Below are 111,566 nucleotides of genomic sequence, written 5' to 3'. Positions count from 1 at the left end.
CCCCACTGCACCGTACGGACCCAGTCGGTGACGTACGTGTCGTCCAGCCAGGGGAACTTCAGCCGCACCGAGCCGCGTTCGCCGTTGCCCCGGCCCTCGCGGATGTCGGTGACCACGCCGATCGCCAGGCCCGGCATACGGGGGCCCGGCGGGGTTGCGCCGCCGCCGGTGAGCCCGGAGAGGGAGCGGTCGGGGGCGGTGCTGACCAGGACGGTCGTGCGGTAGCCGCCGTGCGGGTCGAGGACGTGGTGGGCGGCCGTCGCGGTGTAGCGGCCGGCGAAGGCGGGGCCGACGTTGCCGAGGGCGACCGGTTCGCCGGCCCGGAGGCGGGGGTTGCCCTCGGCGACCGCCTCGATCTCCCCGAAGCCGGAGGAGACCCGTGCGGCCACCGCACCGGCGACCGCGCCGGCCTCGGCCTGGGTGCGGTACGGGGTGTCGGCGACCGTCATCCGGGCGTTCGGCCCGAACGCCCCGGCGGCAGCGGACGGGCTCGCGCCCGGGACGACCGTGGTGGAGCGGACGGACTGCTCGCGCGCCACCAGCCGGGTCTTGGTCTCCACGTCCCAGCCGCGCACCTCCACGCTGTCCGCCCCGTCCGCGCCGGTCAGCACGGCCCGCAGCGCCAGCAGGTTGCGCCCGTACTCCAGCACCATCGGGTGCCGGGTGGCGGAGGTCGACGGCGAGGGCGCCGAGGCGGCGGGCTTCGGCTTCACGAACTGCAGCACGCCGTTCTCGTCCACCCGTACGTGCGCGCCGCACTCGCCCGCGAGGTACTGGAGGAAGTCCCAGTCCGAGACGTTCGGCTGGGTGAGCTGCTTGTACATGACGGGGGCCGCCTCGACCTTCCCGCAGGCGAGCCCGGCATCGGTGGCGACCTTGCGGACGATGTCGGCGGCCTTCATGTTGCGGAAGGCCACCACCTTGCGCCCGCGCCGCAGCCGGTGGGCCTTGGAGAAGGCCCGGACGACGGTGAAGGAGCCGGTGGTGTCGCTGTCGAGTTCGAGGGCGGTGACCTCACCGGTGAACAGCCGCTCGCGCGCCTGCTCCTGGACGGTGACCACGGAGATCTTCAGGGGGGTGCCGATGGTGATCCCGGTGGCGGTGAGCAGCGTGTGGTACGGGTCGCGGTAGGTCAGGACGGCGGTGTCGGGGAGGCCGACGTTCTCGTCGACCTCGCAACGCACCAGCTGGGCCGCCCAGGCCTGGGGCAGCTCCCCGGGCGCCTCCACGATCGGGTCGGCGGCGAAGGAACGGGCGGGCCCGGTCACCGGACGCCCTCCGGAGCACGATCTTCCGCCGCGCGGTCCTCCAGTGCGGGCACGAGGAGTTCCGTGCCCGGGGCCAGCTGCATGGGGTCGTCGATGTCGTTGGCCTCGGCGATCGTGCGCCAGGCGGTGGCGTCCCCGTATTCGCGCCAGGCGAGCAGCGGCAGGCTGTCCCCGGCGACGACGACGTGCGTACGGCGTGCCTCCCGCGAGCCGGACGTCGGGTTCTGGCCCGCCGGGTCGACGCTCGCCTCCTCGATGGACAGGGAGCAGGTGGCGCGCAGCGGCTTCCCGTCCACGTCGAACAGCGTGTACGCCACGGAGAGGCTGGACAGCACCCCGTCGAACGACGTCGTCCTGGACGTCCCCCAGTCGAAGCGCACCCAGGGGCTCGACGGCTTCTTGCGGCCCAGGCTGCTCGGCGTGGGCACGCAGGCCGTCATCAGCTGTTCCACGGCCTTCTCCACGGAGTTGTCGTGGGTGGCGGTGGCGTCCAGGAAGACGTCCAGGGACAGCGACCGGGGCCCGCTGCCCACGAATTCCGGCAGCGCGGACTCGCCGGCCGTCCGGGACGGGGTGCGCCGCCACTCGGTGGTCTTGGTCAGGGAGAGCGTCGCCGGGTTGAACTGCAGCGTGAGCTGGGCGAGGGTGCCGGCCGGTTTGGCGCCGACGTCCGCCGGCGGCTCCATGATGGTCAGCTGGGCGCGTGCACGGCTCGTGCGGGCAGCGGCTGGCATGGGGTTCCTCCTTCCTGCTCGTGTCGGTGGTGGTGCGGCCGGCTCATCAGGACGGCACCAGGCCCTCGTGCGCGATCTCCAGGGTCTCGACCGCCGGCTGGGAGCTGGACGGGTCGAATGAGGGACCCTGCCAGCGCACCGGCACGATGCCCTGGATCTGCCAGCTGACGATCCGGGTGAGGTTAGGGCGGAGCGCGACGATCTCGCCGTCCTTGCGCTCGACCCGCTGGGTCGTCTCGGTCAGCCAGCGCGCGATCTTCAACGTGTCGGCGGTGACCGGGCGGGTCAGCGTGATGTTGGTCCAGGTGATCCGCCCCGGCAGCTGCCAGGTGAACCCGTTGTTGCCGCCCTCGGCGTACTGCTCCAGCTCCACCTCGGCGCCCAGCCCCGAGCACGTGTGGAACTGCCCGAGGTCGCTTCCCCCGATGGCGAGCGTGAAGAACACGCTCGTCGCGAAGATGTTGTCCGTCATCTGCTGCTTTCCCTTTTCAGCGGCGGCCGTCGTACGGGCGTCCGGAACGTTCTCTGCCTCGGCGCAGGTCCGCCCGGAGCAGCCTGCTGACCGGGTCGATCAGGCGCCGGGCCAGCTCCTCGACGTCCACCCCGGCGGCCTCGTCCGGGCGGGGGGCGGGTGTGGGGGCGGTTGGGGCGGTTGGGGTGGGGCCGGTGCTGGGCTTCTTCTGGACGATGCGCACCGGGACCCCGGTCAACCCCGCTTCGGCCACGGCCCGTTGCACCGCCTGCGCGCGGCCGTCGGGCGCGGGAGCCCGGCCCTCGACGGGCCCGGCCGCCGGTGCGGGGCGGGGAACGCGTACGGCGAGGGCCTGCGGTACGCCGGGCAGGGCGTCGCCCTCCGGCACGGGCCCGGCGACGGGGGCGCCGGTCTCGGCCACCACGGGCATCGCGAGGCGCTGCACGGGCACGGCGGCGCCGCCGGGGCGGGGGGAGCCGGGCGGGTGGGGGCGCACGACCGGAACGGGTGCGGACGCGGACGCGGATGCGGATGCGGATGCGGATGCGGACTGCGTTCCGCGGGACGGTGGTTGGGGGGCGCCGGAGGGGGTGGTGCCTGCGCCCGGCGCGTGGCCCCGCGGGGCGGTACGGGTCGGGAGGGGCGCGTGTGGTCGGGGCGGGGCGATGGGGTCGACCGCGGCCCGTTGGACGGCGGGGGCGGCTTGGGCGCGTGCGGCGGGGGCGGCTTGCGGCGCGCGTGCGGCCGGGGCGGCGTGGGCGGGTGCGGCTTGTGCGGGTGCGGCTTGTGCGGCCGGGGCGGCGTGGGCGGGTGCGGCGGCGGGGGTGGTTTCGGCGCCCTGTGCGTCGTGGCGCTCTTGCGGACGCGGGGTGTCGCGCCGCCAGGTCGCCGGTACGACGGGCCGGGTCGCGGCGGCCGACTCGGGAGCGGTGAAGCCCTCGGCCGCACCGGTGCGCACGGAGAGGGTCCGCCCGGCGAGCAGAGCGCGCGACCGCTGGACGGCCACGGGCGCGGGGCCGCTACGGGGGGCGCCTCGGGTGGCGATCCGCCGGATGCGTACGGGAGCGGTGCCGGCGTCCTCGGCGGCGCGTTGTACGGCGGGCGGTTGTGCGGAGGCCGGTTGCGCGGCGGGCGATGCGGGCGCGGGGCCGTGGGCCGGGGCGCGCAGGGGCATCGCCGGGGGCGTCGCCGGGGGTGCCGGTGAGGCGGCGGCCGACTGCGGGGCGGCGGTCCCTGGCCGCGCGGCGGTCCCTGGCCGCGCGGCGGTCCCTGGCCGCGCGGCGGTCCCGGGTCGTGCGGTCCCGGATCGTGCGGCGGTCCCGGATCGTGCGGCGGTCCCGGGTCGTGCGGGACGCGGGTCGCCCAGCAGCGGGGCATCGTTCGCGGTGCCGGCGGTCGGCGGGAGCGCGGACAGGGGCGTACCGAGCCCGCCCCGGGTGCGCGCCTGCGAGCCGGGGCCGGTGGCCGGGGCCCTGAGCGGGGAGGCGGGCGCGGGCTGGACGGGTGTCGGGCCCGGCGTACCGCCCCGGGGGGCGTCGGGGGCGGGGCGGGGGCGTTCGGCCGGCTGCCGGTCCCGGTCCTGGTGTCCTGCCGGTGCCTGTCCCGGTTGCGGCCGGTGAGCCCGCTGCGGTGCGGGGGCCGCAGTCGGAGCAGCGGCCGTTTCCGGCGTCTGCCGCTGGACCACGGGCAGGGCGGGGTCGGTGGCGCCGTCCCGGGTGGGCAGGGTGAAGGGCGCTGCTTGGGCGGGCAGTTCACGCAGGGGCTTGCCCAGGGCGGGGCGTACCGGGGGTGCGGTGGGCGGGCGCTCCCCGTGCTCGGCCCGGTCCGTGGACCTCGGGCCGGGTGCGGCGTGGGCCTCTGTCGGCGCAACGGGCGCGGACGCATCCGCCTGCCGCTGCACCACAGGCAGAGCCGGCCCCGAAAGGGCAGCCCCGCCCCGAGCGGAGGGGGTCGACGGGCCCGCCTCGGGGGACCGTTCACGCAGGGGCTCACCCGGAGCGGGCCGTACCGCAGGCGCGGGGGGCGGTCCGGCGAAACGCTCCGGCGCGACGACCGGCGGGCGCTCCGTGGGCCTCGGGCCCGGTGCGGCGGGGGCCTCTGTCGGCGCAACGGGCGCGGACGCATCCGCCTGCCGCTGCACCACAGGCAGAGCCGGCCCCGAAAGGGCAGCCCCGTCCTGGACGGAAGGGGTCGACGGGCCCGCCTCGGGGGACCGTTCACGCAGGGGCTCACCCAGGGCAGGCCGTACCGGCGGGCGCTCCGTGGGCCTCCGGCCCGGTGCGGCGGTCTCGGCCGCCCCGGTCGGCGCACCGGACGCGGGGGACGCGGCCGGCGTGCCGGGTGCCGGGGTTCCGGCCGGCGTGACCGGCGCGGGCACCCCGGTGGATGCGACGGCGGAGAGGTTCCGCAGGGCCGTCATCGGTCGCCGGGCGACGATCAGGGGCGGCGCGGTGCGCCGGGCGCGTACCGGTGCGGGCCGCGCCTGCACCGGCGCGGAAGCGGCGGGTCCGCTGTCCCCGGACGTGCGGGTCGCCGGCCCGGCGGACGACGCGGACCCGGGCACGGCCGCGATCACCCGGCCCGAACCGGCCGACGCACCCCCGCCCGCCATGTCACGGCCTGAACCGGCCGACGCGCCCGCGCCCGCACCCGCACCCGCACCCGCACCCGCACCCGCACCCGACGGACCCGAGCCACTCCGGGCCCCCGCGCCCGCCGCGTCCCGGCCCGTCCGGGCATCCCGGCCCGTCCGGGCGGGCGTACGCGTGCTCCCGCTCCCCGCATCCGTACCCGCCCGGTCGCTCGGCCCGTTGGCACCGGGCTGCCGGTCCGCCGGTCCGCGTCCGGTGCGGGGCCGGGTGGTGTGGGGACGCCGCTCGGCGACCGGGGCACCCGGCGCCGACGGCGCCACCGGCTCCTCCGGGGCGCCGGTGGCGCGCAGGAGGAGGGGCGCCGCCCCGGGGGACGCGGAGCGCGGCGTGCCGGGCCGTGCCACGCCGTGGATGAGGCCCACCGGCGCGGAGGGCAGGACGGCATGGCCGAGCTCGCCCCCGTACGCGACGTTCTGCCACGACGCGAGCCGGGACCTGAAGCGCAGGCCGTCGCTCACGCCGATCGAGGACCGGGCGACGGTCACCGCGGGCGGGGCGACCCGCCGCCAGCCGCCGTCCCAGTCCGCGGCGGGCCCGGCCACGGGTTCCGGGCCCGGGTCCGGGTCGGGGCGGACGCCGTCCTCGGCCGTCGCCGCCCCCGGGGCGGCGACGGTGGGCCGCCGCCGGAACCAGTCCCTGAACTCCACGCCCTCACCCGCTCTCGTTGACGCGGGTGTTGATCCGCGCTATCTCCCTCACCCACTCCTGCCGCTCACCATGGGTGAGGTCGAGGATGTCCTCACGCTGCCAGTGGAAGTGGTAGGCGATGTACGCGAGCTCCTCCCGCAGCCGGGAAGGCGCGTACGTCACGATTCCCCCAGGCGTTCACCCGAGAGGTCCACCTCGAACGAGCCCTGGCACAGCGGGCACGTGACCGCCGCGTGGGTGTGGCCCTCGCTGTTGATGCGGCGGTAGAAGTCCTGGAGGAACGCCACGTCGGTGGCGTACATTCGCTCGACCACCCCGGCGTGCACGTCGGTCACCGTGCCGAGCCGGGTGATCACCTGGCTGAGGAGCACCACGCTCAGGTAGGCGGGGTTCTCCTTGACCCGCAGGTCGATCTGCGGGCGCAGTTCGTCGCGGGCCGTGGCGAGCCGCATCGACCCGCTCCGGTGGACCTGGCCCTCGTCGTCGACGTAACCGCGCGGGAGCTCGAAGTCGAACTCCGTACGGAGGCCGGAACGGTCCGGCTCCCGGGCGGGAGGCGGCGTCGGGGCGGCCTCGCGCTGCGTGGGCGCGGCGGCGGCGAGGCTGTCGAGGACCTCTTCGAGGCCGCCGCCGGAAACGGTCCTGCGCCTCATTCGACCACGATCTCCTCGAAGGTGATGGTGACCGTCTCCGTCGCCGCGCTGGACTCGCCGGCCTTCAGCGAGGGGCCCTCCCACCTGCTGGCCCAGCCCTGCATCAGCTGGATGCGGCGGACGGTGTCACCCTTGGAGTCCTTGATCTCGATCGTCAGGTTCTGCCGCGCGGTGTCGACGGCGCCGTTGTTCAGCGTCTCCTTGATCCACTTGGTGAACTCGCTGCTCTTGTCGAGCCCGCGGGTGATCGTCACCTCGCCGGCCTGGCGCGCGCCGGGCTGCTTGCGGATGATCTGCTTGCCCGTGGCGGTCACCTGCCGGACCTCGACCACTTCTTCCTCGACGGTCAGGCCGCTGATCTCCTGGATCGACTCCACGAGATAGCCGCCGAGCTGCACGCCGAAGACGTGGGTGGAAAGAGCGTCGCCCTCTGCCATGACTCTGTGTCACCTGTTCCGTTCGTTGCCTGCTGGGTCAGTCCGTGACGGGGACGGGTCACTCGTCCACGAGGCTGGTGCTGTCGGAGAACTGCGAGAGGCGGAAGACGACGAACTCCGCGGGCTTCACCGGGGAGACGCCGATCTCGCACACGACCTGGCCGAGGTCGATGGACTCCTGCGGGTTGTTGTCCCGGTCGCACTTGACGTAGAAGGCCTCCTCGGCGGTCCGGCCGAAGAGCGCGCCCCGGCGCCACTCCTCGGAGAGGAAGGCGGTGACGTTGCGCCGGATGCTCGACCAGAGGCGGTCGTCGTTCGGCTCGAAGACCACCCACTGGGTGCCCAGGAGGATGGACTCCTCCAGGTAGTTGAAGAGCCGGCGGACGTTGAGGTAGCGCCAGGCCGGGTCGGACGAGAGCGTCCGCGCGCCCCAGATCCGGATGCCGCGCCCCGGGAAGGCGCGCACGCAGTTGACGCCGATCGGGTTGAGCAGGTCCTGCTCTCCCCGGCTCAGGCGGAGTTCGAGGTCGAGCGCACCCCGGATGACCTCGTTGGCGGGGGCCTTGTGCACGCCGCGCTCGCCGTCGCTGCGCGCCCAGACACCGGCGACGTGGCCGCTCGGCGGCATCAGGGTCTGCTGGCCGGTCGCCGGGTCGAGGACCTTGAGCCACGGGTAGTAGACGGTCGCGTAGCGGGAGTCGTATCCGGCGTCGTCGTTGCGCCAGGTGCGTACGCGCTGGGCGTTCATGCCGGGCGGGGTGTCCAGGACGGCGACCCGGTCGCCCATCTGCTCGCAGTGCGCGATGAGGGCCAGCTGTACGGCCCTGACGCCCTCGGCGTCGATGTCGCCGCGCTGGTGGGCGCTCATCAGGTCGGGGACGGCGACCATGGTGATCTCGTCGATCGCCTCCAGGGCCGCGATGCCCGTACGGGCCGACGCGTCGCCCACGTACTCGGCCGGTCCTGCCCCCGCCGGGCTGCCGGTTTCCGGGGCGGCCGGCGCGAGGGTGAGGCTCTGCTTCTCGGGGCGGGTCTGGGCGGCGCCGGGCTGCTCGGTGACCTCGATGAGCTTGGACTGACGGGCCTGGGTGACCAGGTAGCCCTTGACGTTCTTGCGTACGGAGGTGTCGAAGGTCTCCGCCACCTTGCCGCCCTGGCGCACCAGCAGCCGGAACCGGTCCTCCGGCGGGTTCTCGCCCTCGGCGTCGGTCACTTCGATGGAGAGGCCGTCACCGGCGCCCGGCCGGGCGGAGACCAGGAAGCCGCCGATGGCGACGGACGGGGCCGCCGCCGCGGGCGCCGAGTCCTGGGGCGCGTCCTCGGCGGGGCCGCCGATGCGCACGATGTACGCCGCGCCGCCGCCGTTGCTGAAGAACCCGTGGACGGCGAGCGTCAGGTAGGTGTCCGGGGTGAACGTGCCGAAGGCCGAGACGTACTGGTCCCAGCTGGTGACCAGCGTCGGCCGGTGGAAGGGGCCGGTCTCCGCGAAGCCGACGAAGGCTGCGACCGCGGTGCCGACTCCCTCGATGGGCCGTGCTCCGGACTGCACCTCCTCCACGTATACACCTGGGGTGAGGTACGACGGCATGCTCGCTCCTTCGGCTGGTCAGTCGTTCGCCCGTTCAGTCTTGCCGGGGGTGTCCGCGGGCAGTAGGCCCCGGAGTCCTGGCCAGGGGGCAGGGCCGCTGCCTTTCCGGGCCCCTGCGGTCGCTCGCGCCGCGCGAGGGACTGGTTTCGGCCAGAAACTACCGAGTCGTCCGGGCGGAATCGGCCGGAATCCCACGGCCCCGGCCGGGGGCCGGAGAATGCGTTCCGCTCCGACGAGCGGAGGCCCCCGCGATCCGAGCGATTCACTACACCCGGGAATGCCCTGGAATCACCCGCGAAAGACCGGGATTCACCGGCCGCCCCGCACTCCGCGCATTTGCGGGTCCAGCCGTTCCGGGTGTGTCCGGATGTGTGAAGGGCCACACCCCGGTGAACGCACGGCGGCACGTATCCGCAGGTGGAGAACGTTCCTGTTCACATCACCGGCACAGGAGGACAGGAATCCAGCGCTATCGTTCCTCTCGCGATACGTCGCTCAGCACGCCGCTGACATTGAGCACTTGGTGACACCCGGAGGCCTGCGTCCCGGTTGCCGGAGTCCCAGGCTTGGAACAGGTCACGGAAACAGTGACCGCCGCCTTCTCCGGTATCTGAATGGGGGTGACCCAGTGATAGTCCTGGTTCCTGAACGTCTCCAGGGCAATGGTGGTGATCTTCCGCTGGCCGAAGGAGATGGTCAGCACCCCTTCGTCGCCCTGGAAATTGGCCACGACGATGTCCGTGACACCGAATGTCTTTCCCTCCGGGACCTGGTACGTCCCGGTCCTCTCGGCCCCGGCACGCGTCTGCACGTCGATGGTCTCGGAGGTCTGCAGGCCGTTCGCGCCGCCCGCGCCCCCGGTCGAACCGGAGCCGCCGCCCGTGCCGGCGCCGCCGGACCCGTCCGCCCCCGCCGTGGCGCCCTGGCCCTGCTTCTCGCTCTGCCCCTGCCCGCCGTCGGTGGTGGTGCCGGTCGTGGCGCCGCCCTGTCGGGGCTCCCGGTTCTGCTCCTGCGCGGCCTTGGCGCCCGCCTCCTTCGCGGTGCTGCGGACGGCGGGCCGTACGAGCGCGAACCACGCCACCAGCAGGGCGAGGACCGCCGCCAGGACGATCAGCAACCACTTCGGCAGCAGGGGGAGTTGCGCGAACTCGCCCGGCAGGGGTTCCGGCCGGCCCGGCTGCCCGTCCTCGACACCCGCCCCCTCGGTCTCCGCCTCGGCGACGACGACCTCGAACGGCCAGGCGGCGGGGGCACCGAACCAGATCAGCTTCCGGGCCCGCACCCTCAGGCCCGCCTCCGCGGACTCGCCCGGCTCCAGCCTCCGGCGTTCCGGCGTGAAGGCGAGGCGCAGCTCCTCCCCGGCCTGCCTGGCGCCGAGCACGACCTCCGTGGGAGCGTTCCCACGGTTCTGCGCCGATGTCCTGAACCGGGCGCCCAGCCAGCCCCTGCGCCGGCCCGGCTCCAGCTTCGCCCGCAGCTCGCGGAAGGGCTCGACCACCACCGTCATCTCGGGGACGGCCACCGACTCGGGGTGCTCCGCGGGCAGGACCCTCACCCCCAGGGGCACTTCGCCTGCCCGTACCTCGTGGGACCGGGGCGGCGCGAGGCGCACCGTGACGGTCTGGGAGGTGCCCGGGTAGAGGGAGACCCGCGCCGGTTCCACCGTGGTCCATGCCGCACAGTCGCCGACCACTTCGAGGGTGTACGCCTCAACGATGTCGCCGTCGTTGCGCACGGTCAGCGTGGTCGTCGCTTCGGCGCCGGGCGACACCGTCACCGTGGGCATGTCGAGTTCGGCAGATGTGGTCACGATGCGACGTTAGGCCGCGCCCCGGTCCCGGCAGCAGGGGCGGGAGGGCAACGTGCGGGCAGGACGGGTGCCCCGGCGGCACACCCGCGCCGGGCTCCCGTGCCCCACCCCCGTGCCAGGTCGCCCTGTGCGGCACGGGACGAGCCAGGACGACATCTGACCCATCGGTTATCGGCGAAAGCGGCCCAGAAGGACGAGCGCATGACCACGACCACGACAGACATGACGAAGACGGCGGCGGGCGGCCCCGGCCGTACCCCCGCCCCGCCCGAGCGCCCCGCGCCCCGCACGCCGGCCCCGGCGTCGGGCCGGGTCTCGGTTGCGGTGTACGCGGAGGACCTGATCCTCCAGACCGGAGTGGTGCAGCAACTGCGTCCACGGCCGGAGATCGAGCTGATACCGCAGGAGGAGGCGGACAGCGCGCAGGTCTCCTTAGTGGTGGTGGACGTGGTGAACGAAGCCGCCGTCCAGCTGCTGCACCGCCTCCAGCGCAACACCTCCACCCGCACCGGTCTCGTCGTCGGCTACTTCGAGGCGGGCGCCCTGCAGACCCTGATCGAATACGGGGTCGCCGCCGTGCTGCGGCGCGGGGAGGCCGATCAGGACCGCCTCGTCCACCTCGTCACGGCCATCGCGAAGGGTGAGGGGGTACTGCCGGGCGACCTCCTCGGCAAGCTCCTCGACCACGTCAGCAGCCTGCACCGCACGGTGCTGGACCCGAGGGGGCTGTCGCTGTCGACCCTCACGACGCGCGAGGCGGAAATGATCAGGCTGGTGTCGGAGGGGTACGGCACCGCGGAGATAGCGCAGAAGACCTCGTACTCCGAACGCACCGTCAAGAACGTGCTGCACGAGGTCGCCACCCGGCTGGACCTGCGCAACCGGGCCCATGCGGTGGGGTACGCCATGCGGCACGGGCTCATCTGACGGGCGGCGGGCCGCCGTGGGGGCAACGGGTGTTGCCCCCACGGTGTCCCGGGGCGTCCGCCCGGCCGGGGCCCGTGTGCCGGTCCCTGCCCCGGCGAACCTTGCCGGGCGGCGCGCCGGGCGGGTCTGGTGGCGGTGACCGCCCGTCGAAAGGCATCCCGTTGTCGCAGCATGAGCACCGCACCGGCCGGACCGCCGAGACCCGGTCCACCCCGTCGCGCGGCCCGGCCCCCGTGGACCGGACCGAACTCCTCGACCTCCAGCGCACCCTGGGCAACGCGGCCGTCCTGCACGTGCTGCGGCGCGCCGGCAACCCGTACGCCGAGGAGCAGCCCGGGGCCGGGCCGGGGCGGGCCCCGGAGCAGCGGCCCGCCGTGCAGCGCTCGGCCGTCCACGACGTGCTGAGCGGGAGCGGGCGGCCGCTGGAGGCGCCGCTGCGCGAGGAGATGGAGGCCCGTCTCGGCGCGGACTTCGGTGACGTACGCGTCCACGACGACGCCGACGCCCGTGCGTCGGCCGCCGAGGTCGGTGCCCGCGCCTACACCAGCGGCCACCACGTCGTCATCGGCGACGGCGGCAAGGACAAGCACACGCTCGCCCATGAACTCACCCACGTCATCCAGCAGCGCCGGGGCGCGGTCGCCGGAACCGACCACGGGGACGGGCTGCGGATCTCCGACCCGTCCGACGCGTTCGAGCGCGAGGCCGAGGCGAACGCGCGCCGGGTGATGGGCCGTTCGGTGGCGGGGGCGGCCCCGGCCGGGCACGACGCCCATGGCTCCGCCGGTACGGCTCACGTCGGCGGGACGGCGGTCCAGCGGTTCATGTCGCCGGTCGCGGACGGGGACGCCGCGGAGTGGCGGCAGCGGGCCCTGGAGTACACCAGCGCCCACAAGGCACGCATCCTGAACGAGTACGCGCGCGTGGTGCTGGAGAGGGACCCCGACGAAAAGGACATGAAGCAAATCCTCAAGGAGCTGGAGGTCCTGCCCGCCTGGCTAGCAGTCGGGAAGGCCGCGCGAGGCGGGCTGGACACCGTCGGACCCGCCGTCGACGCTTCACTGACCACACTGGTGCAGAAGCTGAACCTCATGGAGCAGGAGTGCGCGACGGCGGCCAAGGCGGGGGAGACGCGGGGTGAAGCCGTCCCCCTGCCGGGAAGCGTCGTCGGCACCGAGTTCACGTTCACGGACAGCACCCTCAACGGAACGGTGAAGAAGGGCGCGCCTCCCCTGATCGTGGACCTCGGCGGTCTGACCGGTAAGGCCGAGGCCAACGCCAGGTCCGTGATCACGTACGCGAAGGGCAGGATGAACGCCTGGACCGCACTGGTACAGAAGGCCGCTCCGCCGGCCGGGTTCACGCTCAGCGTGAGCGACACCACCGTCAAGGACCAGGACGCGAAGCGGTTCACGTACACCAACGGGTCCACCTCATGGTGGTGGGAGATCACCATGGACGACGCCTGCCTGGAGACACGGACCGACCCGACCCCCATCAGCGGCCTGCACGCCTCCCACGTGCGCGCCATCATCCAGGGCCACATCTTCGCCCTTGCCGAGAAGTGCGGGCTGCACGTGGACCAGACCTCGGCCGGAGGCGGCGGTCACCTTTCCCTGGACAGCGCGTCGACCTTCGGCGGAAGCGTCGAACTCTTCGTCCAGTCCATGCGGCAGTGGGAGACCGACTGGGAGTCCTGGGTCGACTCGTTCGGTGCCGCACCGCGCGAGAAGGACGTGGAGAACGCGCCATGGACCGGCGATCTCCCCCAGACCAGAGGCGACCACCTGGCCGACGTCGAGACTCTTCTCGACGACATCCTGGCCAACGCGCGCCAGGGAAACGTGGACCTGCCGGAAGCGGTCCGGCAGCTCCAGAACCACATGGCGCAGCTCCCCCTGCACGCACAGGCGTCGCAGCGTCTCAGGGACAAGGTGGCGAGTCATCCTGAGGACCGGTCGCACTACCAGGCGGTCAACCTGGAACACATGGACTCCGCGACGGAAGGGAACCGTCGCGTCGAGTTCCGTGACATCCAGGCGCAGTCCGGCTACGACCAGCTTCTGAGGGACCTCGGATACATCGGCCGCATGCTGCAGGACGTGCGCGGCGAGGTCGCCATCGACCAGCGGAACCGCCTGGACGCGCGCCACAGGAGGTAGACCCGGCCGCAAAGGGCACCCCCTCTTCCCCGCCCCGGGTACTCCCGGCCCTGTCCCCGCGCCCCCGTACGCGGGATGCTCGACGTGGAGAACCATCGACCCAGACTGTGAGGTGGACCCGTGGGCGGTCCTGCTGGCCCGGCGAGGGGTGCCCGGTGGCGCCGGCTGAGCGGTGCCGTGGTGCTGCTGACCCCGCTGCTGGTGGCGGGTTCGGTGTCCGCCCCGCAGGCGCAGCCGGCCGCCGCCGCCTCGGACGCGGTGGCGGCGGACACCGGGCGCATCGCGTTCGCCGGTACGGGGCACCGCAGCCTCGGCCGGGTCACCTCGCAGACGGCCACCGAGGACCTGTTCGGCGCCGGTCCGGCCCATTACGACCAGGACGCGTTCGGGCGCGGTGAGGCGCTGGTCTTCACCGGCCTCCGCGACGAGGCACGGCCGCAGGTGTACGTGCGCGGCGCGGACGGCACCGTGCGCAGGCTGACCATCGGCATGGACGCGGCGCACCCCGAACTCTCCGTTGACGGGCGGACGGTGGTCTTCGACTCGGCCGGGGAAGGGGGCCAGCGGGACCTGTGGTCGGTGGGCGTCGACGGCTCCGGGCTGCGGCAGCTGACCGACACGCCCGCCGACGAGACCTCGCCGACGCTGTCCCCCGACGGCACCCGGATCGCGTACGCGAGCGACGGCGGCCCCGAGCCGGGCACGCAGATCTACGAACGGGACCTGTCCGGCGGGTCGGTGACGTGCGTCAGCGACAGCGCGGAGGGCGACGCGAGCGAGCCGGAGTGGAACCCGGTGGACGACGACGCACACCGGTCGCGCATCGCGTACACGCTGAAGGTCGAGCCGGTGAAGGACACGGACACCGGGTACCGGCTGCGGGTCACGGACGGGTCGGGGACCGGCCGGCCCGTGCTGACCGGCCTCGGCGACGACTGGGGCACCCGGTCGTCGGCCTGGCTCCCGGACGGCGAGGGGCTGCTCTTCCTCAGCCCCAACACGGACTGCGGGTGCTCCGTCTACGACCACGTGTACCGGATCGGCTCCCTCGGCGAGCCGGTCCCGCAGATGGTGCTCACCGAGGACCGCGAGGTGGAGACACCGGCCGTGCTCGGCACAGCGGACTCCTGGACGACGGTCGTCACCCGCAGGACCACCGCGGACGCGGACCTCGTCACGCTCCAGGACATGCGGCAGGACGGTTCGGACCCCCGGGACCTCCGGCTCGACGTGCTGCGCGAGGACCCGAGGGCCCGGTCCAACACCAGCGACGACCCCGCCGACGACCCGCTGTTCCACCCGGCGGACGGCTACGACCCCTGGACCGAGCGGCAGACGTACACGCCCGACGGGCGGCAGATCGCCGTGACCCGCTTCGAGACCATCGGCGGCGAACGGGTCCAGCGGATCTGGCTGGCCGACACCGACGGGACGCACGCGGAGGCGATCGGGCTGGAGGGGCGGGGCCCGAAGGACCGGGACACCGACCCCACGTTCTCACCGGACGGCACCCGGCTGGCCTTCACCCGGTCCACCCCGGGGGCGGACGCGAACGCGGCGTGGACGAGCCGGGTGCTCGTCGCCGATGCCGCCACCGGGAAGATCACCGGCGAGGTGGTCCCGCCCGAGGGACAGGTGGTGGGCGGTGACGCCCAGCCCGCGTGGTCGTCGGACGGCACCACGCTCGCCTTCACCCGCAACCAGGTGATCCGGGGCCTCGGCGGCATCAAGCACGTCTGGACGGCCCCGGCGGACGCGCTCGACCAGCAGCGGGACCTCAGCGTCACCGGCTGCCCCGGTGAGTGCAAGGTGATCGACGACAGCCCCGCCTTCTCCCCCGACGGCACGGCGATCGCCTTCAACCGCAAGGACCGCGCCGACCAGATCAACCAGCGGGCGAGCGTCGTCGTCACCTCGCCGGACGGCCGGGACTGCCGGGTCGTGCTGCCGTCCGACCGGCGCGACGACCCCGCCGCGTGCGGTGCGCAGATCCCGGACGTCGCGGCGACCGGCCCCTACCAGCCGCGTGACGTGGCGTGGTCGCCGGACGCCGGCCGGCTGGTGCTCAGCTCCCGGCGGGACAGGGCGCCGAGCTCCCCCGAGCAGCTGTCCGAACTCGACCTCGCCACCGGCGCCCTGACCCCGCTGACCGCGAAGCTGCCGGGCCGCCAGAAGGAGCCCGCCTTCCAGCAGCAGGTCGACCTGGCACTCACCGCACCGCCCACCACCGCCACGGTGGACACCGGCTCCTCGGTGTCCGTCACGGTCACCGTCACCAACCGGGGCCCGGCACCCTCGCCCGGCACCACGTTCGTCGCCGACGTCCCGCAGGGCGTGCGCCTGGAGGAGCTGACCAGCACCGCCGGTACGTGCGCCGCCGGTTCGCCCAGCTGCGACCTGGGCGTGCTCCGGCCGGGCGCCGAGGTGGAGGTCACCGCGCGGCTGACGGGCGTGACGGCGGGGCCCTGGCAGCTGGGCTGGTCGGTCACCGGGGCCGTCATCGACCCGAACCCCACGGACAACGCGACCGGGACGGACATCCGGGTCCGCGAGATCCCCCAGCTGCCGGACCCGTCTCCTTCGCCCGTCCCCTCCCCGCCCCACACCCTCCCGCCGCCGGCCGCGCAGCCGCCCGCCCAGCCACCCGCCCCGCTGCCGCCCGCCCCGCTGCCGCCCGCACCAGAGGCGGGCCCCGGGGTCGTCGTACGGGCGCAGCCCAGCCCCGGATACGTGGGCGGGCGGGTCGTGGTGACGTACACCGTGCGCAACGGGAGGAACGCGCTCGCCACCGGGCTGCGGCTGCGGCTCGGGCTGCCCGCCCGCATCCCCGTGGCCACCCTCCCGGCGGGCTGCTCCGGCGGGGTGTGCGCGCTTCCCGACCTGGCACCGGGCGCCTCCTCGGTCCTGCGGGTGGTGCTCGCCCCGGACCGCGCCCTGCGGACCACCATCACGGGCACGCTGACCACGAGCGGCACCGACGCCGACCGCGGCGACAACGTCTCCCGCATCCCGCTGCGCATCCTCCAGCCGCGCATCGTCTCGGTGCCCGAGGTCGGCAAGCCGGGGTTCGTCACCTCGGTGCGCGGGAAGGACTTCCCGCCCGGCGTACCGGTGAAGCTCACCTGGAAGCCCGGGATCACGGCTGCGGCGGCGCCCACCCGGCCGGCCGGCGACGGCACGTTCATCGCCCAGCTGCTGATCCTGGTGAAGGACCGGACGGGTCCGCGCACCATCACCGCGTCCGGGCCCGGGTTCTCCCCGGTCACCACGGACTTCCTGGTGGTCAGCGGCAACCTCGTCCCGCCGGACGAGGTGGGCCGCCGGTGATCCACGAAGTCGACGAGGGGCTGCGGCTGTTGCTGGCCGACGCCGGCCTCCGGGACAGCGGGGTCGAGCTGGTCTTCGACGCCCCGACGAAGGACTGGTCCGCGCGCCGCAACGCCCCCACGGTCAGCGTCTTCCTGTACGGCATCCGCGAGGACGCGGCCCGCCGCCGTACCGGCACGGCCGAGGAGTACGACGACGAGGGCGTACTCACCGGGCGGCGGACGCCTCCGCGCTGGTTCGAGCTGACCTATCTGGTGACCGCGTGGACCAACCGGCCGCAGGACGAACACCGGCTGCTCTCCGAGGTGTTGCGCTGCCTGATCCGCACGAGCGTGCTGCCCGGACGGATGCTCACGGGCAGCCTCGCCGACCTCGGCCTCACGGTGGAGATGGAGGCGGCCTCGGCCGGTACGGGCGACCGGCCGTCCACCGTGGACGTGTGGTCCGCGCTCGGCGGCGAGCTGAAGGCCGCGATCGACCTGCGGGTGTGGGCCCCGCTGGCCGGCGAGGTGGAGGCCGCCGGGCCGCCGGTCACCGAAGGGCTGCTGGTGCGGACGGTGCCCGCACGGGACGGCGAGGCGACGGAACCGGGGCGGCGGCTGCGCTACGAGGAGGCCTCGGACCCGGCCGGGCAGGGCTTCGCCGCCGAGCGCGAGCGGCAGCTCCCGCCGGGCCGGCGCAGGCGCGGAGGTACGGCCAGGTGACCACGGCCCACCAGGCCCCGCGCCCCGGCCTCCGGGAGCCGGACGACACCCCGCCGACGGCCGTGGCGGACCTCTGGGAACGGCTGGGGCACATCGAGCGGCGGGTACGGCTCGCGGTCGCGGTGCGCCGGGAGGCCGACCCGGAACCGGACGACCCGTTCCGGGGGCAGTACCTCACGGCCGCCGCCGCCGAACGGGTCCTGGACTCCCGCGACGCGTTCCGCCCCGTACCCGACCCCTCCCACGGCCCCGACGCCCCGCAGGAATCCCCCGAGCGGGGCCGGATCGCGGCGCTCGCGGAGCGCTTCGGCCTGGTCCCGCCGGACGTCGATCTCCTGCTGGTCGCGATGGCCCCGGACATCGACGCCCGGTTCGAGCGGCTGTACGGCTATCTCAACGACGACCTGACCCGGCGTCGGGCCACGATCGGCCTGGCCCTCGAACTGTGCGGCCTGCCCGCCGCGGGCCCCGGCCGCTTCCGCTTCTCGCCGGCCGCCCCGCTCGTCGCGGCCGGTCTGGTGGAGGTGCTGGAGGCCGAGCGTCCGCTGCTCTCCCGGGTGCTGCGCGTACCGGACCGGATCACCGCCCATCTGCTCGGCGACGACGGGGTGGACGGAAGGCTGCACGGCCTCGTCCGGGTGGCCGGGCCGCAGGAGGAGCAGCCGGGCCCGTGCCCGACGACCCTGCGGATCGCGGCGGCCGCGGGCACGGGCAGCGGTCTGGTGCATCTGCTGGACCGGGGCGGCGACCCCGGCCGGCTCGCCGCCGACGCGCTCCTCGCGGCCGGGCTGCGCCCGCTGGTGGTGGACCCGGCGGCGCTGGCCGCGGCCCCGGAACCGGACCGGGCCGCCCGGATGCTGGCGACCGAGGCGCGGCTGAGCGGTGGCGGTCTCGTCGTCGGCCCGGTGGAGACGCTCGCCCCCGAGCAGCCCAAGGGCGCCGCCCTGGTCGGCGCGCTCTGCGCGGCGGTCGGTGACGGCTCGCCCCTGATCCTGTACGGGAAGAAGAACTGGGACCCGCTGTGGGCCGGCGAGAGCCCGGTGACGGTCCCCGTCCCGCCCCCGGACCCGGCGGACGCGGCACGGCGGTGGCGCCACGCGCTCACCGGGGCCGGTGCCTCGACCGGGCTCGCCGCCGCTACCGCGACCGCCGACGCGCGTCTCGCCGACGCCACCCGCGCCTACCGGCTCGACTCCGGCCAGATCCGCAGGGCCGCCGCCGTCGCCTCCCGGCTGGCCGCCCTGGAGGGCCGCACGGTGGAGGCCCGGGACCTGCGGACCGCCGTCCGGGCCCAGAACGGGGCGGGCCTGGCCCGGCTCGCCCGCCGCATCGAGCCCACCGTCGGCTGGGACGACCTCGTGCTGCCCCCGGCGACCCACCGCCAGCTCTCCGACCTGGCCCTGCGCGCACGCCACCGGGAGCAGGTACTCGGGCAGTGGCGGATGCGGCCGGGCGGGGGCCGGGGGCGGGGCATCGTCGCCCTGTTCGCCGGGGAGTCCGGGACGGGCAAGACCATGTCGGCGGAGGTGGTCGCGGCCGACCTGGGCATGGAGCTGTACGTCGTGGACCTGTCCTCCGTGGTGGACAAGTACGTCGGCGAGACCGAGAAGAACCTGGAGCGGATCTTCGCCGAGGCGTCCGACGTCAACGCGGTGCTCCTGTTCGACGAGGCGGACGCCGTCTTCGGGAAGCGTTCGCAGGTCAAGGACGCGCAGGACAGGCACGCCAACGTGGAGTCGGCCTACCTCCTCCAGCGCGTCGAGTCCTTCGACGGCATCGCCGTACTCACCACCAACCTGCGGGCCAACCTGGACGAGGCGTTCACCCGCCGGCTCGACGTGGTCGCCGACTTCCCCGTACCGGACGCCCAGCAGCGGCTGGCCCTGTGGGAACGCTGCCTCGGTACGGAGGTCCCGCGCGCCCCCGGCCTCGACCTGCCGACGTGTGCGGAGCGCTTCGAGCTGACCGGCGGCTCCATCCGCGCCTGCGCGGTCACCGCCGCCTACCAGGCCGCGGAGTCGGGCCGCCCGCTGGACACCGAGCAGCTGGTCGCGGCCGTCCTGGCGGAGTACCGCAAGCTCGGACGGCTGGTCCTGGACAGCGAGTTCGGTCCGTGGCTGGAGCGCGCCCGGCGCCGGGACTGACCAGCCGCGGCTGGGAGGACGTGTGGCCGCCCCGGCTCCGTATCATCAGGTGCATGACTGCTGAGCCCGCGCGATCCGCCGCCCGCATGCGGGCCTCCGACGCCGACCGCGAAGCGGTGGTGGAGCAGCTGCGGGAGGCGGCGGCCGAGGGGCGGATCGACCTCGACGAGCTGGACGCCCGGCTCAACCTGGCCCTCACCGCGAAGACGTACGGCGATCTCGCCCCGCTCACCGACGACCTGGTCCCGGTCGTGCAGGACACGGGCGAGCCGCTGACCTTGCGGGGCGGCATGCACGGCGTGCGGCGGGAGGGCGGCTGGAAGGTGCCGCCGCACCTCCTCGTGTACGGGGGCATGGGCGGCGCGCGGCTCGACTTCAGCCGGGCCGAGTGCCGGCTGCGCGAGGTCGAGCTGGAGGTGAACGCGCAGATGGGCGGGGTGCGGATCGTGGTGCCGGAGGGCTGGGCGGTGGATACGGACGCCCTGGACCCCTCGCTCGGCGGCCTGAAGGACCGGACCTCGGGCGAGCGGCTGCCGGGCGCGCCGCTGCTGAGGATCACCGGCACCTGCGGCATGGGCGGCGTCCGCCTGCGCAACCCCGGCTTCCGCGCCCGCCGCAGGCAGCGCAAGGAGTTGTCGCGCTGAGGCTGTCCCGGGTGTATTGACCCGCAGGGTCGTTGACGCGGGCCGACACACCTAGAGCGGGCGGACGGTGAGGATCTGCTCCGCCCGGCCGACGGGACCGTTGACGTCGTGCAGGACGGTGCTGGTGAGGCCCTGACCGGTGGGGCCGAAGACGACCGTGGTGTCGAGGCCGGTCCAGCAGCCCTCGGGCTGCCGGTGCAGGTGGATGGTCAGGTCGACGTTGGGGAACATCCACTCGGTGGGCTGCTCGCGCACGGCGATGCCGTTGGCGGTGTCGACCAGCGCGACGTACGACGCCAGCGGGCCGGCGGTCTCGCCCGCGACGAGGTCCAGCGGTGTGGAGATCCAGGCGGTCGTGCGGCCCGGCAGCGGCGGCGCGAGCGGGCGGACGTCGAGGGACGCGATGTAGCCGCCGGGCCAGAGGTCGGCCATCGGCCAGGGCGCGAGTGCCTCCGGCGGGGTGAGCCGCCCGGCCTCGCCGTCGGCGACGGCGGTGGTGTCCACGGGGGCGAGGGACCAGGCCCTGGCCCGTACGACCGGACGGCCCGCGATGAGGGCGACCGCCTCCACCAGCTCGATGGTGCGGCCGGGCCTGACCGTCTCGACGCGGATCTCGCACTCGTCCAGGGCGAGCCGGCCGAGGATGTCGAAGCCGACCCGCGACAGCAGCAGGCGCTCACCCGGCCGGTCCGCGAGGTGGCGCTCGATGGCGTGGACGAGGAGGCCGCCGAGCGGACTGAAGTGCACCTCGTCCGTGCTCCACGCTCCGCTCGCGTGGGCGGTGGGCTTGTAGTGGTGTGCGTCGATGCGCTCGTAGTAGCTGCCGGTGTTCAACGGATGCTTCCCTCACGGACGTGCGGATCGGGGGACAACAGCCTGACACCGCCCGTGTGTCCGCCGGTAGCCGGGCCCGGCGTGACGCATGTAACGCATGGGCCGCGGGGCGCCAAGAGGAGATGAGGCCAGAGCAGTCGATCCGAGGAGCTTCTGTGAGACATCCACCGGCCGCCTACGAGGTGGCGAAGATCGGCGAGGACCCGGAGGCGTTCGAGCTGTTCTACCGGGCGCATGTGCAGGCCGTACTGCGCTACGCCACCCGGCGCAGCCGGGACGCGTACGCCGCGTCCGACCTGACCGCCGACGTGTTCCTGGCGGCGATCGCCGCCGCTCCCGGTTACCGCGAGGAGCTGGGCAGCCCCTCCGCCTGGCTCCACGGTATCGCCCGCAACGTCGTGGCGGCCGAGCGGCGGCGGGCCGCCCGGACGTGGAACGCCGAGAGCAGGATCGCCGGGCGCCGGCTGCTGGACGAGGACGACATCGCGCGGCTCGAAGAACGTATCGACGCCGAACGCGACGGCTCCGCGCTGCTGGCCGGCATGGCGGCGCTGCCGGCCGGTCAGCGGGCCGTGCTCGAACTCGTCACGGTCGACGGCCTGACCGTCCCCGAGGCCGCCGCCGCACTCGGCATCAAGCAGGTGACCGCGCGCGTCCGCCTGCACCGCGCCCGCCGCGCGCTGCGGGACACGTTGACGCCCGCTCCCCCGGAATCCCTTCCGCACCCCTCGTCTTTCGCCGTGGAGGCCCGATGAAGACCGAACGCTTCGAAGACCGTCTGCTGCACGCGCTGAAGGAGCACGTGGCGCAGAACGCCCACCGGGCGGGCACCGCCGAGGCGGTCCGTACGCGATCCGCCAGCGGGCGCTGGGCCCGCCGGGTTCCGCTCACCCTCGCCGCCGGCGTCGCGGCCGCCGCGCTGGTCGGCACGCTCGGCCTCGGGCAGTCCGCTTCTCCGGGCCCGGGCGCCGCCACCCGCGTCACCAACGCCGCCTACACGCTGGAGAAGGACGGGGCCACCGGCCGGGTCAGGCTGGTCATCGTGGACCCGTCCGGGAAGATCGATGTCGAGACCATGCAGCGGAACCTGGCCGCCATGGGGGTACGGGCCAAGGTGCTGCTGGGCAAGCCCGACTGCGCCAACCCGTCCCGCTGGAAGCCCGGGGCGAAACTGCCGTTCGATCTGGGCAGCCCCCTGAACGGCGAACCGACCCTCCTCGTGGACCCCTCCCTCATCCCCGCCGACCACACCCTGGTCATCGGCTTCACCGCGCGCCACCACCCCCTGGACACGATCGCGGCCGGCATGGCCCGGGGCGACGGCTCGGACTGCGTACCGGCGCCCGCCGGCACGGGGTCGTAGGGCCGCCGTCAGGGCCGGAACACCGCCACCGCCTCGCGCCCCTCCTCCCGGCGGAACGTCACCCGCAGTTCCATCCCGACGGCGAGCGCGCCCTCCTCGCACTCCACCACCTCCGTCATCATGCGCGGCCCCTCCGCCAGGTCGACCACGGCGGCGGCGTACGGAACCCGGGCGCCGAACGGAGGCAGGTCGTTGCGGTGGACGACGGACCAGGTGTAGAGCGTGGCCCGGCCGCTCGCGCGGACCCACTCGCCGTCCTCGCTCCAGCAGTACGGGCAGAACTCGCGCGGGTAGTGGTGCGCCCGCTCACAGGCCCGGCAGCGGCGCAGCAGCAGGTGCCCCTCGGCCGCGGCGTCCCAGTAGGGGCGGGTGAAGGCGTCGGGCTCGGGGAGGTCGTGGCGGGGAGCGGCGGGCGGCGGGGTGGTCGTCACAGGAAGAGTCCGATCGCGTGGTCGAGGGACCAGGTCTGCCAGGACATCGCGAGCAGGGCGACGAGCGAGATGAGCGCCATCATCGCGTTCTGCCCCTGCTCGGCCCAGTCGTGGATCATCAGCACCAGGTAGAGGAGGTTGAGCAGGAGCCCCCCGACGAGGGCGACCGGGGTCAGGAAGCCGGTGATCAGGCCGAGTCCGAGGGCGAGTTCCGCGTACACGACGACGTACGCCATGGCCTTGGGGTGCGGGGCGACGGTCTTCTCGAAGCCGCTGCGGACCACCGGCCAGCGGTGCTTCCGGGCCACGTCCGCCGCCCACGCGATGCCGGTGCCGCGCTCGAACCACGCCTTCCGGTCCTTGTGGCGCCAGCTCTCCAGCCACCACAGGCCGAGGCCGATTCGGAGTACGGCGAGCCACTGGGCCCCGTCGAGCCAGATCGTCCGCATGGCGCCTCCCGTTGCACTGAACCTGACGGTACGTCAGTTCACCTGATGAAGGGCGCGCGGCGCAAGAGGTACGGCCGCACCCGTACCCGCGTTCGAGAGCGTGACCAATTCGCAATCGATTCCGGTCTTGACCGAGACCCATCAAGGAGTCGCGCGATTACGCTCCGAAGCATGTCCGACAGCGCACCCAGCGCCGGTAGCACCTCCCCGGCCCCCACCGACCTCACCGAGGACCGTCCCGTCTACGTCATCGGGGGCGGCCCGGGCGGGCTCGCCGCCGCGGCCGCCCTGCGCGCACGGGGCGTACGGGCCGTCGTCCTGGAGAAGTCCGGGAGCGTCGGCGCTTCCTGGCGCGGGCACTACGACCGGCTGCACCTGCACACCACCCGGCGCTGGTCCGCGCTCCCCGGACTGCCCATGCCCCGCAGGTTCGGGCGCTGGGTCTCCCGCGACAACGTGGTCCGCTACCTGGAGAAGTACGCCGAACACCACGAGCTGGAAGTGGTGACGGGCGTCGAGGTCTCCCGGATCGACCGGGCGGCGGACGGCAGCGGGTGGCGGCTGAGCGCGAGCGGCGGCCGTGAACTGACCGGGCGGGCCGTCGTCGTGGCCACCGGCTTCAACCACACCCCGAGCCTCCCCGACTGGCCCGGCCGCGAGACGTTCACCGGCGAGCTGCTGCACGCCTGCGACTACCGCGCCCCGGCCCCGTACGCCGGCCGGGACGTCCTGGTCGTCGGCGTCGGCAACACGGGCGCGGAGATAGCCGTCGACCTGGTGGAGGGCGGGGCGTCGGGCGTACGGCTCGCGGTGCGCACCGTCCCGCACATCGTGCGCCGCTCCACGGCCGGGTGGCCCGCGCAGGCGACCGGCATCCTGGTGCGCCGGCTCCCCGTCGCGCTGGTGGACCGGGCGGGGCGCCTGATGTCCCGCGTCGCCGTCCCGGACCTCGCCGGACACGGGCTGCCCCGGCCGGACACGGGCCTGTACTCGCGCGTCAAGGAGGGCGCCATCCCGGTCCAGGACGTCGGACTGATCGACGCGGTGAAGCGCGGCCGGGTGGTGCCGGTGGCGGCCGTCGAGTCGTTCGACGAGGACGCGGTGGTCCTGGCGGACGGCACCCGCCTCACCCCGGACGCGGTGATCGCCGCGACGGGCTACCGGCGGGCCCTCGAACCGCTGGTCGGCCACCTCGGCGTGCTGGACGCCCGGGGCCGCCCGGTGGTGCACGGCGGACGCACCCCGAAGCAGGCCCCCGGCCTGTACTTCACCGGCTTCACCAACCCCATCAGCGGCATGATCCGCGAGCTGGCCCGGGACGCCGAGAAGATCGCCAAGAAGGCGAGCCGCGCGAGGCGCTGAGCGAACGCCCCGCCGGGGCTGCTCCCCACCGGGACCGTAACCCGCCGGGACCGTAACCCGCCGGGAGCGATCCCCCGCCGAAACCGCTCCCCGCCGGGACTGCTCCCCAGGGACCGTTTCCTGCCGGGAGCGTTCCCCGCGAGCGGTCCGCGCCGGACTTTCACGTCGTGCGAGCGGCCCGCGCCGGACTCTCACGTCGTGCGAGCGGTCCGCGCCGGACTCTCACGTCGTGCGAGCGGCCCGCGCCGGACTTTCACACGGTGAGGTGCTGCTCGGTGCCGGAGACGCCCGCGGCCGGCTCGGGGGCGATGCCGTGCTGCTCCTCCTCCGGGCGGCCCTTCGCGGGCAGCAGGAAGGTGATGGCGAGGAAGGCCACCAGCAGACACGCCTGGACGATCAGCGCGCGGTGGAAGCCGCCGGTGAAGTCACCGGCCCCGGCCCGGTCGAAGAACACCGAGCCGAAGACCGCGACGCCGATGGAGCCGCCGAGCGCCTGGACCGCCGACAGGACGCCGGATGCGGACCCGATCTCGTCGTCGTCGACCGCGGCGAGGATGAAGCTGAACAGGGCGGCGATCACCATGCCGGCGCCGATGCCCGCCACCGTCACGCCGGGGACGATGTCCCAGATCGAGAACGAGGACGCGTCGAGGCCGTCGAGCTCGAACCACAGCACGGCCGCGCCGGCCAGCTGGACCAGCGGACCGATCTGGAGCACCTTGCGGCCGATCCGGTCCGCGAGGAACGCACCGCTGACGGCGCCGCCGATCGCGGTTCCCACCGCCAGCGGCAGGTTGCCGAGCCCCGCCTCGCCCGCGGTGAAGTGCCGGCCGATCTGGAGGTAGAGGGTCAGCACGAGCTGCGTGCCGATCAGCCCGCCGAAGAACAGGGCGATGCCGCCGAGACCGACGGTGAAGGCGGGCTTGCGCAGCAGGCCCGGGGTCACCAGCGCCTCACGGCCCGCGGCGGCCGTACGGCGCTGCTGCACGGCGAACAGGGCGAAGCCGATCGCCGAGGCGGCCATGCACAGCCACGTCCACAGCGGCCAGCCGTTCTCCTGCCCCTGGTTCAGCGGCAGTACCAGCAGTGCGCAGGCCGCCACCACCAGGGCCGCGCCGGCCATGTCGACCCGCACCGTGTGGTCGCCCGGCTTCTTCGGCACGAACTTCGCGGCGACGATCAGCGCCGCGAGGCCGATGGGCAGGTTGACCAGGAACACCGACCGCCAGCCCAGGCCGAAGAAGTCGCCCTCGATGAGGAAGCCGCCGAGCACGGGACCGATGATGCCGCCCAGGCCGAGCACGGGTCCGAAGATCGCGAAGACCTTGGTGAGCTCCGGGCCGGAGAAGTTCTCCCGCAGCAGGCCGAGGCCCTGCGGGAGCAGCATCGCGCCTGCGGTGCCCTGGAGCAGACGGAAGGCGATCAGCGACCCGATGCCGGGCGCGACCGCGCACAGCAGCGAAGTCGCGGTGAAGGCCGCCAGGCCGATCAGGAACATCCGGCGCCGCCCGTAGCGGTCACCGAGCCGGCCGCCCAGCACGAGGCCCGCGCCCAGGGTCAGTGCGTAGCCGCCGATCACCCACTGCAGGCCGACGGAACCGGCGCCGAGGGACCTCTCCAGGTCCGGGCCCGCGACGTTGACGATCGACGCGTCCAGAAGGTCCATGATCTCGGCGACGATCATCACCGCCAGGATCAGCCACCGATACGGCTGGGGCGAGACGCCAGGGGTGGGGGACGGGTCAGCCACGCTCGATACCTCCATCGTGAAATAGTTCCACGGTGAAGGTAAAGTGATGGCGGTAGGTTGTCAAAGCGGGCCGCCGACGCAAGCCGCGCGGCGGAGGGAGAGGTGAAGGGGCACCCATGGAGGAAGCGATGCGCGACGGCGTCGCGGAGCAGCGCGAGCGGCTGATGGACGCGCTGAGGGTCCACGGCGGCCACTACGCCGAGCTGAGCCGGCGCTTCGCCGCCTGGCTGGGCCTGCACTCCACCGACGCGACCGCGGTGCTGGAGATCGCCGCCGCCGAGGAGCGGGGCACCCCCCTGTCACCGGCGCGGCTGAGCGAGCGCATCCCGCTGTCCACGGGGGCCACCACCGCACTGCTGAACCGCCTCGAAGCGGCGGGGCACATCACCCGCGTCCGCGAGCACTCCGACCGGCGCATCATCACCCTGCGCAGCGGCGGGCACATCCAGGAGCGGGCGGACGAGTTCTTCGGTCCGCTCGCCCGCCGCCTCGACGTCACGATGTCGCACTACCCGCCCCGGCTCCTTGAGCAGTTCGAGGCGTTCATGGCCGACCTGAACACCACCATGGACACCCACCTCACGGAAGAGGGCACGGCGGCACGCCGCTCCCCCCGCACCCCTTGACGGGCCCGGCCCGCGACCGGCGCCCGCCCGAGCGCTCCCATCATTTACCCGCACACCCATTCCTGACGGGCCGTCAGTTCAGTAACCTGACAGAGTGTCAGCTTCGGACACCGGCCGGGCGGCTCCACGCGCCCGGCGGACCTTCGAGCAGGAGTGGGCGGAACGATGCTTGGATCGACTCACGGCACCCTCACCACCGACTTCCGCGCCAGGGTGGTGGCCTGCGGCGAGGAGCCGCGCGCCGCCGTCCACAGCAGGGCGTCCATCGCCCCGGAGGGCGATCTCGACGTCAGCGGCCGGCCGCTGCACGCCCCCGTCCCGGACCTGGACCGGTTCTTCCGGCCCGAGTCCGTCGCCGTCATCGGGGCGTCCGACACCGAGGGGCGGCCCAACACCGGCATCACCCGCCAGCTCGTCGCCTGGGCCGAGCGCGTCGGGGCGCGGCTGTATCCCGTGCACCCCACGCGCGCGTCGGTCTTCGGGCGGGCGTGCTCCCCTTCCGTCGCCGCCCTGCCGGAACAGGTGGACCTCGCGGTGCTGCTCGTCAGCGACCCGCTCCCCGTGATCGAGGAACTGGCGCAGTCCAAGGTGAGGTTCGCCGTCGCCTTCGCCTCCGGGTTCGCCGAGACCGGTGAGGAGGGCGCCGCCGCCCAGGCACGGCTGGCCGCCGCGGTGGAGCGGTCGGGGCTGCGGCTGCTCGGCCCGAACACCAACCTCAACGCCTTCGAGAAGTTCCGCGACGACCTCGACGGTCCGGCGATCGCCCTGATCACCCAGTCCGGCCACCAGGGCCGCCCCGTCTACACCCTCCAGGAGCTGGGCGTACGGCTCTCCCACTGGGCGCCCACGGGCAACGAGGCGGATCTGGAGACCGCCGACTTCATCGCGTACTTCTCACAGCGCCCCGAGGTCGGCGCCATCGCCTGCTACGTGGAGGGGCTCAAGGACGGGCGCTCCTTCCTGCTCGCCGCGGACCGGGCCGCGCGGGCCGGGGTCCCCGTGGTCGCGGTCAAGGTGGGGCGGACGGAGAGGGGGGCCAGGACGGCCGCGTCACACACCGGCAAGCTGACCGGTGCCGACCAGGTGGTCGACGCGGCGATGCGGCAGTTCGGCGTGATCCGCGTGGACGGCCTGGACGAACTCCAGGACACCGCCGCCCTCCTGGCCCGCGCCCGCAAGCCGCAGGCCGAGGGCGTCGTCGTCTATTCGATCTCGGGCGGCACGGGCGCGCACTTCTCGGACCTGGCCACGGGCGCCGGCCTCCACCTCCCCGAACTCTCGGAGGAGAAGCAGGCCGAGCTGCACACCTGGATACCGGGCTACCTGAACGTGGCGAACCCGGTCGACAACGGCGGGCACCCGGTCGGCGACTGGCGCGGCCGGAAGATCATCGACGCGATCCTCGCCGACCCGGCGGTGGGCGTGCTGATCTGTCCCATCACCGGTCCCTTCCCGCCGATGAGCGACCGGCTCGCCCAGGACCTGGTCGACGCGGCGGAGGCCACGGACAAGCTGGTGTGCGTGGTGTGGGGGTCGCCGGTCGGCACGGAGGACGCCTACCGCACCACGCTGCTCGGCTCGTCCCGCGTCGCCACCTTCCGCACCTTCGGCAACTGCATCACCGCCGTGAAGGCCTACCTGGACCACCACCGCTTCGCCGCGAACTACCGCTCCCCCTTCGACGAGGCCCCGCGCACGCCTTCGCCCTCCTTCCGCAAGGCGCAGGCGCTGATGCGTCCGGGCCACCAGCTCAGCGAGCACGCGGCGAAGCAGCTGCTGCGGGCGTACGGAATCCGGGTGCCGCGCGAGCAGTTGGTGACGAGCGCCGCCGCGGCGGTCCGGGCGGCGGGGCTCGTCGGCTACCCCGTCGTCATGAAGGCGTCCGGCGCCCACCTCGCCCACAAGACGGAACTGGGCCTCGTCAAGGTCGGCCTGACCTCGGCCAGCCAGGTCCGCGACGCCTATCGCGAACTCACCGACATCGCCCGCTACGAGGACGTCGAACTCGACGGCATCCTGGTCTGCCAGATGGTGGAGCGCGGCGTCGAGATGATGGTCGGCGTCACACGCGACCCGCTGTTCGGGCCGACGGTGACGGTCGGGCTGGGCGGCGTGCTCGTCGAGGTGCTGCACGACGCGGCGGTGCGGGTGCCGCCGTTCGGCGAGGAGCAGGCGCGGGCGATGCTCGGCGAGCTGCGCGGCCGGGCCCTGCTCGAAGGCGTGCGCGGCGGGCCGCCGGTGGACGTGGACGCGCTCGTGGAAGTCGTCCTGCGGGTCGAGCGGATGGCGCTGGAGCTGGGCGACGACCTGTCCGAGCTGGACATCAACCCGCTGATGGTGCTGGGCCGGGGGCAGGGCGCGGTGGCCCTGGACGCGCTGGCGGTCTGCCGCTGACCGGGCGTGCTCGCCCGCACCCGGTCCGGGGCGCGGGGCCCTCGGCCTGTCGCCCCGGTCCGGGGCGCGGGCTTCCGTCCTCGAACGCCGGACGGGCTGGATGAGCCCGTCCCACCTGCTCAGGAGCTGTCTCATGTCGTCCTCCCCCGAAGACACCACCGGCCGCGCCGGCCCGTCCGGGCCGCCTGACTCATTGATACTCCACGCCACTGACAACGGGGTCTCGTGGATCACGCTCAACCGCCCCGAGGCGATGAACGCCCTCACCTGGGACCAGCGCGAACGCGTCATCGCGCTGCTCGCGGACGCCTCCGCCGACCCCGCCGTCCGGGCCGTCGTCCTCACCGCCACCGGCCGCGGCTTCTGCGCGGGCGCCGACCTGCGCGGGGCCCCGGCCACCGGCGACCGGGTGCCGGGCGATGTGGCCCGTACGATCCGGCTCGGCGCGCAACGGCTCGTCGCGGCGGTCCTGGACTGCGAGAAACCGGTCCTGGCGGCGGTCAACGGCACGGCGGCCGGCATCGGCGCCCATCTCGCGTTCGCCTGCGATCTGGTCCTGGCCGCCGAATCCGCGAAGTTCATCGAGGTGTTCGTACGCAGGGGCCTCGTACCCGACGGCGGCGGGGCCTATCTGCTGCCCCGGCTGGTCGGGCCGCAGCGTGCCAAGGAGCTGATGTTCTTCGGCGACGCGCTCCCGGCGGCCGACGCGGAGCGCCTGGGCCTGGTCAACCGGACCGTCCCGGACGAGGAGCTGGCCGCGACCGCCCGTGCCTGGGCCGAACGGCTCGCCGCCGGCCCCACCCGCTCGATCGCCCTCACCAAGCAGCTCGTCAACGCCTCCCTGGACACCGACCGCACCACGGCGTTCGCCGCCGAGGCCATGGCCCAGGAGATCAACATGACCACCAGCGACGCCCAGGAGGGCGTGGCGAGCTTCGTGGAGCGGCGGACGCCGACGTACCGGGGGGCCTGAAGGCCCCCTCACCGGGTCAGCGTGTACCAGCCCGGTACGTCCAGGTCGCCGTACTCGCGGTTCAGCTCGGGGTGCTCGGGCGTACCGGTGATCCGCCAGCCCTCGGGGTCGCCGAGGCCGTAGGGCTCATGGAACGAGCATGCCTCGATGCTGAGCCGTACGCGCTGGTCCCAGGTGGTGGAGTCGCCGGGTGCGTACGACCAGGTGCCCGTGCCCGTGCAGCGGTACTTGGCGAGGTCGGCGTCCGCGTCGTCCTCGTACGCGGCCTCGTGGTCCGTCAGCCCTTCGGCGCGGGCCGTGCCGTCGGCGGCCGGCCGCAGGGTGCCGCCCCGCCCGTCGGTCCAGTCGCCGGCCAGCCGGGAGGCGTCGACCTTCGGCGGGCGGTACTCGGTGAACAGCCCGGCCCCGAACGCGGCCGCCCCGATGCCGAACACGGCCACCATCGCCAGCGCGCCGTAGCCGAGGGCGCGCAGGAGCCGCCCCCCGTGCAGCGCGGCGTCCCGGGCGAGCAGGGCGGCCCCCGCGAGCAGCACCGCGCCCGTCAGCAGGATCAGCGTCAGCGGGCCGGGCCCCACATGCCGGACGGTGCCGATGACGGCCACGACCACGCTCACCAGCACCCCGGCGACGACCGGCACCCACCACCAGGCGTCCCGCCCGGTCAGCCGGCCACTCGCCCAGCGGGCCACCCACACCACGGGCAGCACCACCGTCAGGCTCCCCCACAGCGCGGCCGGACCGCCGAAGCACACCAGTAGCGGCAGGAGGAGCAGGCTTCCCCCGGGGCCGTCCGCCGGTGCGGGGGCCTCGGCGGTGAGTTCCGCGAAGCCGCCGACCTCGGCGCCGACCAGCGCGCCCATGAACAGCGCGGCCGCACCGGCCAGGATCGACCGGCCGGACCACACGGGCGGCGGGCCGGACGGCGCATCGGCACGTTCACGCGCCCCCCACGGTTTCCGCGTGTCCCACGCGGCGTTCCCGGCCATGTGAGCCCCCCTCCACCGGGCATTCTCACCCGGGCCGCCTCACGCCCGGCGCGGGGGCACCGAAACGGTTCCGCTCCACCCCTTCCGATCTGACGACTCGTCAGCTCCAATGGGAGGCGTGATGGGACACGCAGGCATGGCCGCAACCGCCGTCCGCTACCTCAGGTCCACCGGCGCCGCGACGGCCGCCGCCGCACCGGTGCCGGTCGATCCGCTGCCGCGCCCCGATCTGCGGGCCGTCGCCGCCGACGAGCGGCCGCCGGTCGATACGGGCGAATTCCGCCGGGTCCTCGGCCACTTCGCCAGCGGGGTCACCATCGTCACGGCCCACGATCCAGGCGCCCCCGGCGGGCCGGCCGGCTTCGCCTGCCAGTCGTTCGCCTCGCTCTCGCTCGACCCGCCGCTGGTGGCGTTCATGGTCGCCCGTACGTCGACGACCTGGCCGCGCATCGCCCGCGCCGGGGCGTTCTGCGTCAACATCCTGGGCGCGGACCAGGGCGCGCTGTGCCGGGGGTTCGCGGTCAGCGGGGCCGACAAGTTCGCCGGGGTCGGGTACACCTCCGCCCCGGCGACCGGTTCGCCGCTGCTGGACTCCGTGCCCGCCTGGGTCGACTGCCGCGTCCAGGCCGTTCACACCGGCGGCGACCACCTCATCGTGGTCGGCCGGGTGGAGGCCCTGGGCGCGGCGGCCGAGGGCGAGGGGGCCGGGCCCCTGCTCTTCCACCGGGGGACGTTCGGGCGCTTCGACGGCTGAACCGCTCACGCCACGAGCGCGGCCTTCACCGGCTCCCCGGCCCGGCGGATCACCAGCACCATCAGCGCCGCCGCCGCGCACAGCGCCCCGGCCGCGTACCAGACCACGTCGTACGTACCGAAGTAGTCGCGCGCCACACCGCCGAGGAACGCGACCAGTGCCGCGCCCACCTGGTGCGCGGCCAGGACCCAGCCGAAGACGATCGCGCTGTCCTCCCCGTACTGCTCCCGGCACAGGGCGAGGGTCGGCGGGACCGTGGCGACCCAGTCCAGGCCGTAGAAGACGATGAAGAAGACCATCGGCGGCTCGACGGTCGCCTGCATCAGGAGCGGCAGGAAGAGGAGCGAGACGCCGCGCAGCGCGTAGTAGACCGCCAGCAGCCGGCGGGCGTCGAAGCGGTCGGTGAGCCAGCCCGAGAAGACCGTGCCGATGATGTCGAAGATCCCGATGACCGCGAGCAGCGAGGCGGCGGCGGTGATGGGCATGTGGTGGTCGTGCGCCGAGGGCACGAAGTGCGTGCGGATCAGGCCGTTGGTGGAGGCGCCGCAGATCGCGAAGGACCCGGCCAGCAGCCAGAACGGTCCCGTGCGGGCCGCATCGAACAGGACCCGTACGGTCCGGGCCGCCGCCCCGCGCGCGGGCGCGGGCTTCTCCACGTACTCCCCGCCGTACGGGGCGAGCCCCACGTCGGCCGGGTGGTCGCGCATCAGGAGCCAGACGAACGGGACCACGACGAGGGCGGCCAGGGCGACGGTCACCGAGGCCGGGCGCCAGCCGTGCCGGTCCACGATCCAGGCGCACAGCGGCAGGAAGACCAGCTGGCCCGAGGCGCCGGCGGCGGTGAGGACGCCGGTGACCAGGCCGCGGCGGGCGACGAACCAGCGGTTGGTGACCGTCGCGGAGAAGGCCATCGCCATCGAACCGGTGCCGAGCCCGACGAGGACGCCCCAGTAGAGCATCAGCTGCCAGGCGGCCGTCATCCACACGCTCGCCAGCGCCCCGGCCGCGACCGCGCTCAGCGCCACGGCCACCACCCGGCGGATGCCGAACCGGTCCATCAGCGCGGCGGCGAACGGCGCGGTGAGGCCGTACAGCGCCATGTCGATGGAGACGGCGAGCCCGATCTGACCGCGCGACCAGCCGAAGTCGTCCTGGAGGGGGTCGAAGAGCAGCCCGGGCAGGGAGTTGAAGGCGGCGCCGCCGATGATCGTCACGAAGGTGACGGCGGCGACGATCCACGCCCGGTGGACACGCCGCCGGCGGGGCGCGTCGGGGGTGTTCGGCAGCGGGGCGACGGGGACGGCGCTCTCGGTTGTCGGATTCACGCGCCCAGCATCCGGTCGCGGTCCCTCTCCTCACGAGTGGCCCGGGGGACACGGTTCGCAAGGATCGGGCCACGCCCGTCCCGCCGGGGCCCGGTCAGCCGATCCGTTCCAGGCGGCGCACCGGGCGGGCCGCCAGCAGGACGCCCACCGCCAGCATGTTGATCACCGCCCCGGCGAGCAGCACCTCCGCCGTGCCCAGCCGGTCCGCTACCGGCCCCGCGAGCGCCCGGCCCGCCGCCAGCATCAACAGGGAGCCCGCCACGTCGTAGGCGTGCAGCCGGTTCAGCGCCTGGGGCGGTACGTGCGTCTGGACCGTGGTCGACCACATCACCAGCCAGAACGCGGACGCCGCGCCCGCCACGAACTGCCCCGCCCCCAGGGCCGGTACGGGCAGCCCGAGGCCCAGCACGATCAGGTTCCCGCAGACGCCGGTCAGCGCGACGGCGCCCGCCGCCAGGGGCCTGCGCGGGCGCAGGCGCAGCGCGAGCAGGCCGCCCACGACACTGCCCGCGCCGTTCACCGCCATCATCGCGCCGTACGTCCCCGAGCCGTGCGCCTCGGTGACCTCGACGGCGGTGAGCGGAAGCATCGGGCCGAGCACGGCGAAGCCGTACACCGTCCAGACCGCTATCACGCCCCAGAGCCAGCTGCGCGCGGTGAACTCCCGCCAGCCGTCGACCAGTTCCGCGACGAACGAGCCGTGTGGCGCCTCGTCCGAGGGGGCCGGGGCCAGGCGCAGCAGGAAGAGGCAGGCCCCGGAGACCAGGAACGTGGAGGCGTTGGCCGCGTAGACCGCCCCGGCGCTCGCCAGGCCGACGAGCACGCCCGCGAAGGCCGGTCCCGCCATGGTCATCAGCGCCTCGGAGACCCGCAGTACGGCGTTGGCGCGCTGGACGTCCGACGCCACCCTCGGCACGGTGGACGCCACGCCCGGCTGGAAGAGCGCCGCCCCGACCCCGGCCACCGCGCTCAGCGCGTACACCGCCCACAGCGGCGGGTTGCCGGTGGCGAACGAGACGGCGAGCACGGAGGCGCCGACCAGCCGCAGCGAGTCCGCGATGATCATCATCCGGCGCGGGGTGAACCGGTCCGCGAGGACACCGCCGAAGAGCACGAACAGCGCGAGCGGGCCCATCCAGGCCGCCAGGGCGTACCCGACCGCCGAATGCGGCCGTCCGGCCCCGAGCAGACCCGCGGTGAGGGCCACGGGGATCATCCCGTCACCGAAGAGCGCCGCGGTCCGGGCGACGAAGAACAGCCGGAAGTTACGGTTCCAGAGCCGCCGGCCCTCCGGGAACAGGGGTGGGAGAGGGGACGCGAGGGGGGACGGACCGCCCGGGGCGTGCTCGTGGTCCGTGGCGGGAATGCACACGGAGTCTGCTGACTTTTCCTTCACACCGATGACATGTATCAGCTTATGGTCTACACCAGCTAGGCCGGCAGGGAGTCACATTGTGCCGCACCGGGTCGTCGTTCTCGCCCTCGACGGGCTGCTCCCCTTCGAACTGGGCATTCCCCAACGGATATTCGGGCTCGCACGCGGTGCCGAGCCGCTGGACCGGAGCCGGAAGCTGTACGACGTCGTGACCTGCTCGGTCCGCCCGCCCGGCCCCGTCCGTACCGACGCGGACTTCACGATCACCGTCGGGAACGGGCCCGAAGCCCTCGCCACGGCCGATACGGTCGTCGTCCCGGCCAGTTACGAGCTGGGGCCCGTCCACTCCGAGGGCCGGCTGACCGACGAGCTGGCCGCCGCGTTCGCGTACGTCCGGCCCGGCACCCGGATGGTGTCCATCTGCACCGGCAGCTACGTCCTGGCCGCCGCCGGCTACCTCGACGGGCGCCCCGCCACCACGCACTGGGCCTCCGCCGACCACTTCCAGCAGCTCTTTCCCGCCGTCCGGGTCGACCCCGACGTCCTGTTCATCGACGACGGCGACGTCCTGACCTCCGCCGGGGTCGCCGCCGGGATCGACCTGTGCCTGCACATGGTGCGCCGCGACCACGGCACCGCCGTCGCCAACGACGTCGCCCGGCGCACGGTCGTACCGCCGCACCGCGACGGCGGCCAGGCGCAGTACATCCAGCGGCCCGTCCCCGACACGCAGTTCGCCACGACGACCACCGCACGGGCCTGGGCGCTGGGCCGGCTGGAACGGCCGATCCTGCTGCGGGACATGGCCCAGCAGGAGTCGATGAGCGTACGGACGTTCACCCGGCGCTTCCGCGAGGAGGTCGGCGTCAGCCCCGTGCAGTGGCTGACCCAGCAGCGGGTCGAGCTGGCGCGCCGGCTGCTGGAGTCCACCGACCTGTCGATCGACCAGGTGGCGCGGGACGCCGGCTTCGGCACCTCCACGTCGTTGCGGCAGCACCTGCAGGCGGCGCTGGGGGTCTCCCCCACGGTCTACCGGCGGACGTTCCGCTCGGCGGCGGGCAACCGGGCGTGAGCCGGGCCTCCTCGGGACGCCGGCGTCAGAACACCAGCACGCCCCGGGCCACCCGCCCGTGGTGCGCGTCGTCCACCGCCTCGGCGAAGTCCTCCACCGGATAGGTGGCGGTGACCAGTTCGTCGAGCAGTAGCCGGCCCTCCCGGTACAGGTCCGCGTACAGGGCGATGTCCCGCTGCGGGCGCGAGGAGCCGTAGCGGCAGCCGAGGATCGACTTGTCCAGGTACAGCGAGGACACGAGGAACGACGCCTCGGCCGTCGCCGCCGGTACGCCCAGCAGGACGGCCTGGCCGTGCCGGTCGAGCAGGTCGATCGCCGTACGGATCAGCTCGGTACGGCCGACGCACTCGAAGGCGTGGTCGACGCCGTCCGGCAGGATGTCCCTGACGCCCTCGGCCGACGTCAGGAAGTGCGTGGCGCCGAACCGGCGGGCCACGGCCTCCTTGTCCGGGTTCGAGTCCACCGCGACGATCGTCAGCGCACCGGCGAGCCGCGCACCCTGGATCACGTTGAGCCCGATCCCGCCCGTCCCGATCACGAGGACGCTCTCGCCCCGGTCGACCTTCGCCCTGTTCAGTACGGCTCCGACCCCCGTCAGCACCCCGCAGCCGATCAGGGCCGCCGAGGTGAGCGGCAGCTCCTCGGGGATCTTCACCGCCTGCACGGCCTTGACGAGGGTCTTCTCCGCGAACGCGGAGTTCGACGCGAACTGGTACAGCCGCTCGCCGCCCCGCGTGAACGGCCGGCCGGGGCTCCCGATCGCCTTCCGGCACATCGTGGGCCTGCCCCGGTCGCACTGCGCGCAGGCGCCGCAGCCGGCGAGCGTGGACAGCGCGACGTGGTCGCCGGGGGCGACGTGCGTGACGCCGGGGCCGACCGCGTCGACGACGCCGGCCCCCTCGTGGCCGAGGACGACGGGCAGCGGGAACGGGATCGTGCCGTCGATCACCGACAGATCGCTGTGACAGAGGCCTGCGGCGGCGATGGCGACGCGGACCTCGCCGGGGGCGGGGTCGCGTATCTCCAGGTCGTGAACGACCTCGGCACGCTTGCCGTCGAAGACGATGCCTCTCATGTGCGGCTCCTTTGATCGGGGGTCAACTCAAGCCCCTCCGGCGATTGAGGAGCGGGCGCGAAACCAAGCCCCTCCGGCGATTGAGAGGCGGGTCCGGGGGCAGCGCCCCGGGGGCTCCGCCCCCGAACCCCCGCTGCTCAATCGCCGGAGGGGCTGAAAATCGCATCCCGCCGATTCACGCATTGGGGCGGGACTTCGTGCGCGCCGCCTCAGCCATCTCCTCCAGCCGCGCCAGCATCGGCATCGGGTCCACCCCCACCGTCCCCGGCAGGAAGTCCGCGATGCGTTCCGGGGTCCAGGCCGCGCCTTCGGCGTAGGCCGCGCGCAGTTCCCTCGGCTGGGCCCAGACGGCGATCTTCGGGCCCGCGATCGTGTACACCTGGCCGGTGATCCCCTCGGCCCTGGCCCGTTCGCTGAGGAGGTAGACGACCAGGGCCGCCACGTCCTCCGGTTCGCCGATCTCCTTCAGCTCCATGGGGACGTTGGCGGACATGCGGGTACGGGCCACGGGGGCGACCGCGTTCGCGGTGACGCCGTACTTGTGGAGGCCGAGCGCCGCGCTGCGGACGAGCGAGATGATGCCGCCCTTCGCCGCGCTGTAGTTCGCCTGGGCGACGCTCCCCTGGTGGTTGCCGCTGGTGAAGCCGATCAGCGTGCCGGCGCCTTCCTGCTTGCGCATGACGGCGGATGCGGCCCGGAAGACGGTGAAGGTGCCCTTGAGGTGGGTGGCGACCACGGGGTCCCACTCCGCCTCGGACATGTTGAACAGCATCCGTTCGCGCAGGATGCCGGCCACGCAGACGACCCCGTCAATCCGTCCGTACCGTTCGAGCGCGGTGTCCACGACCCGCTGCCCGCCGGCCATCGTGGAGATGTCGTCCGCGACGGCGACCGCCTCGCCGCCCGCCGCCTCGATCTCCTTGACGACGGACTCGGCTATCTCGCTCGCCGGTTCGCCGCCCTCGATGGAGACGCCGTAGTCGTTGACGACGACCTTCGCGCCCTCCGCCGCCGCCGCGAGTGCGACGGCCCGGCCGATGCCGCGCCCGGCACCGGTTACGGCGACGACCTTGCCTGCCAAGAAGTTCCCCATGCCCGGCCCCTTTCCGCGGTTTCTGACGGACCGTTAGATTCTACGGGGCATCAGGTTCACCCGCACAAGCCCCAGGAGGCGCCATGTCACTGCCGGCCAAGTTCCACGACCTCGCCCAGCGCGTCAACAACTGGGGGCGCTGGGGCGCGGACGACGAGATCGGGACGCTGAACCTGATCACCGACGAGGTGGTCCGGGAGGCCGCCGCCACCGTGCGTAGGGGGCTGCGCGTACCGCTCGCGCTGCCGCTCCAGCAGGACGGGGTGCAGAGCGGCCTCGTACCGGGGCGGGTCAACCCGCTGCACACCATGGTCCAGATCAACCAGGAGCTGTTCGGCCCCGGCACCGTCGCCACCAGCGACGACTCGGCCGTCCTGAGCCTGCAGACGGCCACGCACTGGGACGCCCTCACCCACGCCTCGCACTCGGGGAAGATCTACAACGGGCGCCCCGCCGACACGATCACCGCGCACGAGGGCGCCCGGTTCAGCGGGGTCGGCACGATGCCGCCCGTCGTCTCGCGCGGGGTGCTCCTCGACGTGGCCCGCGCCCACGGCGTGGACCGGCTGCCCGGCGGTCACGCGGTCACCCCTCAGGACCTGGAGGCGGCGGAGGAACTGGCCGGGGTGCGGGTGCGGGCCGGGGACGTCGTACTCGTACGCACCGGGCAGGTGCAGGTGTATCTGGGCGGGGACAAGAACGCGTACGGCTATCCGTCGCCGGGCCTGTCGATCCGCACGCCGGAGTGGTTCCGTGCCCGCGACGTGGCGGCCGTCGCCAACGACACGCTGACCTTCGAGATCTTCCCGCCGGAGATCGAGGACCTGTGGCTGGGCGTGCACGCGCTGGACCTGGTCGAGATGGGCATGCCGCAGGGGCAGAACTGGAACCTGGAGGCGCTGTCCACCGCCTGCGCCGAGGAGGGGCGCCACGCCTTCCTGCTGTCGGCCATGCCCGAGCCCTTCACCGGCGCCACGGGCACCCCGGTCGCCCCCGTGGCCGTGCTCTGACCCGGGGGCGCCGGACCGAGCCAGGGCCTGTCCGGCGGATCTTCGTGGGCCCGACAGGCCCTAACCGTGGGGCGTCACCGCGTGCGACGGGTCGTAGCCCACCGCCGCCGCCTCGCGCCCGCACGCCTCGCACCCCGCGCCGTCGCACTCGCCCGAGGCCTGCGCGCCCGCGCCGTGGGCGCCGGGCTGCAACTGGACCTGGATGAGGGGGATGCCCCGGTCGACCTCGCACCAGATGCGCTTGCCCGCACCCTCGGGCTGCCAGCCCCAGCGGTCGGCCAGGCCGTCGACCAGCTCCAGGCCCCGGCCGCCGGTGTCCTCACCGCCCGCTCGGCGCTGCTGCGGCGGGCGGCAGCTGGCGTCGGCCACCTCGACCCGTACGGTCCCGGCGTTCCCCGGGGCGCCCGACGAGCCGAACAGCATGCGCAGCACGGCCGGACAGCCGGTGTGCACCACCGCGTTCGTCACGAGTTCCGAGATCAGCAGGATGAGCGTCTCGGCCAGCGGCTCGTCGTCTCTCACACCGGACCCGGCGAGCCGTGAGCGCGCCCATCTGCGGGCCCGTCCGACCTCCGCGGGGTCGGGCCCGACCTCCAACTGAACCTGAAGCACCTGCACCGCTCACACCATCCGAACCGGCGGACACATCGCCTCGCGCCTCCTCAGGGTCACGGAACGTGATTCCCTTACAAGACAGCATGGTTGACGTACAGTCACCGCAACAAGCGCTTCGGGCATATTCCAGCGCGAAGGAGTACGCGTGGTGCATACTGTGCGACGCACGTTGCGGAGAGTCGAACAGTGACGCCGCACGCGACGGGAAATCCTCTTCCCGGCAGGCCCGGCCCCTCTGCGTGGACCGCGAGCAGCGCACCTCTCGCGGACCGGAGGCGCCGCACAGGCCGCACCCGGACCGCCAGGTTCCAGAACCACTCGCATCCAACGGAGCGTACCCGAGCCCGGCGCCGACTCCACCCCGTGACGAATCACGCAAAGGACACAAGCCGGTATCGGCGGGCGCCGATCGCGCTGCGTCACTCCGGAGCGTGAAGCCCAGGGGTGGGACGGGTCACGTGCGTGCACCGGGCACCCACCCGCGCGGGCCGGCCGAGCCCAGCGGCCAGCGCCTCCTCCGCGTCCGCCGCCGCCAGCCACTGCCCGGCCCGCAGCCAGGCCCGCTTGAGGCGCAGGTGCACGTCCGCCTCCCAGGTGAAGCCCATGCCGCCCTGCACCTGGAGGCAGTCGCGGGCGTTGTGGACGGCCGCCTCGTCGGCCAGGAGCTTGGCCCCGGCGATCTCCGCCGGATCGGCCGTCACGGCCGCCGCGTAGACCGCGGCGCGGGCCGTACCGGCGCGCACCAGCATGTCGGCGCACAGGTGTTTGACCGCCTGGAAGGAGCCGATGGGCGCGCCGAACTGCTCGCGGTGACGGGCGTGTTGGACCGCCTCATCCAGGCTGCGGGCGGCGCTGCCGAGCTGTTCGGCCGCGGTCAGCAGGGCCCCTTCGCGGCGCAGCCGCGCCCCGTCGCCCGGCACGGGATCGCCCTCGTCCGCGTACCCGGACAGGTCCGCCGGCCGCCACAGCGGTGTGCCCGGGTCGAGCGAGCGCACCGGGTGCGCCTCGGCCACGGCCCGCCGCAGCGCCCCGCCGGTCAGGACGCTCGCCCGGTCGCCGGCCAGGACGAGCAGGGCGTCGGCGTCGGCGAGGTGCGCCACCGGCTGCCCGGCCTCCGCCAGCGCGACCACCGCCTCGCCGTGCGCGGCGCCCTCCACGGTGGCGGCGGTCAGCTCGGTGGCGGCCAGGGGCCCGGGTAGCAGGGCCCACCCCAGCCCCTCGAACAATAGTACGGATTCCGGCAGGCCGAGGCCGACCCCGCCCGCCGCCTCGGGCAGCCGCAGCGCGAAGAACCCGGCCGCGCCCAGCTCCGCCCACAGCGCGCGGTCCACACCCCCTTCCCCGTCGTGCGCCGCCCGCATCCGGTCCCGGCCGAACCGGCCCGCCAGCAGATCCCTGATCCCCGCCCGCAGGGCCCGCTGGTCGTCCGAGAGCTGGAAGTCCACGGTCCGCTCACCGCCCCTTCGGCAGGCCGAGAATGCGCTCGGCGACGATGTTGCGCTGGATCTGCGAGGTGCCGGCCGCGATGGTGTACGAGAGCGAGGAGAGCCGGTCGCGCACCCACTCCCGGTCCAGATCGAGGGCGTCGCCCGCGCCGAGCACCTCGGCCGCCGCCTCGTAGAGCTCCTGGCGGGCGTGCGAGTAGCGCAGCTTGAAGACCGAGCCGCCGGCCCCCGGGACACCGCCGGAGCGCTGCGCCTCGCTGACGTTCCACTGGGTCAGCCGCCACAGCGCCCCGAACTCGGCGCCCAGCCGACCCAGCCTGCGGCGCAGCACCGGATCGTCCCAGCGCCCGGTGCGCCGGGCCTCGGCCGCCAGCGCGTCCAGGGTGCGGCGGCAGGCGACGACCTCGCCGACGAAGGCCGTGCCGCGCTCGAAGGAGAGCGTGACCATGGTGACCCGCCAGCCGTCGTTCTCGTCGCCCACCCGGTGCGAGACGGGCACCCGGACCTCGTCGAGGAACATCTCCGCGAACTCCGTGGAGCCGGCGAGCGTGCGCAGCGGCCGGACCGTGACGCCCGGGCTGTCCATCCGCATCGCCAGCCAGCTGATCCCCCGGTGCTTGGGCGCGGCCGGGTCCGTCCGTACGAGCAGTTCGCACCAGTCGGCGACCTCCGCGTGCGAGGTCCAGATCTTCTGCCCGCTGACCACGTAGGCGTCGCCGTCGCGCACCGCCCGGGTGCGCAGCGCGGCCAGGTCCGATCCGGCCTCCGGCTCGCTGAAGCCCTGGCACCACATCTCGTCGCCGCGCAGCACCGGCGGCAGCCAGCGGGCGCGCTGCTCCGGGGTGCCCTCGGCGGCGATGGTGGGCCCGGCGTGCAGCAGCCCGACGAAGTTCGCCCCCACGTAGGGTGCCCCGGCCCGTTCCGTCTCCTCCAGGAAGATCAGGTGCTGGGTGGGGGTGGCGCCCCGGCCGCCCGCGTCGGCGGGCCAGTGCAGCCCCGCGTACCCGGCGTCGTACAGCAGCCGCTGCCAGCCGGCGTCGTACGCCCGGCGGCCCGGCCAGTCGGCGGGGTCCGGCTTCGGGGGCAGGCCGGGCAGCACGGCGGCCAGCCACTCCCGCAGCCGCGCCCGGAAGTCCTGCTCCTCCTGCGTGTACGCGAGGTCCATCGCGGGCCTACTTGTCGAGGTCCAGGCCGAGCATCCGGATCGCGTTTCCGCGCATCAGTTTGTAGACGGTCTCCTCGTCCAGTCCCTTGACGTGGTCGAGGGCGACCTCCTTGGTGTGCGGGAAGGTCGAGTCGACGTGCGGGTAGTCCGTCTCGAAGGTGGCGTTGTCCCGGCCGACGACGTCGAGCGAGGCGACGCCGTGCTTGTCGCGGAAGAAGCAGCAGAAGATCTGCCGGTAGTAGTACGTGGACGGCGGCTCGGGGATCAGATCGCGCACCCCGCCCCACGCCCGGTGCTCCTCCCACACGTCGTCGGCGCGCTCCAGGGCGTACGGAATCCAGCCCATCTGGCCCTCGCTGTACGCCAGTTTCAGCGTCGGGAACCTGACCAGCACCCCGCTGAACAGGAAGTCCATCATCGAGGCCATGGCGTTGTTGAACGAGAGCGAGGCCTGCACGGCGGGCGGGGCGTCGGGGGAGGCGGCGGGCATCTGCGAACTGGACCCGATGTGCATGTTCACGACCGTGCCGGTCTCCTCGCAGACCGCGAAGAACGGGTCCCAGTAACCGCTGTGGATCGACGGCAGCCCGAGGTGGGTGGGGATCTCCGAGAACGTCACCGCCCGCACCCCGCGCGCCGCGTTCCGCTTGATCTCCGCGACCGCGAGGTCGATGTCCCACAGCGGGATGATGCACAGCGGGATCAGCCGGCCGCCGCTGTCCCCGCACCACTCCTCGACCATCCAGTCGTTGTACGCGCGCACGCAGGCGAGCGCGACCTCCTTGTCGTGCGCCTCGGCAAACGTCTGCCCGCAGAAACGCGGGAAGGTGGGGAAGCAGAGGCTGGCCTCGACATGGTTGAGGTCCATGTCCTTCAGCCGCTCCACCGGGTCCCAGCAACCGCGCCGCATCTCCGCCCGGGTGATCCCCTCCAGCGTCATGTCGTCCCGGTCGAAGCCCACCGCCGCGATGTTCCGCTTGTACGGGAATTTGAGGTCCTCGTAGATCCACCAGTCGGTCGGCGGGCCGTCCGGGTCCATCGTGATGACGTACTTGCCGCCGACGTACGCCAGCTCCCCGATGCCCGCCGTCAGCGGCTGCGGGCCCCGGTCGCGGTACCGGGCGGGCAGCCACGTAGAGAACAGGTGCGGCGGCTCGATCACATGGTCGTCGACGCTGACGATCCGAGGCAGTTCCGTCATGGTGTCCCCTTCGACGCGGCACAGTTCCTGATGACCCGTCAGGTCGGTGTCGCCCTCAGGCTAGACCCGCACCCCTGGACCGACAAGGCGCGGCGCCCTACGCTCTCGACAGAATCTGACTGACCGTCAGCTGTGAGGGGTTCGCCGTGACCGGTACCGCACACGCCCTGAGCGCATCGGGGACCTTCTGGGAGCTCGTCGAACGCCGGGCCGCACTGACGCCCGACCGGCCCTTCCTGCTCCAGGACGACCGCACCCTCACCTTCGGCGCCCTGCGCGCCCGGGCCGAGCGGGTCGCGGCCGGGCTGTACGCGGCGGGCGTCCGCCCCGGCACCGTCGTCGCCTGGCAACTGCCCACCCGCATCGAGACCGTGCTCCTGTCCTTCGCGCTGACCCGGATCGGCGCCGTGCAGAGCCCCGTCATCCCCTTCTACCGCGACCGCGAGACCGGCTTCGCGCTGCGTGAGTCCCGGGCGGAGTTCTTCGCGGTGCCCGGCACCTGGCGCGGCTTCGACCACACGGCCATGGCCACCCGGCTCGCGGCGGGCCTCGACCGCCCGCCGCACGTCTTCGAGGCGTACGGGGTGCTGCCGGACGGCGACCCCGCGATCCTGCCGGCGCCGCCCTCCGACGGCACCGCCGTGCGCTGGATCTACTGGACCTCGGGCACCACGTCCGACCCCAAGGGCGTCCTCCACACCGACCGCAGCCTCATGGCGGCCGGCTCCTGCCTCGCCCACGCGCTGCGCCTGACCGCGTCCGACGTCGGCTCGATCGCCTTCCCCTTCGCCCACGTCGGCGGGCCCGACTACGCGGTGATGCTGCTCCTGTACGGCTTCCCCGCCGTCCTCTTCGAGCACTTCGCGATGCCGGACGCCCTGGCGGGGTACCGGCGGCACGGGGTGACGGTCGCGGGGGGCTCCACCGCGTTCTACTCCATGCTCCTGGCCGCGCAGCGGGAGGCGCCGGGGGTGCCGCTCGTCCCCACCCTGCGGCTGCTGGCGGGCGGGGGCGCGCCGAAGCCGCCGGAGCTGTACCACGCGGTCGTCCGGGAGATGGGCGTCCAGCTGACCCACGGCTACGGCATGACCGAGGTCCCCATGATCACCATGGGCGCGCCCGACGACACGGTGGAGCACCTCGCCGGCACGGAGGGGCTGCCGCCCGCCGGCATGGAGATCCGGATCACCGACGAGTCCGGTGATCCGGTGCCCTGCGGTGCGGACGGGGAGATACGGCTGCGGGGCGAGGCGGTCTGCCAGGGGTACGTCGATCCCCGGGCCACCGCCGAGGCGTTCGACGCGGAGGGGTTCCTGGTCACGGGCGACGTCGGGCACGTGCTGCCCAGCGGACACCTGGTGCTCACGGGGCGGCTGAAGGACGTCATCATCCGCAAGGGCGAGAACATCTCGGCGAAGGAGATCGAGGACCTGCTCGCGGCGCACCCGTCCGTGGGTGACGCGGCGGTCATCGGGCTGCCGGACGCGGAGCGGGGTGAGCGGGTCTGCGCGGTCGTGACCCCACGCGAGGGCGCCGCACCGCCCCTCACCCTCCCCGCCCTGACGGCGTACCTGCGCGAGGCGGGACTCGCGGTGCACAAGCTGCCCGAGCAACTGGAGGTGGTGTCCGCGTTGCCCCGGCACGGGGCGCTGCGGAAGGTCCTGAAGTACCGGCTCCGAGAGCGGTTCGGGGCGCCGGGCGGGCGGGGCCCTTGGGGTGGGCGGCATTCTTGAGCCTGCGCCCCGGTCCGGGCCGAGGGTTCCGTCCTCAATCGCCGGACGGGCGGGGCCCTTGGGCGGGCGGCATCCTTGAGTCTGCGCCCCGGTCCGGGGCGGAGGGTTCCGTCCTCAATCGCCGGACTGGCTTGAATGGGGCGCCGGCCCCCACGGGTTCCCCCGGTCCGGGGCCGGGGGTTCCGTCCTCAATCGCCGGACGGGCTCAAAGGCGCGCCCCCGCCGGTGGGTGGGGTCCGGGGGCCCTCCGGGGCGTCTCCTCGGACGACGAACGTTCCGCCGGTACGCAGCGGCACCCCGGTATCCGTTCCTCGCCCTGCGGGGACTCCCCTGCACGCCCCCGGACCACCCGTCGCGCGCCTGCACACCGGTTGGCACGAAGGCCGCAGACGCAAGGCGGCCGGGTGGGGGCGTGCAGGGCAGTCCCCGCAGAAAATGGCGTACGACCCGGGTCCCCCACGCACCCGGGTGCACACGCCATTTTTGAGGAGTCTGCCCGGAGGGCCCCCACCCCCACCCACCGCACAGGAGGCGACCCGCACCCCGCAGAGCAACCCGCACAAACCCAGCCCGTCCGGCGCCTGAGGACGGAACCCCCCGCCCCGGACCGGGGCGCAGAACCAAGGATGCCGCCCGCCCAAGGGCCGGGCCCCGCCCCGATCAAGGGCCCGGTTCGATCACCGTCACGTACGCCGCGAGCGCGGCAACCACGTCGTCCTCGACGACCCCGCCGTCCCGGTCCACGTCCAGGCTCTGCGCGGCGAACGCCGCCGCGTCGGGGCCGGCGCCCAGGACCTTCAGCGCGCGTTCGACCGCGGGCACGGACGCCCGGCCGTCGTCCGAGGGGCCGGCGGCCACCGCGAGCGCCGCGCGCAGGAACGGGCGGGCGATCTCCGCGAACCGCTCCGGGTTGTCGCGCAACCGTTTCACCGCGCCGCCCACGAACTCCTCACGGGTGACGCGCTGGTCCCCGTCGACGTCGGCGATGCCCGCCATGCCCTGCCAGAACGCCTCGGCCCCGCTGTAGAGCGCCTGCCCCTTGTCGCAGCGGGCCGTCGTACCGAACTCGGTGAGCAGACGGGCCGCGGCGGCGTTGAAATCCGCGCGATCGATGTATCCGTTGCCGTCCTGGTCGAAGGCGGCGAAGCGGAAGGCGATCTTGCGCTCATACTCTGCGCTGTCCATGCGGGGAGCGTACGACGCCGGGAGGCGTCACGTGTCACTTATGGGTCCGGTCCACCGGCAAGGGTTTTCAGGCCGTGAGCGGCTCGGCCTCCTCGTCGACGGCCGCGTCCCAGTCGGGGTAGATCTCGAACAGCCGGCGCACGCCGAGCGCGGCGAGCACTCGGTTGACGTGGGAGCCCTCCTCCGCGCCCCGGGCGGGCAGGATCAGCCGCAGCCGCCCCCCGCAGGAACGCATCAGGCGGCGAAGCGCGATGAGTACCCCGACGCCGCTGGAGTCGCAGAACTGGACGCCCGAGAGGTCGAGCACGACGTCGTGACGGCCCACGGCGACCACGTCGTGCACGGACTGACGCACGGCGGGTGAGGTCACCAGGTCCAGTTCGCCGGATATGTGCAGCACGGTCCACCCGCCCCGCTCGGCCTCCGAGACTTTCAGGGTCACGCGACTGGGCCTCTCGTTCCGGGGATACCGGGGAGTCCGGTGATCCGGAAGTTTGCGTTCCTCCTCTCGCGGCTGCCCCCGTGCGCCCCTTCCGAAACACCGGCCTCTCCAGGACGGCCCGGAAACGGTTCCGGCAGAAATGATCGCTCCGGATCGGATTCCATCGGTGAGCACGGGCGCGTTCCTTACCATCCGGGGCGTCGGCGGGGACGTACTTGTCGTAAAGGGGCGTGCTCAGCGGGGGTGGCCGACTACATTCGGACTGGACGAGGGGGACACGGCACGAGGTTTTGACGGCAGAGGGCAGGGGGTCGCATGGCTAAAAACGCACCACCCCGCTGGGACCGCAAGATGCAGCAGCGGCTGTCCCGCGGTGAGGCGGCCGCCCTCGGTGAGATGTACGACCGGTTCGCCGCCCTCGTCCACAGCCAGGCCAACCGGATGCTGGACGACGAGGACGCCGCGGATCTGGTCACCCGCGAGGTCTTCGGCCATGTCTGGGAGAAACCGGACACCTACGACCCCAGGCAGGGCTCCATGCGGTCCTGGCTGGCCCACCTCACGCACCGCGAGTCCGTCCGGCGGCTGCGGGGCCGGGCCGACGCCGACGCGGACGGCCCCGATGATCCGGGCGAGCTGGAGGAGCGGGTGCGCCGGGCCACCGCCGCGGCCCGCGCCGACTACATCGTGTCGTCCATGCCCGCCCCGCTGCGGGCGGCGCTGGAGCTGGCGTACGTCCAGCGTCGCGACTACCGGCAGACCGCGACGGACCTCGGCGTCACCGAGGACGAGGCGCGGCGCCGGCTGCGGCTCGGGCTGCAACTGCTGTCCACCGCCCGCACCCGGCCACTGGAGGGCGCCCCGCCGCCCGGATACGGGCGGGCCCTGTGAGCGGCGGCACCGACGACCGTGACGAGGGCGGACGCGAGGAGGAGGTGCGGGGCGCCCGGCGCATACCGGGGCCCCGGGCCGCCGCGGACGACTTCGGTGAGCTGAGTCGGATGCCCGTGCGGCCGTCCGTGCCGGACCCGGACCCGAAGCCGGACCTTGGGCCGGAGCCGGACCTTGGACCGGACCCGGAGCCGGAGCCGGACCTTGGACCGGACCTTGGACCGGACCTTGGGCCGGACCTTGGGCCGGACCTTGGGCCGGACCTTGGGCCGGACCTTGGGCCGGACCTTGGGCCGGACCTTGGACCGGACCCGAAGCCGGAGCCGGCCCCGGACCCTGACCCGGCCCCGGAGCCGGACCCGGAGCCGGAGCCGGAGCCGCTGGAGGCGGATGCCCCGGCCCACGACCCGCTACAACCGCCGGCTCCGCCGGCCCTCGTGCTGCCGCATCGCGTTCTTCAGGCGCTGCTCGGGGCCTGGGCGCTGGCCGCGTGTTCGGCGGAGGAGACCGAGGCCGTCGAGGCGCACCTCACGGAGTGCGCGCCTTGTGCGGACGAGGCGCTGCGGCTGCGGGACGCGGTCGGGCTGCTGCACACCGACCGGAGCCTGGATCTCGACCCGTTGCTCAGGGCCCGGGTGCTGGAGAACTGCCTGAGCCGGCGGCCCGCCGACATTCCGGTGCCGGAGTGGGCCGCCCCGTACGACGCGGAGACGGCGCGGCTCGACGCGCTGCTGCGGGACATCGGGGGCGCGGAGTGGCACGCGCCGGTGCGGCTGAAGTGGTTCGAGGGCGAGCACGGGGTGCAGCGCCGGACGACGGTCGCCGGGGTGATCGGGCACCTGCTGACCGTGGACGGGCTGGTCAGCGCGGCCCTCGGGCTGGACGACCCGCTCGCCGAGAGCCACCCCCGCGGCGGCGAGGGCCTGCCGCTCGCGCCGACACCGCGCACCGAGACGTACTGGTCGGCCGCCCGGCTCCCGGCGACGCGTGCGGTCCGCGAGCCGTGGCGCGAGCAGAGCCACACCCTGATCCGGACGGTGTCCTTCGCGGGGCGCGGCGTCTCGGAGCTGTCCGTGTCCTACGGGGACTTCGCGCTGCCGTTGCAGGACGCCCTGCTGGACCGGGCCTTCGAGTGCTGGGTGCACGCGGGGGACATCGCGAACGCGGTGGACTATCCGTACGAGCCGCCGTCCGCCGGGCATCTGCACCGGATGATCGATCTGGCGGTCCGGATGCTGCCGGCCGCGCTGGCGGGGCGGCGCAGGTCGGGGCTGGCGGGGCCGGCCCGGCGCCTGGTGGCGGCCGGGGCCCCGGGGCGCTCGCTGCATCTGGAGATCGAGGGTTCGGGCGGCGGCGACTGGTACATCGCGCTGGACTCCCCCGCCGCCCTCGGCTCCCCCGACCACACGGTGGCGCAGGTCGCGCTGGACGGTGTGGAGTTCTGCCGACTGGTGGCGGGACATGTGCCGCCCGTGGAGGCGGCGGCCGGCCAGCGCGGGGACCGCGAGGCGATCCAGGACGTGCTGTTCGCGGCGGCATCCCTCAGCAGGCTGTGAGAGCGGCTAGGACCTGTCCGGCGGATCTTCGTGGAGCGGCACTAGGCGAAGACCACCGTGCGGCGGCCGTTGAGGAGGATGCGGCGTTCCGCGTGCCACTTCACCGCGCGCGCCAGCGCCTGGCACTCCACGTCGCGCCCGAGGGCGACGAGCTGGTCCGGCGTCACGCCGTGGCCGACGCGCTCGACCTCCTGCTCGATGATCGGGCCCTCGTCGAGGTCGGCCGTCACGTAGTGCGCGGTGGCGCCGATGAGCTTCACGCCGCGCGCGTGCGCCTGGTGGTAGGGCTTGGCGCCCTTGAAGCTCGGCAGGAACGAGTGGTGGATGTTGATGATCCGGCCGCTCAGCTGCTTGCACAGGTCGTCCGAGAGGACCTGCATGTAGCGGGCCAGGACGACCAGCTCGACGTTCTCCTCGCGGACCAGCTCCAGCAGCTCCGCCTCGGCCTGCGGCTTGTTGTCCCGGGTCACCGGGATGTGCCGGAAGGGCACGTCGTACGAGGCGACGAGCCCGGCGAAGTCCGGGTGGTTGGAGACGACGGCGGCGATCTCCACCGGCAGGGCGCCGGTCCGGGAGCGGAAGAGCAGGTCGTTGAGGCAGTGGCCGAACCTGCTGACCATCAGCACGATCCGCATCCGCTCCGAGGACCGGTGGATCTGCCAGTCCATGGCGAAGGAGTCGCCGATCGCGGCGAAGCTCGCCCGCAGCTTGTCGACGGTCACCGGGTTGGCCGCCGAGAAGTGGACGCGCATGAAGAACAGACCCGTGTCGTGGTCCCCGAACTGCTGACTGTCCTCGATGTTGCAGCCGGTCATGAAGAGATAGCTCGACACGGCGTGCACGATGCCCTGTTTGTCCGGGCAGGAGAGGGTCAGGACGTACTGGTCGGGGACGGTGTCAGCAGGCTGCGGCGCGGTCATCCCCGTAGCGTGCCACACCGTCGGCGGTTCAGGCGGTCCTGGTCATGATGCGGAGCACGTCCAGTGAGCGCGGCGGGACGTCGGGGTCCTCGCCGTCGTTCGTGGCGAGCAGCACATGGGCCTCGCGGGCGGCCCTGACCGCCTCCGGCCAGCCGTGGTGCTCCAGGTAGGCGGAGACGGGGGCGTCCGCGCCGACCTGGTGCATGATGCGCAGCACCCGCAGCACGGCGGCGTCGACGAGGGCCGCCTCGCCGGAGTCCCGGAAGATGGTGCCGACGTACTTCTCGGCGGACCAGTTGTCGAGCCAGGTGTCCTCGACCAGGCGGTACACGGCGTCGGTGACGTCGCCGTATCCCTCCCGGCCGGCCAGCCAGCACTCGTGGTGGAAGACGGGGTCGGAGAGCATGTGCAGCGCCGAGCGCACGTTGCTGCGCCAGCGCCACCACGGAAGGTCATTGAGCGGCATGCCGCCCATGGTGGAGGAGCGACGGCCGCGACGGGAAGAGTTCTCGGAACCTTGCTGCACGGTTGTCGATCGTACGTTCCCTTTCCGGTCTTTCGTACGGGCCCCTGCCTTCACCGTCGCCACCTGGGCGCCGAGCGGTGACCCGGGCCCTCGTCGACGCCGGCACGGCCCGCCGAACCTGCCGCTCAGAGCGCGGTGGCCTCGCGCTTCGTCAGGTCGTACTTCGCCGCGATGGCGTTCCACAGCGTGGACGCCTGCTGCTTGGCCTTGCTCGCCTCGCCGCTCTTCACGGTCGCCTGCTGGGTGTGCGAGGTCGTACGGGCATGGCCGCCCTTGCACACCTTCTTGCTCTTGGCCTGCCTGGCCCACGCCGCGTAGTGGTCGTCGGCGGACGCGGACGCCTGCCAGGCCTTGGTGAGCGCGGTGGTCAGCGCGGCGTGGTCCGGCAGCTTGTCGAGCGACAGGCCCTCCAGGCGCGTCACCAGGTCGCGGCGCTGCTTCGCGGCGCCCTTCAGGTCGGAGACGGCCTTGTCCAGGTCGGTGCAGGACTTGGTCTTCTCGACCGCGCCGATGACCGCCGCACGGCTGTTGTTGCTGTCCGCGAGGAGCTTGTCGAGCTCCTCCGCCTGCGGCTTCGCCGGGTCGGCCACCGGCTGCTTCTTCTCCTCGGACGGCTCGGTGCCGGCCGGTGAACTCGCGGACGCCACCGGCTGCTTGTTGTCCTTGTCGTCGTCGCCGCCGCTCATCAGCGCGCCCGCGCCGAGCCCGATCACCGCGCAGCCGACGACGACCGCCGCGATCAGCGGAACGGCCGCGGACTTCTTGCGCCGCCCGCCGTCCCCGTCCTGCGGCAGCCCCTCCTCGGGGCCGGCGTACGGGGGCTGCGGCGGCTGGTAGGCCTGCTGCTGCGGCGCCGGGCCCGCCTGGTACGGCTGCTGCTGCGGCGCCGGACCTGCCTGGTACGGCTGTTGCTGCTGCGCCGGGTCGAACCGGGGTATCTGCTGGGTGGCGCCCTCCGGTTCGTCGCTGCGGAAGAGGTTGTCGAACTCGGCGGGCGGCTGCCGCTCGCCGGGCGCCCCGGGCCGGATGCCGTACGGGGCGCCGCCGGGGGTCGCAGGGATGTACTGCGTCGCGTCGGCGTCCGGGCCGCCCTGCGCGGGCTGCTGGTAGCCCTGCTGCCGGGAGTGGCCCAGGAACCGGGTGGACTCCGCGGGGTTCTCCGGCGGCAGCCCGCCGGGCGCCGGGCCGCCGGGTATCGGCGCGATGTACTGCGTGGCGTCGACGTCGCCGGGGCCCGCGCCGTGCCCGGTCTCGGGCGGCAGGGGCTGGGCGTACGGCTGCTGCCCGCCCTGCCCGCCCTGCCCGTACGCGGGAGGCTGCTGCTGCCCGCCCTGCCCGTACGCGGGAGGCTGCTGCTGCCCGTGCTGCCGGCCCTGGCCGTACCCGCCCTGGCCGTATCCGTTCGGGTCGTACGCGTCCTGGCCGCCGTACTGGCCCTGCTGTCCGGAGGCGTCGTACGGGGACTGCCGGCCCTGGCCGTACGCGTCCTGGCCGGCACCGTCCTGCGGCCCCCAGGGCTGTCCCCACGGCTGGCCGGCCGCCGGGGCCGCCTGGCCGCCCGCCGCTCCCCCCGGCGTCCAGGGCTCGCCGCCGTCCGAGGGCAGCACGACACCCTCGTGTGCGGGTCGTACAGCAGGGAGCTGCTGCTCGTCACCCTGTCCGCTCTGCGTCACCGGGACTCCTACGTGTCAACTATGGAATCGTCGGCTCACGCTATCGGGTGGCAGCCGCCGTTCGCCAAGCGCCCGTTGCCCCTCGCCTACCCTTCGTACCGGGTGTAACACCCTGCCCCCTCAAGACGCAGTTGAGGGGGCAGGCCGCTGCGTGTGCTCAGGCCGCCTGGAGTTCCAGCCGGGCGCCGAACTCCCGTACCGCGGGCTCGTCCCCGTACGGCAGCAGGCGCTGCTGGAGGTCGTCCAGATACTCCGCGCCCCGGCTGGAGCGCACCGTGCCCAGCAGCTCCATCGCCCGCGTCCCCGTGTGGCAGGCCTGCTCCACCTCCCGCAGCTGGACCTGGGCCGTGGCCAGCAGCGCCAGGCCGATGCCCCGGCGGCGGGCCCGGGACTCCGGGTGGCCGTCCAGGGACTCCTTCGCCCGGCGCGCGGCGGCCTCGGCCTGACCCAGGTCGCGGTGGCAGTGCGCCAGCTCGTCCGCCAGGTAGGCGTGGTCGAAGTGGGCGATCCAGTCGGGGTCGTCCCCGGTGTCCGGCTCGGCCCGCTCCAGCGCCGCCTGCGCCCGCCCCGCCGCCTCCTGGCAGGTGCGTACGTCGCCGAGCAGCGCGTGGCCGCGCGCCTCCGCCGCGTGGAACATCGCCTCCGCCCTCGGCGTGACCCGGCCGCGCGACCCCTCCTGCGCGGCCCGCGCCAGCTGCGCGATCTCGCGCGGGTTGCCGAGCTGCGCCGCGAGGTGGCTCATCGAGGCGGCCAGCACATAGCCGCCGTAGGCGCGGTCGCCCGCCGCCTGCGCGAGGCGCAGGGCCTGGATGTAGTAGCGCTGGGCCAGGCCCGGCTGGCCCGTGTCGACCGCCATGTACCCGGCGAGTTCGGTGAGCCGGGCGACGGCCGCGAACAGCTGACGGCCGGTCGATTCGTGGTACGCGCCCGAAAGGAGCCCGGAGACCACGCTGTTGAGGTAGTGCACCAGGACGGGGCGCACATGTCCGCTGCCGAACCGGTGGTCGAGGTCGACCAGCGCGGCCGTCGTCGCCCGCACCGCCTCCACGTCCGACATCCCGACCCGGGAACCGGCCGACCGGGCGACCTGCGGGTCCGCGCCGGTGATCAGCCAGTCCCGGCTGGGCTCCACCAGCGCGGACGAGGCGACCGTCGAGCCGGACAGGAAGTCGCGGCGGCCGACGTCGCTGCGCCACAGCTCGCAGACCTGCTCGATGGCCCCGATCACCGTCGGGGCGAACTGGAGGCCGACGCCCGAGGCCAGGTTCTTGCCGTTGGCCATGCCGATCTCGTCGATCGTGACCGTACGGCCGAGCTTGCGGCCCAGCGCCTCGGCGATGATGCCCGGCGCCCGGCCGCGCGGCTGCTGGCCGCGCAGCCAGCGGGCCACGGAGGTCTTGTCGTACCGGAGGTCGAGACCGCGCTCGGTCCCCACCATGTTGACGCGGCGGGCCAGGCCCGCGTTGGAGCATCCGGCTTCCTGGATGAGCGCCTGGAGCCGTTCGTTCGGCTGGCGTGCGACGAGAGGCCTGGCTGCCATGTGTGTCCCCCTGAGGCCGCAGTGATCGATGACGGGATCACTGCCCGACATATGTCTCAGAAATGCGCCGATTCATCGTGTTGGTCACTTTCCTCGCGACTCACCTCATTCGTAACGGCAACCCACCTAAAATGCCGCGCGAACCGCGTCGTCCGAACGTCCCGTAACCAGTTACCCCCCTCCGGCCCGGACTTCTCCCACGCGCCCCCGCCCATGCATCCGTGCGCCCCATGTGCGGGAGCGGAGGCCCCAACCGCGCCCGATGCGCCCGTAACTCCTCGTGAAGCCTGTAGTTGAGCTGGGCGTGGAAGATCCCATCGGAGTCAAGGAAGCCGCACAGGTTCCCCGGCAGCGCGTCGATCAACTGCTCGACGCCGCCGTGCGGTACACGGAGGAACGGCACTGGGACGTGTGCCCCGGCACCTGGCTGGAGCCGGTCGACGGCGCCCAGCGGTGCTCGTGCGGCGAAGTCGGCTGTGCCGCGCCCGGCGCGCACCCCACCCGCGCCGACTGGGCGCAGGGGGCCACCGGCAGCGCCGCCGCCGCTCGCCGGATGTGGACCCAACAGCCCGGCGCGGCCGTCCTGTTGCCGACCGGGCGGGCATTCGACGCGCTCGACGTGCCGGAGTCCGCCGGGTTCCTGGCGCTGGCCCGGATGGAGCGGATGAGCCTGCCGCTCGGTCCGGTCACCCGCACCCCCGACCGCCGGATGCAGTTCTTCGTCCTGCCCGGCGCCGCCGCCAAGGTGGAGGACCTGGTGCGCCGGGCCGGGTGGAACGCCGCGTCGATCGGCCTGCGCGGCGTCGGCGAGGGCGACTACGTCACGGCACCGCCCACCCGGGTCGGCGGCACCGGAGCGGTGCAGTGGGCCCGCTCCCCCACGACCGCCAACCGCTGGCTGCCCGAGGTGGAGGAGCTCATCAGCCCGCTGGCGTACGCGTGCGGACGGGTGGCGGCGGACGCCCGGGAGAGCCTTTCGTAGGGTGTCCCCCACATACGGGGACTGCGAAGGGCGTGCACCATGCCGGACCGGACACAGAACGGCGGAACACAGAACAGCGGGGCCGGGAACGGCGGAACGGACCGGGCCGCCGGCCCGGTGGACATACCGCGGGCGGCGCCGCCCGCGGTGCGCGTCGAGGGGCTGTGGAAACGATTCGGCGAACAGACCGCGGTCGCCGGGATCGATCTGGAGCTGCCGGCCGGCAAGTTCATCGGCCTGGTCGGGCCCAACGGGGCGGGGAAGACCACCACGCTCTCCATGGTCACCGGTCTGCTCCGCCCCGACATGGGCAGGATCGAGATCGGCGGGCGTGACGTCTGGCGCGACCCGGTCGAGGTGAAGTCCCGGATCGGCGTCCTGCCCGAGGGCCTGCGCCTCTTCGAACGCCTCTCCGGCCGCGAACTTCTCGCGTACACCGGGCGGTTGCGCGGGCTGCCGGGCCACGAGGTGGACAGCCGTGCCACCCAGCTGCTGGACGTGCTGGACCTGGCGGGCTCCCAGCACAAGCTGGTCATCGACTACTCGACGGGCATGCGGAAGAAGATCGGGCTCGCCGCCGCGCTGCTGCACAACCCCGAAGTCCTCTTCCTGGACGAGCCGTTCGAGGGCGTCGACCCCGTCTCGGCGCAGACCATCCGCCAGGTGCTGGAGCGCTACACCGGCTCCGGCGCGACCGTCGTCTTCTCCAGCCATGTGATGGAGCTGGTCGAGTCGTTGTGCGACTGGGTGGCCGTCATGGCGGCCGGAACCATCCGGGCCCGGGGCACCCTGGCCGAGGTGCGCGGCGATGCGCCCTCCCTTCAGAACGCCTTCCTGGAGCTCGTCGGCGCGGGCGACCGCGACACCGGCGAGACCCTCGACTGGCTGGGCGGCGACCGATGAGCGTGCTCGACGCCCCGGCCGGCACCGGCCTCCGCCCGCGCGCCACGGCCGGCGGTACGGGCCTGGTCCCCGTCTTCGCCCGGCTCAAGCTGACCCTCCTGCGCAACGGGCTGCGCCAGTCCGCCGGGCGCCGGGCCGCCTACATCGCCTCGGTCGTCGGCGCCGTGCTGATCGCCGTCGGCCAGGTGTTCGGGCTCGTCCTGCTGCGCGGAAACGCCCACGCGGACTCCCTGGTCGTGCTGCTCATCGCCGTCCTGGCGCTCGGCTGGGCCGTGATGCCGCTGTTCTTCGCCGCCGGCGACGAGACCCTGGACCCGACCCGTCTCGTCATGCTGCCGCTGCGGCCCCGGCCACTGATCATCGCGCTGCTCGTCTCCTCGCTGATCGGCATCGGGCCGCTGTTCACGCTGTGCCTGGCGGCCGGCTCGGTGGCCGCCGTGGCCCACGGGGCGGGCGCGGCGGTCTTCGCCGTCCTCGCCGTCCCGCTGACCCTGCTGGTCTGCGTGGCCCTGGCCCGTACCGTCACCGCCGCCAACACCCGGCTCCTCACCTCCCGCAAGGGCCGCGACCTGGCGGTGCTCAGCGGACTGGTCATCGCGGTGGGCATCCAGGTCGTCAACTTCGGCGTGCAGCGCCTCAGCCGGGCGGGCGGCCTGTCCGCGCTCGACCCGACGGCGGACGTGGTCCGCTGGCTGCCGCCCGCGTCGGCGATCGGGTCCGTGGACTCCGCCTCCCGGGGCGCGTACGGGCAGGCCGTCGTCCAGCTGCTGCTCGCCGCCGCCGCGCTCGTCCTGCTGCTGTGGCTGTGGCAGCGCACCCTGACCAAGCTGATGACCGCGCCGGACGGCTCGACGGCCGCCGCCGCGGACCCCGAGCGCAAGAAGTCCGGCCGGGGCGGCGGCGGCCTCTGGGCGCTGCTGCCCGAGGGGCGCACCGGCACGGTGATGCAGCGGACCCTGCGGTACGTGGCGCGCGACCCGAAGACCAAGGCCGCCTGGGTGTCCGCGCTGGCGGTCGGGCTGATCGTGCCGCTGCTCAACGCCGCACAGGGCACGGGCTCGGTGTACTTCGCGTGCTTCTGCGCCGGGATGCTCGGCATCCAGATGTACAACCAGTTCGGGCAGGACACCTCCGCGTTCTGGATGGTGGCCCTGACGATCTCGACCACCCGGGACGCCTACCTCGAACTCCGGGCGCGGGCGCTGGCGCTGCTGCTGATCACCCTCCCGTACACGGTGGTCGTGACGGTGGTGACGGCGGCGCTGCTCAACGACTGGGCGCAGCTGCCGGGGGTCATGGGCCTGTCGTTCGCGCTGCTGGGCGCGATGCTGGCGACGGGTGCGGTGGCCTCGGTGAACTTCCCGTACTCGGTCCCGCAGGAGGGCGCGTTCAAGAACGTGGCGCCGGGGCAGGCCGGGCTCGCCTGGATCGCGATCTTCGGCGGCATGGTGTCGGCGGCGCTGATGAGCGCCCCGGTGATCGCCCTGACGATCGGCCTGCACGTCGCGGGCGCCGAGGACCTGCTGTGGCTCCTGCTGCCGGTGGGGGCCGGGTACGGGGCACTGATCGCCTGGGGCGGGCTGCGGCTGGCGGCCCCGCGCATGGCCGTGCGGCTGCCGGAGATCCTGGGGGCGGTCAGCAAGGGGTGAGGGCGGGCCCGGGAGCCGTTACGGGGACACCGGCTCCCGGTCGTCCCGCGCGTCCTCGGCCAGCTGCTCCAGGAAGGGTTCGACCGCGGCGCGCCAGCCCTCGGGCCGGTCGAAGTGGATGAGGTGGCCCGCGTCGGCCACCTCCGCGTACTGCCCGCGCGGCAGGACCCGGACCATCTCCTGCGCCTCCGCCCGGCCCAGCTCGCCGTCCAGCCCGCGCAGTACCAGCGTCGGGCACCTGACCTGGGCCAGCTCCTCCCAGTGCGCGTCGAACACCCAGGGGGCGCGGGACTCCAGCATCTGCCGGCGGGAGAAGACGGGCCGCCAGCCGTCGGCGTGCTCGGTCATCACCTGGGCGTAGAACTCGCCGCGCGACGGGTTGGGGCGCTCCACCCAGGGGTCGTCCTCGCCGAACCACTGCCGTACGGCGTCGAGCGAGGCGAACGGCAGCGGCCAGGTGTCGAACCAGTCCGCCCACTCGCGCTGCGAGGCCGCGCCGAGCGCGGAGGCGCGCATGTCGCAGATGACGAGCGCGCGGACCAGGTCGGGGCGCTTGGCGGCGAGCTGCCAGGCGGTCAGCGCGCCCATGGAGTGGCCGACGAGGGTGACGGGGGCGAGCCCGAGCTGTTCGATCGCCGCCTCGGCGTCCGCGACGTACGCGTCCCGGGTGTACGGGCCGTCGGCCGGCTTCGCGCTGGCGCCGTGGCCCCGCTGGTCGAGGCCGACCGGGCGGTGGCGCTCGGCGAGCCAGCGGGTGACGGGCGCCCAGTGCGAGGCCCGGCCCATCAGGCCGTGCAGCAGTAACACGCCGGGGGCCCGGCCGCCGGCCGCGCTCTGCTCGGGCTGGTCGGCGAACTCCCAGGCCGCGAGGCGTACGCCGTCGGTTCCGGTCACTTCGATGCGCCGCGCCATAGCTCCGGGCACCCCCTTGTCCCCTTGGTCACCGGGTGGTCATGTCGGCAGACTATCGAACCTTTATTCGAAAACCGGGATCTGCCGACCAACACCGCTCGTTCGAGTGACTGCTTCCCAGGATTGACGGCGGCAGCTGCGGGGAGATCTCTTCCGGGAGGCGGGCCACTCGGGGATGAGGGCCCACGGGACCGACCTTGAGAGCTCGGGGCTCCAGGTCGGACACAGGGGAGGACAGGCCCCGGCGCCTTGCGGCGCCGGGGCCGACCGCTTTCCGGCCCGGGCGCCCCCGGGAGACCCCCACCGCAGGCCCGTCCTGCTCGAACGACGGGTGCATTCCGGCTCCCCTCCCCGGCCGCGGCCCGGCAGCCGGCACGCTCAGCCGTCCCTCCGCCACAGCCTGGCACGCGAGGCGCCGACGCGCTGCGGTTCCGGACGGAAAAAGAGAAACCGGGCATCCGCGGCCACGGCCGCCGATGCCCGGTCTCCCCGGAACCCCGCGGTTCCTACCGCTTGGCCACGAAGACGTGCGAGGCGACCTCGGAGTCCAGCTCCGCCGCCTCTCCGCTGCTGCCGACCAGCACCCCGCCGGGCGACTCGGTCACGCTGACCACCGAACCGGGCTGCACGCCCGCCCGCCGCAGCGTGTACATCAGCTGGGCGTCCGTCTGGATCGGCTCACCGATCCGGCGGACCACCACCGTCTTGCCCTCGCTCCCCGGGTCGAGGTCGGACAGGCTCACCATGCCCTCGTCCAGGAACGGGTCGGCCTCGGCCTTCTCGCCCAGCTCCTCGAGGCCCGGGATCGGGTTCCCGTACGGCGACTCCGTCGGGTGGCGCAGCAGCTCCAACACCCGCCGCTCCACCGCCTCGCTCATCACGTGCTCCCACCGGCACGCCTCGGCGTGGACCTGCTCCCACTCCAGGCCGATCACGTCGACCAGCAGGCACTCGGCCAGCCGGTGCTTGCGCATGACGCGGGTCGCCAGCCGGCGGCCCTCCTCCGTCAGCTCCAGATGCCGGTCGCCCGCCACCTGCACCAGGCCGTCGCGCTCCATGCGTGCCACGGTCTGGCTGACGGTGGGACCGCTCTGGTCCAGCCGTTCCGCGATCCGGGCGCGCATGGGGACCACGCCTTCCTCTTCGAGTTCGAGGATGGTGCGGAGATACATCTCCGTTGTGTCGATCAGTCCGGACATTCGTGCCCCTCGATGCAGTCGTGCGTGAGGACCTGTCTTCGGGGTCCCCTCGTCGCCCGGAGGGCGGCCGTGCGGGAGAGGGGAGTCGAAGACAGGTCCGCACCCTCAACCAATTCTGACGCATCGGGCCGGTAACCGTGCCTCGCCGTCACCACCGGCGCCGATACGGCCGCTCCGCCGACGTCCTGCGGTATTGACATGTCACTGGTCCAGACCGCAACGTGATCGGCGGTACGGACGCCCCATGGACATCTCACCCCGCCGGAAAGGCCCTCCTCGATGAGCGAAAGCAAGCTCGCCGGTCAGTTCCTCGACGCAGCGATCGGCCTGCTGGGGAGGGTGCGCGACGAGGAGGCCGACAGCATCGCCGCCGCCGGTGCCGCCATCGCCGACACCGTCGCGGCGGGCGGGCGGCTCTTCGCCTTCGGCGCCGGGCACTCCTCGCTCGCCGCCCAGGACGTCGTCTACCGGGCGGGCGGGCTCGCCCTGATGAACCTCATGGCCGTCCCCGGCGCACTCGGCGTCGACGTCATGCCCGCGACCCTCGGCTCCGCGCTGGAACGCGTGGACGGCCTCGCGGGCGCGGTGCTCGACTCCAGCCCCGCGAAGACGGGCGACGTCCTCGTGATCATCTCGCTCTCCGGGCGCAACGCCCTGCCCGTCGAGATGGCGATGAACGCGCGTGCGCTGGGCCTGAAGGTCATCGGCGTCACCTCGGTCGCGTACGCGACCGAGACCCGGTCACGGCACAGCTCGGGCGGCTTCCTGCGGGACCACTGCGACATCGTCCTCGACAGCAAGATCGCGGTCGGGGACGCGGAGCTGGAGGTGGACGGCATCGAGGCGCCGTTCGCACCGGCGTCGACCGTGGTCACCAGCGCGATCATGCAGGCGATGATGGCAGCGGCCGCGGAAGGGCTGCTGGAGCGGGGCGTGGAGCCGCCGCTGCTGCGGTCGGGGAACGTGGACGGCGGGCACGAGTGGAACGGGCGCGTGATGGCGCAGTACGCGGACCGGATCTTCTACCGGCACTGAGCGGTGACCGCGCATTCCGGTCTGTGAGGTGGCCGTCCACCCCGGCGGCGGTTCCGTCCTCAAACGCCGGACGGGCTGGGTTTCTCGCCGGACGGGCTGGACAACCGGTGCAGGTCCACCGATGCCGCCACCCGGTCCGCCACGCTCTCCGCGTACGCCGCGTCCGGGCGTTCGAAGGCGGCCCGGTGGGCGGAGCGCAGGAAGGTGACCACGCCCAGGGTCCGGCCCCGGCTCCGCAGCACCACGCACAGCGCGTGCACCGCGTCGGCGGGCCACTGCCGCTGCCTCGCCCACTCCCCGTCCGTACGCCCGGCCCCCGCCGAGGCCCGCACCGAGCCCGTGCGGTCCACCGCCTGGAGGGCCGGGTGGCCCGGCGCGTACCGCAGGGGGATGCCGCCGCCGGCCACCGGCAGGCAGGGCCCCGGCGCGTCGGCCGGGGTGGCGGCGGCCCGCACCAGGCGCTCCCCCGCCACCAGGTCGATCAGCGCGTGGTCGGCGAACCCGGCCAGCGCGTAGTCGAGGGAGGACGTGGCCGCCTCCATCGGGTCCTCGCACTCGGCGGCCGACCGCGAGGCGCGGTGCAGCTGGTTGGAGCGGAAACGCACCCGGTCCGCCTCCTGGGACGCGAGCTTCGCCGCCGTCACGTCCTGGAAGACCCAGCCGGCCCCCAGCGGCACCGGCTCCTCGGTGAGCGGCGAGGCCAGCCGCAGGAAACCGCTTCTCCAGCAGCGCCGGCGCACGCCCTCGCCGCCCCGCAGCGTCACCCACAGCTCGGCGGGCGCGGGCGGCGCGCCCTCGGCCAGCACGTGCTGGAGCGCGCCCTCCAGCTCCTCCACACCCTGGGCGATCAGCTCGCCGAGCGGCCGCCCCAGCAGCGTCGTACGGCCGCCGCCCAGGGCGCGGGCCGCGTGGGCGTTGACGACGGTCGGGCGCAGGTCCACGTCCACGAGGACCACGCCCCAGGACGCGTCCTCGAACAGCGCCTCGCTGAGCGCGATGGCCCGTTCCAGGTCGATCTGCGCGTGGACCTCGCTGAACGCGCAGTAGACCCCGGCCGGCTTTCCGTCCGCGCCCCGCACCCCGGCCGACTGGGTGCGGACGAGGACCCGGCCGCCGTCCTTGCGCAGCAGCGCGAACTCGTGCACCTGCCGGCCCGGCGCGCCCATGACGGCCATCAGCCGGCCCTGCACCTCGTCCGCGTCGGCCCTGCGCACGGCCCATCCGGCGAATCCGGGCCGCCCCACGGCCTCCACGGCGGACCAGCCCAGGATGCGCTCCGCCTCGCGGTTCCAGTGGGTGACGGTGCCCTCCGCGTCGAAGGCGCAGAGCGCCGCGTCCATCCCGTCGAGGAGGGCCGCCAGCAGCTCCGCCCCGGGAGTCGGCTCGGGGCCGAGCGCGTCGTCGGTCGTACCCCTGCTCGTGGAAGCACTCATCCCGGACCCCCTGCAGGACGTGTCCGCCATTGCCGCACGTCAGACCATTGAACTCGAACGTGACCCAGCACACAGCGAGTTCCCCGAAAACGATCCCTTCGATAATTCGGTTGTGCGGGCGCGGAGGCGGTTCCTAAGCTGTCCGTACACGTTGAAAGGAGGTGATCCGAAAAGTGCAGTCTTATCGGATTCGTGAGGTGGCTGCGGGCTGACAGCCCGTCGTCGCACATCGTGCACCTCGGCGGACTGTCTGCCGAAACCCAAGCAGTCACCGACCCGCAGGCTCGCCGGTAGATCCGGCCGGCTCCTCCGCAAGGAGGGACCAGAGCCTGCGGGTTTCCGCGTTACGGGGCAGCGCCGCGCTCACGGGCACAGCCGCTCGACGCGCCACGTACCGTCCTCGCCGCCCTCGCGCACGTACCGCAGCCGGTCGTGGAGGCGGTTCTCGTGGCCCTGCCAGAACTCGATCGTGTCGGGGACGACGCGGAAGCCGCCCCAGTGCGGGGGCGCCGGGACCTTCTCGCCCTCGGGGTAGCGGGCGGACAGGTCCTCGTAGCGGTGCACCAGCTCCTCGCGGGTGCCGATCACCGTCGACTGGTCGCTCGCCCAGGCGCCGAGCTGGGAGCCGTGCGGGCGGGTGCGGAAGTAGGCGACGGTCTCCTCGCGGGCGACGCGGGAGGCGGTGCCGGTGACGATGACCTGGCGGGCCAGCGGGTGCCAGGGGAAGAGCAGCGAGACGTACGGGTTGGCGGCCAGCTCGCGGCCCTTGCGGGACTCGTAGTTGGTGAAGAAGACAAAGCCGCGCGCGTCGTACATCTTCAGCAGCACCGTGCGGGAGGAGGGGCGGCCCTCGGGGGTCGCCGTGGACACCACCATGGCGTTCGGCTCGTGGAGCATCCCGCCGGCGGCGACCTGCCGGAACCAGCGGGCGAACTGGTCCATCGGATCGGGGGCGAGGCCGTCCTCGGTGAAGCTCTCGGAGCGGTACTGCTCGCGCATCGCGGCCGGATCGGTGGTGGAATCGAAGGAGGAGTCTGCGGTGGGCACGGAGCCATCCTGCCGCAGCGGGCGGGCGCGAAGGAGGTCCGCCCGCCGAGGAGCGGGGAACGGAGGGGGTCCGCCCGCCGTGGAGCGGGGAACGGGCGGCTGTGCCGGATGTCACGCTTCCCGGTCACGTCGGAACCCGCCAGTATCGGGGGTGGGCCTCCGGGCCCGCTCGCAACCGTCGATCCGAGGGAGCCGCCTGATGTCCGACTTCGTACCCGGACTCGAAGGAGTCGTCGCGTTCGAAACGGAAATCGCCGAACCCGACAAGGAAGGCGGTTCGCTCCGGTACCGGGGCGTCGACATCGAGGACCTCGTCGGCCACGTGTCGTTCGGCAACGTGTGGGGGCTGCTGGTGGACGGGGCGTTCAAGCCCGGTCTGCCCCCGGCCGAACCGTTCCCGATCCCGGTGCACTCCGGTGACATCCGGGTCGACGTGCAGTCCGCGCTCGCGATGCTCGCCCCGGTGTGGGGGCTGAAGCCGCTGCTCGACATCGACGAGGAGACCGCCCGCGAGAACCTGGCGCGGGCCGCCGTGATGGCGCTGTCGTACGTGGCCCAGTCGGCGCGCGGGCAGGGCCGGCCGATGGTCCCGCAGCGCGAGATCGACAAGGCGGGGTCCGTCGTGGAGCGGTTCATGATCCGCTGGCGCGGCGAGCCGGACCCCCGGCACGTGAAGGCCGTGGACGCGTACTGGACGTCCGCCGCCGAGCACGGGATGAACGCCTCCACGTTCACCGCCCGGGTCATCGCCTCGACCGGCGCCGACGTGGCCGCCGCGCTGTCCGGCGCGGTGGGCGCCATGTCGGGCCCGCTGCACGGCGGCGCCCCCTCCCGCGTCCTCGGCATGATCGAGGAGATCGAGCGGACCGGGGACGCCACGGCGTACGTGAAGAAGGCCCTGGACAAGGGCGAGCGGCTGATGGGCTTCGGCCACCGCGTCTACCGGGCCGAGGACCCGCGCGCCCGGGTGCTGCGCCGGACCGCCGAGGAGCTGGGCGCGCCCAGGTTCGAGGTGGCGCAGGCGCTGGAGAAGGCGGCGCTGGAGGAGCTGCACGCCCGGCGCCCGGACCGGGTGCTGGCGACGAACGTGGAGTTCTGGGCGGCGATCATGCTGGACTTCGCCGAGGTTCCGGCGCACATGTTCACGTCGATGTTCACGTGCGCCCGTACGGCGGGCTGGTCGGCGCACATCCTGGAGCAGAAGCGGACGGGCCGCCTGGTGCGCCCGTCGGCACGGTACGTGGGCCCGGGGCCGCGCAGCCCCCGCGAGATCGACGGGTTCGCGGAGCTGGCGGACCTGGGGAACTGAGGGCGCCGCGATACCGCAGCGCGCCGGCCCCCTCCTCGCCCTCGCCCGGAGGGGGCCGCCGCCGCGCTGCCACAATGCTGTCCACCGTGCCCGGACAGAACGCCGGCCCCGTCGGCGGTGAAGCAGAGGTGGACCGCATGAGTGTGTCGACACGGCCGCAGAACGAGCGCTGGGTCGTCGGCCGGCTGGCCGTCGGGACCGTGCGCACCCGGCTGATCTGCGTACCGCAGGCGGGAGCCGGGGCCGGGGCGTTCGCGGGGTGGCGCAACCACATCCCGCAGGGGTACGAGCTGGCCCCGGTCGAACTGCCGGGCCGGGGCACCCGGGACGCCGAGCCGATGCCGGCGGACTTCGACGCGTTGGCCGACCGGCTGCTGGCCGGACTGACCCCCGAACTCGGCGTGCCGTACGTGCTGTTCGGGCACAGCTTCGGCGGGGCCCTGGTCTACGAGCTGAGCCGCCGGATCGAGGACCGGGGGCTGCCCGCCCCGGTGGCCACCGTCGTATCGGGCTTCCGGGCCCCGCACACCCCGCCCACGACGGCCATGTCCGAGGTGTCCGACGAAGAGCTGCTGGACTGGCTGATCCGCAACGGCGGGATGCCGGAGGAACTGCTCGCGTACAAGACGTTCGTGCGTCAGATCATGCGGTACATACGCGCCGATCTGCGGATCGCCGAAAGCTACTCGCTCGACGAACCGGCGCCGCTGCCGGGCCCGTTGCACGTCTTCGGCGGTACGGACGACCAGGTGACGCCACCCGACCGGTTGCCCGAGTGGCGGGCCTGCGCCGGCTCCGACTTCTCGCTGACGCTGCTGCCCGGCGGTCACAACTACCCGCACACCGACCCGCCGACCATGGTGGCCGCGCTCATGGACGTCCTCGCGGCCACGCCGTCGCACGCCGGGTGACCGGGGGGGCGGTCCTGTCGGTCAGGGCCGGTCGAGTCCCCACGTCTGGAGGGCGTACGGGCGCCCCTTCTGGACGCCCTCGATGAGCGGCACGCCGAGCAGCCGGAAGCCGGTCGCGGTGGCCACGGCGACGCTGGCGGCGTTCTCCGGCTCCAGCTCCAGGGTCACCCGTTCGACGCCCAGTTCCCCGAAGGCGTACGCGGCCATCACCCGCACCGCCCGCCCGGCCAGCCCCTGCCCGCGGTGGGCGGGCCCGACCGCGTAACCGAGCTCCGTGCCCTCGGGGGCGCGGCGCAGCATCACCTCACCGAGCGGGGCGCCGCCGTCGAGCGTGATGGCGAGCAGCACGGCCGTACCGTCCGCCCGCAGCTGCCGGGCCTTCGCCAGCCGGTCGCGGGCGGCCCCGGCGTCGAAGGGCGAGACGATCGGCGTCCAGTGCGCGATGTCGGGGTGGTCGAACAACTCCGGCATCGCGGCCAGGTCTTCTTCCGTCCAGTCACGCAGCACGAGCCCTTCGCCGGTGAGTTCGACGCGGTCGGGAAACGCGGGGTGGGGCGAGGCTGAGGTGTCGGCGCTGCTGGACATGGAGGAACAGTATCCCGGCGGGTACGGGGCCGGGCCGCCCTGCGCACACCGGTCCGGGAGGGATGGCGGGCTCGACGGTCATGACACACCCCACCACCGACGCACCAGCGGAGAGCGGCTGCCCGCACCGCGGGAATTCCCGGACTCAGCCGCGTACCAGACAGTGGACGAACTGCGGAGGATCTAGAAGAAGCGGTCACGCCCGAATCCTTCAAATCCCTGAATCCGGGTGACTAGAACCCCGTTCGCGCGTTTCACTTGCACAGGTACGCGGAAAGTCGACGAGAGGAGGGCACACAGATGCTGCTGAACTTCAGAGTCTCGAATCACCGCTCCATCCGCGAGGAACAGGAACTCCAGCTCCACCCCGCCTACGACGCCGACCGCCCGCCGGGCACGGACTGGGCCGCCGTCCCCGTGGCGGGACTGTTCGGAGCCAATGCGGCCGGCAAGTCGAACCTCATCGGCGCGCTGGAGTACATGGCCCAGATGGTCCTGAACTCCCACCGGGACGCGGAGCCCGGCGGAGGCGTCAACCGTCAGGTGTTCCGCCTGGACCCGGCGGCGGCCGAGGAACCCTCCTGGTACGTGGTGGATCTCCTGGTGGGTGGGGTCCGCCACACGTACGGCTTCAGCGTCGACAACCGGTGCGTACTCGACGAATGGCTGTACAGCTACCCGCACGGCAAGAAGCGCAAGATCTTCGAGCGCACCGATGGAGAGGTGAGCGCGGGCGATTCCCAAGCCGGTCGTGAGCTGGCACTCGTCGAGAACATCACTGAACCGAACGTCCTGTTCCTGACGATGGCGGCCCGCTCCAAGCAGGAGGACTTCCGCCCGGTCTACGACTGGTTCGCGTCGGAACTGAGATTCAGCGGAAGCGGGTCTTGGCCCTCGGCCAAGTCCTTCATGCCAGATGCGCGAGGAGCGATGGGGTCCTCCGGCCTTCTGGAACTCCTGCGCTCGGCCGACCTGGGGATCGAGGACTGCGGCACCGAAGTGCAAGTCATGGACGAGGAGACACTCCGTCGCCGATTCGGCAAACGTCTCGCCTCGCGGGATCTCGCCAAGCTGCTGGAGAACGGACCGCACGAATCCCCCCGCACGTGGATCGGACACCGTGGCCGGACCGGCGTGGTCCGCATGGACCTGCACGAGGAGTCCGCCGGGACGAGAGCGCTCCTGGCCCAGGCTCCCCGCTTCCTTTCCGTTCTGGAGCGGGGCGGAACGTTCGTCGTCGACGAGATCGACTCCAGCCTCCATCCGCTGCTCACCACCCGGCTCATCCGGCTGTTCCAGGACCCCACGACCAACCCGCTGGGCGCGCAACTCGTCTTCACCTCCCACGACGCGAGTCTGCTCGGCCGGGTGGACGGCGAAGACGTCCTCAAGAGGGACCAGGTGTGGTTCGTGGAGAAGGACGAGTACGGGGAGACAAGGCTGTTCGCCCTGTCCGAGTTCAAACCGCGCGTCGGCGAGAACCACGAGCGCCGCTATCTGGGCGGCAGCTACGGCGGGGTTCCGTTCATCGACGACGGCTTTGCCCGGGCGCTGGCCACCAGGAAGGAACAGGAGGAACGGAGTGGCGCGGCATCCTAAGCCGGACGGGCGCAAGCGTCCGTCGCGCGAGTCCCGGCTCGGCAGGCGCACCGAGCACCGGGCACCACGCCTGCGATTACTGGTGGTCTGCGGCGCCGAGGTGACCGAGTACGACTACGTCCAAGGGCTCAAGGGCGCGGCGCGGAACTCCGCCGTATCGATCAAGGTCGTCACACATCCCAAGGCTCCGTCCCAGGTGGTCGCGTACACAGCGAAGCTGTTCGGAGAGTCCGACGACGCGTACGACGCGGCCTGGTGCGTCGTGGACGTCGACGAGTTCACCGATCTCGCCGACGCACTCGGGGAGGCCGAACGTCAAGGCATCGGCATCGCCCTGTCGAACCCCTGCTTCGAGGTCTGGCTGCTGCTCCACTTCACCGACCACCACAAGCACATGCCCTCGTACGCCCAGCTCGCTCCCCTGCTGAGCAGACACGTACCGGGCGGCTACTCGAAAACGGGCCTCGACTTCCGCCACTACGCCTCCGGCTGGACCGAGGCTGTCCGCCGGGCGCGGCTGCTGGCGCCGGAGGGCAAGGAACTGGAGGTGAACCCCTCCACAGGCATGTGGAAGCTCGCGCTCGCCATCGGCGGCCCCGCGCAGTGACCGCTCCTGGCCGGCCTTCGACCGGCTCTCGCGGGCCAGCGAGACCCTGTCCTCCGTCGGCACCACTCGACCGGTCCGAGGGACCCACGCTTCTCGACGAGAACGAGCGGCAGGAGGTCCGCGACCGGCGCCTCGCGGCGGAGCGGGCCGGGCGCAGGGCGCGGCGCAAGGTGCACCGGCTCAGGGCTCCCGTACCGGTGAAGGGGGCCCACTTCGCGGCGGGCTCGTCGCCATCGCACCGGCCGCGCTCGGCCGGTGCGGGCAGTACACCGTGCGGGAGGTGGCCGGCGGGCCGTGTTCCCGCTGTTCGTCGCCACCCTCGTCCGGATTCATGTGGACGGCGACCGGGGCGGTCAGGCGCTGCGTCGGGGATACCGGGCGGCGTTCATGTGGACCGATTGTCTGTGACCCTCAGCCCAGCGCCCCGTCCAGCAACTCCGCCCACTGCGCGACGACCTTGCGGCGGCGGGCGGTGTCATCGGTGAGGACGTTGGCGAGCCCCAGCCCCCGGGCCATGTCGAGCAGCCCCTGCACGGTCTCCCGGACCCCGGGCCGCGACTCGTCGGCGCGCAGGAGGTGCACGGCGATGCGGTGGGTCTCCCGCCCGACCCTCGCCTCCAGTTCGGTGACGCGGGGGCGCAGCTGCTCCTCGTTGGACGCTGCGACCCAGAGCTGGAGGGCGGCGCGGAAGAGGGGGCCGGTGTAGAGGTCGACCAGGGCGGCGACGACGGCGGCGCGGTCCTGGTCGGGGAGGGCGCGCAGGGCGGCGGAGCGTTCCTCGGCGACGTACTCGACGGCCGCGGTGAACAGGTCCTCGCGGGTGGGGAAGTGGTGCTGGGCGGCGCCGCGCGAAACCCCGGCGCGTTCGGCGACGACGGCGACGGTGGAGCCGGCCCAGCCGTGTTCGGCGAGGCAGGCCACCGCGGCCTCCAGGAGGCGCCGGCGGGTGGCCCGGCTGCGGTCCTGCTTGGGGCCCGTGCTGCCGCCCGGTGTCACAACGCCCATGCGGGGTCCCGTCGTTCGAGGAAGGCCGTCATGCCCTCCCGTGCCTCGTCGGAGGCGAAGAGCTGGGCGGAGCGGGCGATGAGGTCTTCGGCGTGCTGGTCGAAGCTCTGCAGCACAGTAGCCGCGACCAGCTCCTTGGACGCGGCCAGCCCCTGCGGCGATGCCCTGCGCAGCCCGTCGAGTACGGGCCCGAGCGCGTCGTCCACATCCTCGGCGCTCAGAGTGACCAGGCCGATCCGGGCGGCCTCCGCCGCGTCGAACTTCTCCCCGGTGAGGTAGTACCGGGCGGCGGCCCGCGCGTCGATGCGCGGCAGGAGCGGCAGCGAGATCACGGCGGGCGCGAGGCCGAGCCGCGACTCGGTGAGCGCGAAGGTGGCCTCCGGCCCCGCCACGGAGATGTCACACGCCCCGAGCAGCCCCAGCCCGCCGGCCCGGACATGCCCGGTGACCCGGGCGACGACGGGCTTGGGCAGGGCCACGACGCGCCGCATGAGGGCGACGAAGTCGTGCGGGTCGGCCGGCGCCCTCAGGTCGGCGCCGGCACAGAAGGTGTTGCCGGTGTGGGTGAGCACGACGGCCCGCACCGAGTCGTCGGTGGCACAGCCGTCCAGCGCCTCGGCCAGCTCGGCGACGAGTGCGGCGCTCAGGGCGTTCCGGTTGGCCGGTGAGTCGAGCGTGAGGGTGGTGATGCCGCGCGCGTGGGCGGGCGGGGCGAGCTGGCTCATCCGCGTACGCTCCTCTTGTTCTTCTCTGCTTCTCTGCTTCTCTTGCTTGCTTCTCTGCTTCTCTGCCGGCCGTCGCGTCGAGCGTGGCAGCGGGAGCAAGAACAATCAAGCGCGCTTGCATGATTTTGGTCCCGGACCGTCGCGTCAAGACGCTGGCACAGCCTGCCACCTTGATCAACCGGATACCGATAGCCGATGACAGACCCACTGGCCACGACACCGGGCCGCCGTCCTGGCGGTCGTACCGCGCGCGTCCGCGTCCAGGTCCCCGACGCGGTGCCGCCTCGTGGCTCACGACCAGCGACAGCACAGGCACGTCGGCAGACGCCTCGTCGCGGGCCGGCCGTCGCATAAGAGGCCTGGTCGGGTGACGAGTTCGAAGCACCCCACGCAAGTGGGCGTCGCCCGCTTCCGGCAGCGCTTGGCGCTCATTCCGTACGCACGCCACGCCCCCAACAGCCGTACGTGCGGCCGGGCCCGACCGCACGAAGGCTCCGTAAACGTGGCGCCGGCCGCCGTGGGCGAAGTACCGCCCGTACGCGCCCGCTTATCGCACGTCCTGGCCCACGCTTCCGATGAACGCGCGCCATCCACCTGCGGCACAGGTCAACACCGGACCCGCGTGCACCTTGCTGTCCCGCACGGCAACCCCGGCCCCGAGACGCGCCACCTCGACACAGTTGCCATTTCCGTTGCTGTGGCTCGATTTGAACCACTCAGCGTCGTCAACCCTTTTCATAGCTCCCTGCTACCTCACCGATCAGGCGCCGTGACGCCTGCTCATCCAGCGATGCGTTCCAGACGTCGTCGAAGGCTGCGTCGTACTGTTGCACCTCCCGCTCCTTGTCCAGATACAGCCCCCCGGTGTACCCATCCGCGTAGACCGTCGGCGGCTCCGTGGCGACCCCCTCACCAGTCAGTGGGAAGCGAAGGATCACAAACGGGCCTGTCACCACCCCGGCATGCATACCGGCCGCGAAGGGCACCACCCGGATCGAGATGTTCGTCCGCTCCGAAACGTAGATCAGGTGCGCGAGTTGCTGCGCCATCACGTCACGCCCGCCGACAGGCCGACGTAGCACCGCTTCGCCCAGCACCGCCCGGAACACCGGCGGGTCAGTGAAGCGGGTGAGCAACGTCTGTCGTTCGATGCGCAGCCGTACGCGCCCGCCGAGATCCGCCTCACCGATGTCCCGGATGTGCGTGCGGATGATCTCTCGCGCGTATCCCTCGGTTTGAAGAAGCCCCGGAACAATGTCGCTCTCATACATCGACAGAGTCGACGCCGCCTCTTCCAGCCCTACGTAGACGTCGAATCCCTCCGGAATCAAGTCACCGTAGGCATGCCACCAGCCACGCGCCTTGGTCTCTTTGGCCAGCCCCATCAGCGCCTGCGTGAGATCCGCCGGCGCCCCGTACACGAGGCACATGGCCTGGACGTCCAGGCTCCGTAACGCTGTCTGGCCGGTCTCGATGCGCCACATCTTCGCTTCGGACCACTCCAGCTTCGCCGCCGCCGCGCGCACGGTCAGGCGAGCCCGGTTACGCAGCTCTCGAAGGTTTCTCCCCAGCTGACGCCGCGGAACGGTCGACCCGGTCGGACCTTCAGCCATCTCAACTCCCCTTACGCACCTCAGTATGAAGGACTTTCGCCCCTCGCGATGAAAGCAGGTCGATGCTCGTTACGCAGTACAAGACATCCGTTCGATGCTTTGTCAGCGGTACATCGCTATGAAGTCTTGCACGGAGACTGCGCCGCTGTGCAGTCTGGGAACCACTCTCCGTGAGCGCCGAATGGCTGAGGCAGCCGTGCTGGCGCGCGCCCTCCGCCCCCGCCGAGTGCGGCACTTGCCATAAGGACAATTCGTGATCGATCTCCCACAGCTGATCCAGCCCGTCTGCTGCACCGCGCCCGCCGGCCCACCGCCCTCCCTGCTCCTCGCCAGCGACCCCCAATCCGCCTGTCACGCCCGGGCGTTCGTTCGCGAGTACATCGGCCACTGCGCACCCGACGCTTCGGAACAGCACACGGACGCCGCCGTCCTGGTGGCCAGCGAACTCGTCACCAACGCCTACCGGTACGGCACCGAGCCGGGCGACTTGATCTCCGTCGTCCTCGACATCGACAGCAAGCGCACCCGCATCGAGGTGCACGACCCCGTTCGGCGCGCGCCCCGTCACCGACCCGGGGCCGACGAGTACGGCCACGAGCACACGCGTGGACGCGGCCTCTTCATCCTCGACGCGCTGTGTCCGAAACGGTGGGGCGTCGGTGACCGGCCACTCGGAAAGTTCGTTTGGGCAGAGGTGCTGCACGACCACTGACGCGGCCGTGCAGCAACGGCCGTCAACCTTCCGATGCTCGGCACAATCCGTATCCGCTCAAAGAACCAAGGACCCATTGCCGTGACGAACATCGAGTACGAGGTAAAGGCTCTCGACGTCGACCTCCAGGACATCGCCCGCAGGATCTTCGCTGCCGGAGGGGCCGAGACAACGCCGAGGCGTCTCATGCGCCGTTACGTATACGACACCGTGCCGCCCGTCGCCGGGCGCTGGGTGCGCCTGCGCGATACGGGCGACACCACCACGCTGTGCGTCAAGGAGATCACCACCGACGCCGTCGACGGGACGCGTGAGACCGAGGTGACGGTGGGCGACTTCACCGAGGCGGCAGTGTTGCTCCGTCTCATCGGATTGGTTCCCCGCAGCTACCAAGAGAACCACCGCACCTCCTACACGCTCGGCACGGTCCGCCTGGAGATCGACGAGTGGCCGCGCATCCCGCCGTACCTGGAGATCGAGGCGGACGACGAAGAACAGGTCTGGGAAGCGGCTGCCGCCATCGGCCTGGACCGCGATCAGCTCACCTCCCTCAACACCACGAAGGTCTACGGCTTGTACGGCATCGACCTCGAAAGCATCACCGAACTGCGATTCGAGTAGGTCAAAGCCGCTCGTTCCAGAGGGGACACCCATGCACGACCTGTCGAACCTGCCGGTCGAAGTGCGGCCGGACCGGACGTTACGCGTCAAAATCATCGACGCGTGTGGCCTCGCCTGCTCCTTCTGCCACAACGAAGGCACGCCCGTGGCTACGGACAACGCGAATCGCGCGCCCGAGGAGTTCACCGGCTCACCCGGCCGCTCCGGCCGCGTGTCCGTGTACCTGCGCACCAACAGTGCGGGCTTCCTCCCGGCCCGGATCGCGGCCGATGCCGAATTCGCCCTGGCGCTCGCCGCCGTACGCGGTGCCCTGCCGACCAGCGAAGTTCACTTCACCGGTGGTGAGCCCACGCTCCACCCGGACCTGCCCGGCCTCGTCTCGATCGCCCGTCGCATGGGCCTCACCGTAGGCATCACCTCGAACGGGGAGGCCGGCGCCGAAGTGCTGCCGGCCGCAGCCGCGGCCGGTCTCGACCGCATCAACCTGTCTGTTTTCGGGACCACTCCCGAAGAACTCGCCGCCGTGCAGGGGCCCCGCCTCGCATCCCCGAAGCTGGCCGAACGCAAACTGGCGGCACTCGACGCCACGATCGAGACCGCCGTGGCGCACGGGGTCAAGGTGTCCGCGAACATCGTGGTCCCAGACCACAGCCACGTCGATCGCGTTCTCCGCATCATCGAACGGCATGGTCACTCCGTCGTCGTCCGCATGCTTGTGTCCCTGGAGGCCGGTGGCGCGTCCCTCGATGCCATGCAGGCCGTCGTCGACCACCTGGGCGCCGTCCCCGTACGCCGTATCGTCACGGCCGGCGCATCCGATCAACGCGTGCGCTACCGCCTGCCGGACGGACGCACGCTTTACGCCAAGAGCATCCGCCCCGTACGTCTACCCGAGACATGCACCGGGTGCCGGTTCAACAACGACCGGGACTGCCAGGAGGGCTATTACGGCGTCCGGCTGTACCGGGCTGCGAACGGCCCGTTCATGGTTGGGGTGTGCATCCAGCGCATGGACCTGTGCATGAGCCTGGGCGAGTTCGTGATGAGCCAGCGCTGCCGCGAGGTGGCGTCTTTCCGCGACGACGAGGCCGCACGTCTTGAGACCCGGCACGCCACGAAGCTGCTCGCGGAGTAAGCATCGGAACACGGCGAAGTCCAGCAGGCGGACGACGCCCTCTGCCTCGCGCTGGGACATCAGGACCAGCGCCTCGCCGTCGCGGCGGATCACCGTGACGGGGTTGGTCCTCGGCCTCGGCGGCGGACAGAGGGGCCGCCGCCCGTTGTGAGACGAAGCCCCTGCGGAGTCGGCGCCCTGCCGGGAGCGGAGGCCACCGCCCGCGTGACGGCGGCCTCTCGGTACGTACGGCTGTGGCGCGGCTCAGTACGACTTCGGCAGCCCCAGCGTCTGGTGGGACACGTAGTTCAGGATCATTTCCCTGCTGACCGGTGCGATCCTGGCCACCCGGGCGCCCGTGATCAGGGACGCGAGGCCGTACTCGCGGGTGAGGCCGTTGCCGCCGAGGGTGTGCACGGCCTGGTCCACCGCCTTCACGCACGCCTCACCGGCCGCGTACTTCGCCATGTTCGCCGCCTCGCCCGCGCCGAAGTCGTCGCCCGCGTCGTAGAGCCGGGCGGCCTTCTGCATCATCAGGCGGGCGAGTTCGAGTTCGATGTGGGCCTGGGCCAGCGGGTGGGCGACGGCCTGGTGGGCGCCGATCGGCTCCTTCCACACCTGGCGGGTCTTCGCGTACTCGACGGCCCGGCCCAGCGCGTAACGGCCCATGCCGATGGCGAAGGCGGCGGTCATGATGCGTTCCGGGTTGAGGCCCGCGAAGAGCTGGAGCAGGCCCGCGTCCTCTCCCCCGTTCTCGGCTCCGCTCGAACGGGAGGGGCCCCCTCCCACCAGCGCCTCGGCCGGCAACCGCACGTCGTCCAGGACGAGTTCGAACTGCTTCTCCGGGGCCTGGATCTCCATGTCGATCTGCGACCGCTGGAAGCCGGGTGTCTCGCGGGGGACGATGAACAGGCAGGCCTTCAGCTTGCCGGTCCTGGCGTCCTCGGTGCGGCCGACGATGAGCGTGGCGTCCGCGATGTCGACACCGGAGACGAAGACCTTGCGGCCGGTGAGCAGCCAGTCCCCGCCATCGCGGCGGGCGGTGGTGGTGATGCGGTGCGAGTTGGACCCGGCGTCCGGCTCGGTGATGCCGAAGGCCATCGTGAGGCTGCCGTCGGCCAGGCCCGGCAGCCACTGCCGCTTCTGTTCCTCGGTGCCGAAGCGGGCTATCACCGTGCCGCAGATCGCGGGCGAGACGATCATCATGAGGAGGGGGGAGCCGGAGGCCCCCAACTCCTCCAGGACGATCGAGAGTTCCGCCATTCCGCCGCCTCCGCCGCCGTACTCCTCCGGGAGGTTCACGCCGAGGAAGCCGGCCTTCGCCGCCTCCGCCCACAGCTCGCGCGGGTGGGCGCCCTCGCTGACGAGGGAGGTCATGTACTCCCGCCCGTACCGCTTTCCAAGGGCGGCGACGGCGGCGCGCAGGGCCTGGTGCTCTTCGGTTTCGAGGACGGTGCTCGTGCTCATGCGTGCTCCTCAGCAGTGTCTGCGGACTCCGTGACTACGGCGAGCAGGGCGCCGACCTCCACCTGGAGGCCGGGCGCGGCGTGCAGGGCGGTGAGGGTGCCGGAGGCGGGGGCGAGGACGCGGTGCTCCATCTTCATCGCCTCCAGCCAGATCAGCGGCTGCCCGGCCGTGACGGTTGCCCCGGCCGCCAGGCCATCGGCGAGGCGGACGACGGTGCCGGGCATGGGGGCGAGCAGGGAGCCGGGTTCGGTGCGGCCGGCGGGGTCGGTGAAGCGGGGCGGGACGGTGAAGGTGTACGCGCCGGAGGCGGTGTCGACGTACGCCCTGCCGTCCCGGACGGCCACGTGGAAGGTCCTCGTCACGCCGTTGATCTCCAGCGTGACGCGGTCGGGGGCGGCGGCCACGACGTGGACGCCGTCGTTCGGGACCCCCACACCGTCGCGACCCCGGTGGTACGTGATCTCGTACTCCGCGCCGTCCGGTTCGCTGCGGTAGCTCTTGAGCTGGGGCTGCGACGGCAGGTTTCGCCAGGCGCCGAAGCGGGCGACGCCGCCCGCAGCCGCACCACGGGCCGCCGCCGCCAGCGCGGCGGCCACGGCGGCCGGCCGGACCGCCGCCTCGTCCCCCGTAGCCGTCAGCACCTCCAGGTGGCGTTCGTAGAAGCCGGTGTCCAGGCGGGCCGCCAGGAAGTCCGGGTGGCGCAGGGAGTGGACGAGCAGTTCCCGGTTGGTGACCGGGCCGTGGATGCGGGCGCGCTCCAGGGCGCGGGCGAGGAGCCGTACGGCCTTGTCGCGGGAGGGGGCGTGGGCGATGACCTTGGCGAGCATCGGGTCGTAGTGGATGCCGATCGTGTCGCCGCCCGTGTAGCCGGTGTCCAGTCGCAGACCCGGCTCGTCCGGCACGTCGAACGAGAGCAGTGCTCCGGTCTGCGGCTGCCAGTCTCGCGCCGGGTCCTCCGCGTAGAGCCGGGCCTCGACCGCGTGCCCGCTCGGCTCCGGGGGCGCGGCGGAGGGCAGCGGCTCGCCCTCCGCGATCCGGAGCTGGAGGGCGACGAGATCGAGGCCGAACACCGCCTCGGTGACGGGGTGTTCGACCTGAAGGCGGGTGTTCATCTCCAGGAAGTAGGGGCGTCCGTCGGCGGCGACCAGGAATTCGACGGTGCCGGCACCCCGGTAGCCGACCGCACGGGCGGCGGCCACGGCGGCCTCGTGCAGCCCTTCCCGCAGCTTCTCGGACAGGCCGGGCGCGGGGGCCTCCTCGATGACCTTCTGGTGGCGGCGCTGGAGCGAGCAGTCCCGGGTGCCGAGCGCCCAGACGCCATCGTGTTCGTCGGCCATGACCTGGACCTCGACGTGCCGGCCGCGCTCCACGTACGGCTCGGCGAAGACCTCCCCGTCCCCGAACGCGGACAGCGCCTCGGCCGTCGCGGCCGTCAACTCCCCCGTCAAGTCGCCCAGTTCGCGTATGATCCGCATCCCGCGCCCGCCGCCGCCCGCCGCCGCCTTCAGCAGCAGCGGCAGGTCGTCGGCGGTCGCGGCGGCCGGGTCCACGGGGGCGAGGAGCGGCACCCCGGCGGCGGCCATCAGCTCCTTGGCGCGGGTCTTGGACGCCATCAGCTCGATGGCCCTGACCGGCGGCCCGACCCACACGAGCCCGGCGTCCCGCACGGCGGCGGCGAAGCCCGCGTTCTCGGAGAGGAAGCCGTACCCGGGGTGCACGGCGTCCGCCCCCGCGGCGAGCGCGGCGGCCACGACGAGGTCGCCGCGCAGATACGTGTCGGCGGGGGCCGCGCCCGGCAGCCGTACGGCGGTGTCGGCCTCCCGGACGTGCAGGGCGCCGGCGTCGGCGTCCGAGTACACGGCGACGGTGGCGATGCCGAGCGCCCGGCAGGTGCGGAAGATCCGGCAGGCGATCTCGCCCCGGTTGGCGACGAGCAGGCTGGTGATCACTTCACTCCTCACATCCGGAAGACGCCGAAGCCGCCGCGGGCGCCCTCGACCGGTGCGGTGTGGATGGCGGACAGGCACATCCCGAGGACGGTCCTGGTGTCGCGCGGGTCGATGACCCCGTCGTCGTACAGCCGCCCGGACAGGAACATCGGCAGGGACTCGGACTCGATCTGCTGCTCGACCATGGCGCGCAGTCCGGCGTCGGCCTCGTCGTCGTACGGACGCCCCTTCGCGGCGGCCGAGGCGCGGGCGACGATGGAGAGCACCCCGGCCAGTTGCTGCGGCCCCATGACGGCGGACTTGCTGCCGGGCCAGGCGAAGAGGAAGCGCGGGTCGTAGGCGCGGCCGCACATGCCGTAGTGCCCGGCGCCGTAGGAGGCGCCCATGAGGACCGACAGGTGCGGGACCTTCGAGTTGGACACCGCGTTGATCATCATCGCGCCGTGCTTGATGATGCCGCCCTGCTCGTACTCCTTGCCGACCATGTAGCCGGTGGTGTTGTGCAGGAAGAGGAGCGGGATGTCGCGCTGGTTGGCGAGCTGGATGAACTGGGCGGCCTTCTGCGACTCCTCGCTGAACAGCACGCCCTGCGCGTTGGCGAGGATGCCGACCGGGTAGCCGTGCAGCCGCGCCCAGCCGGTGACCAGGCTCGTCCCGTACAGCGGTTTGAACGCGTCGAAGTCCGAGCCGTCGACCAGCCGGGCGATGACCTCGCGCGGGTCGAACGGCACCTTGAGGTCCCCTGGGACGATGCCGATCAGCTCGTCCTCGTCGTACTTCGGCGGTTCGGCGGGGTCCGGATCGCTGTGCGCCTTGCGCCAGTTGAGGCGGGCTACGATGCGGCGGGCCTGGCGCAGGGCGTCCTGCTCGTCCACGGCGAAGTGGTCGGCGAGCCCGGAGGTACGGGCGTGCATCGCGGCGCCGCCGAGCGATTCGTCGTCGCTCTCCTCACCGGTCGCCATCTTCACCAGGGGCGGGCCGCCGAGGAAGACCTTGGACCGCTCCTCGATCATGACGGTGTGGTCGGACATGCCGGGCACGTACGCCCCGCCGGCGGTGGAGTTGCCGAAGACCACGGCCACGGTCGGGATGCCGGCGGCGGAGAGCCGGGTGAGGTCGCGGAAGAGCGCGCCGCCGGGAATGAAGATCTCCTTCTGGGACGGCAGATCGGCGCCGCCCGACTCGACCAGGCTGATGACGGGGAGCCGGTTGGCGAAGGCGATCTCGTTGGCGCGCAGCGCCTTCTTCAGCGTCCACGGGTTGGACGCGCCGCCGCGCACGGTCGGGTCGTTGGCGGTGATCAGGCACTCCACGCCCTCCACCACCCCGATTCCGGTGACGAGCGAGGCGCCCACCGCGTACTCGCTGCCCCAGGCGGCCAGCGGCGACAGCTCCAGGAACGGGGTATCCCGGTCGACCAGCAGTTCGATGCGTTCGCGGGCCAGCAGCTTGCCCCGCGAACGGTGCCGCTCGACGTACTTCTCGCCGCCGCCCTCCAGCGCCTTGGCGTGCGCGGCGTCCAGTTCGGCGAGCTTGTCGAGCATGGCGGCCCGGTTGGCCGCGTATTCGGGGCTCGCGGTGTCGAGCCCGGTGGGCAGGACGGTCATACGTGGTCCTCCGGCTCCAGCAGGGTCACGGGTATGTCCAGGTGGCGTGTGCGCAGCCACTCCCCCACGGCCTTGGCCTGCGGGTCGAAGCGGTGCTGGGCGGCGACTCCTTCGCCGAGCAGCCCGTGGACGGTGAAGTTCAGGGCGCGCAGGTTCGGCAGGACGTGGCGTACGACGGTGAGCCCGGCGGTCTCCGGGAGGAGAGCGCGCAGTCGCTCGACGGTCAGTTCGTGGGCCAGCCAGCGCCACGCCTCGTCGTCCCGGGCCCACACGCCGACGTTGGCGTCCCCGCCCTTGTCCCCGCTGCGGGCCCCGGCGACCCGGCCGAGGGGCGCGCGGCGGGTCGGCCCCGGCTCCAACGGTGCGGGCAGCGGCGGCTGTTCGACGTCCGCCAGGGGCCGCGTGCGTACGGGGTGCGCGACGGTCCGGCGCGTCCCGTCCGGCAGTACGGCGACGTGCTCGACCTCCCCCGCCGGTACGTACCCGGCCTCGAACACGCCGTAGGGCGCGCCCTTGCCGGGTGGGGCGGTGACATGGAAGCCGGGGTAGCTGCCGAGGGCGAGTTCGATCGCCGCGCCGGACAGCGCGCGCCCGACGGGGTCCGGCTCCCGGTCCCGGACGACGAGCCGGAGCAGGGCGCTCGCGGTCTCCTCGGTGTCGGCGTCGGGCCTGTCCGTACGGGCCAGCTCCCAGCGCACCTCGTCGGGCTGCCGTCCGGCGCGCGCGAAGGCGTCCGCGAACTGGTCCCGCACGAGCAGCGCCTTGGCCTCGATGTCGAGCCCGGTAAGCACGAAGACGACCTCGTTGCGCCAGCCGCCGAGCCGGGTGAGCCCTGCCTTGAGGGTGGGCGGGGGCGCCTCGCCGCGCACGCCGGAGATCCTGACCCGGTCCGGCCCGTCGGACGACAGCCGTACGGTGTCGAGCCGGGCGGTGACGTCGGGGCCCGCGTACCTGGCTCCCCCGGTCTCGTACAGGAGTTGGGCAGTGACGGTGCCGAGGTCGACCACGCCGCCCGTGCCGTCGTGCTTGGTGATGACGGAGGTGCCGTCGGCGTGGATCTCGGCGACGGGGAAGCCGGGGCGGCGGATGTCGTGGGCGCGGAAGAAGGAGTAGTTGCCGCCCGTGGCCTGTGTCCCGCACTCCAGGACGTGCCCGGCGACGACGGCCCCGGCGAGCGCGTCGTGGTCCTCCGGGCCCCAGCCGAAGTGGGCGGCGGCGGGCCCGGTGACGAGGGCGGCGTCGGTGACCCGGCCGGTGACGACGACATCGGCCCCGGCCCGCAGACAGGCGGCGATGCCCGCGCCGCCGAGGTAGGCGTTGGCGGTGAGGAACCCGTCCGGTACGGGCAGGCTGTCGCCCTCGACATGGGCGACGCGCACGGGCACGCCGACCTTCGCGGCCAGCTCGCGCACCGCGTCGGCCAGCCCGGCCGGGTTGAGCCCGCCCGCGTTGGCGACGATCCGCACGCCCCGCTCGTGGGCGAGCCCGAGCCCCTCCTCCAACTGCCGCAGGAACGTGGTGGCGTAGCCGCGCGCGGGGTCCTTGAGGCGGCTGCGGCCGAGGATGAGCATGGTCAGCTCGGCGAGGTAGTCACCGGTCAGGACGTCCAGGGGGCCGCCGGTCAGCATCTCGCGCACCGCGTCGAAGCGGTCGCCGTAGAACCCGGAGGCGTTGCCTATACGGAGGGGCGCGGGCGACGGGGACGGGGGCGCTGGCGCCGGGGACGGGGACCCGGGCGCCGGGGACTCAGGCGCCGGGGACTCAGGCGCCGGGGACTCAGGCGCCGGGGACTCGGGCGCCGGGGGCGGGGTCATCGGTGGGCCTTCGGGGGGCGGCCCGGACCGGCGGGGCCGGCGAAGGCCTGGGCGACGGAGAGCCAGGTGTCGGCGTCGGCCCCCTCCGCCCGGACGGCGAGGTCGTCGCGGTGGGCGCGCTGGGTGACGAGCAGGCAGAAGTCGTGCAGCGGCCCGGTGACGCGCTGGGCGGCGCCCTCGGGCCCGTACGCGATCAACTCGCCGTCCGGCGCGGTCAGTTCCACCCGGAACCCCTCGCCGGGCGGCTGCATCCCCCGGACGAGGAAGGCGTAGTCGCGGGCCCGGACCCCGATGCGCGCGACGTGCCGCAGCCGGGCGGTGGGGGTGCGGGTGGCCCCGAGGGCGTCGGCGACATCCTGGCCGTGCGCCCAGGTCTCCATGAGCCGCCCGGTCGCGACGGACGCGACGCTCATCGGCGGCCCGTACCAGGGGAACTTCGCCCCGGCGGGCGCCGCCCGCAGGGCCTCCTGCAACCGCTCGCGCCCCTCCCGCCAGCGGGTGAGCAGTGCGTCCGGGGCGTACGCGGCGACGATCTCCCCGGCGGCCACGTCGACGAAGCCCTCGGGGTCCTTCATCGCCTTCGCCACCTCGTCGCCGAACCTCCCGGGGTCGGTGACGGAGATCAGCGCGACGTCGTCGGTCCAGCTCAGGTGGGCGATCTGGTGGGCGACGCTCCACCCCTCGGCGGGGGTCGCCCCCGCCCACTGTCTCGCGCTCGCCCCGGCGACGAGCAGATCGAGCTCCCGGCTCTCGCTGCGCAGATCGTCGAGCACGGCTGAGGCATCGGACACGGTGCGCTCCCCTCGGGGCGTGGCGGTGTGCCCGGGAGCCTGCCAGCGGAACGGAAAACAATCAAGCATGCTTGCATGATTTTTATTGCCGTGCCCGGGGCCGCCCGCCCCTGTTGGCCTTCCGGAGGCCGTGCGACAGACCGAGGAGGTGGTACCCGTGAACGTTGTATCGACATGGGTGCTCCCCTCAGGGGTCACGGTCGGGCGATAGGTCGTCGTCCGGGAGCGCCGTTCCACGCGCTTTCCCCGAAAGGCACGACCATGCGTTTCACCTCCGAGCAACGCCTCGACAACGGCGTCCTCGTACGCGAATTCACCCTCGGCGAGATCCCCGGCACCCTGTGGACGCCCGCGTCCGCCGAACCGGCCCCGCTGATCCTGATGGCCCACAACGGCGGCCTGCACCGGCGGGAATCCCGGCTGGTGGGCAGGGCCCGGCAGGCCGCATCCCACGGTTACGCGGTGGCCGCGATCGACGCCCCCGGACACGGGGACCGGCCGCGTTCCGCCGCCGACGACGACGCGGCCCGCGCCGAATTCCGCCGGGCGATGCGGGCGGGCGAACCGGCCGACGAGCTCTTCGAGGCCTTCGTCGGCCCGCTGGTCGCGAAGACGGTCCCGGAATGGTGGACCACCCTGGACGCCCTCCTCGAACTGCCCGGCATCGGCGGCTCCGTCGGCTACTCGGGCTGGACCGCCGTCGGCATCCGCCTCGCGGCCACCGATCCCCACATCCGGGCGGCCGCCTTCTTCGCCGGCGGCTACGTGCCCCGCGCCCAGCGGCGTTGCCCGTGCGGGGCTGCCGTAGGGGAGATGAAGGGTGTCGTCGTGTCGTCGAGGCCGATCCCCCATCCAGTAGGGCGGCGGCGCCCTGGGAGGCGCCGTCCCCGTGTCAGTTGACGGAGGCGTTATCAGGTATCCAGGGCCCAGACCTGCGCGGCGCGGACCCCGGAGGGCCACCGTGGCCCCAGGCGCCGGTGGTCTCCCGACGGGGATACCCGGGACGGCGTCCCGCCCCGAGCGGACGGCGGCGGCGGCGAGGTGTACAGCGTGTCCCGGCCGCCCGGCGGGCAGCCCGGGTCCCACAGGCCGGTTGCCTCCGGTCTACGGGCCACGGGCCTAGCGAGCGCCGCGCTCCGCGGCGGCGTGCCACCAACCGGGCGGGGACGGGCCGGTGACCCGGGATGTGGGCTGGTCGGGATGGAGTCCGAGCCGCCGCAACTCGTCGGCGTACACGCGGATGTCGAACCAGCCGTGCCAGTGGCCGTCCGGGCCGATCCCGCAGGCTAAGGGCTTGCCGGAGAACAACACGTGGGCCAGCAGCACGCCAACCTGCGAGCCCAGGTCGCAAAACCCACAGGTTAATTCCCGGCAAGCCCTAAGGGCTGTCCCGTAATCCCTGGTGGATCAGCGCGCGGCGTCAGATGCGGTGCATCGCAAGGCGGAGGGGCGTCCGCATACTGGATGTATTCGGGCGTTCCGACAACGCGGCGAGGCGCCGTAGCTGTCGTCGTGCGCCCACCAGGGATTACGGGACAGCCCCTGGGTTCAACCGGATCTCCTCCGGGTCGAACGGCATCCAGTCGATACCCCGGTCACGCAGTCAAGCGCGGACGGCCGCCGACGGGCTCGGGCGGCCCGGCAGGTTCTCGTAGGCGGCGACGGTGATCCACTCTGTGCTCGGTGCGTCCATGGCTCCCATGGTGCCGGGCCGGGCCGCCCGCGGGCTACTGCCCCTTCGACGCCGCCTCGGCCATCTTCGCCGTCGTGTTCGCGCCGTCCAGCGCCTCGCGGATGATGTCGGCGTGGCCGCTGTGGTGGGCGATCTCGCGGAAGATGTGCCACAGGATGCGGCGGACGCTCCAGACGACCGGGTCCGGGGGCGACCAGGGGTACGTGGGGAGCGTGATCTCGCGGTCGAGGTCGGCCTCGTCGCGTACCGCGCCGTCGAACGCGGCGGACGCCGCGTGGAAGGCGTCCAACAGTTCCGGCAACGTATCGGAATCGGTCATCCGGTTGCCGTCCGGGTCGAGGTCGCTCCACTCGACCTTGACCGGCGCCGTGCCGTCGACGACGGACAGCCACATGCGCTGCATGGAGCCGAGGTGCTTGACGAGGCCGCCGAGCGTCAGCTCGCTCACCGTCCTACGGGCGCGTGCCTGTTCGTCGTCGATCTCGGCGACGGTGAAGAGGAAGTTGGCGCGCTGGTCTGTCACGAGCGCGAGCAGGTCGTCACGTTCCGTCATGGGGTCCTCTCGATCGGATCTTGTGATCACCTTAGGAGCGGGGGCCCGGCTCCGGTGACTGATCCGCGAAGTACACGGCGCTTTCGGCGTCCGCCGGGCAGTACAGCTCGGTCGCGACTTCGTCCACTCGCGGCGGCGACGACTCGCGGGCGGCCCGGAGATCGCGGTGATGGACATCCGGCGGATCGAGCAGAGCCTGATCGCCGAGGGGTGGGGGCTCATCGAGCCGGTTGCCGAGGCTGCGGCTCGTCCGCCGTGGCGGGAGCCGGCCGGGCGCTGACCGGCCGGGGGGACGCGGCCCCGCGCAGCAGGGTCGCGGCCAGGACGAGGGCGAGGGCAACAAGGCCGGCGCCGATGCGGAAGGCGAGCCGGTAGCCGGAGGTGAGGGCCTCGGCGGTGCTCGCTCCGTCACCCAGCAGGGTGTGCGTGTGGGAGGCGGCGAGCGTGCTGAGGGCCGCGAGGCCGAAGGCGCTGCCGATCTGCTGCATGGTGTTGAACATGCCCGACGCGATGCCCGAGTCCTGGGGCGTGGCCCCCGACATCGCGAGCGTGGCCAGCGACGGCATCCCGAGGCCGAAGCCGATGCCCAGCGGCAGCAGCGCGGGCAGCACGTCCACGGCGTAACTCCCGTCCGCCGGCACCCGGCTGAGCGCGGCGAGGCCCGCCGTAATGAGCGCGAGCCCCGGCAGGAGCACCGTGCGGGGGCCGAAGCGGGCGATCAGCCCGGGCGCGAGGCCGAGGGACAGGGCGCCGATCGCGAGGGAGACCGGGAAGAGGCCGAGGCCGGTGTGGGTCTCGTCGAAGCCGAGCACCTTCTGGAGGTAGAGCACGCACAGGAACTGGAAGCTGAACATCCCCGCGACCATGAGAGCCTGGATACCCATCGCGCCCGTGACGTCGCGCGAGCGGAACACGCGCAGTGGCAGCAGCGGGTGGGCCGCCCTCGCCTGGCGTACGACGAAGGCCGCGAGCAGGGCGAGAGCGGCGGCGCCGAGGCCCAGTGTGTGGGGTGAGGTCCAGCCGTGCCCGGCGGTCCCGACGATCGTGTAGACGCCGAGCATCAGCGCGGAGGTGACGAGGAGCGCGCCCACGGCGTCGGTCCCCCGGCCGAGTCCGGCCCCGCGCTCGGGGGCGAGCACGCGGACGGCGGCCAGCGCGGCGGCGATGCCGATCGGGACGTTGACGAAGAAGATCCAGTGCCAGCTGATGGCCTGGGTCAGGACCCCGCCCGCGAGGAGGCCCAGCGAGCCGCCCGCGGACTGGACGAAGCTGTAGACGCCGATGGCTTTGGCCCGCTCCTTCGGCTCCGGGAACAGGGTGACGACCATGCCGAGCGTGCCGGCCGATGTGACCGCGCCGCCGACGCCCTGGACGAACCGGGAGGCGAGGAGCACCGCCGGGTCCTGGGCGACGCCGCACAGGAAGGACGCCACTGTGAAGAGGGCGAGGCCGGCGACGAAGACGCGCTTGCGCCCGACGAGGTCGCCGAGCCGTCCGGAGAGCAGCAGCAGGCCGCCGAAGGGGACGAGGTAGATGTTGACCACCCAGGCCAGGCCCGACGGGGAGAAGCCGAGGTCCCGCTGGATGGAGGGCAGTGCCACGTTCACGACGGTGCCGTCGAGGATGACCATCAGCTGACCGGCGCAGAGCACGGCCAGCGCGGCCCAACGTGACGTCTGTGCTGGTGCGTTGCTTCTCCGCATGAGGGGTTCCCTCCAAAGGTGCACGACTTGTTACAGGCGTCATCCTCTGTAACCATCAGGCAGGGCGGAAGGAGGCACTTTCATGTCACGCAGTCACACCGATGTGTCCGACCAGGTCAGCAACGAGGCGTGCCCGCTCACCGAGGTCATCGACCACGTCGCGGGCAAGTGGAGCATCGGGATTCTCGTCGCGGCCGCGCACGGCCCGGTCAGGTTCACCGAGTTGGAGCGCACGATCATGGGCATCAGCCGGCGCATGCTCACCCTGAACCTGCGCAAGCTGGAGCGCGACGGCCTGCTCGTCCGGACCGTCTACCCGACCGTGCCGCCCAAGGTGGAGTACACGCTCACACCCATGGCCCACGAGCTGCACGCCAGCCTCGCCGGGCTGGTCGGCTGGGCGGAGCGCCACCGGGCGGACATCACCGCGGCCCGCGCCACCTACGACGCCGGGGCCGCACCGGTCGCCTGAGGCCCGCAGCCCGCGCCGCCACGACGTCGGCACCGGTCCGCCGGCACCCGCGGCACGCCGAAGCTCGCGGCAGGCCTCCCGCCCCCGTCACCGCTTTCCGGCGCCCCGCACCTGCCCGCGCACCGCGCCCATGCTCGCGCCGATGACCAGGGCGATGGCGAGGGCGTCCGTCGTGGAGAGGGCCTGGTCGAGGACGAGGAAGCCGGCCATGGCCGCGATGGCGGGTTCCAGGCTCATCAGGATGGCGAAGGTGGGCGCGGGCAGGCGGCGCAGGGCGATGAGTTCGAGGGTGTACGGGAGGACCGAGCTCAGCAGCGCGACGGCGGCGCCGAGGCCCAGCGTCGTCGGGACGAGGAGCTTGGAGCCCGCGTCCATGATGCCGAGCGGCAGCGAGAGGACGGCCGCCACCACCATGGCCAGGGCGAGGCCGTCAGCCTGCGGGAAGCGGCGGCCGGTGCGGGCGCTGAAGACGATGTACGCCGCCCACATCACCCCCGCCCCGAGGGCGAAGGCGGCGCCCACCGGGTCGAGCCGGTCGAAGCCCCCGCCGCTGAGCAGAACGACCCCGGCCAGGGCGAGGGCCGCCCAGACGACGTTGACCAGGCGGCGCGAGGCGATCACCGACAGGGCGAGCGGGCCCAGGACCTCCAGGGTGACGGCGGCGCCGAGCGGAATGCGGTCGGCGGCCTGGTAGAACAGCGTGTTCATGCCGCCCATCGCGACGCCGAAGGCCAGCACCGTGCCCCAGTCGGCGCGCGAGTGGCCGCGCAGCCGGGGCCGGCAGACGAGGAGCAGGACGAGCGCGGCGGCGGCCAGCCGCAGCGTGACGACGCCCAGCGCGCCGGTCCGGGGCATCAGCAGGACGGCGATGGCGGCGCCGAACTGGACGGAGAGACCGCCCGCGACCACGAGCGCGACCGGGGCGAGCGCGGCCCGCCGCCCGCCGGCCCGGTCCGGGTCGCCGAGCCCGGGGGCCGCGACCGCCTCCGGCACGGCTACGGCGGCTGCGGCCGGCTCTGCGGCGGTGCTCTGGTCGTTCACCCGGGGCCTGTCCTTCTTGGTTCCATGAACATCACGAGTGCAGCAGGATGCACTACCCGATACACGGTACTGCACTCATCGGATGCGGCCCGTCCGTCCACGGTAAGGACTCGCGCCGGGCTTACGAAATGAAATGCCGCCGGGGTCGGCCCCGGCGGCATCGAATGTCCATGGCGCTCTACGAGTTGCAGGCCGGCAGGAACTCAAGACCCTCCGGCACCCCGTACTCGAAGACTGCGGTGTACGCCTCCACGGCGTCGCACCCCTTGTCCATCCACTGCACGGCGACCAGGCTCCAGATCACAAAGGCGATGACGCACGCCCACCCCACCGGTTTTGACATGTTCGCGAATATCCCCGCGCATTCTGCGGAGTAGCCCCTTCCGGCCCCGGGCGTGGCCGGGGCCGTCCGGGTCAGTCCGTGAGCCCCTCCGCCAGCACCTCCGCCAGGTGCCGGCCGCGCACCCCGCCCAGCTGGGCCAGCTGGGTGCGGCAGGAGAAGCCGTCGGCCAGGATCTGCGTGCCGGGGGCCGCGTCACGGACCGCCGGGAGCAGCTGGTCCTCGGCGCACGCCACCGAGACCTCCCAGTGGCCCCGCTCGAAGCCGAAGTTGCCGGCCAGGCCGCAGCAGCCGCCCTTGAGGTCGCCGCTCAGGCCCGCCCGCTCGCGCAGGCGGCGGTCCGCCTCGTCGCCCAGGACCGCGTGCTGGTGGCAGTGCGTCTGGCCGGTGACCGGCGCGTCCAGGCGCGGGGGCGTCCAGTCGGGGGCGTACGCCTCCAGGTACTGGGCCAGGGTGTGGACGGAGGCGGCGAGGCGGGCGGCGCGCGGGTCGTCCGGGAGAAGTTCGGGCAGATCGGTGCGCAGGGTCGCGGCGCAGCTCGGTTCGAGGACGACCACGGGGTGGTCGAAGCCGTCGCCCAGCCGGTCCAGGGTGCGGCGCATCACCGCACGGGCCTTGTCGAGCTGGCCGGTCGAGACGTAGGTGAGGCCGCAGCAGAGCCCCTTCCCGGGCAGCAGGGCGGTGCGGCCCGCCGCCTCCAGGACCCGGACCGCCGCCCGGCCCACCTCGGGCGCGAGGTGCTCGGTGAAGGTGTCGGGCCAGAGGAGGGCCACCTGGTCGCCGGGGAGGGGCCGCGCGCCCTCGCCGGGAAGGGGCCGCACACCCTCGCCGGGGAGAGGCCGCGCGCCCTCACCGGGAAGGGGCCGCACGCCCTCGCCGGGGAGAGCCCGCACACCCTCGCCCCGGCGGCCTCGGCCACCGAAGAAGACCCGCACACCCCCGCCCCGGCGTCGCCGGCCTCCGCCCCCGAAGACCCGCGCGCCCTCGCCCCGGTGCCGCAGCAGCCACCGCGTGAACGTCTCCCGCGCCAGCACCGGAATCCCCCGTTCCGGGGCGATGCCGGCCAGCCGCTTGGCGAGGGCCGCGAGCGGGCGGATGCGGGCGAGGGCGTTGAGCGGGCCCGCGAAGGGCGCGGCGAGGCGGAGCCACAGCGGCAGGCGGCCCATCGCGTAGTGGGAGGCCGGGCGCAGCCGGCGGCGGTAGTGGTGGTGCAGGAACTCCGCCTTGTACGTGGCCATGTCCACGCCCACCGGGCAGTCGCTGCGGCAGCCCTTGCAGGACAGGCACAGGTCGAGCGCGTCCCGTACCTCCGTGGAGCGCCAGCCGTCGGTGATCACACCGCCCGCGTCCCCGGCCAGCATCTCGTGCAGCAGCCGGGCCCGGCCGCGCGTGGAGTGGGCCTCCTCGCCGGTCGCCCGGAAGGAGGGGCACATCACGGACGGGCCCGCCGTCTTCTCCGTACGGCACTTGGCGACGCCGACGCAGCGGCGGACGGCCGCCGAGAAGTCGCCGCCGTCGTGCGGGTAGCCGAAGGCCACGTCTACGGGCCGGCGGGGCAGGACGTCGAAGCGGAGGTTGTCGTCCAGGCGGGCCGGGCGGGCGAGGATGCCCGGGTTCATGCCGCCGTCGGGGTCCCAGAGATCCTTGAACCGGGCGAAGAGGGCGACGAGTTCGTCCCCGTACATCTTCGGGAGCAGTTCGGCGCGGGCCTGGCCGTCGCCGTGTTCGCCGGAGAGCGAGCCGCCGTGCGCGACGACGAGTGAGGCAAGGTCCTCGGAGAAGCGGCGGAAGCGGGCCACGCCCTCGGGGCTCAGCAGGTCGAAGTCGATCCGGACGTGGATGCAGCCGTCGCCGAAGTGCCCGTACGGGGTGCCGCGCAGGCCGTGTCCGGCGAGCAGGGCCCGGAAGTCGCGGAGGTAGCCGCCGAGCCGGGCGGGCGGCACCGCGCAGTCCTCCCAGCCGGGCCAGGCCTCGCTGCCGTCCGGCATCCGGGTCGCCGTGCCGGACGCGTCCTCCCGGATGCGCCACAGGGCCCGCTGCCCGGCCGGGTCGGTGACGACGGCGGTGTCCACGGCGTCGGCGGACGCGGCCCGTACGAGGCGTTCCGCGTGCGCCCGCGCCTCGGCCGGGGTCGCGCCGCCGGCCTCGGCGAACAGCCAGGCGCCCCCGCGCGGCAGCCCGGCCGGTTCGCGTACGAGGTCGGCGGCCATGCCCTCCACGGTCAGCGGGCGGTACGGGAGGAGGCCGGGGGCCGCATCGGCGGCGGCGGACTCGTCGGCGTAGCCGAGGACGGCGAGCGCGCGGGCGGCGGGCGCCTCGACCAGCCGCAGGGTCGCCTCCGTGACGACGCCGAGCGTGCCCTCGCTGCCGCAGAACGCGCGGGCGGGGTCGGGGCCGTTCTCCGGGAGCAGCGCGTCCAGTGCGTAGCCGGAGATGCGGCGCGGGAGGTCGGGGAAGCCGGTGCGCAGGAGGGCGAGGTGGTCCGCGACCAGCTCGCGGACGCCGGGCGGGCCGGGCGCGCCGCGCTCCAGGCGCAGGGTGTCGCCGCCGTAGCGGGCGACGGTCAGGGCGTGGACGTTGTCGGCGGTGGTGCCCCAGGCGACCGAGTGGGAGCCGCAGGAGTTGTTGCCGATCATGCCGCCGAGGGTGCAGCGGCTGTGCGTGGAGGGGTCCGGGCCGAAGGTCAGGCCGTGCGGGGCGGCGGCGGCCCGCAGGTCGTCCAGGACGACGCCCGGCTGGACGACGGCGGTACGGGATACGGGGTCCAGCTCGACGACGGACCGCAGGTGTCGGGTGAGGTCGAGAACGACGCCGGTGCCGGTGGCCTGGCCGGCGATGGACGTGCCGCCGCCGCGCGGCACGACGGGCACCCCGTGCGCGCGGCAGACGGCGAGCGCGGCGGCGGTGTCGGCGGCGTCGCGCGGGGCCACGACTCCGAGCGGCACCCGCCGGTAGTTGGACGCGTCCATCGTCGTCAGCGCCCGCGCGGTGGCGTCGAACGCGACCTCGCCGCGTACGGCCGCCCGCAGGTCGCGGACCAGCGCGGCGGGGGCGGTGGTGGTGGTGGTGGTGGTGCTGCTGCCGTGCGGTGCGTTACCGGATGCCATCCGACCAGGATGCCGCGCGGGTACGCCATGCCGCCGCGCAGCGCCCGTGCGGGCACCCCGAAGTCACCGGCATGACGTCAAACAGTCGAAAAGCGGCAGGCATGCAAACACAAACAGAACAGAGAGCACCACAAGTTCTTCCCAAACAGATCGTCAATTCTCATATAGTGACCGAGACTTATCTGGGAATCACCTGTTCCAGTTGTCACGTTTCGCCCCGAGCGCCACCGACCCGCCCGAACCGCCCCGTCCGTCACCGTCCGCCCCCAAGGACTCCGCTTTGAGCCCCTCAACCCGGCCGACCGCACTGGCCCTTCTGGTCACGGCGGCCCTCACCGGACCGCTGTGCGCGTGGGCGATCGTCGCCGCTCCCGAATCGGCCAGGGCCGCGGTGGCCTGGGGCGCCTGCGCCGCCGCCGTGCTGCTCGCCGCCGCCGTCGCCACCGCCGTCCACGCCCGCGCCACGATCCGCCGGCTGCGGGCGGCGCACGCCGCCGAGAGCGAGCGGTTCACCGCCGAGGTCTCCCGCATGGTCTCGACCTCCGCCGCCGAGGCCCAGCGGTTCACCGCCGAGAACGCCCGCGTCAAGGCCGCCGCCGCCACCGAGAAGGCCAAGGTCACCGCCGAGGCCGAGGCCGTCACCGCCCGCCTCACCGCCGAGAACGCCAAGCTCAAGGCGGCCGCCGCGCGCAGCAGGACCGAGCGCTCCGCGGCCCTCTCCTCCTGCGCCAACGCGGCCGGCCGCATGCAGGCCCTGTCCACGAGCATGCTCGCCGACCTGCGCGAGATGGAGCACCGGCACACCTCCGAGGACGTCCTGACCGACCTGCTGCACCTGGACCACCGCACCGCCCAGGCCGGCCGCCTCGCCGACTCCATCGCCGTACTGACCGGGGCCCGCTCCGGACGGCGCTGGGCCAAGCCCATCGTCATGGAGTCCGTCCTGCGCGGCGCCATGGGCCGGATCAGCGGCTACCAGCGCGTCCGGCTCCACTCCACCAGCGACGTCGCCGTCGCCGGCCACGCCGCCGAGGGCGTCATGCACGCCCTGGCCGAACTCCTCGACAACGCGGCGAACTTCTCGCCGCCCACCGCCGAGGTCCACGTGTACGTGGAGGAGGTCCCGGCCGGGATCGTGGTGACCGTCGAGGACAGCGGCCTGGTCATGAGCGACGTGCAGCTGCGCCGGGCCGAGCGCGCGGTGTCCGCCGACGACACCGACCTCACCGCCCTGACCGGCACCCGCCTCGGCCTGGCCGTCGTCGGCCGGCTGGCCCGCAAGCACGGGCTGACGGTCTCGTTCCGGCCCTCGGCACGCGGCGGGACGGGCGCCCTGATGATGCTCCCGCAGGAGATCATCACCCGCACCCCGGCCCGCACGGCCCCCGAGGCAGGCCCGGCCGCCGCCTCCGCCGAGCCCGAGCCCGTCCACACCTCCGGGGCCGACCCGGCCGACCCCGGCGACCGGCACAGCGCCTCCGCCCCCGCCGCCCCCTCGCCCGCCGCACCGCCCGCCGACGAGCCCATGCGCTCCGACTCGGCCTCGGACACCACCGGCAACCTCCCCAAGTTCGGGGAGAGCGGCCTGCCCAAGCGTTCGCGCGGGCGCACCCTGGCCGCGGCCGAGGCCCGCGCACGGTCGGCCTCCGGCGCAGAGAACACGGAGACCGGTACGGACGGCTCCGCGCCCCGGCCCACGTCGGACCCCCGGGCCCAGGCGGCCCGCTTCAGCAGCTTCCGCAAGGCCGTACGGCCCAACTCCCCAGACCCGGAAGGCAACACCCGATGACCGCGACCACCGACGAGAAGCTCAGCTGGCTGCTGGAGGGGCTCCTGGAGCGGACCCCCGGCACCCGTCACGCCCTCGTGCTGTCCAGGGACGGCCTCAAGCTGTGCCGCACCCCCGAGCTCTCCGTCGACCAGGCGGACCAGCTGGCCGCGATCTCCGCCGGCATCCAGAGCCTGTCGCACGGCGCCTCCGTGGAGTTCGGCAGCGGAAACGGCGGCGTACGGTCGGCCATGGCCGAGTTCTACGGCGGCATCCTGTTCATCGTGGAGGCGGGCGCGGGCGCCCATCTCGCGGTCGTCGCCGCCGAGAGCGCCGACGTGGGCCTCGTCGGCCACAACATGAGCGAGCTCGTCGAGCAGCTCGGCGAGCACCTGGTGGCCCCGCCGCGCGAACCCGCCTCCGCCCCGGGCACGGCCGTATGACGCCCCGCCCCCGACCGGGCAGGGACGACGGCCCGGACCGGCTCTACACCCTCACCGGTGGCCGCACCCGGTCCGACTCCGCCGCCTTCGACCTGGTCACCCTGGTCGTCGCCGAGTGCGAGCCGACCCCCGGCATGCAGTCGGAGCACGCCGCGATCCTGCGGATGTGCGAACGGCCCACCGCCGTGGTCGAGATCTCCGCGACCCTGGACCTGCCCGTCAGCATCGTGCGCATCCTGCTGTGCGACCTGCTCGACACCGGCCGGATCAGCGCCCGCCACCCGCGTACCGCACGCGTATCGGACCGGCTTCCCGCCCCCGACATCCTGGAACAGGTGCTCGTTGGACTCCGCAACCTCTGACCGTGCCGCCCTGCAGGCGACGGCCGACAACGGACTGAAGATAGTCGTGGTCGGCGGCTTCGGGGTCGGCAAGACCACCATGGTCCGATCCGTGAGCGAGATCCGTCCGCTCAACACGGAGGAGACGATGACCCGCGCCGGCGAGGCGGTCGACCACCTCGACGGCGTGGGGTCCAAGACGTCCACCACGGTCGCCTTCGACTTCGGCCGGATCAGCCTGGACGAACGCTCGGTGCTCTACCTGTTCGGCGCGCCCGGCCAGGAGCGCTTCTGGTTCCTGTGGGACCGGCTGTTCTCCGGCACCCTGGGCGCCGTCGTCCTCGTCGACACCCGGCGCCTGGCCGACTCCTGGTACGCCATCGACCGGCTGGAGCACCACGGCACGCCGTTCATCGTCGCCTGCAACGACTTCGGCGGTCCGCTCCACACCGAGCAGCAGATCCGGGAGGCGCTCGACCTCTCCCCGGAGGTGCCGCTCGTGGAGTGCGACGCGCGCGACCGGTCCTCCAGCAAGTACGTGCTGATCACCCTGGTCGAGCACCTGCACCGGCTGTCCGCCGCCCGCGCCGGGGACGCCGCCGGGCCCGCCGCGCCCGACGACGACCCGGCCCTGGCCGTCGCCCTGACCTCGGAGCCCACCCCGTGACCCAGTGCCCCCACGCGGCGGCGGGTGCCGTACCGCTGTCCGGCCCCCGGTTCCAGGCCGAACCCGCCCAGCTGTACCGGGAGATCCGGCGCGAACACGGCCCGGTCGCCCCGATCGTGCTGCCCGGTGACATCCCCGCCTGGCTCGTCCTCGGCTACCGCGAACTGCACCAGGTCACCGGGGACCCGGTCCTCTTCAGCCGCGACTCGCAGCTGTGGAACCAGTGGGACGCCATCCCCGAGGACTGGCCGCTGATGCCGATGATCAGCCGGAACCAGCCCTCGATCCTCTACACGGTCGGCGAACGCCACAGCCGCCGCGCCGCGATGATCGGCGAGGCCCTGGAGGCGGCGAACCCGTTCGAACTCAAGAAGAACACCGAGGAGTTCGCCGACGAACTGATCGACGCGTTCTGCTCGGCCGGTTCGACCGACCTCATCGCCGAATACGCGATGCTGCTGCCCGTACGGGTGCTGGCGAAGCTCTACGGCTTCTCCGACGACAAGGGCCCCGCCCTCGTCACCGCGATGAACGACATGATCAACGGCGGGCCCGACGCGCTGACCGGCCAGAAGCACATCGCCACGTCGATGTACCAGCTGCTGGCCGAGCGGCGGGCCGAGCCCGGCGACGACGTGGCGACCCGGATGCTCGCCAACACCGGCGGCTTCACGGACGAGGACGTCGCCCGGGACCTGATGGTCATGATGGCCGCCGGGCACCAGCCGACCGCCGACTGGATCGGCAACTCACTGCGCCTCATGCTCACCGACGACCGCTTCGCCGCTTCGCTCTCCGGCGGCCGGCACAGCGTCGGCGAGGCCATGAACGAGGTGCTGTGGGAGGACACCCCCTCGCAGAACATCGCCGGGCGCTGGGCGGCCCGCGACGCGCACCTCGGCGGCCGCCACATCAAGGCCGGCGACCTGCTCGTCCTCAGCCTGGCCGGAGCCAACGCCGACCCCCAGGTCCGTACCGACGGGTCCACGCTCACCGGTGGCAACAACGCCTTCCTCTCCTTCAGCCACGGCGAACACCGGTGCCCCTTCCCGGCGCAGGAGATCGCCGAGGTCATCGCCCGTACGGCCATCGAGGTCATCCTCGACCGGCTGCCCGACGTCGACCTCGCCGTCCCCGCCGAACAGCTGACCCGGCGCCCCTCCCCCTGGCTGCGGGGCCTGACGGACCTGCCCGTGAGCTTCACGCCCACCCCCGCCCTTGGAGACCCCAGATGACCGCGCCCACCACAGAACCGACCGGCACCGGAACCGGCAGCGATCCCGACCGCATCCTCCTCGACCCGTTCGTCACCGACCTCGCGGGCGAGAGCGCACGGCTGTACGCGGCGGGCCCGCTCGCCCGCGTCGAACTGCCGGGCGGCGTGCCCGTCTACAGCGTCACCCACTACGCCGAGGCGAAGGCGCTGCTCACCGACAGCCGCCTGGTCAAGGACATCAACGTGTGGGGCGCCTGGCAGCGCGGCGAGATCCCGCTCGACTGGCCGCTGATCGGCCTGGTCAACCCGGGCCGCACCATGCTCACCGCCGACGGCGCCGAGCACCGCAGACTGCGCGGCCTGGTCGCGCAGGCGCTCACCGTGCGGCGGGTGGAGCGGCTGCGCGCCGGCATCGAGGCGCGTACGAACGAGCTGCTGGACCGCCTGGAGCAGCGCGCGGCGGGCGAAACGGTCGACCTGAAGGCCGAGTTCGCCTACCCGCTGCCGATGAACGTGATCAGCGAGCTGATGGGCATCGACTCCGCCGACCTGCCCCGGATGAAGGAACTCTTCGACAAGTTCTTCTCCAACATGACGCCCCGCTCCGAGGTGCCGCAGATGATGGCGGACATCCACACGCTGTTCTCGCGCATCCTGGACGAGAAGAAGGAGTCCCCGGCCGACGACCTGACCGGGGCGCTGCTGGTGGCCTCCGAGGACGGCGACCACCTCACCGACGCGGAGATCCTCAACACCCTGAAACTGATCATCGCGGCCGGCCACGAGACGACGATCAGCCTCATCGTGAACGCCGTCGTGGCGCTCCAGAGCCACCCGGAGCAGCGGCGCGCGGTGCTGGCCGGCGAGGTGAGCTGGGACGGGGTGATCGAGGAGACGCTGCGCTGGTCGGCGCCGACCTCGCACATCCTGATCCGGTTCGCCACGGAGGACATCGAGGTGGGCGACCGGGTGCTGCCCAAGGGCGAGGGCATCATGATCTCCTTCGCGGCCATCGCGCACGACGAGGGGCAGTGGGGCGGGACGGCGACCGAGTTCGACGTCACCCGCTCCCCCAACCGCCACATCTCCTTCGGCCACGGCCCGCACGTCTGCCCGGGTGCCGCGCTGTCCCGCCTGGAGGCGTCGGTCGCCCTGCCCGCGCTGTACGCCCGCTTCCCGGACCTGGCACTGGCCGTCCCGGCGGGCGAGCTGCGCAACAAGCCGATCGTCACGCAGAACGACCTGTACGAACTCCCGGTCACCCTGCGTTGACAGCGGCCCGTACGGGGCAACTGACAGCGGGCCCGTACAGGGCAACTGACAGCGGCCCGTACGGACGTTCCTCCCACGACCACGAGTCGGAACCCCCGTCTCATCCGACGGACAGGGTGCGTAGCCGCCGCACGGAAGGGCTACGCTCCGAGTCGTGGCCGACATCCAGATTCCCGCTGACATCAAGCCCGCCGACGGGCGCTTCGGCGCCGGTCCCTCCAAGGTGCGGACGGAGGCGCTCGACGCGCTGGCCGCCACCGGAACCTCTCTGCTCGGTACGTCCCACCGCCAGGCCCCGGTGAAGAACCTGGTCGGCGCGGTGCGCGACGGCGTGCGCGACCTCTTCTCCCTCCCCGAGGGCTACGAGGTGATCCTCGGCAACGGCGGCTCCACCGCCTTCTGGGACATCGCGACGCACGGTCTGATCGAGTCGAAGTCCCAGCACCTCAACTTCGGTGAGTTCTCCTCGAAGTTCGCGAAGGCCGCCAAGCTCGCCCCGTGGCTGGCCGACCCGACCGTCATCGCCTCGGACCCGGGCACCCACCCGGACCCGAAGGCCGAGGCGGGCGTCGACGTCTACGCCTTCACGCACAACGAGACCTCGACCGGTGTCGCGGCCCCGGTCAAGCGCGTCGCGGGCGCCGACGAGGGCTCCCTCGTCCTGGTGGACGCCACCTCCGGCGCCGGCGGCCTGCCCGTCGACATCGCCGAGACCGACGTCTACTACTTCGCCCCGCAGAAGTCCTTCGCCTCCGACGGCGGCCTGTGGATCGGCGTCTTCTCCCCGGCGGCCCTGGAGCGCGCGGCCCGCGTCCACGCCTCGGGCCGGCACATCCCGGAGTTCTTCTCGCTGCCCACGGCGATCGACAACTCCCTGAAGAACCAGACGTACAACACCCCGGCGCTCGCCACGCTCTTCCTGCTGAACGAGCAGCTGACGTGGATGAACACCCAGGGCGGCCTGGACTTCACGACCGGCCGCACGGCCGCCTCCTCCGGCCACCTGTACGGCTGGGCCGACGAGTCCAAGTACGCGACCCCGTTCGTCACCGACCCGGCGAAGCGTTCGCAGGTCATCGGCACGATCGACTTCGCGGACGAGATCGACGCCTCCGCCGTCGCCAAGGTCCTGCGCGCCAACGGCATCGTGGACACCGAGCCGTACCGCAAGCTGGGCCGCAACCAGCTGCGCGTCGCGATGTTCCCGGCGATCGACCCGTCGGACGTCCAGGCCCTGACGGCCTGCGTCGACTACGTGATCGAGAAGCTGTAGCCCGTACGCCCCTAAACGGCCCTGCGCACCGTCGAGGTGTGCAGGGCCGTTTCTGCTTCACCCGGCGACTTCACTCCACCGAGTGGCATATGCCAGAAACACGGTCCGCGGCCGTTCCGCCCTACGAAGATGGTCTCGACACCAGCCCATTCCAGGAGGCCCGCAATGTCTGCAGCAGCAGTCGAGCACCCCTGTGACGATGGCCCGAGGCCCCTGCTCGTCACGGCCAACAGGCTCGCGGAGCAGCATCCCGGCTATCGCGTCGAGATCATCGGAGGCGTCATCACCGTGGCCCCACCCCTGGACGGCCCGCACGCCCGCGCTCTGACCAAGCTCATGCGCCCGTTCATCATGGCCGGACTCGACGACGGGGAGACGGCAGTCCTCCAAGGCATCGGCCTATGGCTGCCGGGCGGTCCGGAGGACTACGCGATCCCCGACCTGGCCCTGGTCGACGCACATTTCGATGAGCACCTGATCGAGAACAACAGCTACGACCCGGCCGTCTTCCGTCTGGTCCTGGAGGTCACCTCCAGCAACTACAACAGCGACCTGCGGCACAAGGTCGCCGCGTACGCCGAGGCAAAGGTCCCCGTCTACGTGATCCTCGACCGGAAACACGGCCGCGTTCACGTCCTGACGGAACCGCTGGGCGGCTCGTACGACCGCCACGAGGTGTACGCCCCCGGCCAGCAGGCGCCGTTGCCCGCCTCGATCGGCGGCGAGGTGAGTCTCGATGTCGCCGAGCTGATCCAGGCGGGCCGGGCCAAGCCCCGTACGCCCGAAGCCTGAGGCTCACCCCCCGCCCAGCCGCCACCGCTCCTCGCCGTCCTCCCACTCCCCGGTCCGCTCCAGACCGGCCCCTGCGGCCACGGCCGCGGACGCGGCGTGCTCGGGGTGGATGTGGGCGACGACGGTCCGTACGCCGGTTGCGCGCAGGTGGGCGACCAGTCCCCGGGCCGCTTCCCGGGCGTACCCCCGCCCCTGCCACTCCACCCCCACCACCCAGGCGATCTCGGCCCGCCCGCCGCGCACGCTGGCCTGCACATAGCCGACCAGCCGGCCGGTCTCCCGCTCCCGCAGCACCCAGTTCCACCACAGCTCGCCGGGGTCCGGCGAACCGGTGGTCTGCCGTACGTACCGCGCCCGCAGGGCCTCGACGGTCTCCGGGGCGCCTCCCGTGAAGGCGTGCAGGGCGGGGTCGGCCAGCACGGCGGCCATCTCGTCCGCGTGCGCCACCCGCAGGGGCAGGGCGTCGAGGCGGGGCGTGGCGAAGGGGGCGGGGGCGGAGCTGCGGTCGGGCGTCATGAACCGGGGACCTTACGCGAAACGCCTGCCGCCCGGCGGCTGCCCGGATGACACGGGAGCGTACCGGAGCACCATGGAGGTATGGATACGATCCCCCGGCTCAAGCCCTACGTGAAGCAGTACGCCGTCCTGCTGAGCACACGGCGGCAGGACGGGACGCACGCGGACACCCCGGTCAACATCGCGGTGGAGGGCGACCACGCCTACATCCGTACGTTCTCCTCGGCGTGGAAGGTGGAGCGGATGCGCAACCACCCGGTGGTGCGGATCGGCCCGTGCACCGTCCGGGGCCGGCCTACGGGACCGCAGATCGAGGCCCATGCGCGCCTCCTCCCGGCCGGTTCGAAGGAGGACACGCACGCGGCCCGGATGCTGTCGCGGAAGTACCCGGCCATGCAGGGGGTGCTCGTCCCGCTCACCCACCGGATCAAGCGGGACAGGACCCTGCACTACGAGATCCGGCCGCTGGACGCCTGAGCGCTCACCCCTTGCGGCGCCGCCTGCCGAGGAACAGCAGCAGCCCGATCCCGGCGAGGACGGCGACGCCGGTCAGCGTGGTGCCCTTCACCGGCACCCCGTCGCCGCCGTCGCCGGCCGCTTCCTTGGTGCCGCCCGCCCGATGGGTGGCCCCGCCCCCGCTGCCGCCGTCCCCGGTCTTCGGCAGGTCCACCCGCACGACACGGCTCTGCTTCCCCTCGGAGCCGTACATCAGGGCGGAGCCGTCCGCCGTGTACGTCACCGACTCGGACTGCGGGAGGAGGGGTGATTCGACGGGGTAGTCCTTGCCGAGCCGGCCGTTGGCGAAGGCGTAGCCGCGGGCGCTGAAGTAGGAGCGCAGGACCAGCTCCCTGCCGTCCGGGGAGAACGCCCCGTCCGTCACCCACGGCACCTCACCGACCCGCCGGAAGACGTTGTCCGAGCCGGTCTTCAGCTCGGCGGGCCCCTCGTACAGCCCGCCGCCCTCCTCGTTCTTCGACGCGATGTAGACGCGGCCGGTCCTGGGGTGGACCATCAGCGACTCGGCGTTGCGCGGGCCATCGGCGTACTTGACGTCGAACTGCGTGGCCCTGACCGTCGCGTCCCGCAGGACCTTCGGCTCGGGGAAGCGGTAGATCCAGACGTGGTCCCAGCTGCCGTTGAGGTTGTCGCCGATGTCGCCGACGTACAAATTCCCGTCCGGCCCGAGCGAGATGGCCTCGACGTCGCGCGGGGCGCCGACGCCCTTCATGGTGATCGTCGCGACGGTCTTCCCTGTGCGGGAGTCGACGGCGAAGACGTACGGCCCGTCGTCGCTGTCGTTGTGCGTCCAGTAGATCCCCGGATGGGCGCGGCTCGCGGCGAGGCCGCTGGACTCGGTGATCCGGGGGTCCTCGATCGTGAAGCTCCGGTCGGCCCCGCCGTCGGCGAACGCGGGGGCTGCGGCGAGGGCGAGGAGCGCGGCGGCGCCGAGAGCAGTCAGTCGGTACGAACGCATGGCACAAGTGTCCATCGTCACGTACCGGGCCGTAACCAAGATCCGCCATGATGGCGCCATGCGTTTCATGTGCGTCGGCGATTCCATGACCATCGGGCGCGCCGGCGACTTCACGTGGCGCTACCGCCTGTGGCAGCACCTGTCGGCGTCCCTCGACGGCCCCTTCGCACTCGTCGGCCCGCGCACGGAGCTGTACGACACCGAAACGGGCGCCGCGGCCTCCTCCGCGTACGCCGCCGAGGACTTCCCGCCCGCCGCGCGCCGCCACCTGGCCGGCTGGGGCGAGGGCTGGCTGCACATGGCCCCGGTGATCGCGGACACGGTCACCGAGCACCGCCCGGACGTCCTGCTCGTCTCGCTCGGCCTGATAGACCTCGGCTTCTACACGGACAGCGAGCAGACCGCGCTGAACGCCCGCGCGTTCCTGACCGCCGCCCGCACGGCGAACCCGCGCATCCGGTGCGTCCTGCTCCCGGTCATCCCGAACATACGCGCCGAGTCGGACGCCCCGTTCGCCGCCGAGTGCGCCCGCTTCAACGAACTCCTCGCGAAGGCGGTGGCGGACCTGGACACTCCGGCCTCCCCCCTCCTCCTGGCCTCCCACCCCCCGGCGTACGACATCCACACGGACACGTACGACGGCACCCACCCGGGCCCGACCGGCGAACACCACCTGGCCGCCGCCTTCGCGGACGCGATGCACCAGGCGTGGGGGGTGGGCGGGGCGTACGCGGGGGTGGCGGGGCGGCCGGTTCCGGAGGCGGTTACAACCCCTTGACCCGCTGTTTCTCCAGTACTATCGACTGCCCCGCCGGTTTCATCTGTTGCCTTCGCGGGCTGTTCCTGACATTCTTGAATCTCGCAAGGTCCCATGCGTCTGCTTGAGGACGCTCAGGGGATCTTGCTCTCGTGGGCCCCCGGTTGTCGCCGGGGGTTTCTGCGTTCTAGTCTCTTGTGTCGCTGTCGGCCCAGACGATGCCGTCGGTCCCGTGACCGGGCAGCCAGTGGCCGGCCAGGCGCTTGTACGCCTTCGACATGCGGCCCACCGGATTAATCTTCGGCCAGACCTCGGGCTGCTTCAGCGCCAGGTGATGGAAGGCCGCGTATCCGACCAGGTCAGCGGCCTGAATGAACTGGCTGTACTTGCTGTCCTGCATGACGGGGTCTTCCAGCACTCGCCGGGAGGCCAGAGGGAGACCTCGGTGGGCGTCACGGTAGGGCTTGGCGTTGCGGATGGCCTGTTCCCATGCGGCGCGGGCGTCCTCGGGAGCCAGAGCATCGGCGTCAAGGGGCCCGGACAAGCCATCGAACATGATCATGACGCGGGTGTCCTGGTCCAGGGCCCACGCTTCGAGGTGGTTCGGTACGGCCTTGATCGGCCCCCGAGTCATCGGCGTAGCAGAAGTACACGAGCGGAATATATGGCCAGCGGATCAAACAGGGAAAACCGTCTGCACCCGCTCGCCCAAACGACTGCCCGGCGGTGCCGGGCTCGCTCGTACGTGCGGGACGCGCCCCCTCACATCCGGCTGGGAAACGCCTCGTCCTGCTTCGGCACCACCAAGCGCCCCGTCGTCAGGGCGTCCAGGCCGTCGAACCCTCGTTGCCGCTCATGGTCCCCCCGTACCTCGTGTCGGCTTCGCTCGTACGTGCATTCGTTCCCCCTGCGGTCCGAACAGGCTCAGGAACTCCACCGGGTCCGGGCCCGCCGCCCCCCACCAGTGCGGGGTGTGGGTGTCGAACTCGGCCGCCTCCCCCGCCGTGAGGATCAGGTCGTGGTCGCCCAGGACCAGGCGGAGCCGGCCGGAGAGCACGTACAGCCACTCGTAGCCCTCGTGCACCCGTTGTTCGACCGGGCCCGGAGGGGCCGTCGCGCCCGGCATGACCTGCTTGTACGCGTTCACGCCGCTGAGGTGGCGGGTGAGCGGGACGAAGGTCATGCCGTGACGCTTGAAGGGGCGGAAGGTGACCCGGGGGTCGCCCGTGTCCGGGGCGCCGACCAGCTCGTCCAGCTGGACCCCGTACGCCTTGGCGAGCGGGAGCAGTAGTTCGAGGGTCGGTTTGCGGCCCCCGGACTCCAGGCGGGAGAGCGTGCTGAGCGAGATCCCCGTCGTCTCGCTCAGCTGCGTCAGCGTCGTCCCGCGCTCGGTGCGCAGCGCCCGCAGGCGCGGGCCGACGCCCGTCAGGACGGACGCCAGCTCGTCGTCCTTCATGGGCCCGTCGCTGCCGCCGTCGCCGCCATCGTTCCGTTCCTTCGCTGCCATGCCTCCATTTGCCGACCCGGCAAGCGGCCTTGTCAACCGGAAGGGACACCGGAAGGGACACCGGAGGAGACCCCGGAGGCCCGCTAGGAAGTCCCGGAGGCCGCCCCGGTGGCACCCACCGACCCGTCCGCCGGGCCGATCATCGCCATCGAAAGCCTGGTCAGCTCGCTGGTCAGCAGGTCCGGCGGCATCTGGCGCGGGTGGCGGCCGTGGTGGGCGAGGAGCTCGTCCACGGACCGGGTCAGGACCTTCACGACCACCTCCAGGTCCCCGTCCACCGCGTGCCCGCGCCCCCGGGCGCGCTCGGCCTCGTGCGCCAGGAACTCCGTCCACACCGACCGCCACATCGTGAGGTGGTCGTCCATCGCCCGGCTCACGCCCAGCACCTCGACGAATGCCACCCGGGCCGCGTGCGGGTCGCCCGTGACGGCCCGGACGTAGGCGTCGAACAGCCTGCGGACCCGTTCCTCGGTCGGGCAGGTGTCCATGCCCTTGGCTGCCAGCTCGGCCTGCGCCGCCTGCATCCCGGCCATCGCGACCCGGTCGTACAGGTCGGTGAGCAGCGCCTCGCGCGACTCGAACTCACGGCGGAAGTCCCTGACTTCCACCTGCGCCTCGACGCACAGATGCTCGACCGACGTATGGGCGTAGCCGTACACCGCGAACAACGTCCGCCCGGCGGCCATCAGTTGTGCCCGGCACCGCGCGGGGTCACGCACCGCCCTTACTCCGTCCCAAAGTTCCACCACGGCATCCACCACGGGTCCTCCTCAGTCCGTCCAGGCCCCCGCCGCCCACTCTGCTCGCTCCACCGCGTCCACGGCGGAACCGCCACACCGGCGAACAGCCTTACGCCCACCGTTCCCCGGCATCCTTCTCAAGGACCGCCGCGAACCGCTCCCGCCAGGGCAGCCGGTCCGGCTCCTCGAAGTCCTCTCCCTGCCGCGCCCGCGGCCACTTCGCCTCGTGCGCCTCCCAAGCCTCCGCCCGTGCGCACGTCGGGCACACCGTCTCGTCCGCCCGGGGCCGGAACACATGCTCCGGCCCTCCGCCCTCGCACGGCACGTGCGGCCGTACCGCAGGCGCGTACGCCGGTTCCTCCGGCAGCTTCTGTACGAGCCGGTGCCGCACGAACCCGAACGCCGACCGCACCCCGTCCGCGGGCAGCTCACTCACCAGCGCGAGCCGCAACTCCGCCGCCTTCACGCCGCGCCGCAGCCAGTCGGCCGCCGCCCCGGACAGGGTCCGCGCCTCCCGTACGCCCAGGTGCAGTTGCGGGCTGGCGTGGCGCAGGGACAGCAACACGCGCTCGGCCTCCACGACTTCGGGATCGGGGTCCGGGTCCGGGTCCGGCGCCGCAGGCCCCGCCGGTTCGGCCGCAGGCGCTTCGGAGGGTGGGTGGGAGAAGTTCTTCTCACGTTCTTCAACCTCCGGTTGGTAACCACCGACCGGCCGAATCCCCGGGTCGCCGACTGCCGGATACTGATCACCCGGTGTGCCCTGGCCGTTCGCGTCTCTCAGCCACCGTGCCTCGTGGTCGGTGAGCGGTACGTTCGAGAACAGCTGGTCCGTCGTCCACAGCCCGCCCTCGCCCTGGCGGCGCCACTCGTGGACGAACCCGCATTCCTTCAACTGCCCCTTGGCCTTCTGGTACGCCCGCCCCTTGATCCCCAGCCTCTTCGCATGGTCGCTCAGCGCCATGCCCGTACGCCTCTCGGGCAGGCCCTGCACGTACGTGATCAAGATCTTCGCGTCACTGCTGAGCTTCGGATGGCGCACGATGTCGTGCGCCGCCTTCACATAGCCGTAGGAAGGCGAGATAGCATGCCAAAGCATTCTCGGTGGACCTCTTGCATCCATCGTTGGGTGAAGGCCCTCGGTCCGGGTGTTGGTAGCACCCCCGGGGGCCGCCCCATGCGCTGAAGCGCACGGAGCGTAATGACTCCGTCACCGTACAGCAGGAATCTCGTCCGCAACCACCTTCATCAGCAGCTCGAACAACAGTTCCGTATCCACGAACGGATCTTGCGCGGTCGGCTGCGAACGCCAGTCCAGCGGGTACGTCAGTCCGTGCAGCGCGGGCACTCCGACGAAGTCCGATCCCTTACGCACGAGCGCGTCGACTCCCGCCGGCCACAGATGGGCACCTGCCGTGCCGGGCGGGACGAGGAAGTACATGCTCCGCGCCCCGATCCGCGACCGGACGATCGGCCCGGCCTGGAAGTCCGTGAACTGCATGATCTCGTAGGCCACTTGCTCGCCGAGCAGCCCGGAGATCCGGATGGCGTCGAAGTGGATTCCCGCGTGACGCAGGGCGTGTCCGCTCGCGGGAATCCACGAGGGCACCAGGTTCGGTGAATTTCTCGGTTCCATACGGAAAGCGTCGGCGCCCGCACGTACGGTGACCAGGGACACAAGGCGTCTGTGCACTGTTGTGCACTTGGAGGTGGGGCTGTGCACTCCAGTAGTACCGGTGGCGGAACCGCTGAGATGTTCGGTGCGTTGTTGCGGCACTACCGCGAACTGGCCGGGCTTTCGCAGGAGGGCTTGGGGAGCAGGATCGGTTTCTCCAAGTCGCAGGTGGCGATGGTGGAACGGGGGCAGAGGCCGCCGAAGGGGGACTTCATCCCGGCGGCGGATGCGGCGGTCGGTGCCAATGGTGCGCTGATCGCTGCGGCGGTGAAGTTGCAGTTCAGTCGCGTGGCTTCCTGGTTCGAACCATTCGCCGAGGAAGAGGCCAAGGCCGTAGCGCGGTACGAGTACGAGAGTCACGTCATCCCCGGCCTGTTGCAGACCGAGGCGCACGCGCGTGCTGTGTTCAGCCAAGCATGCCCGCCTCTTGATGACGACGAGATCGAGAGGCTGGTAGCCGGTCGCCTTGCGCGGCAAGCCCTGCTGATCCGCAAGCCACTGCCGGACATCAGCTTCGTTCTGGAAGTCAGCGCTCTCAATCGACCCATCGGCGGACGGGATGTGCACCGAGCGCAGCTCCAGCACATTCTTGAGGTCAGTCGACTGCGTCATGTGCACATCCAGTTGATGTCACCTCGGCGGGAGTCCCACTCCGGCCTGGGCGGCTCCTTTGTCCTGCTGGAGACCGACGACCGGCGGCGACTTGGGTACATGGAGGTCCAGGGGCGGAACTTCCTTGCAAGCGAGCAGCCCTACTTGGGGGACCTGTTCGCTACGTATGGCATGCTGCGGACCCAGGCTCTCGGACCGGAAGAGTCGCGCGAGTTGATCAAGCAGATGGCAGAAGGACTATGAGTACTGACCTCAAGTGGTTCAAGAGCAGCTACAGCGCCCCGAACGGCGGCGACTGCGTCGAGGTCGCCCTCTCCTGGTCCAAGTCCAGCTACAGCGGCCCAGAGGGCGGCAACTGCGTCGAGGTCGCCACCTGCCAGCACACCATCCACGTGCGCGACTCCAAGGACATCACCGTCCCCGCCCTCGCCCTCTCCCCCGACGCCTGGTCCGCCTTCGTCCGGCACACCGCCGCCTGAGGCGCTGCCTGCCCGCAGTCGGCGCGGCCGGAAATTCGTTACGGTCCGCGCCCCGGCGCTGCCATCATGAGCCGATGGACGCCCCCGCCCCCATCGACCTCGACACCTGGCCGCGCGCGCAGCACTTCGCGCACTACCGCGACCGCGTGCCGTGTACGTACTCGATGACGGTGGAGGTCGACGTCACCGCGTTCACGGCGGCGCTGCGCCGGTCGCCGCGCAAGTCGTACATCGCGCAGGTGTGGGCGCTCGCCACGGTGGTCAACCGGCACGAAGAGTTCAGGATGTGCCTCACCGCATCGCGCGACCCGGCGGTCTGGCCGGTCGTGCACCCGGCGTTCACGGTGTTCAACGCGGAGCGGGAGACGTTCGCGTGCGTATGGGCGCCGTACGACCCCGACTTCGGGGCGTTCCACGACGTCGCGGCCCCGCTTCTCGCGGAGCACGGCCGGGCCACGGACTTCTTCCCGCAGGGGCCGCCGCCACCGAACGCGTTCGACGTGTCGAGCCTGCCGTGGGCGTCGTTCACAGGGTTCAACCTCAACATCGGCGGCGGCTGGGACCACTTGGCGCCGATCTTCACCCTCGGCCGCTACACCGAACGCGAGGGCCGCACCCTGCTCCCCCTCTCCGTACAGATCCACCACGCCGCCGCTGACGGGTTCCACACGGCGCGCCTGGTCAACGAGCTGGAGGAACTGGTGGCGGAGCCTTCGGGGTGGCTGACCGCAGGCCGAAAGGGCGATGCCGCGTAGAGGGCCGGGCGCCCTCCGCGTCGAACCATGCGGTCCCCGCGTCTGGGAGGACCTGTCTCCGGACCGCGTCCACGGGTTCTCCGCCCGTACCAGCCTTGCGATACATCGGGTGGAGTGGCTTTTCGGCGACTACTACCTCTACCCCGGTGCCGCTGAACACGCGTTGCGGCGGTATCGAGAGTTCTTGGCACAGCGGAGGCCAGGTTCTCTCTACCCGCGATACGCGGGGTGCTCGTGCCGTGGGTGTTCCTTCGACGACGTACGGCACGCGCGTGACGTACTCGAACTGGTCCTGCGTGAGCTGCCCGCCCGACCCCGCGCGGAGCTGAAGCGCCACGTGGCCGTCCTGGACGCCGCATATCTGGAGCGCACCCTGCCCGACCCGTTCACCCGTGACCGGCAGTGGCGCCCCGGCCTGTGGTGGCGTCGCCGCCTCGCCGACGGGGAGGAGGGCGGATGACAGTCGTGTTCGTCCGCCCGGCCTGCCGAGGCCACGCGGCCGGCCGGGGCGCGGGTGAAGCGGCTTCCGTCACGGGCCGGGAACGTCGGGTACTGCGCTCATCCCGATCGCGTCATGGCTTCGTAACCGCGGCTCCCGTTGGTCGCGGCATCGAGCAGAGTCGTGATCAAGTACGGATGCGAGCCAGCCATGACCAAGCTTCGGCCGCATCACCACGACCGTTCACGACCCGTTGGGGGAACCCGCCATGCTTCGCAGCCACCTTCGCAAGACCGTCCTCACCGCCTCCGCCCTGCTGGCCACGACGCTGCTGCTCACGTCCTGCCAGGACGGAGACGCGGAAGGCGCAGGCGTGTCGGACGGGCCCTCGGCGTCCGAGTCGGCAGCCAAGGGCGGGGCTGGCGGCAAGGACGGCGCGGACAGCGACGACGCGCAGGCGGGCAAGGGCTCGGGCGGGAAGGTGACCGGCAGTTGGGCCGGCGCCGTCTCCTACATGGCGCCGGGCAAGTACATGGTGACCCGCAAGGGTGAGGCGGGGCAGGCGTTCTTCACCTCGGAGGACACCGACATCGAGGGCGCGGGCAAGATCTGCGGCGACGCGGACGGCCAGGCGGCGACCCCTTGCAGCGAGGACCAGCTCGAAGCGGCGGCCAAGAAGGGCTTCGGCGCGACGGTCAAGCTCGAAAACGGTGTCGCGGTCAGCATCATCGAGGACCACGCCGACAGCGGCGGCGGGACCGACGACGACTCGGGCAAGGGCGAGGCGACCGGTCTCTTCACGGGGACGCTCGGATACATGGCCCCGGGCAAGTACACCCTGACGAAGACGTTCGAGGGCCCGGACCGCATGTTCTTCACCGCCACCACCACCAAGATCAACGGCGCCGGGTGGATCTGCGGGGACCCGGACGGCCAGTCCACCAAGCAGTGCACCGAGGACGAACTCGAAGCGGCGGCCAAGAAGGGCGGCATCATCGTCGTCGTCGACGTCAAGGACGGTGTCGCCGTCGCCATTGACGAGAACCACAACTGATCGAGGCGGGCCCGGAGCCCGAGCCGCCGAGTGACGTCCGCCGTCTGCCCTTCCCGGGCAGGCGGCGGACGTCACTCGGCGGCCGATCCCCCCTCAATGTTCCCCGAGCGCACCGTGCGTCGAGTCCGGGCGCAGGATCACGCCAGGGGCGAGGCCCACGCCCGGCCGGGCGGTCAGCCCCGTAGTTCGGTCACGTCCGCCTCGCTGAGGACGAGGTCGCCGGCCGCCATGTTCTCCTCCAGGTGGGCGAGGTCGCCCGTGCCGGGGATGGCGAGCATCACCGGGGACGAGGCGAGCAGCAGGGCGAGCTGCACCTGCGCGACCGTCGCGCCGAGCCGGGCCGCGACCTTCTCCAGCCGCCGCGTGTCGAGGGGTTCGCGACCGCCGCCGAGCGGGAAGAACGGCACGTACGCGATCCCGGCGGCCTCGCACTCCGCGAGTAGCGCCAGGTCGTCGGCGTACGGGTTCTGTACGCACGCCACGGGCGCGACGGTACGCGCCTCGGCGAGCTGGTCGGCGTCGACGTTGCTGACGCCGAGGTGCCGGATCAGGCCCTCCTCGCGGAGTTCGGTCAGCGCGGCGAACCGCTCGGCCACGGACTCGCCGCCCGGTGCGCTCAGGCCGCCGACCCGGAGGTTGACGAGATCGAGGCGGTCGACGCCCAGGGCGCGCAGGTCGGCCTCGACCAGGCCGCGCAGCTGGTCGGGGGTGGCCTGCCCGCTCGGCATGCCGTCCGGTCCGGGGAGCGGGCCGACCTTCGTCGCGATGACCAGGCCGTCGCGGTAGGGGGCCAGGGCCTCGCGGATCAGCTCGTTGGCCCGTACGTCGCCCCGGGCGTAGAAGGCCGCCGTGTCGATGTGGTTCACGCCCAGCTCCACGGCGCGGCGGAGCACCGCGATGCCGTTCTCCGGGGTGCGGGTGGGGCCGTCGAACGTGCTCATCGGCAGGCGCATGGCGCCGAAGCCGAGGCGGTTGACGGGGAGGTCGCCGCCGAGGTCGAAGGTGCTGGGGTGCGTGGAGGTCGTCATGGCCTCATGGTGTCGCGGGGTCCCGGCGCGTCCCAATCCGTGGCAGTTTGCTGCCAGACTCACGGTATGCGGAACGAACAGATCTTCTCCGTCCGCGGGGACGCGGAGCTTCTCGCGCGCGCCGGTCACTTCTTCGAGTCCGCCCGCACGGACTTCCTGTGCGTCGCCCGGGACCTGAGCACCTGGGCGCAGCCGGAGGCCAGGGCCGCGATCCAGCGCCGGATGCGCCCCGCGGCCTCCCCGGGCTTCACCACGCGCAAGCTGCTCAGCCCGGTCGCGCTGACCGACGAGGGGTCCCGTGCGCACCTGCGGCAGGTACGGAGCAACGGGGCGCAGGTGCGGATCACCGACTCGGCGCTGCCGCACGAGACGATCATCATCGACCGGCGCGTGATGATCCTGGCCGGCCGGGACTCACCGACCGGCCGCGAGTACTCCGTCACGACGTCGCAGAACATGATCGACGGCGTCCACTCGCTGTTCTCCGCGATGTGGGACCAGTCGACGGACTACGACGCCTACCTGCGCACCGACACCCCGCACCTGGACGCCGAAGCCCGCGTGATCCTCGAAGCCCTCGGCTCCGGCCTCACCGACGCGTCGGCCTCCCGCCGCCTCGGCCTCTCCCTGCGCACGTACCGCCGCCGCGTGGCCGACCTGATGGTCACCCTGGAGGCCGGCTCCCGCTTCCAGGCGGGGCTGCGGGCGGGGGAGCTGGGGCTGCCGGGGCGAGTGGGGCGCTGACCGGTTCGCGGGCGCCTTATCCCTGCGGGATCGGCTGGGTGAGGTTCACCGCGTTGCCGTCGGGGTCCCGGATGTGGGCGACGCGCTGTCCCCACGGCATGTCGCTGGGGCCACCGCTGACCGAGCCGCCCAGCGCCTCCACCCGGTTGAGCGTGGCGTGGACGTCGTCGACGCCGATGCTGAGCAGAATCCGCGGCGCCGCCCCCGGCTCCAGGTCCGGCTTCGCCACCACCCCGAGATCGGTGTCACCGATGCGCAGACCGAGGTAGAAGGCCGGGCCCTCCGCCGGCACCCGGAAGATCTCCTCGGCGCCGAACAGATCCGTATAGAAGCCGACCAGAACGTCTTGGTCGGCGGTCAGGATGACGGGCTGAATGGTGGACATGGCACTCCTGTCGTGAACGATCGCGTCACTGGATGGACCGCTCGCGAACGCTGAACTCATCGGCGGGTTCCTCGGCGGACGCCTTGCCGCTGGGGAATCGACACCCGCGAAGACAGCCCTGCCAGTGGAGGGCCGAGGCGCCCTTGACGCTGCTGACAGGCGGGGTGACGCTCGTGCACACACGTGCAGCCGACCCGTTAGAGGAGAGCCCAATGGCCCTTGAGTTCCTGGGGATTTGGCCGAACACACCAGATGACGGATCGCCCACGATCTGGCTGGACGATACGACCGGTGACCTGATCATCCAGTCATGGACCGCCGACGACGAGACGGTTCGGCAGGCGCAGGAAGTCGGTTCCGTGCCCGGCCACTCGACCGACGTACCGGATCACGAGAGCATGATCCGTCTGCCCGCCAACATGCTCCAGTTCATCCCCCGCCCGGACAGTGAGGCCACCGATGGCAACCGCGGTACGTGAAGCACTCGCCAAGGCGCGGCGCTCCGCCATGCACCTTGAGATGCGGGACAGCTACATGCGTGACGATCCCGAGTTCATCCGCTGGCAGCAAGGCCATCGGTACGACCCGGTGGCTCGCGAGTCCTGGTGGCGCTCGTGGCTGGACGTGGTGGTCGAGACAACCGGCCGGGGTGTTTCCATGCGGCGGCTGCGCGTCGTCTCCGAGCCGCTGAGCGACTACGTGCGCTACGAGTACGACGGCACCTTCACGAACGTCGCAGCGGGCGAGGACGTGCGTTGGTTGCCCCGTTCCCGGACGCACGGGCTGTTGCTCCCGGCACTGGAGGGCTGGGTGATCGACGCGGAGACCCTGATCCTTCACCACTTCAGCGGCGATGGTCAGTGGACCGGTGAGCGGATGGAAGTCCGCCACGATCCGACGTTGGCGGAGCAGTACGCGACGGCGTACGAGGCAGCGTGGGAAAGGGCGATTCCCCACGCGGAATACCGGCCCTCCTGACGATCACACGCCATGGCTCTTTCTGCGTCCTCCAGCGCCCAGCAGGCCCGGCAGGCTCTCGCGGACCGTCTCGCGGAACTCTGCCGGGATGCCGGCCTGTCCGGACTCGGCCTTGCCGAGCGTTGCGGGTGGAGTCGTTCGAAATCCTCCCGCATCATGAACGCCCGTACTCCTCCATCTGCCGAAGACATCCGGGCATGGTGCCGGGCATGTGACGCCGAGG

Annotated in this window: 107 protein-coding genes (2 of these 107 running past the window's edge); 50 read left to right on the top strand and 57 right to left on the bottom strand. The window is 72.7% G+C overall.

Features of this window, described 5'->3' with window-relative positions; translation table 11 throughout:
• The 9 genes from E6P78_RS01105 to E6P78_RS01065 all read right to left on the bottom strand — a co-directional run.
• On the bottom strand, nt 1-1,268 hold the 5' portion of the coding sequence (locus E6P78_RS01105) for a VgrG-related protein (RefSeq protein ID WP_136201596.1). Its footprint begins 502 nt before the window's first position; the window shows 1,268 of its 1,770 coding nt (coding positions 1-1,268); the start codon lies at nt 1,266-1,268; its stop codon lies off the left edge, out of view.
• Nucleotides 1,265-2,002 (bottom strand): LysM peptidoglycan-binding domain-containing protein, encoded by a 738-nt coding sequence (locus tag E6P78_RS01100; protein WP_136201595.1) that lies wholly within the window; start codon nt 2,000-2,002, stop codon nt 1,265-1,267. The genes E6P78_RS01105 and E6P78_RS01100 overlap by 4 nt, the downstream gene beginning before the upstream one ends.
• 46 nt (nt 2,003-2,048) lie before the next feature.
• Nucleotides 2,049-2,474, bottom strand: coding sequence for a phage tail protein (locus E6P78_RS01095; protein ID WP_136201594.1), 426 nt, complete (start codon nt 2,472-2,474; stop codon nt 2,049-2,051).
• Between the two features lie 16 nt (nt 2,475-2,490).
• Complete coding sequence (locus tag E6P78_RS33165) at nt 2,491-5,772, bottom strand: hypothetical protein (protein WP_240798994.1); 3,282 nt, start codon at nt 5,770-5,772, stop codon at nt 2,491-2,493.
• 4 nt (nt 5,773-5,776) lie between these two features.
• Nucleotides 5,777-5,935, bottom strand: a complete 159-nt coding sequence (locus tag E6P78_RS32600; RefSeq protein ID WP_167535327.1) for a DUF6760 family protein — start codon at nt 5,933-5,935, stop codon at nt 5,777-5,779.
• Nucleotides 5,932-6,426: a hypothetical protein gene (locus tag E6P78_RS01080; RefSeq protein ID WP_136201593.1), complete on the bottom strand. Its 495-nt coding sequence runs from the start codon at nt 6,424-6,426 to the stop codon at nt 5,932-5,934. The genes E6P78_RS32600 and E6P78_RS01080 overlap by 4 nt, the downstream gene beginning before the upstream one ends.
• A complete protein-coding gene (locus E6P78_RS01075; protein WP_136201592.1) occupies nt 6,423-6,863 on the bottom strand; it encodes a phage tail protein in 441 nt (146 codons plus the stop codon). The genes E6P78_RS01080 and E6P78_RS01075 overlap by 4 nt, the downstream gene beginning before the upstream one ends.
• Before the next feature lie 58 nt (nt 6,864-6,921).
• Nucleotides 6,922-8,451, bottom strand: a complete 1,530-nt coding sequence (locus E6P78_RS01070; RefSeq protein WP_136201591.1) for a phage tail sheath family protein — start codon at nt 8,449-8,451, stop codon at nt 6,922-6,924.
• A gap of 469 nt (nt 8,452-8,920) precedes the next feature.
• On the bottom strand, nt 8,921-10,237 hold the full coding sequence (locus E6P78_RS01065) for a hydrolytic protein (RefSeq protein WP_136201765.1): 1,317 nt from the start codon (nt 10,235-10,237) through the stop codon (nt 8,921-8,923).
• Between the two features lie 225 nt (nt 10,238-10,462).
• On the opposite strand from E6P78_RS01065, the gene E6P78_RS01060 reads away from it, so the two are divergent.
• From E6P78_RS01060 to E6P78_RS01035, 6 genes are all read left to right on the top strand, one after another.
• Nucleotides 10,463-11,188, top strand: a complete 726-nt coding sequence (locus tag E6P78_RS01060) for a LuxR C-terminal-related transcriptional regulator (protein WP_136201590.1) — start codon at nt 10,463-10,465, stop codon at nt 11,186-11,188.
• A 155-nt stretch (nt 11,189-11,343) separates the two neighbouring features.
• Entirely contained in the window at nt 11,344-13,350 is a 2,007-nt protein-coding gene (locus tag E6P78_RS01055) for a DUF4157 domain-containing protein (protein WP_136201764.1), read from the top strand.
• A 120-nt stretch (nt 13,351-13,470) separates the two neighbouring features.
• Nucleotides 13,471-16,677 carry a DUF11 domain-containing protein gene (locus E6P78_RS01050; RefSeq protein WP_136201589.1) on the top strand — a complete coding sequence of 1,069 codons (3,207 nt, stop codon included), beginning with the start codon at nt 13,471-13,473 and terminating at the stop codon, nt 16,675-16,677.
• Entirely contained in the window at nt 16,674-17,381 is a 708-nt protein-coding gene (locus tag E6P78_RS01045; protein WP_136201588.1) for a DUF4255 domain-containing protein, read from the top strand. The genes E6P78_RS01050 and E6P78_RS01045 overlap by 4 nt, the downstream gene beginning before the upstream one ends.
• A gap of 62 nt (nt 17,382-17,443) precedes the next feature.
• Complete coding sequence (locus E6P78_RS01040; protein WP_136201763.1) at nt 17,444-19,525, top strand: ATP-binding protein; 2,082 nt, start codon at nt 17,444-17,446, stop codon at nt 19,523-19,525.
• Between the two features lie 53 nt (nt 19,526-19,578).
• On the top strand, nt 19,579-20,169 hold the full coding sequence (locus E6P78_RS01035; protein ID WP_136201587.1) for a DUF1707 domain-containing protein: 591 nt from the start codon (nt 19,579-19,581) through the stop codon (nt 20,167-20,169).
• Nucleotides 20,170-20,220: 51 nt separating this feature from the next.
• On the opposite strand, the gene E6P78_RS01030 is transcribed toward E6P78_RS01035, so the two are convergent.
• Entirely contained in the window at nt 20,221-21,003 is a 783-nt protein-coding gene (locus E6P78_RS01030; RefSeq protein ID WP_136201586.1) for a thioesterase family protein, read from the bottom strand.
• Nucleotides 21,004-21,158: 155 nt separating this feature from the next.
• Here E6P78_RS01030 and E6P78_RS01025 point away from each other — a divergent pair, with 155 nt between their 5' ends.
• Nucleotides 21,159-21,758 carry a sigma-70 family RNA polymerase sigma factor gene (locus E6P78_RS01025; protein ID WP_136201585.1) on the top strand — a complete coding sequence of 200 codons (600 nt, stop codon included), beginning with the start codon at nt 21,159-21,161 and terminating at the stop codon, nt 21,756-21,758.
• On the top strand, nt 21,755-22,366 hold the full coding sequence (locus E6P78_RS01020) for a hypothetical protein (RefSeq protein ID WP_136201584.1): 612 nt from the start codon (nt 21,755-21,757) through the stop codon (nt 22,364-22,366). Before E6P78_RS01025 ends, E6P78_RS01020 begins: the two co-directional genes overlap by 4 nt.
• An 8-nt stretch (nt 22,367-22,374) precedes the next feature.
• Here the strand turns inward: E6P78_RS01020 and E6P78_RS01015 are convergent, their stop codons facing one another.
• Nucleotides 22,375-22,797 carry a Zn-ribbon domain-containing OB-fold protein gene (locus E6P78_RS01015; protein ID WP_136201583.1) on the bottom strand — a complete coding sequence of 141 codons (423 nt, stop codon included), beginning with the start codon at nt 22,795-22,797 and terminating at the stop codon, nt 22,375-22,377.
• Nucleotides 22,794-23,246 (bottom strand): DoxX family membrane protein, encoded by a 453-nt coding sequence (locus E6P78_RS01010; RefSeq protein ID WP_136201582.1) that lies wholly within the window; start codon nt 23,244-23,246, stop codon nt 22,794-22,796. Before E6P78_RS01010 ends, E6P78_RS01015 begins: the two co-directional genes overlap by 4 nt.
• Before the next feature lie 171 nt (nt 23,247-23,417).
• Between E6P78_RS01010 and E6P78_RS01005 the strand changes: the two genes are divergently transcribed.
• Nucleotides 23,418-24,608 (top strand): NAD(P)/FAD-dependent oxidoreductase, encoded by a 1,191-nt coding sequence (locus E6P78_RS01005; RefSeq protein ID WP_136201581.1) that lies wholly within the window; start codon nt 23,418-23,420, stop codon nt 24,606-24,608.
• A 253-nt stretch (nt 24,609-24,861) separates the two neighbouring features.
• On the opposite strand, the gene E6P78_RS01000 is transcribed toward E6P78_RS01005, so the two are convergent.
• Nucleotides 24,862-26,373 (bottom strand): MFS transporter, encoded by a 1,512-nt coding sequence (locus tag E6P78_RS01000; protein ID WP_136201580.1) that lies wholly within the window; start codon nt 26,371-26,373, stop codon nt 24,862-24,864.
• A 101-nt stretch (nt 26,374-26,474) separates the two neighbouring features.
• On the opposite strand from E6P78_RS01000, the gene E6P78_RS00995 reads away from it, so the two are divergent.
• From E6P78_RS00995 to E6P78_RS00985, 3 genes are all read left to right on the top strand, one after another.
• A complete protein-coding gene (locus tag E6P78_RS00995; protein ID WP_136201579.1) occupies nt 26,475-26,984 on the top strand; it encodes a MarR family transcriptional regulator in 510 nt (169 codons plus the stop codon).
• Nucleotides 26,985-27,149: 165 nt separating this feature from the next.
• On the top strand, nt 27,150-29,378 hold the full coding sequence (locus E6P78_RS00990) for an acetate--CoA ligase family protein (RefSeq protein ID WP_136201578.1): 2,229 nt from the start codon (nt 27,150-27,152) through the stop codon (nt 29,376-29,378).
• A gap of 133 nt (nt 29,379-29,511) precedes the next feature.
• Nucleotides 29,512-30,351 carry an enoyl-CoA hydratase-related protein gene (locus E6P78_RS00985; RefSeq protein ID WP_136201577.1) on the top strand — a complete coding sequence of 280 codons (840 nt, stop codon included), beginning with the start codon at nt 29,512-29,514 and terminating at the stop codon, nt 30,349-30,351.
• 8 nt (nt 30,352-30,359) lie between these two features.
• Here the strand turns inward: E6P78_RS00985 and E6P78_RS00980 are convergent, their stop codons facing one another.
• Nucleotides 30,360-31,337, bottom strand: coding sequence for a hypothetical protein (locus E6P78_RS00980; protein ID WP_240798993.1), 978 nt, complete (start codon nt 31,335-31,337; stop codon nt 30,360-30,362).
• A 136-nt stretch (nt 31,338-31,473) separates the two neighbouring features.
• Between E6P78_RS00980 and E6P78_RS00975 the strand changes: the two genes are divergently transcribed.
• Nucleotides 31,474-32,091 (top strand): flavin reductase family protein, encoded by a 618-nt coding sequence (locus E6P78_RS00975; RefSeq protein WP_136201576.1) that lies wholly within the window; start codon nt 31,474-31,476, stop codon nt 32,089-32,091.
• A gap of 5 nt (nt 32,092-32,096) precedes the next feature.
• Here the strand turns inward: E6P78_RS00975 and E6P78_RS00970 are convergent, their stop codons facing one another.
• Together E6P78_RS00970 and E6P78_RS00965 are read right to left on the bottom strand one after the other, a co-directional pair.
• Complete coding sequence (locus E6P78_RS00970; RefSeq protein WP_136201575.1) at nt 32,097-33,416, bottom strand: MFS transporter; 1,320 nt, start codon at nt 33,414-33,416, stop codon at nt 32,097-32,099.
• 94 nt (nt 33,417-33,510) lie between these two features.
• Entirely contained in the window at nt 33,511-34,788 is a 1,278-nt protein-coding gene (locus tag E6P78_RS00965; protein ID WP_136201574.1) for an MFS transporter, read from the bottom strand.
• 82 nt (nt 34,789-34,870) lie between these two features.
• Between E6P78_RS00965 and E6P78_RS00960 the strand changes: the two genes are divergently transcribed.
• Entirely contained in the window at nt 34,871-35,863 is a 993-nt protein-coding gene (locus tag E6P78_RS00960) for a helix-turn-helix domain-containing protein (protein ID WP_136201573.1), read from the top strand.
• Nucleotides 35,864-35,888: 25 nt separating this feature from the next.
• Here the strand turns inward: E6P78_RS00960 and E6P78_RS00955 are convergent, their stop codons facing one another.
• Both E6P78_RS00955 and E6P78_RS00950 read right to left on the bottom strand, forming a co-directional pair.
• Nucleotides 35,889-36,938 carry a Zn-dependent alcohol dehydrogenase gene (locus E6P78_RS00955; RefSeq protein WP_136201572.1) on the bottom strand — a complete coding sequence of 350 codons (1,050 nt, stop codon included), beginning with the start codon at nt 36,936-36,938 and terminating at the stop codon, nt 35,889-35,891.
• A 175-nt stretch (nt 36,939-37,113) separates the two neighbouring features.
• Nucleotides 37,114-38,031 carry an SDR family oxidoreductase gene (locus E6P78_RS00950; RefSeq protein WP_136201571.1) on the bottom strand — a complete coding sequence of 306 codons (918 nt, stop codon included), beginning with the start codon at nt 38,029-38,031 and terminating at the stop codon, nt 37,114-37,116.
• Between the two features lie 83 nt (nt 38,032-38,114).
• Here E6P78_RS00950 and E6P78_RS00945 point away from each other — a divergent pair, with 83 nt between their 5' ends.
• Complete coding sequence (locus tag E6P78_RS00945) at nt 38,115-39,041, top strand: cyclase family protein (protein WP_136201570.1); 927 nt, start codon at nt 38,115-38,117, stop codon at nt 39,039-39,041.
• 60 nt (nt 39,042-39,101) lie between these two features.
• On the opposite strand, the gene E6P78_RS00940 is transcribed toward E6P78_RS00945, so the two are convergent.
• The 4 genes from E6P78_RS00940 to E6P78_RS00925 all read right to left on the bottom strand — a co-directional run bounded on the left by E6P78_RS00940 (nt 39,102) and on the right by E6P78_RS00925 (nt 43,467).
• The gene (locus E6P78_RS00940; protein ID WP_240798992.1) at nt 39,102-39,659 is read right to left on the bottom strand and encodes an ATP-binding protein; all 558 of its coding nucleotides are present in this window, start codon (nt 39,657-39,659) and stop codon (nt 39,102-39,104) included.
• Between the two features lie 416 nt (nt 39,660-40,075).
• Nucleotides 40,076-41,101, bottom strand: coding sequence for an acyl-CoA dehydrogenase family protein (locus E6P78_RS00935; RefSeq protein WP_136201569.1), 1,026 nt, complete (start codon nt 41,099-41,101; stop codon nt 40,076-40,078).
• A gap of 7 nt (nt 41,102-41,108) precedes the next feature.
• Entirely contained in the window at nt 41,109-42,266 is a 1,158-nt protein-coding gene (locus E6P78_RS00930; RefSeq protein ID WP_136201568.1) for an acyl-CoA dehydrogenase, read from the bottom strand.
• Nucleotides 42,267-42,273: 7 nt separating this feature from the next.
• Entirely contained in the window at nt 42,274-43,467 is a 1,194-nt protein-coding gene (locus E6P78_RS00925; RefSeq protein WP_136201567.1) for an amidohydrolase family protein, read from the bottom strand.
• 146 nt (nt 43,468-43,613) lie between these two features.
• Between E6P78_RS00925 and E6P78_RS00920 the strand changes: the two genes are divergently transcribed.
• Nucleotides 43,614-45,200: an AMP-binding protein gene (locus E6P78_RS00920; RefSeq protein ID WP_136201566.1), complete on the top strand. Its 1,587-nt coding sequence runs from the start codon at nt 43,614-43,616 to the stop codon at nt 45,198-45,200.
• A gap of 660 nt (nt 45,201-45,860) precedes the next feature.
• Here E6P78_RS00920 and E6P78_RS00915 read toward each other — a convergent pair.
• The gene (locus E6P78_RS00915) at nt 45,861-46,385 is read right to left on the bottom strand and encodes an EF-hand domain-containing protein (protein WP_136201565.1); all 525 of its coding nucleotides are present in this window, start codon (nt 46,383-46,385) and stop codon (nt 45,861-45,863) included.
• Nucleotides 46,386-46,452: 67 nt separating this feature from the next.
• Nucleotides 46,453-46,827: an STAS domain-containing protein gene (locus E6P78_RS00910; protein ID WP_136201564.1), complete on the bottom strand. Its 375-nt coding sequence runs from the start codon at nt 46,825-46,827 to the stop codon at nt 46,453-46,455.
• Nucleotides 46,828-47,142: 315 nt separating this feature from the next.
• On the opposite strand from E6P78_RS00910, the gene E6P78_RS00905 reads away from it, so the two are divergent.
• On the top strand, nt 47,143-47,718 hold the full coding sequence (locus E6P78_RS00905) for a sigma-70 family RNA polymerase sigma factor (protein ID WP_136201563.1): 576 nt from the start codon (nt 47,143-47,145) through the stop codon (nt 47,716-47,718).
• Nucleotides 47,715-49,274 carry a zf-HC2 domain-containing protein gene (locus E6P78_RS00900; RefSeq protein ID WP_136201562.1) on the top strand — a complete coding sequence of 520 codons (1,560 nt, stop codon included), beginning with the start codon at nt 47,715-47,717 and terminating at the stop codon, nt 49,272-49,274. The genes E6P78_RS00905 and E6P78_RS00900 overlap by 4 nt, the downstream gene beginning before the upstream one ends.
• A 41-nt stretch (nt 49,275-49,315) precedes the next feature.
• Here E6P78_RS00900 and purU read toward each other — a convergent pair whose 3' ends face one another.
• From purU to E6P78_RS00880, 4 genes are all read right to left on the bottom strand, one after another.
• Nucleotides 49,316-50,194 carry a formyltetrahydrofolate deformylase gene (gene purU / locus E6P78_RS00895; protein ID WP_136201561.1) on the bottom strand — a complete coding sequence of 293 codons (879 nt, stop codon included), beginning with the start codon at nt 50,192-50,194 and terminating at the stop codon, nt 49,316-49,318.
• Between the two features lie 28 nt (nt 50,195-50,222).
• Nucleotides 50,223-50,669, bottom strand: a complete 447-nt coding sequence (locus E6P78_RS00890) for a hypothetical protein (protein WP_136201761.1) — start codon at nt 50,667-50,669, stop codon at nt 50,223-50,225.
• A gap of 176 nt (nt 50,670-50,845) precedes the next feature.
• Nucleotides 50,846-52,393: a hypothetical protein gene (locus E6P78_RS00885; protein ID WP_240798991.1), complete on the bottom strand. Its 1,548-nt coding sequence runs from the start codon at nt 52,391-52,393 to the stop codon at nt 50,846-50,848.
• A gap of 157 nt (nt 52,394-52,550) precedes the next feature.
• Nucleotides 52,551-53,933, bottom strand: coding sequence for a transcriptional regulator (locus tag E6P78_RS00880; protein ID WP_136201560.1), 1,383 nt, complete (start codon nt 53,931-53,933; stop codon nt 52,551-52,553).
• A 304-nt stretch (nt 53,934-54,237) separates the two neighbouring features.
• Here E6P78_RS00880 and E6P78_RS00875 point away from each other — a divergent pair, with 304 nt between their 5' ends.
• Genes E6P78_RS00875 through E6P78_RS00865 form a run of 3 tightly spaced genes read left to right on the top strand, consistent with a single transcriptional unit; the run spans nt 54,238 to nt 57,467 of the window.
• Nucleotides 54,238-54,915, top strand: coding sequence for a bifunctional DNA primase/polymerase (locus E6P78_RS00875; RefSeq protein WP_240798990.1), 678 nt, complete (start codon nt 54,238-54,240; stop codon nt 54,913-54,915).
• A gap of 39 nt (nt 54,916-54,954) precedes the next feature.
• The gene (locus E6P78_RS00870) at nt 54,955-55,818 is read left to right on the top strand and encodes an ABC transporter ATP-binding protein (protein ID WP_240798989.1); all 864 of its coding nucleotides are present in this window, start codon (nt 54,955-54,957) and stop codon (nt 55,816-55,818) included.
• Complete coding sequence (locus E6P78_RS00865; protein WP_136201559.1) at nt 55,815-57,467, top strand: transporter; 1,653 nt, start codon at nt 55,815-55,817, stop codon at nt 57,465-57,467. The genes E6P78_RS00870 and E6P78_RS00865 overlap by 4 nt, the downstream gene beginning before the upstream one ends.
• Nucleotides 57,468-57,485: 18 nt before the next feature.
• Here E6P78_RS00865 and E6P78_RS00860 read toward each other — a convergent pair whose 3' ends face one another.
• Together E6P78_RS00860 and E6P78_RS00855 are read right to left on the bottom strand one after the other, a co-directional pair.
• Nucleotides 57,486-58,379, bottom strand: coding sequence for an alpha/beta hydrolase (locus E6P78_RS00860; RefSeq protein WP_136201558.1), 894 nt, complete (start codon nt 58,377-58,379; stop codon nt 57,486-57,488).
• A 506-nt stretch (nt 58,380-58,885) separates the two neighbouring features.
• On the bottom strand, nt 58,886-59,578 hold the full coding sequence (locus E6P78_RS00855; RefSeq protein ID WP_136201557.1) for a metal-dependent transcriptional regulator: 693 nt from the start codon (nt 59,576-59,578) through the stop codon (nt 58,886-58,888).
• Nucleotides 59,579-59,857: 279 nt separating this feature from the next.
• Here E6P78_RS00855 and E6P78_RS00850 point away from each other — a divergent pair, with 279 nt between their 5' ends.
• Entirely contained in the window at nt 59,858-60,613 is a 756-nt protein-coding gene (locus tag E6P78_RS00850; protein ID WP_136201556.1) for an SIS domain-containing protein, read from the top strand.
• A gap of 59 nt (nt 60,614-60,672) precedes the next feature.
• Here E6P78_RS00850 and E6P78_RS00845 read toward each other — a convergent pair whose 3' ends face one another.
• Together E6P78_RS00845 and pdxH are read right to left on the bottom strand one after the other, a co-directional pair.
• Nucleotides 60,673-62,046 (bottom strand): PAS domain-containing protein, encoded by a 1,374-nt coding sequence (locus E6P78_RS00845; RefSeq protein WP_136201555.1) that lies wholly within the window; start codon nt 62,044-62,046, stop codon nt 60,673-60,675.
• A gap of 363 nt (nt 62,047-62,409) precedes the next feature.
• Nucleotides 62,410-63,045: a pyridoxamine 5'-phosphate oxidase gene (pdxH, locus tag E6P78_RS00840; RefSeq protein ID WP_136201757.1), complete on the bottom strand. Its 636-nt coding sequence runs from the start codon at nt 63,043-63,045 to the stop codon at nt 62,410-62,412.
• A 247-nt stretch (nt 63,046-63,292) separates the two neighbouring features.
• Here pdxH and E6P78_RS00835 point away from each other — a divergent pair, with 247 nt between their 5' ends.
• Both E6P78_RS00835 and E6P78_RS00830 read left to right on the top strand, forming a co-directional pair.
• The gene (locus E6P78_RS00835) at nt 63,293-64,402 is read left to right on the top strand and encodes a citrate synthase 2 (RefSeq protein ID WP_136201554.1); all 1,110 of its coding nucleotides are present in this window, start codon (nt 63,293-63,295) and stop codon (nt 64,400-64,402) included.
• 137 nt (nt 64,403-64,539) lie between these two features.
• The gene (locus E6P78_RS00830) at nt 64,540-65,313 is read left to right on the top strand and encodes an alpha/beta fold hydrolase (protein WP_136201553.1); all 774 of its coding nucleotides are present in this window, start codon (nt 64,540-64,542) and stop codon (nt 65,311-65,313) included.
• Between the two features lie 21 nt (nt 65,314-65,334).
• On the opposite strand, the gene E6P78_RS00825 is transcribed toward E6P78_RS00830, so the two are convergent.
• A complete protein-coding gene (locus E6P78_RS00825) occupies nt 65,335-65,898 on the bottom strand; it encodes a GNAT family N-acetyltransferase (protein WP_136201552.1) in 564 nt (187 codons plus the stop codon).
• A 300-nt stretch (nt 65,899-66,198) separates the two neighbouring features.
• Between E6P78_RS00825 and E6P78_RS00820 the strand changes: the two genes are divergently transcribed.
• Together E6P78_RS00820 and E6P78_RS00815 are read left to right on the top strand one after the other, a co-directional pair.
• The gene (locus E6P78_RS00820) at nt 66,199-67,497 is read left to right on the top strand and encodes an ATP-binding protein (RefSeq protein ID WP_136201551.1); all 1,299 of its coding nucleotides are present in this window, start codon (nt 66,199-66,201) and stop codon (nt 67,495-67,497) included.
• Complete coding sequence (locus tag E6P78_RS00815) at nt 67,481-68,104, top strand: RloB family protein (RefSeq protein ID WP_136201550.1); 624 nt, start codon at nt 67,481-67,483, stop codon at nt 68,102-68,104. Before E6P78_RS00820 ends, E6P78_RS00815 begins: the two co-directional genes overlap by 17 nt.
• A gap of 411 nt (nt 68,105-68,515) precedes the next feature.
• On the opposite strand, the gene E6P78_RS00810 is transcribed toward E6P78_RS00815, so the two are convergent.
• From E6P78_RS00810 to E6P78_RS00790, 4 genes are all read right to left on the bottom strand, one after another.
• Entirely contained in the window at nt 68,516-69,109 is a 594-nt protein-coding gene (locus E6P78_RS00810) for a TetR/AcrR family transcriptional regulator (protein ID WP_136201549.1), read from the bottom strand.
• Nucleotides 69,097-69,834: an enoyl-CoA hydratase family protein gene (locus tag E6P78_RS00805; RefSeq protein ID WP_136201548.1), complete on the bottom strand. Its 738-nt coding sequence runs from the start codon at nt 69,832-69,834 to the stop codon at nt 69,097-69,099. The genes E6P78_RS00810 and E6P78_RS00805 overlap by 13 nt, the downstream gene beginning before the upstream one ends.
• A gap of 547 nt (nt 69,835-70,381) precedes the next feature.
• Entirely contained in the window at nt 70,382-70,573 is a 192-nt protein-coding gene (locus E6P78_RS00795; protein ID WP_136201547.1) for a DUF397 domain-containing protein, read from the bottom strand.
• On the bottom strand, nt 70,560-71,447 hold the full coding sequence (locus E6P78_RS00790; RefSeq protein WP_136201546.1) for a helix-turn-helix transcriptional regulator: 888 nt from the start codon (nt 71,445-71,447) through the stop codon (nt 70,560-70,562). The genes E6P78_RS00795 and E6P78_RS00790 overlap by 14 nt, the downstream gene beginning before the upstream one ends.
• A gap of 253 nt (nt 71,448-71,700) precedes the next feature.
• Here E6P78_RS00790 and E6P78_RS00785 point away from each other — a divergent pair, with 253 nt between their 5' ends.
• The 3 genes from E6P78_RS00785 (at nt 71,701) to E6P78_RS00775 (ending at nt 73,915) form a co-directional block, all read left to right on the top strand.
• Nucleotides 71,701-72,159: an ATP-binding protein gene (locus E6P78_RS00785; protein WP_136201545.1), complete on the top strand. Its 459-nt coding sequence runs from the start codon at nt 71,701-71,703 to the stop codon at nt 72,157-72,159.
• A gap of 81 nt (nt 72,160-72,240) precedes the next feature.
• Complete coding sequence (locus E6P78_RS00780; RefSeq protein WP_136201544.1) at nt 72,241-72,780, top strand: CYTH domain-containing protein; 540 nt, start codon at nt 72,241-72,243, stop codon at nt 72,778-72,780.
• 31 nt (nt 72,781-72,811) lie between these two features.
• Nucleotides 72,812-73,915 (top strand): radical SAM protein, encoded by a 1,104-nt coding sequence (locus tag E6P78_RS00775; protein WP_136201543.1) that lies wholly within the window; start codon nt 72,812-72,814, stop codon nt 73,913-73,915.
• A 243-nt stretch (nt 73,916-74,158) separates the two neighbouring features.
• Here E6P78_RS00775 and E6P78_RS00765 read toward each other — a convergent pair whose 3' ends face one another.
• Genes E6P78_RS00765 through E6P78_RS00740 form a run of 5 tightly spaced genes read right to left on the bottom strand, consistent with a single transcriptional unit; the run spans nt 74,159 to nt 81,522 of the window.
• Entirely contained in the window at nt 74,159-75,361 is a 1,203-nt protein-coding gene (locus E6P78_RS00765) for an acyl-CoA dehydrogenase family protein (RefSeq protein WP_136201542.1), read from the bottom strand.
• Complete coding sequence (locus tag E6P78_RS00760; RefSeq protein ID WP_136201541.1) at nt 75,358-77,310, bottom strand: biotin carboxylase N-terminal domain-containing protein; 1,953 nt, start codon at nt 77,308-77,310, stop codon at nt 75,358-75,360. Before E6P78_RS00760 ends, E6P78_RS00765 begins: the two co-directional genes overlap by 4 nt.
• An 8-nt stretch (nt 77,311-77,318) precedes the next feature.
• Nucleotides 77,319-78,917 (bottom strand): carboxyl transferase domain-containing protein, encoded by a 1,599-nt coding sequence (locus E6P78_RS00755; RefSeq protein WP_136201540.1) that lies wholly within the window; start codon nt 78,915-78,917, stop codon nt 77,319-77,321.
• Nucleotides 78,914-80,731, bottom strand: a complete 1,818-nt coding sequence (locus tag E6P78_RS00750) for an acyclic terpene utilization AtuA family protein (RefSeq protein WP_276607201.1) — start codon at nt 80,729-80,731, stop codon at nt 78,914-78,916. Before E6P78_RS00750 ends, E6P78_RS00755 begins: the two co-directional genes overlap by 4 nt.
• The gene (locus E6P78_RS00740) at nt 80,728-81,522 is read right to left on the bottom strand and encodes a TIGR03084 family metal-binding protein (RefSeq protein ID WP_136201539.1); all 795 of its coding nucleotides are present in this window, start codon (nt 81,520-81,522) and stop codon (nt 80,728-80,730) included. The genes E6P78_RS00750 and E6P78_RS00740 overlap by 4 nt, the downstream gene beginning before the upstream one ends.
• A 261-nt stretch (nt 81,523-81,783) precedes the next feature.
• On the opposite strand from E6P78_RS00740, the gene E6P78_RS00735 reads away from it, so the two are divergent.
• Nucleotides 81,784-82,422, top strand: coding sequence for an alpha/beta hydrolase (locus tag E6P78_RS00735; protein ID WP_240798988.1), 639 nt, complete (start codon nt 81,784-81,786; stop codon nt 82,420-82,422).
• Nucleotides 82,423-82,641: 219 nt separating this feature from the next.
• Here E6P78_RS00735 and E6P78_RS00730 read toward each other — a convergent pair whose 3' ends face one another.
• The 3 genes from E6P78_RS00730 to E6P78_RS00720 form a co-directional block, all read right to left on the bottom strand.
• Nucleotides 82,642-82,845 carry a hypothetical protein gene (locus E6P78_RS00730; RefSeq protein WP_136201755.1) on the bottom strand — a complete coding sequence of 68 codons (204 nt, stop codon included), beginning with the start codon at nt 82,843-82,845 and terminating at the stop codon, nt 82,642-82,644.
• Between the two features lie 404 nt (nt 82,846-83,249).
• The gene (locus E6P78_RS00725; protein ID WP_136201538.1) at nt 83,250-83,768 is read right to left on the bottom strand and encodes a DinB family protein; all 519 of its coding nucleotides are present in this window, start codon (nt 83,766-83,768) and stop codon (nt 83,250-83,252) included.
• A gap of 218 nt (nt 83,769-83,986) precedes the next feature.
• Nucleotides 83,987-85,399 (bottom strand): MFS transporter, encoded by a 1,413-nt coding sequence (locus tag E6P78_RS00720; protein WP_240799005.1) that lies wholly within the window; start codon nt 85,397-85,399, stop codon nt 83,987-83,989.
• Between the two features lie 154 nt (nt 85,400-85,553).
• Between E6P78_RS00720 and E6P78_RS00715 the strand changes: the two genes are divergently transcribed.
• Nucleotides 85,554-85,943 (top strand): helix-turn-helix domain-containing protein, encoded by a 390-nt coding sequence (locus tag E6P78_RS00715; protein ID WP_206307683.1) that lies wholly within the window; start codon nt 85,554-85,556, stop codon nt 85,941-85,943.
• Nucleotides 85,944-86,030: 87 nt separating this feature from the next.
• Here E6P78_RS00715 and E6P78_RS00710 read toward each other — a convergent pair whose 3' ends face one another.
• From E6P78_RS00710 to E6P78_RS00705, 3 genes are all read right to left on the bottom strand, one after another.
• The gene (locus tag E6P78_RS00710; RefSeq protein ID WP_136201536.1) at nt 86,031-86,984 is read right to left on the bottom strand and encodes an EamA family transporter; all 954 of its coding nucleotides are present in this window, start codon (nt 86,982-86,984) and stop codon (nt 86,031-86,033) included.
• 178 nt (nt 86,985-87,162) lie between these two features.
• The gene (locus tag E6P78_RS32595) at nt 87,163-87,327 is read right to left on the bottom strand and encodes a hypothetical protein (RefSeq protein WP_168712527.1); all 165 of its coding nucleotides are present in this window, start codon (nt 87,325-87,327) and stop codon (nt 87,163-87,165) included.
• 71 nt (nt 87,328-87,398) lie between these two features.
• A complete protein-coding gene (locus E6P78_RS00705; RefSeq protein ID WP_136201535.1) occupies nt 87,399-90,431 on the bottom strand; it encodes an FAD-binding and (Fe-S)-binding domain-containing protein in 3,033 nt (1,010 codons plus the stop codon).
• Between the two features lie 280 nt (nt 90,432-90,711).
• Between E6P78_RS00705 and E6P78_RS00700 the strand changes: the two genes are divergently transcribed.
• The 8 genes from E6P78_RS00700 to E6P78_RS00665 all read left to right on the top strand — a co-directional run bounded on the left by E6P78_RS00700 (nt 90,712) and on the right by E6P78_RS00665 (nt 98,203).
• Entirely contained in the window at nt 90,712-92,220 is a 1,509-nt protein-coding gene (locus tag E6P78_RS00700; protein ID WP_136201534.1) for an ATP-binding protein, read from the top strand.
• Complete coding sequence (locus E6P78_RS00695) at nt 92,217-92,642, top strand: roadblock/LC7 domain-containing protein (protein ID WP_136201533.1); 426 nt, start codon at nt 92,217-92,219, stop codon at nt 92,640-92,642. Before E6P78_RS00700 ends, E6P78_RS00695 begins: the two co-directional genes overlap by 4 nt.
• Nucleotides 92,639-93,004 carry a DUF742 domain-containing protein gene (locus E6P78_RS00690; protein WP_136201532.1) on the top strand — a complete coding sequence of 122 codons (366 nt, stop codon included), beginning with the start codon at nt 92,639-92,641 and terminating at the stop codon, nt 93,002-93,004. Before E6P78_RS00695 ends, E6P78_RS00690 begins: the two co-directional genes overlap by 4 nt.
• Nucleotides 92,985-93,650, top strand: a complete 666-nt coding sequence (locus E6P78_RS00685; protein ID WP_136201531.1) for an ATP/GTP-binding protein — start codon at nt 92,985-92,987, stop codon at nt 93,648-93,650. Before E6P78_RS00690 ends, E6P78_RS00685 begins: the two co-directional genes overlap by 20 nt.
• Nucleotides 93,647-94,885, top strand: coding sequence for a cytochrome P450 (locus E6P78_RS00680; RefSeq protein ID WP_136201530.1), 1,239 nt, complete (start codon nt 93,647-93,649; stop codon nt 94,883-94,885). Before E6P78_RS00685 ends, E6P78_RS00680 begins: the two co-directional genes overlap by 4 nt.
• Nucleotides 94,882-96,138, top strand: coding sequence for a cytochrome P450 (locus E6P78_RS00675; protein ID WP_136201529.1), 1,257 nt, complete (start codon nt 94,882-94,884; stop codon nt 96,136-96,138). Before E6P78_RS00680 ends, E6P78_RS00675 begins: the two co-directional genes overlap by 4 nt.
• A gap of 154 nt (nt 96,139-96,292) precedes the next feature.
• Entirely contained in the window at nt 96,293-97,411 is a 1,119-nt protein-coding gene (gene serC / locus E6P78_RS00670) for a phosphoserine transaminase (RefSeq protein WP_136201528.1), read from the top strand.
• 165 nt (nt 97,412-97,576) lie between these two features.
• Complete coding sequence (locus tag E6P78_RS00665; RefSeq protein WP_136201527.1) at nt 97,577-98,203, top strand: Uma2 family endonuclease; 627 nt, start codon at nt 97,577-97,579, stop codon at nt 98,201-98,203.
• A 3-nt stretch (nt 98,204-98,206) separates the two neighbouring features.
• Here E6P78_RS00665 and E6P78_RS00660 read toward each other — a convergent pair whose 3' ends face one another.
• Entirely contained in the window at nt 98,207-98,719 is a 513-nt protein-coding gene (locus tag E6P78_RS00660) for a GNAT family N-acetyltransferase (protein WP_136201526.1), read from the bottom strand.
• 81 nt (nt 98,720-98,800) lie between these two features.
• On the opposite strand from E6P78_RS00660, the gene E6P78_RS00655 reads away from it, so the two are divergent.
• Nucleotides 98,801-99,196, top strand: a complete 396-nt coding sequence (locus tag E6P78_RS00655) for a PPOX class F420-dependent oxidoreductase (protein WP_136201525.1) — start codon at nt 98,801-98,803, stop codon at nt 99,194-99,196.
• A gap of 4 nt (nt 99,197-99,200) precedes the next feature.
• Here E6P78_RS00655 and E6P78_RS00650 read toward each other — a convergent pair whose 3' ends face one another.
• Complete coding sequence (locus E6P78_RS00650) at nt 99,201-100,193, bottom strand: esterase-like activity of phytase family protein (RefSeq protein ID WP_136201524.1); 993 nt, start codon at nt 100,191-100,193, stop codon at nt 99,201-99,203.
• Between the two features lie 58 nt (nt 100,194-100,251).
• Here E6P78_RS00650 and E6P78_RS00645 point away from each other — a divergent pair, with 58 nt between their 5' ends.
• The gene (locus tag E6P78_RS00645; protein ID WP_136201523.1) at nt 100,252-100,971 is read left to right on the top strand and encodes a GDSL-type esterase/lipase family protein; all 720 of its coding nucleotides are present in this window, start codon (nt 100,252-100,254) and stop codon (nt 100,969-100,971) included.
• A gap of 166 nt (nt 100,972-101,137) precedes the next feature.
• On the opposite strand, the gene E6P78_RS00640 is transcribed toward E6P78_RS00645, so the two are convergent.
• The 5 genes from E6P78_RS00640 to E6P78_RS00620 all read right to left on the bottom strand — a co-directional run bounded on the left by E6P78_RS00640 (nt 101,138) and on the right by E6P78_RS00620 (nt 104,830).
• Complete coding sequence (locus E6P78_RS00640; protein WP_240798987.1) at nt 101,138-101,584, bottom strand: DUF3800 domain-containing protein; 447 nt, start codon at nt 101,582-101,584, stop codon at nt 101,138-101,140.
• A gap of 219 nt (nt 101,585-101,803) precedes the next feature.
• Complete coding sequence (locus E6P78_RS00635) at nt 101,804-102,406, bottom strand: helix-turn-helix transcriptional regulator (RefSeq protein WP_136201753.1); 603 nt, start codon at nt 102,404-102,406, stop codon at nt 101,804-101,806.
• A 134-nt stretch (nt 102,407-102,540) separates the two neighbouring features.
• Nucleotides 102,541-103,218 carry a TetR/AcrR family transcriptional regulator gene (locus E6P78_RS00630; RefSeq protein ID WP_136201522.1) on the bottom strand — a complete coding sequence of 226 codons (678 nt, stop codon included), beginning with the start codon at nt 103,216-103,218 and terminating at the stop codon, nt 102,541-102,543.
• Between the two features lie 88 nt (nt 103,219-103,306).
• The gene (locus tag E6P78_RS00625; RefSeq protein ID WP_136201521.1) at nt 103,307-104,293 is read right to left on the bottom strand and encodes a hypothetical protein; all 987 of its coding nucleotides are present in this window, start codon (nt 104,291-104,293) and stop codon (nt 103,307-103,309) included.
• A gap of 111 nt (nt 104,294-104,404) precedes the next feature.
• Nucleotides 104,405-104,830, bottom strand: coding sequence for a hypothetical protein (locus tag E6P78_RS00620; protein ID WP_240798986.1), 426 nt, complete (start codon nt 104,828-104,830; stop codon nt 104,405-104,407).
• A 117-nt stretch (nt 104,831-104,947) separates the two neighbouring features.
• Between E6P78_RS00620 and E6P78_RS00615 the strand changes: the two genes are divergently transcribed.
• The 5 genes from E6P78_RS00615 to E6P78_RS00595 all read left to right on the top strand — a co-directional run bounded on the left by E6P78_RS00615 (nt 104,948) and on the right by E6P78_RS00595 (nt 108,208).
• Nucleotides 104,948-105,724 carry a helix-turn-helix transcriptional regulator gene (locus E6P78_RS00615; RefSeq protein WP_136201520.1) on the top strand — a complete coding sequence of 259 codons (777 nt, stop codon included), beginning with the start codon at nt 104,948-104,950 and terminating at the stop codon, nt 105,722-105,724.
• Nucleotides 105,721-105,960, top strand: a complete 240-nt coding sequence (locus E6P78_RS00610) for a DUF397 domain-containing protein (protein WP_136201519.1) — start codon at nt 105,721-105,723, stop codon at nt 105,958-105,960. Before E6P78_RS00615 ends, E6P78_RS00610 begins: the two co-directional genes overlap by 4 nt.
• A gap of 74 nt (nt 105,961-106,034) precedes the next feature.
• A complete protein-coding gene (gene catA / locus E6P78_RS00605; protein ID WP_136201518.1) occupies nt 106,035-106,715 on the top strand; it encodes a type A chloramphenicol O-acetyltransferase in 681 nt (226 codons plus the stop codon).
• A gap of 184 nt (nt 106,716-106,899) precedes the next feature.
• Nucleotides 106,900-107,175, top strand: a complete 276-nt coding sequence (locus tag E6P78_RS00600; protein ID WP_240798985.1) for a hypothetical protein — start codon at nt 106,900-106,902, stop codon at nt 107,173-107,175.
• Nucleotides 107,176-107,422: 247 nt separating this feature from the next.
• Nucleotides 107,423-108,208, top strand: a complete 786-nt coding sequence (locus tag E6P78_RS00595; RefSeq protein WP_136201516.1) for a hypothetical protein — start codon at nt 107,423-107,425, stop codon at nt 108,206-108,208.
• A gap of 173 nt (nt 108,209-108,381) precedes the next feature.
• Here E6P78_RS00595 and E6P78_RS00590 read toward each other — a convergent pair whose 3' ends face one another.
• On the bottom strand, nt 108,382-109,236 hold the full coding sequence (locus E6P78_RS00590) for an oxidoreductase (protein WP_136201515.1): 855 nt from the start codon (nt 109,234-109,236) through the stop codon (nt 108,382-108,384).
• Nucleotides 109,237-109,302: 66 nt separating this feature from the next.
• Here E6P78_RS00590 and E6P78_RS00585 point away from each other — a divergent pair, with 66 nt between their 5' ends.
• Nucleotides 109,303-109,980 (top strand): response regulator transcription factor, encoded by a 678-nt coding sequence (locus tag E6P78_RS00585; RefSeq protein WP_136201514.1) that lies wholly within the window; start codon nt 109,303-109,305, stop codon nt 109,978-109,980.
• Between the two features lie 16 nt (nt 109,981-109,996).
• Here the strand turns inward: E6P78_RS00585 and E6P78_RS00580 are convergent, their stop codons facing one another.
• Entirely contained in the window at nt 109,997-110,365 is a 369-nt protein-coding gene (locus E6P78_RS00580) for a VOC family protein (protein WP_018554345.1), read from the bottom strand.
• Nucleotides 110,366-110,577: 212 nt separating this feature from the next.
• Between E6P78_RS00580 and E6P78_RS00575 the strand changes: the two genes are divergently transcribed.
• The 3 genes in view from E6P78_RS00575 to E6P78_RS00565 are tightly spaced (at most 12 nt apart) and all read left to right on the top strand, a layout consistent with a single transcriptional unit that may run on beyond the window.
• The gene (locus tag E6P78_RS00575) at nt 110,578-110,844 is read left to right on the top strand and encodes a hypothetical protein (protein WP_136201513.1); all 267 of its coding nucleotides are present in this window, start codon (nt 110,578-110,580) and stop codon (nt 110,842-110,844) included.
• Nucleotides 110,825-111,343, top strand: coding sequence for a DUF6879 family protein (locus tag E6P78_RS00570; RefSeq protein WP_346765546.1), 519 nt, complete (start codon nt 110,825-110,827; stop codon nt 111,341-111,343). The genes E6P78_RS00575 and E6P78_RS00570 overlap by 20 nt, the downstream gene beginning before the upstream one ends.
• Before the next feature lie 12 nt (nt 111,344-111,355).
• Nucleotides 111,356-111,566, top strand: partial view of a helix-turn-helix transcriptional regulator gene (locus E6P78_RS00565; protein WP_136201512.1) — the 5' end (the start) only. 638 nt of this gene lie beyond the right edge of the window; only the first 211 of its 849 coding nucleotides appear in the window; it begins with the start codon at nt 111,356-111,358; its stop codon lies beyond the right edge, outside the window.

This window comes from Streptomyces sp. A0958, from assembly GCF_004795035.1.
GTDB lineage: Bacteria > Actinomycetota > Actinomycetes > Streptomycetales > Streptomycetaceae > Streptomyces.
This window is presented reverse-complemented; position numbering and strand designations above follow the sequence as displayed.

What these genes read in the sequence shown, in the direction of transcription:
- E6P78_RS01100 (WP_136201595.1), bottom strand. Translation starts at nt 2,002, where the DNA reads ATGCCAGCCGCTGCCCGCACGAGCCGTGCACGCGCCCAGCTGACCATC.
- E6P78_RS01095 (WP_136201594.1), bottom strand. Translation starts at nt 2,474, where the DNA reads ATGACGGACAACATCTTCGCGACGAGCGTGTTCTTCACGCTCGCCATC.
- E6P78_RS01080 (WP_136201593.1), bottom strand. Translation starts at nt 6,426, where the DNA reads ATGAGGCGCAGGACCGTTTCCGGCGGCGGCCTCGAAGAGGTCCTCGAC.
- E6P78_RS01075 (WP_136201592.1), bottom strand. Translation starts at nt 6,863, where the DNA reads ATGGCAGAGGGCGACGCTCTTTCCACCCACGTCTTCGGCGTGCAGCTC.
- E6P78_RS01070 (WP_136201591.1), bottom strand. Translation starts at nt 8,451, where the DNA reads ATGCCGTCGTACCTCACCCCAGGTGTATACGTGGAGGAGGTGCAGTCC.
- E6P78_RS01065 (WP_136201765.1), bottom strand. Translation starts at nt 10,237, where the DNA reads ATGCCCACGGTGACGGTGTCGCCCGGCGCCGAAGCGACGACCACGCTG.
- E6P78_RS01060 (WP_136201590.1), top strand. Translation starts at nt 10,463, where the DNA reads ATGACCACGACCACGACAGACATGACGAAGACGGCGGCGGGCGGCCCC.
- E6P78_RS01035 (WP_136201587.1), top strand. Translation starts at nt 19,579, where the DNA reads ATGACTGCTGAGCCCGCGCGATCCGCCGCCCGCATGCGGGCCTCCGAC.
- E6P78_RS01020 (WP_136201584.1), top strand. Translation starts at nt 21,755, where the DNA reads ATGAAGACCGAACGCTTCGAAGACCGTCTGCTGCACGCGCTGAAGGAG.
- E6P78_RS01010 (WP_136201582.1), bottom strand. Translation starts at nt 23,246, where the DNA reads ATGCGGACGATCTGGCTCGACGGGGCCCAGTGGCTCGCCGTACTCCGA.
- E6P78_RS01005 (WP_136201581.1), top strand. Translation starts at nt 23,418, where the DNA reads ATGTCCGACAGCGCACCCAGCGCCGGTAGCACCTCCCCGGCCCCCACC.
- E6P78_RS01000 (WP_136201580.1), bottom strand. Translation starts at nt 26,373, where the DNA reads ATGGAGGTATCGAGCGTGGCTGACCCGTCCCCCACCCCTGGCGTCTCG.
- E6P78_RS00995 (WP_136201579.1), top strand. Translation starts at nt 26,475, where the DNA reads ATGGAGGAAGCGATGCGCGACGGCGTCGCGGAGCAGCGCGAGCGGCTG.
- E6P78_RS00990 (WP_136201578.1), top strand. Translation starts at nt 27,150, where the DNA reads ATGCTTGGATCGACTCACGGCACCCTCACCACCGACTTCCGCGCCAGG.
- E6P78_RS00985 (WP_136201577.1), top strand. Translation starts at nt 29,512, where the DNA reads ATGTCGTCCTCCCCCGAAGACACCACCGGCCGCGCCGGCCCGTCCGGG.
- E6P78_RS00980 (WP_240798993.1), bottom strand. Translation starts at nt 31,337, where the DNA reads ATGGCCGGGAACGCCGCGTGGGACACGCGGAAACCGTGGGGGGCGCGT.
- E6P78_RS00975 (WP_136201576.1), top strand. Translation starts at nt 31,474, where the DNA reads ATGGCCGCAACCGCCGTCCGCTACCTCAGGTCCACCGGCGCCGCGACG.
- E6P78_RS00955 (WP_136201572.1), bottom strand. Translation starts at nt 36,938, where the DNA reads ATGAGAGGCATCGTCTTCGACGGCAAGCGTGCCGAGGTCGTTCACGAC.
- E6P78_RS00950 (WP_136201571.1), bottom strand. Translation starts at nt 38,031, where the DNA reads ATGGGGAACTTCTTGGCAGGCAAGGTCGTCGCCGTAACCGGTGCCGGG.
- E6P78_RS00945 (WP_136201570.1), top strand. Translation starts at nt 38,115, where the DNA reads ATGTCACTGCCGGCCAAGTTCCACGACCTCGCCCAGCGCGTCAACAAC.
- E6P78_RS00930 (WP_136201568.1), bottom strand. Translation starts at nt 42,266, where the DNA reads ATGGACCTCGCGTACACGCAGGAGGAGCAGGACTTCCGGGCGCGGCTG.
- E6P78_RS00925 (WP_136201567.1), bottom strand. Translation starts at nt 43,467, where the DNA reads ATGACGGAACTGCCTCGGATCGTCAGCGTCGACGACCATGTGATCGAG.
- E6P78_RS00915 (WP_136201565.1), bottom strand. Translation starts at nt 46,385, where the DNA reads ATGGACAGCGCAGAGTATGAGCGCAAGATCGCCTTCCGCTTCGCCGCC.
- E6P78_RS00905 (WP_136201563.1), top strand. Translation starts at nt 47,143, where the DNA reads ATGGCTAAAAACGCACCACCCCGCTGGGACCGCAAGATGCAGCAGCGG.
- purU (WP_136201561.1), bottom strand. Translation starts at nt 50,194, where the DNA reads ATGACCGCGCCGCAGCCTGCTGACACCGTCCCCGACCAGTACGTCCTG.
- E6P78_RS00890 (WP_136201761.1), bottom strand. Translation starts at nt 50,669, where the DNA reads ATGGGCGGCATGCCGCTCAATGACCTTCCGTGGTGGCGCTGGCGCAGC.
- E6P78_RS00880 (WP_136201560.1), bottom strand. Translation starts at nt 53,933, where the DNA reads ATGGCAGCCAGGCCTCTCGTCGCACGCCAGCCGAACGAACGGCTCCAG.
- E6P78_RS00870 (WP_240798989.1), top strand. Translation starts at nt 54,955, where the DNA reads ATGCCGGACCGGACACAGAACGGCGGAACACAGAACAGCGGGGCCGGG.
- E6P78_RS00865 (WP_136201559.1), top strand. Translation starts at nt 55,815, where the DNA reads ATGAGCGTGCTCGACGCCCCGGCCGGCACCGGCCTCCGCCCGCGCGCC.
- E6P78_RS00860 (WP_136201558.1), bottom strand. Translation starts at nt 58,379, where the DNA reads ATGGCGCGGCGCATCGAAGTGACCGGAACCGACGGCGTACGCCTCGCG.
- E6P78_RS00855 (WP_136201557.1), bottom strand. Translation starts at nt 59,578, where the DNA reads ATGTCCGGACTGATCGACACAACGGAGATGTATCTCCGCACCATCCTC.
- E6P78_RS00850 (WP_136201556.1), top strand. Translation starts at nt 59,858, where the DNA reads ATGAGCGAAAGCAAGCTCGCCGGTCAGTTCCTCGACGCAGCGATCGGC.
- E6P78_RS00845 (WP_136201555.1), bottom strand. Translation starts at nt 62,046, where the DNA reads ATGAGTGCTTCCACGAGCAGGGGTACGACCGACGACGCGCTCGGCCCC.
- pdxH (WP_136201757.1), bottom strand. Translation starts at nt 63,045, where the DNA reads ATGCGCGAGCAGTACCGCTCCGAGAGCTTCACCGAGGACGGCCTCGCC.
- E6P78_RS00835 (WP_136201554.1), top strand. Translation starts at nt 63,293, where the DNA reads ATGTCCGACTTCGTACCCGGACTCGAAGGAGTCGTCGCGTTCGAAACG.
- E6P78_RS00830 (WP_136201553.1), top strand. Translation starts at nt 64,540, where the DNA reads ATGAGTGTGTCGACACGGCCGCAGAACGAGCGCTGGGTCGTCGGCCGG.
- E6P78_RS00825 (WP_136201552.1), bottom strand. Translation starts at nt 65,898, where the DNA reads ATGTCCAGCAGCGCCGACACCTCAGCCTCGCCCCACCCCGCGTTTCCC.
- E6P78_RS00820 (WP_136201551.1), top strand. Translation starts at nt 66,199, where the DNA reads ATGCTGCTGAACTTCAGAGTCTCGAATCACCGCTCCATCCGCGAGGAA.
- E6P78_RS00810 (WP_136201549.1), bottom strand. Translation starts at nt 69,109, where the DNA reads ATGGGCGTTGTGACACCGGGCGGCAGCACGGGCCCCAAGCAGGACCGC.
- E6P78_RS00805 (WP_136201548.1), bottom strand. Translation starts at nt 69,834, where the DNA reads ATGAGCCAGCTCGCCCCGCCCGCCCACGCGCGCGGCATCACCACCCTC.
- E6P78_RS00795 (WP_136201547.1), bottom strand. Translation starts at nt 70,573, where the DNA reads ATGAAAAGGGTTGACGACGCTGAGTGGTTCAAATCGAGCCACAGCAAC.
- E6P78_RS00790 (WP_136201546.1), bottom strand. Translation starts at nt 71,447, where the DNA reads ATGGCTGAAGGTCCGACCGGGTCGACCGTTCCGCGGCGTCAGCTGGGG.
- E6P78_RS00775 (WP_136201543.1), top strand. Translation starts at nt 72,812, where the DNA reads ATGCACGACCTGTCGAACCTGCCGGTCGAAGTGCGGCCGGACCGGACG.
- E6P78_RS00765 (WP_136201542.1), bottom strand. Translation starts at nt 75,361, where the DNA reads ATGAGCACGAGCACCGTCCTCGAAACCGAAGAGCACCAGGCCCTGCGC.
- E6P78_RS00755 (WP_136201540.1), bottom strand. Translation starts at nt 78,917, where the DNA reads ATGACCGTCCTGCCCACCGGGCTCGACACCGCGAGCCCCGAATACGCG.
- E6P78_RS00750 (WP_276607201.1), bottom strand. Translation starts at nt 80,731, where the DNA reads ATGACCCCGCCCCCGGCGCCCGAGTCCCCGGCGCCTGAGTCCCCGGCG.
- E6P78_RS00735 (WP_240798988.1), top strand. Translation starts at nt 81,784, where the DNA reads ATGCGTTTCACCTCCGAGCAACGCCTCGACAACGGCGTCCTCGTACGC.
- E6P78_RS00725 (WP_136201538.1), bottom strand. Translation starts at nt 83,768, where the DNA reads ATGACGGAACGTGACGACCTGCTCGCGCTCGTGACAGACCAGCGCGCC.
- E6P78_RS00720 (WP_240799005.1), bottom strand. Translation starts at nt 85,399, where the DNA reads ATGGTCATCCTCGACGGCACCGTCGTGAACGTGGCACTGCCCTCCATC.
- E6P78_RS00715 (WP_206307683.1), top strand. Translation starts at nt 85,554, where the DNA reads ATGTCACGCAGTCACACCGATGTGTCCGACCAGGTCAGCAACGAGGCG.
- E6P78_RS32595 (WP_168712527.1), bottom strand. Translation starts at nt 87,327, where the DNA reads ATGTCAAAACCGGTGGGGTGGGCGTGCGTCATCGCCTTTGTGATCTGG.
- E6P78_RS00705 (WP_136201535.1), bottom strand. Translation starts at nt 90,431, where the DNA reads ATGGCATCCGGTAACGCACCGCACGGCAGCAGCACCACCACCACCACC.
- E6P78_RS00695 (WP_136201533.1), top strand. Translation starts at nt 92,217, where the DNA reads ATGACCGCGACCACCGACGAGAAGCTCAGCTGGCTGCTGGAGGGGCTC.
- E6P78_RS00690 (WP_136201532.1), top strand. Translation starts at nt 92,639, where the DNA reads ATGACGCCCCGCCCCCGACCGGGCAGGGACGACGGCCCGGACCGGCTC.
- E6P78_RS00675 (WP_136201529.1), top strand. Translation starts at nt 94,882, where the DNA reads ATGACCGCGCCCACCACAGAACCGACCGGCACCGGAACCGGCAGCGAT.
- E6P78_RS00665 (WP_136201527.1), top strand. Translation starts at nt 97,577, where the DNA reads ATGTCTGCAGCAGCAGTCGAGCACCCCTGTGACGATGGCCCGAGGCCC.
- E6P78_RS00660 (WP_136201526.1), bottom strand. Translation starts at nt 98,719, where the DNA reads ATGACGCCCGACCGCAGCTCCGCCCCCGCCCCCTTCGCCACGCCCCGC.
- E6P78_RS00655 (WP_136201525.1), top strand. Translation starts at nt 98,801, where the DNA reads ATGGATACGATCCCCCGGCTCAAGCCCTACGTGAAGCAGTACGCCGTC.
- E6P78_RS00650 (WP_136201524.1), bottom strand. Translation starts at nt 100,193, where the DNA reads ATGCGTTCGTACCGACTGACTGCTCTCGGCGCCGCCGCGCTCCTCGCC.
- E6P78_RS00645 (WP_136201523.1), top strand. Translation starts at nt 100,252, where the DNA reads ATGCGTTTCATGTGCGTCGGCGATTCCATGACCATCGGGCGCGCCGGC.
- E6P78_RS00640 (WP_240798987.1), bottom strand. Translation starts at nt 101,584, where the DNA reads ATGACTCGGGGGCCGATCAAGGCCGTACCGAACCACCTCGAAGCGTGG.
- E6P78_RS00635 (WP_136201753.1), bottom strand. Translation starts at nt 102,406, where the DNA reads ATGAAGGACGACGAGCTGGCGTCCGTCCTGACGGGCGTCGGCCCGCGC.
- E6P78_RS00625 (WP_136201521.1), bottom strand. Translation starts at nt 104,293, where the DNA reads ATGCTTTGGCATGCTATCTCGCCTTCCTACGGCTATGTGAAGGCGGCG.
- E6P78_RS00620 (WP_240798986.1), bottom strand. Translation starts at nt 104,830, where the DNA reads ATGGAACCGAGAAATTCACCGAACCTGGTGCCCTCGTGGATTCCCGCG.
- E6P78_RS00615 (WP_136201520.1), top strand. Translation starts at nt 104,948, where the DNA reads ATGTTCGGTGCGTTGTTGCGGCACTACCGCGAACTGGCCGGGCTTTCG.
- E6P78_RS00610 (WP_136201519.1), top strand. Translation starts at nt 105,721, where the DNA reads ATGAGTACTGACCTCAAGTGGTTCAAGAGCAGCTACAGCGCCCCGAAC.
- catA (WP_136201518.1), top strand. Translation starts at nt 106,035, where the DNA reads ATGGACGCCCCCGCCCCCATCGACCTCGACACCTGGCCGCGCGCGCAG.
- E6P78_RS00595 (WP_136201516.1), top strand. Translation starts at nt 107,423, where the DNA reads ATGCTTCGCAGCCACCTTCGCAAGACCGTCCTCACCGCCTCCGCCCTG.
- E6P78_RS00590 (WP_136201515.1), bottom strand. Translation starts at nt 109,236, where the DNA reads ATGACGACCTCCACGCACCCCAGCACCTTCGACCTCGGCGGCGACCTC.
- E6P78_RS00585 (WP_136201514.1), top strand. Translation starts at nt 109,303, where the DNA reads ATGCGGAACGAACAGATCTTCTCCGTCCGCGGGGACGCGGAGCTTCTC.
- E6P78_RS00580 (WP_018554345.1), bottom strand. Translation starts at nt 110,365, where the DNA reads ATGTCCACCATTCAGCCCGTCATCCTGACCGCCGACCAAGACGTTCTG.
- E6P78_RS00575 (WP_136201513.1), top strand. Translation starts at nt 110,578, where the DNA reads ATGGCCCTTGAGTTCCTGGGGATTTGGCCGAACACACCAGATGACGGA.
- E6P78_RS00570 (WP_346765546.1), top strand. Translation starts at nt 110,825, where the DNA reads ATGGCAACCGCGGTACGTGAAGCACTCGCCAAGGCGCGGCGCTCCGCC.